The 111,071-nt window shown below is 57.5% G+C and carries 112 protein-coding genes and 1 tRNA gene (2 of these 113 only partly in view); 60 read left to right on the top strand and 53 right to left on the bottom strand.

The window, feature by feature from the left end; all coding sequences use genetic code 11:
* From cpaB to COL8621_RS11970, 3 genes are all read right to left on the bottom strand, one after another.
* On the bottom strand, positions 1-409 hold the start of the coding sequence (cpaB, locus tag COL8621_RS11980; protein WP_093967586.1) for a Flp pilus assembly protein CpaB. Its footprint begins 437 nt before the window's first position; the window shows 409 of its 846 coding nt (coding positions 1-409); it begins with the start codon at positions 407-409; the stop codon falls past the left edge of the window.
* 159 nt (positions 410-568) lie between these two features.
* Positions 569-757, bottom strand: coding sequence for a hypothetical protein (locus COL8621_RS11975; protein WP_093968547.1), 189 nt, complete (start codon positions 755-757; stop codon positions 569-571).
* Positions 758-956: 199 nt separating this feature from the next.
* Positions 957-1,151 carry a Flp family type IVb pilin gene (locus COL8621_RS11970; protein WP_093967585.1) on the bottom strand — a complete coding sequence of 65 codons (195 nt, stop codon included), beginning with the start codon at positions 1,149-1,151 and terminating at the stop codon, positions 957-959.
* Positions 1,152-1,517: 366 nt separating this feature from the next.
* Between COL8621_RS11970 and COL8621_RS11965 the strand changes: the two genes are divergently transcribed.
* Together COL8621_RS11965 and COL8621_RS11960 are read left to right on the top strand one after the other, a co-directional pair.
* Positions 1,518-2,339: a lytic transglycosylase domain-containing protein gene (locus tag COL8621_RS11965; protein WP_370804694.1), complete on the top strand. Its 822-nt coding sequence runs from the start codon at positions 1,518-1,520 to the stop codon at positions 2,337-2,339.
* Between the two features lie 188 nt (positions 2,340-2,527).
* On the top strand, positions 2,528-2,884 hold the full coding sequence (locus tag COL8621_RS11960; RefSeq protein ID WP_093967583.1) for a hypothetical protein: 357 nt from the start codon (positions 2,528-2,530) through the stop codon (positions 2,882-2,884).
* Between the two features lie 69 nt (positions 2,885-2,953).
* Here the strand turns inward: COL8621_RS11960 and COL8621_RS11955 are convergent, their stop codons facing one another.
* The 5 genes from COL8621_RS11955 to topA form a co-directional block, all read right to left on the bottom strand.
* Complete coding sequence (locus COL8621_RS11955; protein WP_093967582.1) at positions 2,954-3,583, bottom strand: 3-oxoacid CoA-transferase subunit B; 630 nt, start codon at positions 3,581-3,583, stop codon at positions 2,954-2,956.
* Between the two features lie 35 nt (positions 3,584-3,618).
* On the bottom strand, positions 3,619-4,410 hold the full coding sequence (locus COL8621_RS11950; protein WP_093967581.1) for a type 2 periplasmic-binding domain-containing protein: 792 nt from the start codon (positions 4,408-4,410) through the stop codon (positions 3,619-3,621).
* Complete coding sequence (locus tag COL8621_RS11945) at positions 4,407-5,486, bottom strand: GSCFA domain-containing protein (protein ID WP_093967580.1); 1,080 nt, start codon at positions 5,484-5,486, stop codon at positions 4,407-4,409. Before COL8621_RS11945 ends, COL8621_RS11950 begins: the two co-directional genes overlap by 4 nt.
* 4 nt (positions 5,487-5,490) lie before the next feature.
* Entirely contained in the window at positions 5,491-6,186 is a 696-nt protein-coding gene (locus COL8621_RS11940) for a CoA transferase subunit A (protein WP_093967579.1), read from the bottom strand.
* 143 nt (positions 6,187-6,329) lie between these two features.
* Positions 6,330-8,840 (bottom strand): type I DNA topoisomerase, encoded by a 2,511-nt coding sequence (topA, locus tag COL8621_RS11935; protein WP_093967578.1) that lies wholly within the window; start codon positions 8,838-8,840, stop codon positions 6,330-6,332.
* Positions 8,841-8,984: 144 nt separating this feature from the next.
* Between topA and COL8621_RS11930 the strand changes: the two genes are divergently transcribed.
* Positions 8,985-9,419: a hypothetical protein gene (locus COL8621_RS11930; protein ID WP_235823848.1), complete on the top strand. Its 435-nt coding sequence runs from the start codon at positions 8,985-8,987 to the stop codon at positions 9,417-9,419.
* An 8-nt stretch (positions 9,420-9,427) separates the two neighbouring features.
* On the opposite strand, the gene dprA is transcribed toward COL8621_RS11930, so the two are convergent.
* From dprA to tldD, 3 genes are all read right to left on the bottom strand, one after another.
* Positions 9,428-10,585, bottom strand: a complete 1,158-nt coding sequence (gene dprA / locus COL8621_RS11925) for a DNA-processing protein DprA (protein WP_093967576.1) — start codon at positions 10,583-10,585, stop codon at positions 9,428-9,430.
* Between the two features lie 85 nt (positions 10,586-10,670).
* The gene (locus tag COL8621_RS11920; RefSeq protein WP_176438489.1) at positions 10,671-11,159 is read right to left on the bottom strand and encodes a GNAT family N-acetyltransferase; all 489 of its coding nucleotides are present in this window, start codon (positions 11,157-11,159) and stop codon (positions 10,671-10,673) included.
* Positions 11,156-12,577, bottom strand: a complete 1,422-nt coding sequence (gene tldD, locus COL8621_RS11915) for a metalloprotease TldD (RefSeq protein WP_093967574.1) — start codon at positions 12,575-12,577, stop codon at positions 11,156-11,158. The genes COL8621_RS11920 and tldD overlap by 4 nt, the downstream gene beginning before the upstream one ends.
* Before the next feature lie 175 nt (positions 12,578-12,752).
* On the opposite strand from tldD, the gene coxB reads away from it, so the two are divergent.
* The 11 genes from coxB to COL8621_RS11860 all read left to right on the top strand — a co-directional run bounded on the left by coxB (position 12,753) and on the right by COL8621_RS11860 (position 22,617).
* Positions 12,753-13,622: a cytochrome c oxidase subunit II gene (coxB, locus tag COL8621_RS11910; RefSeq protein WP_093968546.1), complete on the top strand. Its 870-nt coding sequence runs from the start codon at positions 12,753-12,755 to the stop codon at positions 13,620-13,622.
* A 54-nt stretch (positions 13,623-13,676) separates the two neighbouring features.
* Positions 13,677-14,612, top strand: a complete 936-nt coding sequence (gene cyoE, locus COL8621_RS11905) for a heme o synthase (protein ID WP_093967573.1) — start codon at positions 13,677-13,679, stop codon at positions 14,610-14,612.
* Positions 14,612-14,809 carry a cytochrome c oxidase system small membrane protein gene (locus tag COL8621_RS11900; protein WP_093967572.1) on the top strand — a complete coding sequence of 66 codons (198 nt, stop codon included), beginning with the start codon at positions 14,612-14,614 and terminating at the stop codon, positions 14,807-14,809. The genes cyoE and COL8621_RS11900 overlap by 1 nt, the downstream gene beginning before the upstream one ends.
* The gene (locus tag COL8621_RS11895; protein WP_093967571.1) at positions 14,806-15,399 is read left to right on the top strand and encodes a cytochrome c oxidase assembly protein; all 594 of its coding nucleotides are present in this window, start codon (positions 14,806-14,808) and stop codon (positions 15,397-15,399) included. The genes COL8621_RS11900 and COL8621_RS11895 overlap by 4 nt, the downstream gene beginning before the upstream one ends.
* Positions 15,400-15,430: 31 nt before the next feature.
* Entirely contained in the window at positions 15,431-16,222 is a 792-nt protein-coding gene (locus COL8621_RS11890; protein ID WP_093967570.1) for a cytochrome c oxidase subunit 3, read from the top strand.
* Positions 16,223-16,322: 100 nt separating this feature from the next.
* Entirely contained in the window at positions 16,323-16,997 is a 675-nt protein-coding gene (locus tag COL8621_RS11885; RefSeq protein WP_093968545.1) for an SURF1 family protein, read from the top strand.
* Positions 16,998-17,008: 11 nt separating this feature from the next.
* Positions 17,009-18,400 carry a threonine synthase gene (gene thrC, locus COL8621_RS11880; RefSeq protein ID WP_093967569.1) on the top strand — a complete coding sequence of 464 codons (1,392 nt, stop codon included), beginning with the start codon at positions 17,009-17,011 and terminating at the stop codon, positions 18,398-18,400.
* A complete protein-coding gene (locus COL8621_RS11875; RefSeq protein ID WP_093967568.1) occupies positions 18,397-19,659 on the top strand; it encodes a M16 family metallopeptidase in 1,263 nt (420 codons plus the stop codon). Before thrC ends, COL8621_RS11875 begins: the two co-directional genes overlap by 4 nt.
* Positions 19,659-20,243: a GNAT family N-acetyltransferase gene (locus COL8621_RS11870; RefSeq protein WP_093967567.1), complete on the top strand. Its 585-nt coding sequence runs from the start codon at positions 19,659-19,661 to the stop codon at positions 20,241-20,243. Before COL8621_RS11875 ends, COL8621_RS11870 begins: the two co-directional genes overlap by 1 nt.
* Before the next feature lie 75 nt (positions 20,244-20,318).
* On the top strand, positions 20,319-21,146 hold the full coding sequence (locus COL8621_RS11865; RefSeq protein WP_093968544.1) for an MBL fold metallo-hydrolase: 828 nt from the start codon (positions 20,319-20,321) through the stop codon (positions 21,144-21,146).
* Between the two features lie 55 nt (positions 21,147-21,201).
* Positions 21,202-22,617: an FAD-binding oxidoreductase gene (locus COL8621_RS11860; protein ID WP_093967566.1), complete on the top strand. Its 1,416-nt coding sequence runs from the start codon at positions 21,202-21,204 to the stop codon at positions 22,615-22,617.
* A 10-nt stretch (positions 22,618-22,627) separates the two neighbouring features.
* On the opposite strand, the gene COL8621_RS11855 is transcribed toward COL8621_RS11860, so the two are convergent.
* Complete coding sequence (locus tag COL8621_RS11855) at positions 22,628-23,167, bottom strand: adenine phosphoribosyltransferase (RefSeq protein WP_093967565.1); 540 nt, start codon at positions 23,165-23,167, stop codon at positions 22,628-22,630.
* A 318-nt stretch (positions 23,168-23,485) separates the two neighbouring features.
* Here COL8621_RS11855 and COL8621_RS19170 point away from each other — a divergent pair, with 318 nt between their 5' ends.
* Positions 23,486-23,659: a hypothetical protein gene (locus COL8621_RS19170; protein ID WP_176438488.1), complete on the top strand. Its 174-nt coding sequence runs from the start codon at positions 23,486-23,488 to the stop codon at positions 23,657-23,659.
* 10 nt (positions 23,660-23,669) lie between these two features.
* Here COL8621_RS19170 and COL8621_RS11845 read toward each other — a convergent pair whose 3' ends face one another.
* Positions 23,670-24,536, bottom strand: a complete 867-nt coding sequence (locus COL8621_RS11845; protein ID WP_093967563.1) for an S-methyl-5'-thioadenosine phosphorylase — start codon at positions 24,534-24,536, stop codon at positions 23,670-23,672.
* Positions 24,537-24,782: 246 nt separating this feature from the next.
* Here COL8621_RS11845 and COL8621_RS11840 point away from each other — a divergent pair, with 246 nt between their 5' ends.
* Positions 24,783-26,354: a SulP family inorganic anion transporter gene (locus COL8621_RS11840; protein ID WP_093967562.1), complete on the top strand. Its 1,572-nt coding sequence runs from the start codon at positions 24,783-24,785 to the stop codon at positions 26,352-26,354.
* Between the two features lie 87 nt (positions 26,355-26,441).
* The gene (locus COL8621_RS11835) at positions 26,442-26,939 is read left to right on the top strand and encodes a flavodoxin (protein ID WP_176438486.1); all 498 of its coding nucleotides are present in this window, start codon (positions 26,442-26,444) and stop codon (positions 26,937-26,939) included.
* Here COL8621_RS11835 and COL8621_RS11830 read toward each other — a convergent pair.
* Positions 26,914-27,519 carry a flavin reductase family protein gene (locus COL8621_RS11830; protein WP_093967560.1) on the bottom strand — a complete coding sequence of 202 codons (606 nt, stop codon included), beginning with the start codon at positions 27,517-27,519 and terminating at the stop codon, positions 26,914-26,916. The two genes, COL8621_RS11835 and COL8621_RS11830, sit on opposite strands and share 26 nt — an antisense overlap.
* Before the next feature lie 80 nt (positions 27,520-27,599).
* Here COL8621_RS11830 and COL8621_RS11825 point away from each other — a divergent pair, with 80 nt between their 5' ends.
* Together COL8621_RS11825 and COL8621_RS11820 are read left to right on the top strand one after the other, a co-directional pair.
* Complete coding sequence (locus tag COL8621_RS11825) at positions 27,600-28,088, top strand: GNAT family N-acetyltransferase (protein ID WP_093967559.1); 489 nt, start codon at positions 27,600-27,602, stop codon at positions 28,086-28,088.
* 59 nt (positions 28,089-28,147) lie between these two features.
* On the top strand, positions 28,148-28,912 hold the full coding sequence (locus tag COL8621_RS11820) for an EcsC family protein (protein WP_093967558.1): 765 nt from the start codon (positions 28,148-28,150) through the stop codon (positions 28,910-28,912).
* Here COL8621_RS11820 and ptsP read toward each other — a convergent pair.
* From ptsP to COL8621_RS11795, 5 genes are all read right to left on the bottom strand, one after another.
* Positions 28,909-31,161 carry a phosphoenolpyruvate--protein phosphotransferase gene (ptsP, locus tag COL8621_RS11815; RefSeq protein WP_093967557.1) on the bottom strand — a complete coding sequence of 751 codons (2,253 nt, stop codon included), beginning with the start codon at positions 31,159-31,161 and terminating at the stop codon, positions 28,909-28,911. The two genes, COL8621_RS11820 and ptsP, sit on opposite strands and share 4 nt — an antisense overlap.
* A gap of 13 nt (positions 31,162-31,174) precedes the next feature.
* Positions 31,175-32,413 carry an aspartate kinase gene (locus tag COL8621_RS11810; protein WP_093967556.1) on the bottom strand — a complete coding sequence of 413 codons (1,239 nt, stop codon included), beginning with the start codon at positions 32,411-32,413 and terminating at the stop codon, positions 31,175-31,177.
* An 82-nt stretch (positions 32,414-32,495) separates the two neighbouring features.
* Positions 32,496-33,158, bottom strand: a complete 663-nt coding sequence (locus COL8621_RS11805; protein WP_093967555.1) for an SDR family NAD(P)-dependent oxidoreductase — start codon at positions 33,156-33,158, stop codon at positions 32,496-32,498.
* 12 nt (positions 33,159-33,170) lie between these two features.
* Positions 33,171-33,599, bottom strand: coding sequence for a DUF1178 family protein (locus tag COL8621_RS11800; protein ID WP_093967554.1), 429 nt, complete (start codon positions 33,597-33,599; stop codon positions 33,171-33,173).
* Positions 33,600-33,707: 108 nt separating this feature from the next.
* Positions 33,708-34,172 (bottom strand): NUDIX hydrolase, encoded by a 465-nt coding sequence (locus COL8621_RS11795; RefSeq protein ID WP_093968543.1) that lies wholly within the window; start codon positions 34,170-34,172, stop codon positions 33,708-33,710.
* A gap of 258 nt (positions 34,173-34,430) precedes the next feature.
* Here COL8621_RS11795 and COL8621_RS11790 point away from each other — a divergent pair, with 258 nt between their 5' ends.
* Entirely contained in the window at positions 34,431-35,552 is a 1,122-nt protein-coding gene (locus tag COL8621_RS11790) for an acetoin utilization protein AcuC (protein ID WP_235823847.1), read from the top strand.
* On the top strand, positions 35,549-36,088 hold the full coding sequence (thpR, locus tag COL8621_RS11785; RefSeq protein ID WP_093967552.1) for an RNA 2',3'-cyclic phosphodiesterase: 540 nt from the start codon (positions 35,549-35,551) through the stop codon (positions 36,086-36,088). Before COL8621_RS11790 ends, thpR begins: the two co-directional genes overlap by 4 nt.
* 2 nt (positions 36,089-36,090) lie before the next feature.
* On the opposite strand, the gene COL8621_RS11780 is transcribed toward thpR, so the two are convergent.
* A complete protein-coding gene (locus tag COL8621_RS11780; RefSeq protein WP_093967551.1) occupies positions 36,091-37,071 on the bottom strand; it encodes a threonine dehydratase in 981 nt (326 codons plus the stop codon).
* Between the two features lie 13 nt (positions 37,072-37,084).
* On the bottom strand, positions 37,085-38,377 hold the full coding sequence (locus COL8621_RS11775) for a 3-deoxy-D-manno-octulosonic acid transferase (protein ID WP_093967550.1): 1,293 nt from the start codon (positions 38,375-38,377) through the stop codon (positions 37,085-37,087).
* A gap of 538 nt (positions 38,378-38,915) precedes the next feature.
* Between COL8621_RS11775 and COL8621_RS11770 the strand changes: the two genes are divergently transcribed.
* The 4 genes from COL8621_RS11770 (at position 38,916) to COL8621_RS11755 (ending at position 42,564) form a co-directional block, all read left to right on the top strand.
* Entirely contained in the window at positions 38,916-39,353 is a 438-nt protein-coding gene (locus COL8621_RS11770; RefSeq protein WP_093967549.1) for a universal stress protein, read from the top strand.
* Positions 39,354-39,365: 12 nt separating this feature from the next.
* On the top strand, positions 39,366-40,910 hold the full coding sequence (locus COL8621_RS11765) for an alanine/glycine:cation symporter family protein (protein ID WP_093967548.1): 1,545 nt from the start codon (positions 39,366-39,368) through the stop codon (positions 40,908-40,910).
* 153 nt (positions 40,911-41,063) lie between these two features.
* The gene (locus COL8621_RS11760) at positions 41,064-41,525 is read left to right on the top strand and encodes an Lrp/AsnC family transcriptional regulator (protein WP_176438485.1); all 462 of its coding nucleotides are present in this window, start codon (positions 41,064-41,066) and stop codon (positions 41,523-41,525) included.
* Between the two features lie 109 nt (positions 41,526-41,634).
* Complete coding sequence (locus COL8621_RS11755) at positions 41,635-42,564, top strand: LysR family transcriptional regulator (protein WP_093967546.1); 930 nt, start codon at positions 41,635-41,637, stop codon at positions 42,562-42,564.
* Here COL8621_RS11755 and COL8621_RS11750 read toward each other — a convergent pair.
* The 5 genes from COL8621_RS11750 to COL8621_RS11730 all read right to left on the bottom strand — a co-directional run bounded on the left by COL8621_RS11750 (position 42,561) and on the right by COL8621_RS11730 (position 49,132).
* Positions 42,561-43,865 carry a lyase family protein gene (locus COL8621_RS11750; RefSeq protein WP_093967545.1) on the bottom strand — a complete coding sequence of 435 codons (1,305 nt, stop codon included), beginning with the start codon at positions 43,863-43,865 and terminating at the stop codon, positions 42,561-42,563. The two genes, COL8621_RS11755 and COL8621_RS11750, sit on opposite strands and share 4 nt — an antisense overlap.
* Positions 43,862-45,700 (bottom strand): dipeptide ABC transporter ATP-binding protein, encoded by a 1,839-nt coding sequence (locus COL8621_RS11745; RefSeq protein ID WP_093967544.1) that lies wholly within the window; start codon positions 45,698-45,700, stop codon positions 43,862-43,864. Before COL8621_RS11745 ends, COL8621_RS11750 begins: the two co-directional genes overlap by 4 nt.
* On the bottom strand, positions 45,700-46,608 hold the full coding sequence (locus COL8621_RS11740) for an ABC transporter permease (protein ID WP_093967543.1): 909 nt from the start codon (positions 46,606-46,608) through the stop codon (positions 45,700-45,702). Before COL8621_RS11740 ends, COL8621_RS11745 begins: the two co-directional genes overlap by 1 nt.
* Entirely contained in the window at positions 46,605-47,522 is a 918-nt protein-coding gene (locus COL8621_RS11735) for an ABC transporter permease (RefSeq protein ID WP_093967542.1), read from the bottom strand. Before COL8621_RS11735 ends, COL8621_RS11740 begins: the two co-directional genes overlap by 4 nt.
* 83 nt (positions 47,523-47,605) lie before the next feature.
* Positions 47,606-49,132, bottom strand: coding sequence for an ABC transporter substrate-binding protein (locus COL8621_RS11730; protein WP_093967541.1), 1,527 nt, complete (start codon positions 49,130-49,132; stop codon positions 47,606-47,608).
* 255 nt (positions 49,133-49,387) lie between these two features.
* On the opposite strand from COL8621_RS11730, the gene COL8621_RS11725 reads away from it, so the two are divergent.
* Genes COL8621_RS11725 through COL8621_RS11710 form a run of 4 tightly spaced genes read left to right on the top strand, consistent with a single transcriptional unit; the run spans position 49,388 to position 53,094 of the window.
* Positions 49,388-50,083 carry a class I SAM-dependent methyltransferase gene (locus COL8621_RS11725; RefSeq protein ID WP_093967540.1) on the top strand — a complete coding sequence of 232 codons (696 nt, stop codon included), beginning with the start codon at positions 49,388-49,390 and terminating at the stop codon, positions 50,081-50,083.
* Positions 50,084-50,097: 14 nt separating this feature from the next.
* Positions 50,098-50,481 carry a GtrA family protein gene (locus COL8621_RS11720; protein WP_176438484.1) on the top strand — a complete coding sequence of 128 codons (384 nt, stop codon included), beginning with the start codon at positions 50,098-50,100 and terminating at the stop codon, positions 50,479-50,481.
* Entirely contained in the window at positions 50,456-51,511 is a 1,056-nt protein-coding gene (locus tag COL8621_RS11715) for a glycosyltransferase family 2 protein (protein ID WP_207652087.1), read from the top strand. Before COL8621_RS11720 ends, COL8621_RS11715 begins: the two co-directional genes overlap by 26 nt.
* Positions 51,511-53,094, top strand: a complete 1,584-nt coding sequence (locus tag COL8621_RS11710; protein WP_093967538.1) for a hypothetical protein — start codon at positions 51,511-51,513, stop codon at positions 53,092-53,094. The genes COL8621_RS11715 and COL8621_RS11710 overlap by 1 nt, the downstream gene beginning before the upstream one ends.
* A 21-nt stretch (positions 53,095-53,115) precedes the next feature.
* Here the strand turns inward: COL8621_RS11710 and COL8621_RS11705 are convergent, their stop codons facing one another.
* Positions 53,116-53,988, bottom strand: coding sequence for a MurR/RpiR family transcriptional regulator (locus tag COL8621_RS11705; protein WP_093967537.1), 873 nt, complete (start codon positions 53,986-53,988; stop codon positions 53,116-53,118).
* 66 nt (positions 53,989-54,054) lie between these two features.
* On the opposite strand from COL8621_RS11705, the gene COL8621_RS11700 reads away from it, so the two are divergent.
* From COL8621_RS11700 to COL8621_RS11640, 13 genes are all read left to right on the top strand, one after another.
* Positions 54,055-54,885 carry an N-formylglutamate amidohydrolase gene (locus tag COL8621_RS11700; protein WP_093967536.1) on the top strand — a complete coding sequence of 277 codons (831 nt, stop codon included), beginning with the start codon at positions 54,055-54,057 and terminating at the stop codon, positions 54,883-54,885.
* On the top strand, positions 54,873-55,442 hold the full coding sequence (locus COL8621_RS11695; RefSeq protein ID WP_093967535.1) for a TRAP transporter small permease subunit: 570 nt from the start codon (positions 54,873-54,875) through the stop codon (positions 55,440-55,442). Before COL8621_RS11700 ends, COL8621_RS11695 begins: the two co-directional genes overlap by 13 nt.
* Positions 55,442-56,770, top strand: coding sequence for a TRAP transporter large permease (locus COL8621_RS11690; RefSeq protein WP_093967534.1), 1,329 nt, complete (start codon positions 55,442-55,444; stop codon positions 56,768-56,770). The genes COL8621_RS11695 and COL8621_RS11690 overlap by 1 nt, the downstream gene beginning before the upstream one ends.
* Before the next feature lie 44 nt (positions 56,771-56,814).
* Positions 56,815-57,846, top strand: coding sequence for a TRAP transporter substrate-binding protein (locus COL8621_RS11685; protein ID WP_093967533.1), 1,032 nt, complete (start codon positions 56,815-56,817; stop codon positions 57,844-57,846).
* Between the two features lie 58 nt (positions 57,847-57,904).
* Complete coding sequence (locus tag COL8621_RS11680; protein WP_093967532.1) at positions 57,905-59,269, top strand: glutamine synthetase family protein; 1,365 nt, start codon at positions 57,905-57,907, stop codon at positions 59,267-59,269.
* Positions 59,270-59,272: 3 nt separating this feature from the next.
* Positions 59,273-60,646: an aldehyde dehydrogenase family protein gene (locus tag COL8621_RS11675; RefSeq protein ID WP_093967531.1), complete on the top strand. Its 1,374-nt coding sequence runs from the start codon at positions 59,273-59,275 to the stop codon at positions 60,644-60,646.
* A gap of 4 nt (positions 60,647-60,650) precedes the next feature.
* Positions 60,651-61,796, top strand: a complete 1,146-nt coding sequence (locus tag COL8621_RS11670) for an iron-containing alcohol dehydrogenase (protein ID WP_093967530.1) — start codon at positions 60,651-60,653, stop codon at positions 61,794-61,796.
* Positions 61,797-61,846: 50 nt separating this feature from the next.
* Positions 61,847-62,131: a hypothetical protein gene (locus tag COL8621_RS11665; protein ID WP_141137885.1), complete on the top strand. Its 285-nt coding sequence runs from the start codon at positions 61,847-61,849 to the stop codon at positions 62,129-62,131.
* Positions 62,132-62,472: 341 nt separating this feature from the next.
* On the top strand, positions 62,473-64,962 hold the full coding sequence (locus COL8621_RS11660; protein ID WP_093968541.1) for a TonB-dependent receptor: 2,490 nt from the start codon (positions 62,473-62,475) through the stop codon (positions 64,960-64,962).
* Between the two features lie 69 nt (positions 64,963-65,031).
* Positions 65,032-65,715: a Fe2+-dependent dioxygenase gene (locus COL8621_RS11655; RefSeq protein WP_093967528.1), complete on the top strand. Its 684-nt coding sequence runs from the start codon at positions 65,032-65,034 to the stop codon at positions 65,713-65,715.
* A complete protein-coding gene (exbB, locus tag COL8621_RS11650) occupies positions 65,712-66,575 on the top strand; it encodes a tonB-system energizer ExbB (RefSeq protein WP_093967527.1) in 864 nt (287 codons plus the stop codon). The genes COL8621_RS11655 and exbB overlap by 4 nt, the downstream gene beginning before the upstream one ends.
* Before the next feature lie 4 nt (positions 66,576-66,579).
* Positions 66,580-67,041, top strand: a complete 462-nt coding sequence (gene exbD, locus COL8621_RS11645) for a TonB system transport protein ExbD (RefSeq protein ID WP_093967526.1) — start codon at positions 66,580-66,582, stop codon at positions 67,039-67,041.
* Entirely contained in the window at positions 67,038-67,895 is an 858-nt protein-coding gene (locus COL8621_RS11640; protein ID WP_093967525.1) for an energy transducer TonB, read from the top strand. Before exbD ends, COL8621_RS11640 begins: the two co-directional genes overlap by 4 nt.
* Here COL8621_RS11640 and COL8621_RS11635 read toward each other — a convergent pair.
* The 3 genes from COL8621_RS11635 to COL8621_RS11625 form a co-directional block, all read right to left on the bottom strand.
* The gene (locus tag COL8621_RS11635; protein ID WP_093967524.1) at positions 67,892-68,980 is read right to left on the bottom strand and encodes an alpha-hydroxy acid oxidase; all 1,089 of its coding nucleotides are present in this window, start codon (positions 68,978-68,980) and stop codon (positions 67,892-67,894) included. The genes COL8621_RS11640 and COL8621_RS11635 overlap by 4 nt on opposite strands.
* A gap of 344 nt (positions 68,981-69,324) precedes the next feature.
* On the bottom strand, positions 69,325-69,462 hold the full coding sequence (locus COL8621_RS19165; RefSeq protein WP_176438483.1) for a hypothetical protein: 138 nt from the start codon (positions 69,460-69,462) through the stop codon (positions 69,325-69,327).
* Positions 69,463-69,944: 482 nt separating this feature from the next.
* Positions 69,945-70,616 (bottom strand): hypothetical protein, encoded by a 672-nt coding sequence (locus tag COL8621_RS11625; RefSeq protein ID WP_093967522.1) that lies wholly within the window; start codon positions 70,614-70,616, stop codon positions 69,945-69,947.
* A 790-nt stretch (positions 70,617-71,406) separates the two neighbouring features.
* On the opposite strand from COL8621_RS11625, the gene COL8621_RS11620 reads away from it, so the two are divergent.
* Positions 71,407-72,423 carry an ankyrin repeat domain-containing protein gene (locus COL8621_RS11620; RefSeq protein WP_093967521.1) on the top strand — a complete coding sequence of 339 codons (1,017 nt, stop codon included), beginning with the start codon at positions 71,407-71,409 and terminating at the stop codon, positions 72,421-72,423.
* Between the two features lie 608 nt (positions 72,424-73,031).
* Here COL8621_RS11620 and COL8621_RS11615 read toward each other — a convergent pair.
* A complete protein-coding gene (locus COL8621_RS11615; RefSeq protein ID WP_093967520.1) occupies positions 73,032-73,814 on the bottom strand; it encodes a GntR family transcriptional regulator in 783 nt (260 codons plus the stop codon).
* A 205-nt stretch (positions 73,815-74,019) separates the two neighbouring features.
* Between COL8621_RS11615 and COL8621_RS11610 the strand changes: the two genes are divergently transcribed.
* The 7 genes from COL8621_RS11610 to COL8621_RS19160 all read left to right on the top strand — a co-directional run bounded on the left by COL8621_RS11610 (position 74,020) and on the right by COL8621_RS19160 (position 79,237).
* Entirely contained in the window at positions 74,020-74,994 is a 975-nt protein-coding gene (locus COL8621_RS11610) for a TRAP transporter substrate-binding protein (RefSeq protein WP_093967519.1), read from the top strand.
* Positions 74,995-75,069: 75 nt separating this feature from the next.
* Positions 75,070-75,603, top strand: a complete 534-nt coding sequence (locus COL8621_RS11605) for a TRAP transporter small permease (RefSeq protein ID WP_093967518.1) — start codon at positions 75,070-75,072, stop codon at positions 75,601-75,603.
* A gap of 2 nt (positions 75,604-75,605) precedes the next feature.
* Positions 75,606-76,892, top strand: a complete 1,287-nt coding sequence (locus tag COL8621_RS11600) for a TRAP transporter large permease (protein WP_093967517.1) — start codon at positions 75,606-75,608, stop codon at positions 76,890-76,892.
* A 17-nt stretch (positions 76,893-76,909) separates the two neighbouring features.
* Entirely contained in the window at positions 76,910-77,362 is a 453-nt protein-coding gene (locus COL8621_RS11595) for a GlcG/HbpS family heme-binding protein (RefSeq protein ID WP_093967516.1), read from the top strand.
* Positions 77,359-78,243, top strand: coding sequence for an NAD(P)-dependent oxidoreductase (locus COL8621_RS11590; protein ID WP_093967515.1), 885 nt, complete (start codon positions 77,359-77,361; stop codon positions 78,241-78,243). Before COL8621_RS11595 ends, COL8621_RS11590 begins: the two co-directional genes overlap by 4 nt.
* A gap of 129 nt (positions 78,244-78,372) precedes the next feature.
* Positions 78,373-78,888, top strand: coding sequence for a redoxin domain-containing protein (locus tag COL8621_RS11585; RefSeq protein WP_093967514.1), 516 nt, complete (start codon positions 78,373-78,375; stop codon positions 78,886-78,888).
* A gap of 202 nt (positions 78,889-79,090) precedes the next feature.
* Positions 79,091-79,237 (top strand): hypothetical protein, encoded by a 147-nt coding sequence (locus COL8621_RS19160; RefSeq protein ID WP_176438466.1) that lies wholly within the window; start codon positions 79,091-79,093, stop codon positions 79,235-79,237.
* A 522-nt stretch (positions 79,238-79,759) separates the two neighbouring features.
* Here the strand turns inward: COL8621_RS19160 and COL8621_RS11580 are convergent.
* The 8 genes from COL8621_RS11580 to COL8621_RS11540 form a co-directional block, all read right to left on the bottom strand.
* Complete coding sequence (locus COL8621_RS11580; RefSeq protein ID WP_141137884.1) at positions 79,760-80,002, bottom strand: hypothetical protein; 243 nt, start codon at positions 80,000-80,002, stop codon at positions 79,760-79,762.
* Between the two features lie 1,690 nt (positions 80,003-81,692).
* Positions 81,693-82,049 (bottom strand): DUF5368 domain-containing protein, encoded by a 357-nt coding sequence (locus tag COL8621_RS11570; RefSeq protein ID WP_093967511.1) that lies wholly within the window; start codon positions 82,047-82,049, stop codon positions 81,693-81,695.
* Between the two features lie 12 nt (positions 82,050-82,061).
* Positions 82,062-83,372 (bottom strand): NAD(P)/FAD-dependent oxidoreductase, encoded by a 1,311-nt coding sequence (locus COL8621_RS11565; RefSeq protein ID WP_093967510.1) that lies wholly within the window; start codon positions 83,370-83,372, stop codon positions 82,062-82,064.
* Positions 83,373-83,449: 77 nt separating this feature from the next.
* Positions 83,450-83,587: a cytochrome bd-I oxidase subunit CydX gene (gene cydX, locus COL8621_RS11560; RefSeq protein WP_093967509.1), complete on the bottom strand. Its 138-nt coding sequence runs from the start codon at positions 83,585-83,587 to the stop codon at positions 83,450-83,452.
* 11 nt (positions 83,588-83,598) lie between these two features.
* Positions 83,599-84,762 (bottom strand): cytochrome d ubiquinol oxidase subunit II, encoded by a 1,164-nt coding sequence (gene cydB, locus COL8621_RS11555; RefSeq protein WP_093967508.1) that lies wholly within the window; start codon positions 84,760-84,762, stop codon positions 83,599-83,601.
* A gap of 5 nt (positions 84,763-84,767) precedes the next feature.
* Entirely contained in the window at positions 84,768-86,381 is a 1,614-nt protein-coding gene (locus COL8621_RS11550; protein WP_093967507.1) for a cytochrome ubiquinol oxidase subunit I, read from the bottom strand.
* Positions 86,382-86,505: 124 nt separating this feature from the next.
* Entirely contained in the window at positions 86,506-88,167 is a 1,662-nt protein-coding gene (locus COL8621_RS11545; protein ID WP_176438482.1) for an amino acid ABC transporter ATP-binding/permease protein, read from the bottom strand.
* The gene (locus COL8621_RS11540; protein ID WP_235823846.1) at positions 88,164-89,786 is read right to left on the bottom strand and encodes an ABC transporter ATP-binding protein/permease; all 1,623 of its coding nucleotides are present in this window, start codon (positions 89,784-89,786) and stop codon (positions 88,164-88,166) included. The genes COL8621_RS11545 and COL8621_RS11540 overlap by 4 nt, the downstream gene beginning before the upstream one ends.
* 123 nt (positions 89,787-89,909) lie before the next feature.
* On the opposite strand from COL8621_RS11540, the gene COL8621_RS11535 reads away from it, so the two are divergent.
* A complete protein-coding gene (locus COL8621_RS11535) occupies positions 89,910-90,371 on the top strand; it encodes an RrF2 family transcriptional regulator (protein WP_093967505.1) in 462 nt (153 codons plus the stop codon).
* A 10-nt stretch (positions 90,372-90,381) separates the two neighbouring features.
* Here the strand turns inward: COL8621_RS11535 and COL8621_RS11530 are convergent, their stop codons facing one another.
* Positions 90,382-91,251, bottom strand: coding sequence for an MBL fold metallo-hydrolase (locus COL8621_RS11530; RefSeq protein WP_093967504.1), 870 nt, complete (start codon positions 91,249-91,251; stop codon positions 90,382-90,384).
* Between the two features lie 65 nt (positions 91,252-91,316).
* A complete protein-coding gene (locus COL8621_RS11525; RefSeq protein ID WP_093968539.1) occupies positions 91,317-91,961 on the bottom strand; it encodes a peroxiredoxin in 645 nt (214 codons plus the stop codon).
* A 100-nt stretch (positions 91,962-92,061) separates the two neighbouring features.
* Here COL8621_RS11525 and COL8621_RS11520 point away from each other — a divergent pair, with 100 nt between their 5' ends.
* The gene (locus COL8621_RS11520; RefSeq protein ID WP_306345721.1) at positions 92,062-92,949 is read left to right on the top strand and encodes a hydrogen peroxide-inducible genes activator; all 888 of its coding nucleotides are present in this window, start codon (positions 92,062-92,064) and stop codon (positions 92,947-92,949) included.
* A 125-nt stretch (positions 92,950-93,074) separates the two neighbouring features.
* Here the strand turns inward: COL8621_RS11520 and COL8621_RS11515 are convergent, their stop codons facing one another.
* Positions 93,075-94,472: a site-specific integrase gene (locus COL8621_RS11515; RefSeq protein ID WP_235823845.1), complete on the bottom strand. Its 1,398-nt coding sequence runs from the start codon at positions 94,470-94,472 to the stop codon at positions 93,075-93,077.
* Between the two features lie 255 nt (positions 94,473-94,727).
* Positions 94,728-94,801 (bottom strand) — tRNA-Cys (locus tag COL8621_RS11510).
* A 128-nt stretch (positions 94,802-94,929) separates the two neighbouring features.
* Here COL8621_RS11510 and COL8621_RS11505 point away from each other — a divergent pair.
* The 3 genes from COL8621_RS11505 (at position 94,930) to COL8621_RS11495 (ending at position 97,975) form a co-directional block, all read left to right on the top strand.
* Positions 94,930-95,583 (top strand): protein-L-isoaspartate O-methyltransferase family protein, encoded by a 654-nt coding sequence (locus COL8621_RS11505; protein ID WP_093967502.1) that lies wholly within the window; start codon positions 94,930-94,932, stop codon positions 95,581-95,583.
* Between the two features lie 84 nt (positions 95,584-95,667).
* Entirely contained in the window at positions 95,668-97,044 is a 1,377-nt protein-coding gene (locus COL8621_RS11500) for a TolC family outer membrane protein (protein ID WP_235823844.1), read from the top strand.
* Between the two features lie 67 nt (positions 97,045-97,111).
* Positions 97,112-97,975: a hypothetical protein gene (locus tag COL8621_RS11495; protein WP_141137883.1), complete on the top strand. Its 864-nt coding sequence runs from the start codon at positions 97,112-97,114 to the stop codon at positions 97,973-97,975.
* A 115-nt stretch (positions 97,976-98,090) separates the two neighbouring features.
* Here COL8621_RS11495 and COL8621_RS11490 read toward each other — a convergent pair whose 3' ends face one another.
* A complete protein-coding gene (locus COL8621_RS11490) occupies positions 98,091-98,411 on the bottom strand; it encodes a DUF6280 family protein (protein WP_093968537.1) in 321 nt (106 codons plus the stop codon).
* Between the two features lie 217 nt (positions 98,412-98,628).
* On the opposite strand from COL8621_RS11490, the gene efp reads away from it, so the two are divergent.
* A complete protein-coding gene (gene efp, locus COL8621_RS11485; RefSeq protein ID WP_093967499.1) occupies positions 98,629-99,192 on the top strand; it encodes an elongation factor P in 564 nt (187 codons plus the stop codon).
* A 128-nt stretch (positions 99,193-99,320) separates the two neighbouring features.
* Here the strand turns inward: efp and COL8621_RS11480 are convergent, their stop codons facing one another.
* The 6 genes from COL8621_RS11480 to COL8621_RS11455 all read right to left on the bottom strand — a co-directional run bounded on the left by COL8621_RS11480 (position 99,321) and on the right by COL8621_RS11455 (position 104,491).
* A complete protein-coding gene (locus tag COL8621_RS11480; protein ID WP_093967498.1) occupies positions 99,321-100,025 on the bottom strand; it encodes a helix-turn-helix transcriptional regulator in 705 nt (234 codons plus the stop codon).
* On the bottom strand, positions 100,025-100,408 hold the full coding sequence (locus COL8621_RS11475) for a VOC family protein (protein ID WP_093967497.1): 384 nt from the start codon (positions 100,406-100,408) through the stop codon (positions 100,025-100,027). The genes COL8621_RS11480 and COL8621_RS11475 overlap by 1 nt, the downstream gene beginning before the upstream one ends.
* A gap of 61 nt (positions 100,409-100,469) precedes the next feature.
* The gene (locus COL8621_RS11470; RefSeq protein WP_093967496.1) at positions 100,470-101,267 is read right to left on the bottom strand and encodes a fructosamine kinase family protein; all 798 of its coding nucleotides are present in this window, start codon (positions 101,265-101,267) and stop codon (positions 100,470-100,472) included.
* A complete protein-coding gene (gene ygfZ, locus COL8621_RS11465; RefSeq protein ID WP_093967495.1) occupies positions 101,260-102,012 on the bottom strand; it encodes a CAF17-like 4Fe-4S cluster assembly/insertion protein YgfZ in 753 nt (250 codons plus the stop codon). The genes COL8621_RS11470 and ygfZ overlap by 8 nt, the downstream gene beginning before the upstream one ends.
* Positions 102,013-102,048: 36 nt before the next feature.
* Positions 102,049-103,806 (bottom strand): ABC transporter ATP-binding protein, encoded by a 1,758-nt coding sequence (locus tag COL8621_RS11460; protein WP_093967494.1) that lies wholly within the window; start codon positions 103,804-103,806, stop codon positions 102,049-102,051.
* Positions 103,799-104,491, bottom strand: coding sequence for a phosphatase domain-containing protein (locus COL8621_RS11455; RefSeq protein ID WP_093967493.1), 693 nt, complete (start codon positions 104,489-104,491; stop codon positions 103,799-103,801). The genes COL8621_RS11460 and COL8621_RS11455 overlap by 8 nt, the downstream gene beginning before the upstream one ends.
* A 125-nt stretch (positions 104,492-104,616) precedes the next feature.
* Between COL8621_RS11455 and COL8621_RS11450 the strand changes: the two genes are divergently transcribed.
* Positions 104,617-105,816, top strand: coding sequence for a pyridoxal-phosphate-dependent aminotransferase family protein (locus COL8621_RS11450; protein WP_093967492.1), 1,200 nt, complete (start codon positions 104,617-104,619; stop codon positions 105,814-105,816).
* Here COL8621_RS11450 and COL8621_RS11445 read toward each other — a convergent pair.
* A complete protein-coding gene (locus tag COL8621_RS11445; protein WP_093967491.1) occupies positions 105,813-105,992 on the bottom strand; it encodes a hypothetical protein in 180 nt (59 codons plus the stop codon). The two genes, COL8621_RS11450 and COL8621_RS11445, sit on opposite strands and share 4 nt — an antisense overlap.
* Positions 105,993-106,048: 56 nt before the next feature.
* A complete protein-coding gene (locus COL8621_RS11440; protein WP_093967490.1) occupies positions 106,049-107,164 on the bottom strand; it encodes a pyridoxal phosphate-dependent aminotransferase in 1,116 nt (371 codons plus the stop codon).
* Positions 107,165-107,347: 183 nt separating this feature from the next.
* Here COL8621_RS11440 and COL8621_RS11435 point away from each other — a divergent pair, with 183 nt between their 5' ends.
* The 3 genes from COL8621_RS11435 (at position 107,348) to COL8621_RS11425 (ending at position 109,915) form a co-directional block, all read left to right on the top strand.
* Entirely contained in the window at positions 107,348-108,097 is a 750-nt protein-coding gene (locus COL8621_RS11435) for an alpha/beta fold hydrolase (protein ID WP_093968536.1), read from the top strand.
* A gap of 1 nt (position 108,098) precedes the next feature.
* Positions 108,099-109,058, top strand: a complete 960-nt coding sequence (locus COL8621_RS11430) for an alpha/beta hydrolase (protein WP_093967489.1) — start codon at positions 108,099-108,101, stop codon at positions 109,056-109,058.
* A gap of 146 nt (positions 109,059-109,204) precedes the next feature.
* The gene (locus COL8621_RS11425) at positions 109,205-109,915 is read left to right on the top strand and encodes an alpha/beta fold hydrolase (RefSeq protein ID WP_093967488.1); all 711 of its coding nucleotides are present in this window, start codon (positions 109,205-109,207) and stop codon (positions 109,913-109,915) included.
* A 6-nt stretch (positions 109,916-109,921) separates the two neighbouring features.
* Here COL8621_RS11425 and phaZ read toward each other — a convergent pair whose 3' ends face one another.
* Positions 109,922-111,071 carry the 3' portion of a polyhydroxyalkanoate depolymerase gene (gene phaZ, locus COL8621_RS11420; RefSeq protein WP_093967487.1) on the bottom strand. Its footprint extends 128 nt past the window's final position, so only the last 1,150 of its 1,278 coding nucleotides appear in the window; the start codon falls outside the window, past its right edge; the stop codon is at positions 109,922-109,924.

Raw genomic sequence — 111,071 nt, 5'->3', positions numbered from 1 at the left:
TGGTGAAGGCACGTGCGCCGCCGCCCAAACGTGATGCGATACCTGCGTCCTCACCAGGGGCGGTTACTTTTACCGCCAGAAGAGGTTCGTTCTTTTCCATCGGGCGGAGCACAATACGAGACATGTCGGTGCCGTCCGGGAATAGATCGGATTCAACTTTGAACGCACCCTCTGGAACGTGGTTTGCTGGCCATTGAACCAGCTTCGCGTCTTCAAGCGTGATTGGCTCGCCATAAGCCAAAGCGCGATCCGCGATGTAAATTTCGGTTAGTTGGATCTGCTCAGCCCGAGCAGATTGTTCTTGGGCAAGCGCAGCTTGATATTGCGAAACATAGCCCTGCACCATGTAGACCGCGAAGCCAGCTAGCCCCAGTCCGATCAGCAGGACCAAACCAAACAGCATCCGCATAACGTTTCCTTTCCTATCATAAATACAGGCCGCACCACCCCCACTGAGCGCGCAAGCCATTACCAGTTATTATCAGGATGTCTTTAGAATGGGGCGAAAACGGGGTAAGGCGATGGCCAAACCGGGGTTTATTTCGATTTTCGCAACAAACTGTTTCTTTTAGTTTCCGGCGTCGACTTCGATACCGCCAATTTCGGTGCTCATAGAGTCAGCCAGTGTCGCGTTGCCGCCCATTACTGCACCAATTACAGCAAAGCCAAGCCCAACAACCGCTGCGGACAGGACCACCCAGTCAACGGTAACCGCACCATCTTCGGACGCGATGAAGTCTTTGATCATATTGCGCATTGCAATCTCCATTCCATTCAGGTTCGCCCAGCAAGCAGAGCGATTAACTGGTTACTTTTTCACCGGCCAATTTGTCGAAAACATGACCCATCTAAGGGGAAATGAAGCTCTCTTTAGCCAAGCTTTTGCTAAAAATGAAAATGCCGCGCCCAAAGGGACGCGGCATTTTTTACTTCAGGCGTAAGCCCTACAGTAATTATTAGTTACCAGCGTCAGGTGTGATGCCGCCAACTTCGGTCGAGATGCTGGAACCCAGCTGTGTCAGGCCGCCTTTTACGGAACCCAGAACAGCGAAGCCCAGGCCAACAACGGCGGCGGACAGTACAACCCAGTCAACGGTTACAGCGCCGTCTTCGTCGTTGCGGAAGTTTTCGATGATTGCGAACAGTTTCATTTGGTTTTTCCTCGTGCAAATTTTTGTCAGACGTTTCAGGGCCCTTGCGGATTAGGTCGAACCGGCCTCTCTATGGCTCGATCACCGCCTTGGCATGGGTAGTAATTAGCCCTTGGATTGGGGCGAGAGTTGGGCAGAGGCTGGGCATTTTTGGCCGACTGGCAAAAAACACTTTGCCTTTGGTTAACATGCGGAAAATAAACGAAAATATTTCAGAAATTAATTTACGAAAACTAGACTCTTTAGCTTTTTAAGCCTTTGGAATCGCCGTTTTGTCTGCGAATCCACCGCTTTTGGTGGTTTTTTGCAGCGTTTTTTGCGAGAGTACGGGAAATAAAAACAGGGCAGAGCAGGACCCTTAATATGATGTGTATGCGTATCGCCGTGCTTTTAGCTGGTGTTTTGGCGGCTCCGGTTGCCTTGGCTGGCGATCCGCCGCCCTATCCCGAATTTACATTCAAACGGGTTAAGCCTCCCAAAGCCGGTGCAACCAAACGCATTACGGTTCAGGTGCCGCCGCAAGAGTTTCGTAAAGCGCCTTCGCCGAAGGTGGCTGATAAAGAAGCTGGAAAAGCGCCGGCCAAGACCTCGGCGACTTACGATTGGTATTGGACCACGGTTTCCCCCGCGATCACGGACTCTGGCCCCGGGCGGTTGGAGCCAGCGGTTGCCGCGCTGAAGAAGGGGCCGGGTGGCGCGTCTGTTCCGGCGCCACGGATGCAAGCGATGCAGGCCATCGCGCAAGCACACGGAACCGAAATTCTAAAGGCGACGATCGGGACCCAGGTTTCGCCAGCGCTGGTCTTGGCTGTCATAGGCGTTGAAAGCAGTGGTCGTACCCAAGCGGTAAGTGTGAAGGGCGCCACTGGTCTGATGCAACTTATGCCGGCCACCGCAGAACGGTTCGGAGTCGTCGACCGGACCAACCCAATTCAGAACATCAAGGGTGGTGTTGCCTATCTGGATTGGCTGATGACCGAATTCGACCGCGACCCGGTTCTTGTTCTTGCGTCTTACAATGCCGGCGAAAACGCCGTGAAGAAGAATGGCGGCGTTCCGCCCTATGCCGAAACGCGCGATTACGTCCCCAAGGTTTTGGCCGCATGGACCGTCGCACGCGGCCTTTGCCTAACACCGCCCGAGCTTGTCAGTGACGGCTGCGTCTTTAGGGTCGGCCGGTCGGGCTAACGCCCGTTGTAAAGATCACGAAAAATTAATCGTTTCCGATGCTCACAATCGGTGTGCACATGTGCACACTTATTTGGGTGAATTCACAACTCTGTGCGTTGATGTGAGCAAGTTTACTCCCCAGTTAGAGATCATCGAGGCGACACAACGCCGCCCGAACCAAACAAGTTCTAACTGGAGACACCGAAATGAAAACTCTTGCTCTTACCACCGCTATCATCCTTGGCGTTGCCGCTCCTGTGTTGGCTGGCGGGCCGACTGCAAGCCAAATTCAAGAACAGATTGCGCTGGAAAGCGATGATGGCAACGAACGCTTCTTCGCCGAATACGTTGCCGAGCGTGGCACAACACACGGCACTGTCGTTGTGTCCAGCCGTAACACCGCTGGCAATTCCGCAGACCAAATCTTTGCGCGTATTGCTGCGGAATCTGATGACTCGAACGAACGCTTCTTTGCTGGTTCGCCCGTCACTGTTTTCCACAGCGCAGGTGGTGTGAACGCGAAGGCAGTCGAGATCTTCGCCAAATTGGCAGCTGAAGATTGATCTTAGACAGATCCTAAAAAACAACGGGGGCCGATTGGCCCCCGTCAAGTATTCAACAACTATAAATGCTTAGCCGACGATTGTGGCTTGTGTGGCGGCGCGAAGCTCTTCTTCACTGACGCCATCGGCCATTTCGACAATCTTCAGGCCACCGTCGACGACATCCAGCACCCCAAGATTGGTAATGATGCGATCCACAACCTTTTGGCCGGTCAATGGCAGCGTGCATTCCTTTAGAACCTTGCTGTCGCCGTGCTTGTTGGTGTGATCCATCACAACGACCACCCGACCAACACCCGCGACCAGATCCATCGCGCCACCCATGCCTTTGACAAGCTTGCCTGGGATCATCCAGTTGGCGAGGTCGCCGTTTTCAGCAACCTCCATTGCGCCCAGAATAGCCATCGCAATTTTGCCGCCACGGATCATTGCAAAGGACTGATCTGAACCGAAATAGGCAGAGCGATCCAATTCAGTGATTGTTTGCTTACCTGCGTTGATTAGGTCTGCATCTTCTTCGCCCTCAATCGGGAAGGGGCCCATACCCAGCATCCCGTTTTCGGACTGAAGCGTCACATCAACGCCTTCCGGAATGTAGTTCGACACCAGCGTCGGAATGCCGATGCCAAGGTTCACATACCAGCCGTCTTCAAGTTCCTGTGCCGCGCGGGCGGCCATCTGATTGCGATCCCAAGGCATGTGTCGTCCTCTCCTCTATGCGTTCTATCTATTTCCTAAGCCGCGATGGGCTGAAGGTTAAGTTTCTGGGTTGCGAAGGTTTCAAGCACGCGAAGCCCGAAATCCCCGTTCATGTGTCTGTGATCGGTGCCGCTCATCTCTTCGCCATCGGCCGAAGTCCCACCCAGCGCATATTGCGCTTTGGTGGCAAAGGGGGCGGCGATCGTGTCGGCAGGCTGGCTTAAAAAGCCGTGGCCAAGTTGGGTAACGGCGTCTTCCACGCCCTTTAACCATTTCTGGAACAAGCCCTCGGCATCTGGGTGTCGTATGAAGTTATCGATGACACGGGCTGGTTCATAATCGTCGGCGCGTTCACCGATGGCCGCACTTGGATAGGGGGCCTCTGTCAGGGTGAAGTTGCGATCTGGGCCAAGGCAACGGCGCACCATCTTGGCAATACGTGCGGTCGTCGCTGCCATCGTTGCGTCGACGAATTCCATGGAACAGGCGCGATCTTTGCCCGTGTCTGTGCCCTCTAACAGGTCATAAGTCTGTAAAAGCGCGGCAGTGCTGATTAATTCGAAGCGGAACCCAACCACTAAGATGTGGTCAAACGCTGTCAGATCGATTTGTTCGGCTCCGTTGATCGCATTCGCCAACTCGCGGTCTTTGTCTTTGCGAAACCCCGGAACATAGACGCCTTCTTTGTTCACACGCCCCGTTAAGAACACCGGAGCAGGAACAGCAAAGAATTCCACATCAACATCAGGGAAACGGCCGCGAAAACGCGGTACGCCGCTTTTCAGGGCACCGGTATGCGAACTGCCAAGAACAAGGAGGCGGGTCATTTGTTAAACGCCTCCAGCAACGCTTCTTCGCAGACGACGTCTTCTTCGGTTTCTTTTGCCTTGTTCCGCAGCTTTCGCCGTTTGTTGGCGCGATCACCACGCAAGGCACCATGGGCAGATAAGAATGTCTTCATGACACGTTCAACGCCGTCTGGCGAAACGCTGCGCAGGTTGGGTTCAAAGAAAGGCTCATCCGTCGCGTGCGAGGTGACAATCTCATACGACGGGAAATAGTCGACATCTTCGAAATCTTCGGAAAGTTCGCCCGCGACAGTGCGCAGGACAGACTTTGAATACACCGTCGCAGGCAGTACGTGGTTGCCGCTTGCCGTTGCCGTCAACGGAACTGGCGATACCGTCAGAAGGAATTTCATATCCGGATTGATCCCGCGCAGGATATCGCGCGCGGCGATGAAAGCGTCGCGAATTTCGGCGGCACGGTAGTTTACGAATGAATAGACATCATGATCCATCTGGCCCGCGATGGTTCCGGGGGCCGTTGGATAGACTGTTTTGCTTTCGGTGTGTTGCCAGCTTTCGGTCAGCCCAAGCGTAAAGACAACCAAGCCCGCTTGTTCCAGCGCGTCGCGCACGGCCTTAAGGTGGTAGGCGCGTGATTTCTGGACCAGCTCTGGCGTTGCCAACCCGTCAGGTTCTGTTCCCGGACGCATCGCATCATAATACCGGCCGTCCTTTTCCCAAACAGGATCGGCAGGGGTGAACTCACCACGGCACTCCAGCAAAAGCTGTAGAAACTGTTGGACGGTATAGATGTTGCCATATCGCGCGGAATACAGGGTATAGCCGTATTTCTGAGCAACTTGGGGCAATGTGCGCCGGGGCACCGGCTCCGTATCAATGACGTTAAAGCCATTCGCCGAAAGTGTGCGCCCTACGTGCTGTGCAAAACAGCTTCCGGCCGTGAAGATGGGAAGCTTCTTCGAAATCTTGAAACGGGGGGTGTAAATCTCTGGTGGGGGATAGCTGCCCGCATCTGCCACGCCCGTGCGCCAGAACGCACGGTCGGCCAACCCCTCGTAAGGGGAGGCTTGTTTTTTGGCATTGCGGGCACCCATTTGTTTAAGCCGCGCGGGTTGTGCGCTGCTCAATGCGTTTTTCGTGCTCACCTTGGATAATCCGGTGCACATAAATGCCGGGCAGGTGGATGTGATCAGGGTCAAGGCTGCCGGTTGGCACGATCTCTTCGACCTCTACCACGCAAACCTTGCCGCATGTCGCCGCAGGTGGGTTGAAGTTGCGCGCGGTCTTGCGGAACACAAGGTTTCCGGTCTCATCGGCTTTCCACGCTTTCACGATCGAAACGTCGGCCACGATACCTTCTTCAAGGATATAGGTCTGTCCGTTGAAGTCTTTGTGCTCTTTGCCCTCGGCGATCACGGTGCCAACACCAGTCTTGGTATAGAACCCCGGAATGCCGGCCCCGCCCGCGCGCATACGTTCGGCCAGCGTGCCTTGTGGGTTGAATTCAAGCTCAAGCTCGCCAGACAGATACTGGCGCATAAATTCTGCATTTTCGCCCACATACGACGAGATCATTTTCTTGACCTGCTTGGTCTGAAGCAAGATGCCGATGCCAAAATCATCAACGCCCGCGTTGTTCGAAGCAAAGGTAAGGTCTTTGGTGCCGGCTTCTTTGATTGCTTCAAGCAGAAGTTCAGGAATTCCGCACAGCCCGAACCCACCGGCGGCAATGAACATGCCATCAAACAGTAGCCCATCAAGGGCTTCCGCCGCGCTGCCATAGACTTTCTTCATGAATCTCTCCCCAAAGCTTGATCGTAAGTTGTTGTGACGCGGCAATTTCATCAAGTCAATCAAACGCTGCGATGCAGCACGTCAGATTGCCCCTGTTAGCGTCGGACATTAAAAAAACGCGGCCCACAGGGGGCCGCGTCTGGTTATTTCTTCTTCTTGCGAGTGCCCTTCTTGGCGGCCTTTTCAGCGATAAGCTGAACGGCCATCTCCATTGTCACATCCGCAGGTTCCGTGTCTTTGGGCAGGGTCGCGTTGACCTTTTCCCATTTCACATAAGGGCCATAGCGCCCGTCCATGACGTTAACGGGGCCACCGCTTTCGGGATGTTCGCCCAGTTCTTTCAATGGTTTCGCGGTCGCACCGCGGCCACGGCCCTTGGCGGCTTTTTCGGCCAACACCTCGACCGCGCGGTTCATGCCGACGGTGAACACCTCTTCTACGTCGGGAAGGTTGGCATAGACGCGGCCGTGTTTAACGAACGGGCCATAACGGCCGATCCCGGCTTCAACCAGTTCCCCGTCTTCTGGGTGCTTCCCAACTTCGCGCGGCAGGCTGAGCAACAACAGCGCCTTTTCCAAATCGATACTGGCGGGTTCCCACCCCTTTGGCAGGGATGCGCGCGGGGGTTTCTTAACCTCTTCGGTCGCTTCGCCGCGTTGCACATAGGGGCCGAAGCGCCCATTGCGCAGCGAGATTTCGTCGCCATTGTCCGTACCCAGAACCGTATCTTCCAACTGCCCTTCGCCGTCTTCGCCGTTTGGCGCTGTCAGGGGGCGGGTGAAACGGCATTCGGGGTAGTTGTTGCAACCGATGAACGCACCGCCAGAGCGGGCCGTTTTCAGGTTCAAACGCCCAGTGCCGCATTTTGGGCAAAGGCGCGGGTCGGTGCCATCTTCCTTTGGTGGGAAGAGGTGAGGCTCCAACACCTCATCGATCTTGTCCAACACCTCAGAAATCCGAAGGTCGGCGGTCTCCGCAATCGCGGCGGAAAAGTCGCGCCAGAACCGGCTTAGCACGTCGATATAGTCGCGATCACCTGCGGACACATCGTCCAATTCACCTTCCAGGTTGGCGGTGAATTCATAGCCGACGTATTTGCGGAAATAGTTCGACAGGAACGCCGTAACCAGCCGTCCCTTATCTTCGGGGAACAGGCGGTTTTTGTCTTTACGCACGTAACCACGATCCTGAATCGTCGTCACGATGGAGGCATAGGTGGACGGACGCCCGATGCCCAATTCTTCCATCCGTTTTACCAAAGTCGCTTCGGTATAGCGGGGCGGGGGCTGGGTGAAGTGCTGTTCCGGCGTGACGCTTTCCTTGGCCGCCGGTTCGCCTTGTGCGATCTGAGGCAGGCGCTTGTCGTCATCATCGACGACAACATCATCACGGCCTTCTTCATAGACCTTCATAAAGCCGTCGAACAAAACAACCTGACCCGTGGCGCGCAGTTCAACCTGCGCATCGGCACTGCCGATATCAACGGTTGTGCGTTCCATGCGGGCGGCAGCCATCTGGCTGGCCAGCGTCCGCTTCCAGATCAGATCGTACAGCTTGCGCTGGTCGGGTTCTGAAACCTTCAGGCTGGCCGCATCGCGCGTCATATCCGTTGGGCGAATACATTCGTGGGCTTCCTGCGCGTTCTTGGCTTTGTTCTTATAGATGCGTGGGCTTTCGGGCACATATTCGTCGCCGTAACGATCTTTGATCGCCTCGCGGGCGGCGGTCACGGCTTCGGGGGCCATGTCGATGCCGTCGGTTCGCATATAAGTAATGTAACCTGCTTCATACAGGCGCTGTGCGGTGCTCATGGTTTGGCGTGCGCCAAAGCCGAACTTACGGCTCGCTTCCTGTTGCAGGGTCGAAGTCATGAACGGCGCCGACGGATTGCGAGAGGCGGGCTTAGCCTCAACCGATGTCACAGTCAGGTCGCGCGAATTGATCGCCTGAACGGCCAGCTCGGCTGCGGTTTCGTTCTCTAGGTCGTATTTATCAAGCTTCTTGCCGCCCAGAACTGTCAGGCGTGCTTCGTATGTTTGGCCGCGCGGTGTCGTGAGGATCGCTTTGACCGTCCAGTATTCGCGGGCCTTGAACGCCTCAATCTCCATCTCGCGCTCAACGATCAGGCGCAGGCAAACAGATTGCACACGACCGGCCGATTTCGCACCGGGCAGTTTGCGCCACAGAACAGGCGACAGGTTAAAGCCAACCAGATAATCCAGCGCGCGGCGCGCCAGATAGGCATGGACCAGTTCCAGATCGACGTCGCGCGGGTTTTTCATCGCCTCGGTCACGGCGGATTTGGTGATGGCGTTAAACACAACGCGGCTGACGGCGGTGTCTTTCTTGATGGCTTTGCGTTTGCGCAATGCCTCTTCCAAGTGCCAACTGATTGCTTCCCCTTCGCGATCAGGGTCGGTCGCGAGGATCAGTGTGTTGTCTTCTTTCAGCGCATCAGCAATCGCTTTTACATGCTTGCGGCTGTCCGTGGCGATTTCCCATTTCATCTCGAAATCATGCTCGGTATCGACCGAACCGTCTTTCGGCGGCAGATCGCGGACGTGTCCATACGACGCCAAAACAGTGAAATCACTGCCAAGATATTTGTTGATTGTCTTGGCTTTGGCAGGGGACTCAACAACGACGACTGGCATTAAATTCCTTTCGAGTCGGGCGGGGGCCCTTGGCGGCGCAAGATGTGGTGCGGATTACAACTTTGTCAATGCATCGGCCCTAGCCTTGACCAAAATTGGCGTCAAGACGACAGTTGCGGCGGCTCATGACAGGAGAATATGCGTATGTGGCGCTTTGCGGTCCTTTTTACAATCGTGCTGGCCGTGCCGGTTTCGGCGCAAAGCTGGCAGACGCCAGCGCGCGGCACACAAGCGCGCGATGATCTGCTAAGTGCAATTCGCCCGCATGCGGAATGGAAGCTGGGCGCGCCGGTTCAGTTCGTCGTTAATGATCTGCGGATCTGGCGGGATATCGCCTTTGCCGTCCTTGCCCCGCAGCGCCCCGGCGGGCGCGTGATTGACCCAGCCGAAACACCGATGGCCACAAGGGATGGCGACTATATCGACGACATGGACGGCGTTTCCATGCAGGTGCTTTACGTAAAGTCGGGTCATATGTGGGTCGCGCTGCACTGGGAAATTGGCGCGACAGAGGCGTGGTACGCCGACCCGATCCTTTGCGCGCGGTTTTCACCCGTTATTCCCGAAGTTTGCCGGTGATGCCGCCGTCAGACGTTGCGCGACAGAAGGCCACCAGCCAGTCGGGTAATTTCACCGTCCAGTTCTAGGTTCAGCAATTCGGGGGTAACTGTCCCCGCCGGAAGGTCCAAGTCGCGGATCAGCTGATCTTCGGCAATGGGCGACGGGCCAAGGCGGGCAAGAATTTCTTGGTGCAGTTTCGGTATATCTGCAGCCCTGTGCGGTGGTGTCGTGGGGATTTCGGGGAATAGCTCAGGCTGTTCTTCAACTGGTTCCGCCACAGGGCCAATGGCCTCGATCACGTCATCAGCATTGCGGACCAAAGTCGCGCCGTCACGGATCAACATGTTGCAACCCGATGCACGCGCATCAAAGGGATGGCCGGGAATCGCCAGAACCTCGCGCCCCTGATCCAGCGCGTTCTTGGCGGTGATTAGGCTGCCCGATCGCGCCGCAGCTTCGACAACCACAACGGCGCGGGAAATACCGGATATGATGCGATTGCGCCGCGGGAAGTGACGCGCCTGCGGGTGCAGCCCGATTGGTTGTTCGGACAAGGTAAGGCCTTGATCAACGATTTTGGCCGCAAGATCGGTATTTTCCACGGGATAGACGACATCGACCCCGCCCGCGACCACCGCGACGGTTCCGTCTTCAAGGGCGGCGTGATGTGCGGCGGTGTCAACGCCCCGCGCCAGACCAGAGACGGTTACATGCCCAGCTTCGCCCAAATCGGCGGCCAGCTTGCGGGCCATCCGCGTACCAAGAGAGGATGCGTTTCGCGCCCCGACCAACGCGACCAGCGGTTTGCGCAAAAGATCCAGGCGCCCGCGTGCCCATAACAATGGGGGTGGGTCAGAAATATCCATCAACCCTGTGGGATAATCGTCAGCGCCGAAGGCAATCAGCGTTGCGCCGCATGCACGTCCGGCGGCGATTTCTTTTTGGGCGGCTTCGATGGGGAAGGCGGCATAGCGTTCTACGCCGGCCGAGCGGGCGACATCGGGCAGGGCATCCATTGCGGCTTGTGCGGTGCCATGTTCCGCCATCAGTCGGAAAAAGGTGGTCGCGCCAACGCGGCGCGACCGAATGAGCTGAAGCCACGCCACCAGATCATCTTCCGTGCTGGGTGGTGCGAGGGTGAGGGTGGAAGAAAGGGTATCCACTGGTTTCGAAGCTCCGCTCATTTACAAGCTGAGTCTTCGCGCATGATGGTTAACGGTGAATGAATCGCCGCAAAGTTATTTCAAATGCGCCGGAACGGCAGAAAAATCAGGCAGGGGCGGTCACACGTTTACAGTACTTTGTAACCTCTAACGGGAAATGCCCATTCAAGGTTTCAAGTTGCGCAATCACGTTGCCGCAGTCACGCCAGTCGGCACGGGTATAAAAACGCCGCGCACGGCTGTTTTCGGGTATGCAGTGTAAAAACGCCTCGGCGTGGCCAGCTGCTGCGATGCGTGACTCGCCGTCTGTCAGAAGTTTCTGGGCCAAGCCGGTGCCCATCGCCGCTTGGGAAACAAAAATCTGATACAGTTCGTCTGCAACAGTTACGCAAAGGCCCAATGGCGCACCAAGTGGGCCAGCGGTGCGCACCGCATCGCCAAATGCGACGATCCTTTGGTGAAAGCTGTCCAGTGTGCGCAGCGCGCTTAGTTCTGCGGGAACATGGGCTGAATGGGCAAGGTGCCAGCCCGTGTGCCAAATTTCAGCGGCTTGCGCGACCTCGGTCGGGTCAAGGTCGCGCACCGCATGGTTCATGTGGCAGAGCCGCCAACGGTTAGCCCGCCGATCAGAAGTGTCGGTTGCCCAACGCCAACGGGCACCCATTGCCCTTGTTTGCCACAGTTGCCGATGCCGGGGTCCAAGGCCATGTCGTTGCCGATGGCGCGAATCTTTTGCATCGCGGTTGGCCCGTCGCCGATCAGGGTGGCCCCTTTGACCGGGGCGCCGATCTTTCCGTTCTTAACGCGATACGCCTCGGTGCAGCTGAACACGAATTTGCCGTTGGTGATATCAACCTGACCGCCGCCAAAGCCGACAGCATAGATGCCGTCTTTCAGGTCGGCCACGATATCACCCGGGGCCGCATCACCCGACAACATATAAGTGTTGGTCATCCGCGGCATTGGAATATGCGCAAAGCTTTCGCGCCGGCCATTTCCGGTGGGGTCCATCCCCATCAGGCGGGCGTTCTGGCGGTCTTGCATATAGCCGACCAGAATACCGTCTTCGATCAGTGTGGTTTTGCCCGATGGCGTCCCTTCGTCATCAAAGGAAATTGACCCGCGCCGGTCGGGAATCGTTCCGTCATCCAGAACCGTAACGCCTTTAGAAGCGACTCGCTTTCCCATAAGTCCGGCAAATGCCGAAGAACCCTTACGGTTGAAATCCCCTTCAAGCCCGTGGCCGACAGCCTCGTGCAAAAGAATGCCGGGCCAGCCCGCGCCAAGGGCCACGTCCATGACACCCGCAGGGGCGGCTTCGGCCTCTAGGTTGACCAGTGCGATGCGCAGGGCTTCGCGTGAGGTGGCCTCCCAGTGGGCGCGGTCAATCAGGCCTGTCAGGCCAGTGCGCCCGCCGCCGCCATGGCTGCCGGTTTCGCGTTTGCCGTTTTCTTCGACAATGACGGACACGTTCATGCGCGTCATCGGGCGGGTATCATGCAGAAGCTGGCCGTCGGGGCGCAGAATGTACACTTCTTGCAATGATGCCGACAGGGTGGCCGAAACCTGAACCACGCGCGGATCCAGCGCGCGAGCAAAGGCATCAATTTCGCGCAGTGTTTCGATCTTTACAGGAAATTCAGCATCTTCCATCGGATCGGCATCCGAATACAGCCGCTGGTTCGTGGCCTGCGGAGGAGGGGCCATAACCCCGCCTCCATCGCCAACCGCCAATCGTGCGGTTTCGGCGGCGCGCTTTAGGGATGCTTCGCTGATATCTGTTGAATGGGCATAACCGGCCGTTTCGCCCTTAACAGCGCGAAGGCCGAATCCCTCTGACGCATCATAGCTGGCAGTTTTGATTCGCCCGTCGTCCAAAACAATCGCTTCGGATCGGCGGCGTTCAAAGAAGATTTCGCCGTCATCTGCCCCATCGGTTGTTGAGCGCAAGATCGCCAATGCGCGTTCTTCCTCAAGTGTTTCGGAGAAAGGCTGAAATCTCGGGTGCTTCATTTATATGTCCCAGACGCGTCTTTGCGATCGTTGGCATCGCGGCCCAATGCCGCAACAACAATGGCTTGTTTCATCCGACCTAATATGGTTTTTGGGGCCGGGAACACAACGGCATGCTGTAAATTCAGTTGCCGTTCGGCGGCTCAGGTGGTCGCAATACGTACAGGGAATGAACATGCGGATTTCGAATTTGCTTTCCGGCCTCTGGGCCGCAGGTGCTGCTACTGTCGCGGCTACAACTGCTATGGCGCAAGATGGAATTGAAGGTCTGAAGATCATCGGCGAGCCGGTCGATGGTGGGCTTGGCTTTCAGCCAGCAGCCACTGAATTGGCACGCGACGCGCAGGGGCTGGACGACATGCTCCTCTATATCATCACGGCGATTACGCTGTTTGTGGTTGCCCTTCTGGCGATCGTGATCGTGCGTTACAATAGCCGCTCCAACCCGAAGCCGGCGACGTTTACGCACCACTCGCCGTTGGAAGTGGCTTGGACAGTGATTCCAATCGTGATTCTGGTCTTTATTGGCGCGTTCTCGCTGCCAGTTCTGTTCAAGCAGCAGGAAATTCCAGAAGCTGACATCACCATCAAGGCGACTGGTTACCAGTGGTATTGGGGTTATGAATACACCGACCACGACTTCGCGTTTGACAGCTATATGCTGCAAAAAGACGAACTGGCCGACTATGGCTATGAGCCTGCGCAGTTCTTGCTGGCAACCGACACAGCTGTTGTTGTGCCAACCGGCAAAACCGTTGTTGTTCAGGTTACTGGCGCTGACGTTATCCATTCCTGGACCATCCCAGCCTTCGGTGTGAAGCAGGATGCGGTTCCTGGTCGTCTGGCCGAGCTGTGGTTCGAAGTCGACGAAGGCATGGAAGGTATCTACTTCGGCCAGTGTTCCGAACTTTGTGGTCAAGCGCACGCTTACATGCCGATCACTGTTAAGGCGGTTAGCCAAGCTGACTATGAAAAGTGGCTTGATGGCGCGATCGAAGAATACGCTGGTACGCCACGTAACCTGACCGTCGCAGCCGCTGAATAAGCGCTTCTTAGGCAGGGCTGCCCGCGCGGCAGCCCAACCTGACAGGAGAATATGATGACCGACACCACCGCAGTCTTCGAACAGCCCCGCGAGGCAGGCTTCGGCGACTACGTGGCTCTTTTGAAGCCGCGTGTGATGTCTCTTGTCGTTTTCACGGCACTGGCCGGGCTGGTCGTTGCGCCAGTTTCGGTTCACCCGATGATTGCGTTTACATCCATCCTTTTCATTGCGATTGGCGGCGGTGCCTCTGGTTCGCTGAATATGTGGTGGGACGCGGACATCGATCAGGTGATGCGCCGTACACAGAATCGCCCAGTTCCATCTGGCCGTGTGACCAAAGACGAAGCGCTGGCCGTGGGCCTGGCACTGTCTGGCATCGCGGTTTTGATGCTTGGCCTTGCCGCCAACTGGGTTGCGGCTGGCCTTCTGGCCTTCACAATCTTCTTTTACGCCGTCGTTTATACGATGTGGCTGAAGCGTTCGACGCCGCAGAACATCGTTATCGGTGGCGCGGCTGGTGCTTTCCCTCCGATGATCGGTTGGGCTGTTGCGACAGGGGGCGTAAGCCTTGAAAGCGTCCTGATGTTCGCGCTGATCTTCATGTGGACGCCGCCCCATTTCTGGGCGCTGGCACTGTTCATGAAGGAAGACTATTCGAACGCAGGCGTGCCTATGCTGACCGTGACGCACGGGCGCAAATCGACCCGCGTTCACATTCTGGTTTACACGCTTTTGCTTGCGCCACTGGCGCTTGGCATCGCGGCGACCTCTATCGGGGGGCCGGTCTATCTTGCGGCGTCCCTTGTGCTGAACGCAGCCTTCATTCGCGGTGCACTGCGCATCTGGAAGCGCGACGAAGACGTCGCCGAAGCTGACGCTTATGCCGTTGAAAAGTCGTTCTTCAAGCTGTCGCTTGTTTACCTGTTCCTGCACTTTGTTGCGCTGATGGCGCAAAAAGGGTTGGCCGCATACGGGCTGGGAGGCTGGTAATGGCTACTGAATTCCGCGAAGAGCATGAACTGCACAAGCGCCGCTTTGGGCGCAACATGGGCCTGTTGGCTGTGTTGATCGCCTTTGTTGCGATCGTTTTCGGGCTGACCATCGTAAAAGTGTCGGAAGGTGGCAAGATGGAGGCGTTTGATCACGCCACGCGCCCATCATTGCTGGTGCCGGAGGATGGCCAGTGAAGCTGGAAGGGAACTCCAAAACGGTCGCTCAGTTGCTGGGCGTCGTTGTTCTGATGGGATCGCTCGCTTGGGCGTCCGTACCTTTCTATGATTTTTTCTGCCGGGTGACTGGCTTTGGCGGTGAAGTCGCGGTGGCCGATTCCGGGTCATCCGAAGTGCTGGACGACACCATCAAGATTCGGTTTGACGCGTCCAAAGCACGTGAGTTCCCGTGGGAATTCAAACCCGTCGTGCGCCAGATGGAGCTTAAGATCGGTGAAACGGGCCTTGCCTTTTACGAGGCATATAACCCCACCGACCGCCCAATCGCGGGCACCGCAAGCTATAACGTCGCGCCGTATTCGGCAGGCGGCTTTTTTACCAAGATCGACTGCTTCTGCTTTGAAATGCAGGTTCTGCAGCCCGGTGAGCGGGTGCAAATGCCCGTTACCTTTTATGTGGACCCCGAGATTGTGAATGATCGGGACGGAAAGTTTGTCCACACGATAACTCTAAGCTACACGTTCCACGAAGCCGAACTACCGGACGAAGCGGAACTTCAAACACAGGCAGCGTTGGTTTTGGGAAACTCCAACTCTGCAAAGCAATAACTGGTCGTCAGGACGAGGGAGCGTAAAACGAATGGCGCACGAAAAGAACCACGATTACCATATTATCAACCCGTCTATATGGCCGTTGCTGGGCGCTGTTGGCGCCTTCGTAATGCTGTATGGCGCGGTGATGTTGTTTCAGGACCAGGGCCCTTGGGCGTTCCTGATTGGCTTGGCGCTGGTTGCCTATGTGATGTTCGCATGGTGGTCGGAAGTTGTGTCCGAAAGCCGCGCGGGTGATCACACGCCGGTTGTCCGCATCGGCCTGCGGTATGGCTTCATCCTGTTTATCATGTCCGAAGTCATGTTCTTCGCCGCATGGTTCTGGAGCTTCTTCAAGCACGCGATGTACCCCATGTCGACTTTCTCCGAAGGTCAGTGGCCGCCCCCCTCGATCGAAACGTTTGATCCTTGGCACCTGCCGCTGATCAACACGCTGATCCTGCTGTGTTCCGGCTGTGCCGCAACTTGGGCTCACCACGCGCTGGTTCATGAAAACAACCGCAAAGACATGCGCAACGGCCTGATCATCGCGATCCTGCTGGGCATGGTGTTCACATATTTCCAAGCCTATGAGTACAGCCACGCTGCCTTCGGTTTCTCGGGCAACATCTATGGCGCGAACTTCTTCATGGCGACGGGTTTCCACGGTGCACACGTTATCATCGGGACAATCTTCCTGTTCATCTGCTTGGTGCGCCTGATGAAGGGCGACTTCACGCCGGAACAGCACGTCGGTTTCGAAGCTGCGGCTTGGTACTGGCACTTTGTTGACGTTGTCTGGTTGTTCTTGTTCGCAGCGGTTTACATCTGGGGCGGCTAACGCCAGTTCTTGACCTGCGGCGGATTGCAATCTGTCGAAAAAACGATCACGTAAAGCGCGGGGGTTCCTCCGCGCTTTTCACTTTCTAAGAAGGCCCATGATGACACGGCGTATGATCCTGCCCTTTTTGTTTGGCATCTTCGGCATGGCCATTTTGATTGGTCTGGGTGTGTGGCAATTGCAGCGCCTTGAATGGAAAGAGGCGGTGCTTGCGGATATTGATAGCCGCATCGGCTCTGCCCCGGTTGCGATCCCAGCTATGCCTGACCCTGACGCCGACCGTTATCTGCCGGTAGAGGCCGTTGGAACCTTCATCGGTGAAGAACTGCGCGTCTTGGCCAGCGTCAAGTTGGTTGGGGCCGGGCACCGCCTTGTCAGCGCATTTGAAACCGACGGCCGCCGCGTGTTGGTGGATCGCGGGTTCCTGCCGCTTCAGACCGACGCGGGGACGCGACCGGATGGGGCGGTAACCGTGGTCGGCAACATTCATTGGCCGGATGAAATCGATGGGTTCACGCCTGCGCCGGACCTTGAAAACAATCTGTGGTTTGCACGCGACGTGGCAGCGATGGCCAACGCGCTGGGAACCGAGCCTGTTCTGATAATCGCACGGGATATCACGCCTCGATCTGCGGCGATTACCCCGATGCCGGTAAATTCAGCGGGCATTCCGAACGATCATCTTAGTTACGCAATCACCTGGTTTTCGCTGGCCTTCGTATGGCTAGGGATGACAGCGCTGCTTCTGTGGCGTATCAGGCGGAAAACCGATTGAGGGCAGGGCACATGCGCTATGTTTCTACACGGGGTAAGGCCCCAGTTCTAAGTTTCGAAGAGGCAATGCTTACAGGGCTTGCCCGCGACGGTGGCCTTTACGTGCCCGAAACGATCCCGACACTCAGCGCCGATCAGATCGCCGCGCTGGCTGGGCAAAGCTATGAAGAGGTGGCCTTTACCATCATGCGCCCCTTCATCGGGGATGCGTTCACCGACGAAGAATTCCGCGCCATTATCGCCCGCGCCTACGAAGGGTTCGGCCACGCGGCCCGCGCGCCGCTGGTACAGCTGGGCGCGAACCATTTCCTGTTGGAGCTGTTCCACGGCCCCACGCTGGCGTTCAAAGATTTCGCGATGCAGTTGATCGGTCAGCTGTTTCAGGCCGCGCTTGAACGGTCGGGCGACCGTGTCACCATCGTTGGCGCCACTTCGGGCGATACGGGATCTGCCGCGATCGAGGCGTTCCGGGGCTTGGACAATGTGGATGTGTTCATCCTGTTCCCCCATGGCCGCGTGTCCGAAGTGCAGCGCCGTCAGATGACAACGCCAATCGAATCCAACGTGCATGCCTTGGCCGTGGATGGCGATTTTGACGACTGCCAAGCTGCGGTCAAAGACATGTTCAACGATTTCGACTTCCGCGACAGTGTCGGGCTGGCCGGTGTGAACTCTATCAACTGGGCGCGGGTGTTGGCGCAGGTAGTCTATTACTTCACCTCTGCCGTGTCGCTGGGCGCGCCGCATCGCAAGGTCAGCTTCACCGTGCCGACCGGCAACTTTGGTGACATCTTTGCTGGCTATATCGCGCGTCGCATGGGGCTGCCGATTGATCAGCTTGTTGTTGCGACGAACCAGAACGACATTCTGCACCGTGCGCTTTCTACGGGCGGCTATGTCAAAGATGGGGTCACCCCTTCGATCAGCCCATCGATGGATATTCAGGTCTCGTCCAACTTTGAACGGGCGCTGTTTGATGTTTACGACCGTGACGGCAACGCCGTAGCGCAGTTGATGGAAGAGCTGAAATCGCAGGGCGGGTTCCAGATCAGCCAAGGGGCGATGCAGAAACTGGGTGAAACATTCGCCTCGGGTCGCGCCTCCGAGGAAGAGACAACCGCGACAATCCGTGCCACTTTTGCCACCACTGGCGAAGTTCTGTGCCCCCACTCTGCCGTCGGTGTGAAGGTCGCAGAAGAGCAAATTTCGGGCGCAACCCCAATGATTACTCTGGCAACGGCACACCCGGCAAAGTTCCCGGATGCCGTTGAGGCCGCAACTGGGGAACGGCCACCCCTTCCAAAACGGATGGCGGACCTGTATGAGCGTTCAGAACGATTGTCTCGTGTTGCCAATGATTTGTCGGCGATTGAGGCGCTTATTAAAGAAAGGCGCAGCGTTTGAGCGTAGAATTGCACCGGCTGTCCAACGGATTCCGCATCGTCACCGAAGCCATGCCTGGGCTAAGATCTGCTGCCCTTGGTATTTGGGTTTCTGCGGGTGGGCGACACGAACGGCTGGAGCAAAACGGCATCGCCCATTTCCTTGAACACATGGCGTTCAAGGGCACCAAACGGCGGACTTCGCTGCAAATCGCCGAACAAATCGAAGATGTTGGCGGGTATATCAACGCCTATACCAGCCGCGAGATGACCGCCTATTACGCCCGCGTTCTAGAGGCCGACGTGCCTCTGGCGCTGGATGTGTTGGCAGATATCGTGCTGAACCCAGTCTTTGATCCGACCGAGATTGAGGTCGAACGCGGTGTGATCTTGCAAGAGATCGGTCAGGTCATGGACACGCCCGACGATGTGGTCTTTGATTGGTTGCAAGAGGCCGCGTTCCCTGATCAGGCGTTGGGCCGCACGATCCTTGGCCCGACCGAACGCGTCAGCAGCTTTTCGCAGGAAGACCTTTATGGTTTCGTGCGCGAACACTATTCGCCAAACCAGTTGATCCTTTCGGCGGCGGGCGCCGTTGACCACGACGAGATTGTGCGCCTTGCAGAGGCGTTGTTTGGGCATCTACCTTCTGCGGAAAACCAACCCGCCAGCCCCGCCGCGTTTTCCGGCGGCGAGCGGCGCGAGGTGCGCCCGTTAGAACAAGCGCATTTTGCACTTGCTTTCGAAAGCCCCGGTTATCGCGATCCGGGCATCTATACCGCGCAAATTTATGCCAGCGCGATGGGCGGCGGCATGTCCTCGCGCCTGTTCCAAGAGGTGCGCGAAAAGCGCGGCCTTTGTTACACGATCTTTGCGCAAGCAGGGGCATATGCCGATACCGGCATGATCACCCTTTATGCGGGCACCAGCGAAGGCCAAATCGCCGAACTGACAGACCTGACCATGGCCGAAATGGGCCGGGCGGCCCAAGATATGACCCCGGCCGAGGTGTCGCGGGCACGTGCGCAGATGAAGGCCGGGTTGCTGATGGGCCTTGAAAGCCCGTCGTCGCGCGCTGAACGTTTGGCTCGTCTCGTCGCAATTTGGGATCGTGTTCCTGCTTTGGAAGAAACGATTGCGCGCATTGATGCTGTGACCACTGGCGACGTAAAGGATTTTGCTGCTGGTCTGGTCTCGGGTGCGACGCCTGCGTTGGCTCTTTACGGTCCTGTATCGGGGGCTCCCGATCTTGCGGCCTTGCAAGGCAGGCTTGCCGCCTGATGCTTACGAGGCGGCGGAAGGTCAAGATTGAGACCGAGCGCATGACGCTGCGCCTGCCTCAGCATACCGATTTTGCGCCTTGGACGTCGCTGCGCAAAGCCAGCCACGAATTCCTTAAACCGTGGGAGCCGTCTTGGGCGTCTGACCATCTGTCGCGCAAGGCGTTTACCAACCGCGTTTACTGGGCGCAGCGGGCCCAAACCGGGGGCACTGCCGTGCCGCTGTTTTTGGTGCGGCGTCACGACGACGTTCTGCTTGGCGCGATCACGCTGGACAACATCCGCCGCGGCCCATCTCAGGCGGGGACGTTGGGGTATTGGATCGGGGAGCCGTTCGCCCGCCAAGGGTTCATGCGCGAAGCGATTGAGGCTGTCGTGCATCACGCCTTCACCCAGCTTGACCTCAGCAGGATCGAAGCCGCGTGTCTGCCTGAAAACGCCGCATCGCGCGGGGTGCTGGAAAGCTGTGGTTTCAAATACGAAGGCGTTGCGCAAAGTTACCTGCAGATTAACGGACGATGGCGCAATCATGTGCTGTACGCCAACCTGCGCGGAGATCGGCGCGGTCGCACCGATATTGGCTAACCCGCACAGATGTGACCGGTTCAGCGGACCTTTTTCCAAGGAATCATGATACGCTAGGCGCAGGAGGTGTCGCCGATGATCCGTCTCGTCCTTGCTTTTGCTGTTCTAACAATACCCGCCATGGCCCATGCGCAAGATCGGCGGCCAAGCCATTGCATCGCTTTGGCAGATGCCAATCCGGCCTTGGAATATATTCAGTTGGCCAGCTTTGGCGCGCCGCTTGGGGATAACACTGTCCGAATAAACTACGTCGATCATTCGACCTTCGTGATCGAAACGCAGGGGGGGCTGACGGCGGCGACTGATTTCACCGGCTTTGTTGGTTCTGCGGCGGTGATCCCCGATGTGGTTACGATGAACAACGCGCATGACACCCACTTTACCGCGTTTCCGGACCCGGCCATTCCGCATGTGTTGCAAGGCTGGGCGCAGGGCGGCGTGGCGGCGGATCATCACCTTGATCTGGGGGAAATGCTGGTTCGCAACGTACCGACCGACACGCGCGGGTATTACGGCGATGACATTCGCAAAGACGGCAATTCGATCTTTGTGTTCGAAGTGGCGGGGCTGTGCGTTGGCCACTTGGGGCATCTTCACCACGAACCCGATGCCGCGCAATACGCTGCGTTGGGGCGGCTTGATGTGGTCATGGCCCCCGTTGATGGCGGGCGGACGCTTGATTTGCCCAGCATGATCCGCGTGCTGCAACGCCTGCGGTCTTCCGTTGTTATTCCGATGCATTGGTTCGATGGTTCATCACTTGAACGGTTTTTGGCAGGCATCAGCGGGGACTTTGCGGTCGAACGGTTGGATACCAATTATCTAGAGGTTTCGCTGCGCAGCCTGCCTTCGCGCCCCACGGTGCTGGTGCTGAACCCGGCCTACCTTCGCGCGCCGCAGTAAGCCGGGGATCGCAACGGGGCTTGCGAAGTCTACGTGCTGAGGGCAGGAATGGCCCATGCTAAACTCCGTGACCCCAGAATTTGAGGCTTCCCTGCGCGAAACGCTTCCGCAGGCGGCCTTTCGTCCCCTGACAGCATCCTATCTGGAAGAGCCTCGCGGGCGGTATACGGGCCAGGGCGGGCTGCTGGTGGCCCCCGCCAACACCGAAGAGGTTGCGACGGTCGTGCGCGCCTGTGCTGCGGCGAAAGTGGGCGTTGTGCCTTATGGGGGCGGTACAGGCTTGGTCGGGGGGCAGATTATGGAAACCGGGCCGATGCCGGTCATTCTGTCGCTAGAGCGGATGAAAGATATCCGCGCGGTGTATCCTGACGAAAATGTGCTTGTGGCCGATGCTGGCGCGATTTTGGCGGACGTACAGCAGGCGGCGGAACAGCATGGCAGGCTGTTCCCGCTTTCGCTTGCCTCGGAAGGGTCCGCGCGGATTGGCGGGAACCTTGCCACCAACGCAGGCGGGGTGAACGTGCTGCGATACGGCAACGCGCGCGATCTTTGTTTGGGGCTAGAGGCAGTGTTGCCCGACGGTTCAATCCTGAACGGGCTAACGCGGCTGCGCAAAGACAACACAGGGTATGACCTGCGCAACCTTCTGATCGGGTCCGAAGGGTCGTTGGGTATCATCACCGCTGCGGCGCTTAAGCTGTTCCCGCGCCCGGCGGCCGAAGGGGCGGCCTTGATGGTGGTGGAAGACCCTGCTGCCGCGCTGTCGCTTTTGGCGATGGCCTCGCGCCGGATTGGGGGCGGGGTTTCTGCATTCGAATTGATTGGGCGCATGGGGTTAGAGTTTTTGGCCGAAACCATGCCCGAAGTTCGACAGCCCTTTGCCGACAAGCCAAACTGGATGGTGTTGATTGATTTGGGTTTGGGGGCCGGTCAAGACCCTGCCACGGCGTTGGAGGAGCTGTTCGTCGAAGCGTTTCAAGCAGGTATCGTCAGCGACGGTGTGATTGCCCAATCCGAAGCGCAGCGCGCGGATTTCTGGGCGATCCGCGAAAGCATTCCAGCGGCCAACCGTAAAATCGGGGCTGTTTCGTCGCACGACATCTCTGTCCCACTTGGTGCGATTTCTGATTTCGTGGCGAAGGGGAACGCTGCGTTGGCCGACATCGCCGATTTCCGCGTTAATGCATTTGGCCACCTTGGCGACGGGAACCTGCATTACAACGTGTTCCCGCAGCGCGGAAAATCGCGTCAGGATTACGAACACCTAAGGCCACAGGTGAAACGCTGTGTGCATGATCTGGTGCACGAATTTGGCGGCTCGGTCAGTGCGGAACACGGCGTTGGCCGCCTAAAGGTCGAAGATATGGAGCGTTACGCAGATCCGGCCAAGCTGGCCGCGATCCGCGCAATCAAAGCCGCGCTTGACCCCGATGGCATCATGAACCCCGGTGTGATCGTGCGCGGGGCGTAATCAAGGCGCGCTAGGCGCCCTCAAATTCGCACAGCACGTGGACATCCATGCCCATTGCTTCCAGCTTTTTGCGCCCGCCCAGTTCTGGCAGGTCTACGATAAAGGCGGTCCCAACAATTTCGCCGCCCAGACGTTCGATCAGTTTGATCCCAGCCTCGGCAGTGCCGCCCGTGGCCAGCAGATCGTCCACAACCAGCACACGTTCGCCGGGTTGAATGGCGTCGTCGTGCAGCTCAACAATCGCTTCGCCGTATTCAAGCTTGTATTCTTGGCTGATCGTGGTGCCGGGCAGTTTGCCCTTTTTGCGGATCGGCACAAAGCCAACCGTCAACTGATGCGCAATCGCGCCGCCAAGGATGAAGCCGCGTGCCTCTAGCCCGACAACCTTGTCGATGGGTTGCCCCGCGAACGGGTGGAGCATTTGGTCAATCGCCATGCGGAACCCGCGGGGGTCGGCAAACAGGGTTGTCACATCGCGGAACATGATCCCTTCATGCGGGAAGTCCACGATAGTGCGGATATAATCCTTAACGTCGGGGCGGTTTGGCATGGGATGCACTTTCAAGCAGGTCATGTTTGAAAGCTGTTTGGCTTATGATTGCACGCGGTGCAAGTGTGCCAAGGGCCGCAACTGCGGCCTTAGCATTTATTTCTTCACGAGCCGGAAAAGCCGGTAATTTCGTTCTGGAACCCATCGCAGATGAGGTTTGTTCCAATCCATCTGGTCACGAACCAAAATTGCTTTTGCTGCCTGCAATATCATTTTTCTTTCCTTTCTTGGCGTGGTGCGGATAAAGTGCGCATCGCGATTGCATATTTAATGTATATACGTTTTGCGTGCAAAAATCAAGAACACAGGAAATGCCCGGTGAATAAGAAGGCCGACAAGAAATCCAACAAAAAGAACAGTCAGCTGGTTCTTCGGTTGAACAAAGACGAACGCGATGCGTTCGTCCAGCTGTGCAATGACATGGATACAAGCGCCGCGCGCGAAATCCGCGGCTTCATCCGGACGTTCCTGAAGGAAAACCAGACAGAATGACCGACGGGCGCTAAAGCACCCGCCCGGCAATCGCATCAAGCTTGGCCACCAGTGCGGGGTCACGCTTTTCCGGGGCTGTCATGATGGCGTATTCCAGCGCACGATCGCAGCCGTCGGCGCAAGGTTCGTGTGCACCAAGTTTGGCAGCAAGCAGGGTAATCAGACTGCGCGCCTTGTCGGCGTTACCTGTCAGGGTTGCGATGATATCGGTAATCTCGACCGCGCCGTGGTCGGGGTGCCAGCTGTCGTAATCGGTGATCATCGCGACCGAGGCATAGCAAAGCTCTGCCTCGCGGGCCAATTTCGCTTCGGGCATGTTGGTCATGCCGATCACGTCGCAGCCCCAGACCTCGCGATAGAGTTTGGATTCTGCGAGGGATGAAAACTGTGGCCCTTCCATTGCCAGATAGGTGCCGCCGTCGTGCATGGTCACGCCCGCTTCGCGCCCCGCGGCCAAGCAAGCGGCCGAAAGGCGGGGGCAGGTGGGGTGCGCGACCGAAACATGGGCCACACAGCCCGTGCCGAAGAATGACTTTTCGCGCGCGAAGGTGCGGTCAATGAATTGATCGACGACAACAAAGTCGCCCGGCGCCAATTCCTCGCGGAAGGACCCGCAGGCCGAGACTGAGACGACATCAGTCACCCCAAGTCGTTTCAGCGCGTCGATATTTGCGCGATAGGGCACCGTGGATGGTGAATGCACGTGCCCGCGCCCGTGGCGGGGCAGAAACGCCATGGCGACGCCGTTCAGCGTGCCTGTCAGAACCTCGTCAGACGGCGTGCCCCAAGGTGTCTCTATGGCCTGCCATTTGGCGTCTTCCAAACCGTCGATGTCATAAACACCCGACCCGCCGATTACCCCGATCATCCGTGCCATCCAGAAACTCTCCGTTCGTGTGCGTTCTTTTTCGTTTTACGGTGCGTTTGCCGTTTGGGAAACCGCCTGTGCAAAGCATTTCATATGTGGCATACGGGCATTTCGTAAACGCGGCGGTTTTCACATCGCCCCCAGTCCGATAAGGACCGGTAGCGCGAAAAAAACCGACCTTTGTTACAGGAAATAACCGTGGCCCGATCCCTTCTTGCCGCCTTTGCGGAGCGATATTCCCCCGCTAGTCTTTCGATGTCGCCCAAAGGGCTGACGCCAGCGGGCGTCAAAACAGAGGTGCTGGCAGGCCTGACCGTCGCCTTGGCCTTGGTGCCAGAGGCTGTTGCCTTTGCCTTCGTTGCCGGTGTGCACCCGTTGGTGGGCCTTTATGCGGCGTTCATCGTTGGGCTTATCACTGCGCTGATCGGCGGGCGCCCCGGTATGATTTCGGGTGCAACAGGCGCGTTGGCCGTGGTCATGGTCGCGCTGGTTGCTGAGCATGGTGTTGAATACCTGTTCGCCACGGTTGTCCTGATGGGGATCCTTCAGCTTTTCGCTGGCATCTTTAAGCTGGGCAAGTTCATTCGACTTGTTCCGCATCCGGTGATGTTGGGCTTTGTGAACGGTCTGGCCATCGTTATTTTCCTGGCGCAGCTGACCCAGTTCAAAGTTCCCGGCACGGCCGAAGTTTCTGGCCACGGTACGTCGGGTGGTGAATGGATGAGCGGCTGGCCCCTGATCACAATGTTGGCCCTTGTTGGCGCGACGATGGCGATCATCTGGATCATGCCCAAGCTGACCCGCGCAATTCCGGCCCCATTGGCAGGTATTGGTATCGTTGCTGGGCTTGTCATCGTGTTCGGCATTGATGTGCCCCGCGTAGGTGATCTTGCCTCGATCGAGGGCGGCTTGCCGATGTTCCATATCCCATCGGTTCCGCTGAACTTTGAGACGCTGGAAATCATCTTTCCCTATGCGCTTATCCTTGCCGCGATTGGACTGATCGAAAGCCTTCTGACACTGAACCTTGTGGGTGAAATCACCGGCAAACGTGGTGGCGCGTCGCAGGAATGTATCGCTCAGGGTACTGCGAACGTTGTCACCGGCTTCTTCGGTGGCATGGGCGGTTGTGCGATGATTGGTCAGTCGATGATCAACGTGAAATCGGGCGGGCGGATGCGCCTTTCTGGTATCTCTGCTGCGCTGTTCTTGTTGGCGTTCATCGTGGTTGCATCGCCGTTAATCGAACAAATCCCGCTGGCCGCTTTGGTGGGCGTGATGTTCATGGTCGTTATCGGCACCTTCGCGTGGCAATCGCTGACGATCATGCGCAAGATCCCGTTGGCTGATGCGCTGGTTATCGTGCTGGTGACGATTACCACCGTTTTCTACGACCTTGCGATTGCGGTTGTGGTGGGTGTGATCGTGTCCGCGCTGGAATACGCATGGACAAACGCAAAGCGCATTCACGCGAAAACCTACCTCTCGCCCGAAGGCGAAAAGGTTTACCAAATTCAGGGGCCGCTTTTCTTTGGTTCCACCGATGGGTTTGCAGAGCTTTTCGACCCGATCAACGACCCAGCGCGGGTCGCAATCGACTTTGCCGATAGCCGCGTGGCTGACCAATCCGCTTTGACGGCGATTGAAGCGATCGCCGCTAAGTATGAGGCAGCGGGCAAGCAAATCCGGTTGCGTCACCTTAGCCGTGACTGTCACGAACTGCTGACAAAAGCGGGCCAGTTGATTGTCGATTCAGATGATGATCCGGATTACCAGATTGCGACCAACTATTCGGTGCGCACGGGCGTCTTGGCCGGCGGTCACTAAAACGGGGCCTGCCTTGACCCGTATCAAGGCGGTACCTGACGATTAATGTGAATGTGCCCCTGCATCGTTACTTGCGGGGGCACATTCATGAAAACGCTTATTGTCTATTATTCCCTTGGCGGCACGACACGACGGTTGGCACGGCAGTTGGCCGAAAAGTTGAATGCGGATGTTAGCGAAATAAAATGCCCGCGATACGGGGCTGGTACGCTGAATTATTTGCGCGCCGGGTTCGATGGCGCCCGCAAATTCACCCCACAGATAGAGATGCCAAAGGCCCCCGCCGGTTACGACGCCGTGTTAATCGGTGGCCCCGTGTGGGTCAGCACGATTTGTGCGCCACTGCGCAGTTACCTGTCTTCGCGCCCTAGCTTTCCAGAAAAGATCGGGCTGTTCCTGACCTCAGGAGGAGGAGCGCCGCAAACCAATGCGGTCGCTCATGCAAGCGAACTGGCCCCTGTGCCGTTCGCCGCCACGTTGGTGCTGAAAGACAGCACCGTAAAGGCCAATGGCGCCAAAGCAGAGATTGACCGTTTCGTGCAAGAGATCGGCGCAGCGTTTATTCGCCCGGGCGTTTCAGGCTGAACACCTCTGTGATGCGAGAATAATCGCGATAGCCAAGGCGCGTAAGCGGCTGAAAGCTTAGCACATCGAACATGCCATCCTTGATGCAGTCATCGCGCATATGAATGCCTGTGACCTCTCCGAAAACGGCGAAATTCGCTTCACCTGGCAGCTGCACGATCTGGGTCAGCTTACATTCTAGGTTGGCAGGGGCAGCCGCAACGCGCGGGCAGGGGATGGTGTCGCATTCCGCGCGCTCAATCCCGGCAAGGTCGAATTCATCGACCTCCTTCTCCCACGGGCCAGAGGTTTTGTTCATCACATCGCGCATCGCGTATTCAACGATGTTCACACAGAACACGCCGGTTTCGCGAATGTTGGCCACGCTGTCCTTCGTATCGCCGCGATCCGGTTTGGCCGAGGTCGACGAAAACATCACCTGAGGCGGCACATATGCGACTGCATTGAAGAAAGAATAGGGCGCAAGGTTTTCGGAACCATCCGATCCGCGCGTGGAAATCCAGCCGATGGGCCGTGGGGTCACGATCGCGTTGAACGGGTTATGCGGTAGGCCGTGGCCATCTTCTGGACGATAGAACATCAAAGCTCCCGATGCTGGTGTTTGCCCAAGTCGTAACCGCGTGCTAGCAGCGTTTCCAGCAAGAATATGTGAGGCAAGGCGTGATCCGGCTAGAGCAGGAACAGGCAGAAGACTGGTGGGAAGTCGAAGCGTTGTATGATCTGTGCTTTGCGCCGGGGCGCGAGGCGCTGTCATCCTATCGCTTGCGGGATGGTATCGACCCTGTTGCGCAGCTGTGCGTTGTGGCGCGGGATGAAAACAACATCGTCGCCGGGGCGATCCGTTTCTGGCCTGTAAAGGTGGGCGATGCGATGGCGCTTTTGCTGGGGCCGGTGGCCGTTCACCCGACGCATCAGGGCGAAGGTCTGGGCGCATTGCTGATACAGGATGCATTGGAACGCGCGCGCGGGTTGGGGTGGGAACGTGTGCTGTTGGTGGGGGATGCCCCTTATTACAGCCGGTTTGGGTTCGAACGGTTGCCAGACGTTGCGATGCCGCCACCAACGAACCCGGATCGTGTGCTGGGCGTGGCGCTGGTTGGCGGTGCGTGGGACGGCATTTCGGCCCGCGTTGAACGGGCCCAACCATAACGCGCTTGCCCAACGCCCCCTCAGCCCCCATCTTTATTGATGAATGAAAGGCTGTGACCATGACCACGACGGAGCTGACCCTGACCACTGACACCGACGCTGCGCTGACATCTTTCGCGCGGCGATACCGGGATGCGGGAAACGTGGGGATGCAGGTTCTAAGCGTCGTGGGCGGTCAGGCTGAAAACCTGCTGGAACGGCTACCGGACCGGGTGAAGGACCAGTTGGAAACCGCGACAGAGCGCGCGCTGCACGTATCGTTGGATGCGGCTGGGCGTACGCGGGGCGGGCGATTGCCAGATGGCGGCAAGTGGCTGAATACGGCGGTGACGACTGCCATGGGGGCCGCAGGTGGCTTTGGTGGTCTGCCCACTGCCTTGGCGGAATTGCCTGTCACCACCACCGTTTTACTGCGCGCGATACAAGGGATCGCCGAAAGTCACGGGTTTAACCCGACGCAGCAATCGGTTCGCGCTGATTGCATTCGTGTCTTTGCAGCGGCAGGGCCATTGGCGAAAGATGACGGTGCGGATCTTGGGTTTCTTGCGGCGCGCGTCACGTTGACAGGCTCGGCAGTGCACGGGCTGATCGCGCGGGTCACACCGCGGCTTGCGACGGCGCTGGGGCAAAAGCTGGCGGCGCAGACTGTGCCGATCATCGGGGCCGTGGCCGGCGCGGCGACCAACTTTGCCTTCACCACCTATTATCAGGAAATGGCGCACATACAGTTTGGCCTGCAACGGCTAAGCCATGACACAGGTATCCCCGACGATATGCTGATCGAAGAGTTGCGCCTGCGGATCGAAGCAATGGAGCGCCGTTAGGCGTTCCAGTCGAGGGAGTTCATCCATTCGGTAATCGCCGGACGCACCGATTGCGCACCGCTGACACGCGCCTTGTCGATCACTTCGCGCGCCTCGTTCAGGTTTGTCTTGCGGAACAGGTGCTTTACCGGGCCGATTGACGCTGGCCGCATTGACAGGTTGCGCAGGCCGATGGCTGCGAAACACAGCGCTTCCAGCGGGCGACCGGCGTCTTCCCCACAGAATGACACCGGCGTATCGGTTTCGTTGCAGCGGCCGACAATCTGTTCAAGGAAGGTCAGGAAGCTGACATTCAACGTGTCATACCGGCGCCGGACCAGCTCGTTTTCACGATCCGCTGCGAAGAAGAATTGCTTCAGGTCATTCCCACCGATCGAGATGAAGTCGGCCAATTCAAAGAACTGGCGCGGGGCAAACGCAAGGCTGGGTGTTTCCAGCATCGCGCCAATTTCCACCTTGGAGGGCAGGGGGCGGCCAAGCCGTTCTTCGCGGTCCAGTTCACGCAGCAGATGTTCGCGCGCGGCGGTGAATTCTTCGAACTGGGCAACAAAGGGGAACATTACCGTCAATGGTCGCCCAGCTGCGGCCCTGATCAGCGCTTGCAGCTGCATCCGCATCACACCGGCCTTGTCCAGACCCACGCGGATGGCACGCCAGCCAAGGGCCGGGTTGGGCTCTTCCTGACGCTTCATATAGGGCAGGACCTTGTCCGACCCGATATCAAGCGTACGGAACGCGACGCGACGCCCGCCAGCGGCATCCAGCACCGTGGAATACAGGCTGGCCAGTTCGGCCCGGCGGGGCACCTTGTTGCGGACAAGGAATTGAAGTTCGGTTCGGAACAGGCCAACACCTTCGGCACCGGACCCCTCCAGTGACGGCAGGTCGGCCATCAGGCCCGCGTTCATATGCAGCGACACCCGTGTGCCACACAGTGTTTCAGCGGGCTTGTCGCGGATAGAGGCATAGCGTTCCTGCGCCTTTGCCTGCATCGCCATCTTGTCTTTGAACGCGGCCTTAACCTGATCCTCGGGGCGCAGATGAACCACACCCTGTTCGCCGTCCACCAAGATGGGGTCGCCATTCAGCGCCTCGGTCGTGATGCGTTCGGCGTTGATCACCAGCGGGATGGCCAGCGCACGGGCCACGATGGCGGCGTGACTGCCCACAGAGCCTTCTTCAAGCACGATGCCCTTCAGGTTGCGACCATAGGCCAACAACTCTCCGGGGCCGATGTTGCGCGCGATCAGGATCGGGTCGTCGGGCATCTCGGCGCCGGTTTCCGCCCCTTGCCCAGTCAGAATGCGTAACAGGCGGTTAGACAGGTCATCAAGGTCATGCAGCCGTTCGCGCAGATAGGTATCTGGCACCGTCTGAAGGCGCGCGCGGGCCGTTGATTGTTCTTTTTCAACAGCCGCTTCGGCGGAAAGGCCGCTGGCGATGTCTTCTTCCATGCGGCGCATCCAGCCGCGGGAATTCGCGAACATCCGATAGGCCTCTAGAACATCGCGCTGTTCTGTATCGGCAGTGGTGGCGGTGCTCAGCATGTCGTCAACCGACAGGCGCAACTGATCGACGGCCTCGCGTAAGCGCACGCTTTCCGATGCGGGATCATCCGCGATGGGGTTTGTCACCACTACGCGGGGTTCGTGCAACCACACATGGCCCGCTGCGACGCCTTCTTGCCCAACAAGCCCTCGGAACATTTCCGAACGTTGGTGCAGGGCAGAAAGGGCCGCGCCTTCGCCAACGAAGACCCCCAGTTCGGTCATTTCCGCCAAGACCATGGCGACAACTTCCAGCGCGTAAACCTCATCGCCGGAAAATTCGCGTGCCTCTTTGGATTGAACAACCAGCACGCCCAACCGTTCGCCAAGACGTTGGATTGGAACGCCCAAGAAGGATGAAAACACCTCTTCCCCGGTTTCGGGCATGTAACGGAAGCCGCGTTCGGCTGGGGCATTGCCCGTGTTCACAGCTTGGGCCGATTTGGCGACACGCCCAACCAGACCTTCGCCCACGCGCATCCGGGTTTTATGAACGGCCTCGGCCTTCAGGCCTTCGGTGGCGCAAAGTTCCAGCGTTTCAGCATCGCGGAACAGATAGATAGAGCACACCTCTGTGCGCATAGAGTCAGCGATGATGTGGGTAATACGGTCAAGCCGTTCCTGGCCCTTGCCGGGCTCGGCAAGGGTATCACGCAAACGCCGAAGGAGTTTGCGACTTTCGCTTTCAGTTGTTTCGGGCATTTGCCCCCGCTGCTCAGGCTGCTTTATCCAGTCCGAACGCATCATGGAGGGCTTGCACGGCAAGTTCCATATATTTTCGGTCTATCAGCACTGATATTTTAATCTCTGAGGTTGTGATGACCTTGATGTTGATCCCCTCAGAGGAGAGTGCTTGGAACATTTGGCTTGCGACACCTGCGTGGCTTCGCATGCCGATACCCACAACCGAAACCTTGGCAACGTCGGTATCCGCAATCAACGAGCCAAAGTTGATGTCGCCATCTTCCTTGGCTTTCTGCATCGCCTGTTCGGCGCGGCCGACCTGATTAACCGGGCAAGAGAAGGTCATATCGGTGCGACCTTCTTCGCTGATGTTCTGAACGATCATATCGACGTTCACACCTGCTTCGGCCAAGGGGCCAAAGATGGCGGCGGCGATACCGGGCCGATCGGCGACCGAGATCAGGGTCATTTTCGCTTCGTCGCGCGAATAGGCGACGCCAGAGACAACGTTCTTTTCCATGATATCCTCCTCGTCACAGACGAGCGTGCCGGAGTTTTCGGTGTTTTCTTCGAAACTGGATAGTACGCGCAGTTTTACCTTGAATCGCATCGCCAGTTCAACGGAACGGGTCTGCAAGACCTTGGCACCAAGCGATGCCAGTTCCAGCATCTCTTCGAATGCGATTTTGTCCAGCTTGCGCGCTTTGTCTTCGATACGCGGGTCGGTCGTGTAAACGCCGTCCACGTCGGTATAGATGTCGCAGCGTTCGGCATCGAATGCGGCGGCAAAGGCAACAGCGGTCGTATCAGACCCGCCACGGCCCAGCGTCGTTACGCGGCCTTCGGGGCTGATGCCCTGAAAACCGGCCACAACCGCCACGCGCATACCTTCGGCGAACTTAGCGTCGATATTTTCGCGCGGGATTTCTTCGATACGGGCGGCGGAATGGGCGCTGGTGGTTTTCAGCGGAACCTGCCAGCCCTGCCAGCTGCGTGCGGGAACGTCCATTTCCTGCAAGGTCAGCGACATCAGGCCAGCGGTCACAATCTCGCCCGATGAAACGACGGCATCATATTCACGCGCGTCAAACATCGGCGAGGTTTCTTCGACCCAGCCCACCAATTCATTGGTTTTACCCGACATGGCCGAAACGATGACGATGACGTCATAGCCACGTTCGACCTCACGCTTGACCTTTTCGGCCGCGTTTCGAATTCGATCCAAATCGGCGACAGATGTGCCACCGAATTTCATTACTAGAAGCGGCATCCGCGCCCCTCCACCCGTTCAATTGCGCCGCTTCCTAGGTCAAGGGCGCGGTGAGGGCAAGTGCGACTTTGTTTTGAAAGCCTTAGTAAGCGTGTGTTTTACCGTCATATGTCTCAAAACAGCCGGTCGTATCGACGCAGAGCGCGGCAAAGCGTTGGCGCAACCCATCGGCGGCTTGTTGAACTGAAATGTCGGCATTGCCGCCGCCCATATCGGTCTGAACCCAACCGGGATGGTAAATGCCCACAGCAACTCCCAAATCCTTTAGGTCAGCCGCAAGGTTGCGCCCAAGGTTCAGCGCCGCCGCCTTGGAGCTGCGATAGATATAAGACCCACCCGGCGCGCGGGTGTCGGATGCCATCTGTGAAGAGATGATCGCAATTTTGGGGGCGTGAGACATTTGCAGATGTGGCAAAAGGTTCTGTACCGTCTGGAAAACGCCCGTCACGTTCACCGCAAAGCTTTTGGCCCACATTTCAGCATCATAACCATCGGCTAGGTTTTCGTGCTTATCTAGGTAAACACCCGCATTACAGATCAGCAGGTCAATCGGTTGCCGGTCAAGGCGCAGTGCAAGGGCTGCGTGGGATTTTGGGTCGGTGACCTCTAACTGTTCCCAGCGGATGCCGGTTTCGTCTGGCGCAGTGCGGCGCATTGTGCCGATCACGGTTTCGCCGGCTTTCGCATAGTCGTGTGCCATTTGAAGGCCAATACCGCGATTGGCACCTGTAATTAGAACCGTCATGAAAAATCGCCCTTAGTTGGAATTACGTGCTGGCGTAAATGGAAGTGGAAGAACGGGCACGCCCTCGTCGATCAACTTCTTCGCTTCGGCGGGTTTAGCTTCGCCATAGATTGCACGCTCTGGCGCTTCGCCGGAATGGATGGCGCGCGCTTCTTTTGCGAAGTCTTTGCCGACGTAATCAGAATTCTCTTCGACCTTGCGCTTAAGGTCTGCCACGGCCTGTTCGGCAGGTGTGGCGGGCGTGGACAGAGGGCGCTTTGCAGGTGTGTCTTGTGTTGCGGCACCGATGCGCGGTGCCATCAGGCTTTTCTTTACATCGACCCCGCCACAGACCGCGCATGACACCATTCCCGCGTCCAGAAGCTTTTCAAATGCACTGGCCGACTGAAACCAGCTTTCGAACTGGTGGCCGTCATTACAGGTTAAGGCATAGCGGATCATGGCTGCTCGATGGTTTGGGTTTATCCTTTGAAATAGGCGAAATTACTAAGATATCAAGGGAATACTGCGTGGCTCGATCACGGTTCAGCGCCTTGCCCTTGCCGGACGTTAACGCAAATGCGTTGGGTCGAAATTGGCGATGATCTGGGCCAGTTCGCCTTCGTTCACACGCGCGGCCGCCTTCTTAAGCGAGAACCATTTGCGCTTACGTTCCCCTTTTTCGGGGAAATCATCGCTTAGCCGTTTGACCTTGATCGGGAACACGGCAACCACGCAGGGCAGGGTAACCTTGTTTTGTACGGTTTTATTGTAGGAATAAATTCCCAAAACAAAATCCATAACGCGGCCTTCAACGCCAGCTTCTTCCCATGCCTCGGCGGCTGCGGCTTTGGCTGGGGTTACGCCATCCATTGGCCACCCCTTCGGTACAACCCAACGCCCTGTGTCGCGGCTTGTGATCAACAGCACCTGAGGCCGGTCTTTGACAATACGATAGCATAGCGCGGCGAACTGTGTTCGTACGTCGCGTTTCTGAGATGGTCCGACCGAAATCGGTATTTGTGTCGTCCTCATAAGGCTCAAAATCTGCTCACCGTTTGTGTCGTCCCCGCTATTCATTGCGGTTGTTGCTGACGCTCAATGTAACTGAAATATCATAGAACTAATAGATAATCTGCAGTTTTTCTGATTTTTTGTTCACCCTCTCATTCCAGTACCAAGGCGTTATGGCAAGATAATTCCTCGATACGTTGCGCTTTGCGGGTTAAGGTAAACCCAAGTTTGCTGATTGCCGCTGTGAAATGACCGTGATGATAAAGGTATTGTCAAAAAGTGAGCGAACTTTCCCCACGATTTATCGGGCACGAGATTTACCGCGGCTCTAGCTATGGGGGCTGGCACCCGTTGAAAATCCCTCGGGTCTCTACGGTAATGGACCTGACGCGCGCCTTGGGTTGGGTCGGCGATGGGCAATACATCACCAGCCCACGTGCCAAACCTGCCGCGCTGGCGCTGTGGCACGACCCGGCGTATCTGGCCGCGCTTGAGCGGGCAGAGCGGGAACAGGCCGTCAGCGATCATGTGCGTGAACGCCATGCGCTGGGCACCCACTCCAACCCGGTCTTCGCCGAGATGTTTCGCCGCCCAGCGACAAGCGCGGGCGGTGCATTGTTGGCCGGGGAACTGTTGGCGCAGGGCGGTGTCATCTATCACCCGGCGGGCGGAACGCATCACGGAATGCCTGACCGGGCCAACGGGTTTTGTTACCTGAACGACCCGGTGCTGGCGATCCTGTCGCTGCGCCGATCTGGGGTTCAGCGTATTGCCTATGTCGATATCGATGCACACCATCCCGATGGCGTGGAGGCTGCGTTTGCGACGGATGGCGACGTTCTGTTGATTTCGACGCACGAAGAAAAACGCTGGCCGTTCACAGGTGCGGTTGCCGATGCTGGTTGTGGCAATACCTTTAACCTGCCGGTGCCGCGTGGGTTGAACGACAGCGAGATGAGCGTAATCTTGCAAGAGCTGATCCTGCCAAAGGTTTCGGCGTTTCGTCCCGATGCGATTGTGTTGCAATGCGGCGCTGATGCGGTTGAGGAAGATCCCCTGTCGCGCCTATCGCTGTCCAACAACGCGCATTGGGCTGTGGTTGCCGCGCTGTGTCCACTGACGACGCGGTACTTGGTTCTGGGCGGTGGCGGGTACAACCCGTGGAGCGTTGGGCGCCTTTGGGCCGGCGTCTGGGCGGTGTTGGCAGAGCACGAAATTCCAGAACGCTTGCCGGATGCGGCAGTGGCGGTTTTGCGCGCCCTGACGTGGGAAGGGAACCGGCGCGGCCGCAACGTGCCAGAGCATTTGTTCACCACCCTTCGTGACGCACCGCGCACAGGGCCAGTGCGCACAGAGGTGCGGGACCGTTTGGCCGAACTTCAACAAAGGAGTGCTCCATGATCCGCGCTTTCGTTGCCATCGCATTACCAGACGACGTGCGCGCGGCGGTGACCGTGCTGCAAGAGGAACTGCCGGTGCCGCAGGGGGTCGTGCCAGAAAACCTTCACCTGACGCTTTGCTTTTTGGGCGACGTGACAGGGCCCAGCCTTGAAGAGGCGCATCATGCGTTCAAGGCGATTGATGCGACGTCGTTCACACTGTCCCTAAGCGGTGTGGGTGTGTTCGGCGGGGCAAAGCCGCGTTTGGTTTATGCTGGGGTCGCCGAAAGCCTGCCGTTGCGTAGGTTGCAGGCCAAGGTTGAAACGGCGGCACGCACTGTCGGCATCTCGGTCGAACGGCGGCGGTTTGTGCCACATGTGACGCTGGCCTATCTGAACCCGGAAAAAGTTGACGCGGTGCGGATGCACGATTTCGTGGCCCAAGCTCTTAGCTTTTCATCGCCCAGCTTTTCCGTGGATCACTTCGGACTGTACGAGTCTCGTTTGGGCAATGGCCCCGCGATCTATGAAGAGCTGGCGCAATATCCGTTGGGGTGATCCTAGGGCGTTGGAACGCCGCCCTGCATCACCTGCACAAACCAATCGGTGTCAATATTCCCGCCGCACAGAATTACGCCAACACGCTTGCCGCGCATCCGTTCTTTATCCTGCATCAGCGCGGCCAGTGGTGCGGCACCTGCGCCTTCGGCGACGTTGTGGGTGGCCTTGAAATACAATCTGATTGCATCGGCTACTTCGGCGTCTGACACGCTGACAAACCGTTCGGCCCCTTTGGAATAGATGTCATATGCGTCGGGCACCGGGACGCGCACGGCCATACCATCGGCGAAGGTTGCCGCACTTTCGGTGGGCACCATGCGCCCTGCTTCGACCGACAGTTTCGCCGTTTGCGCGGCCTCTGACACAACGGCCACGACCTTTGTTTTTAGCCCCAGCGCATCGCGCGCGGTGATCACCCCGCAGACGCCGGAACCACAGCCGATCGGCACATAGACCGTATCCAGATCAGGTTGGGCCATGAACAATTCATATGCATATGTCGCAACACCACGCACAAGTTCGGGATGGAAGGGCGGAACGACGAACAGACCCTCTTCTTTGGCGACGCGCACGGCCTCTTCGCGGGCGGTGTCAAAGTCGTCGCCGAATTCCACCAACTGTGCCCCAAACGCGCGCATCGCTGCGTTCTTTTCAACCGAGTTCCCGCGCGGGACATAAACCTTGGCGCTCAGCCCAGCGAAGGCTGCGGCGCGGGCCTGACTTTGCCCATGGTTGCCGCGCGTTGCGGTGACAATGCCGGGCATATCCGGGTGGGTGCGTTTCAGCCAGTCAATGAAGGTAATCCCGCCGCGCACTTTGAAGGCACCGGTCGGTGTGTGGTTTTCATGCTTTACCCAAACCTCTGTCCCGATCGCCTCGGCCAGCAATGGCCAGGCGTATTGCGGGGTAGGGGGCATTTGCGAGTGGACCAGCCGCGTCGCGGCCTCAAGTGCGGTGCGGTCAAAAAGCGGGCCGGTCATTTAAACCTCATTGTTAACGGCGCAGGTTCGCGTCGGATGTCAGCTTTGCCATGCGATCCAAAAGAGGGGCGAGTGTGGTGTCGTCCTTCAGCTTGTCCAGAACTGCATCGGCGGCTTTAACGGTTTTGTCACGGTCTTCCTTGGACAGCGTCAGCAATATATCCCGAAGGTCGTTGGCCCCGGAAATGCGCCGCGATGCGCCCGCTTTTTCGAACGAGGCATAGATTTCCGCGAAATTCTCTAGATTTGTGCCATGAAGCACCATGCTGTGATGGGCGGCGGGTTCCAGCGGGGTATGCCCGCCAACAGGTGCAAGGGATCCGCCGACAAATGTCATGCTGCACAGTTCATACCACAGCGGCATCTCGCCCAACGTATCGGCCAGATAAACCTGTGTCTCTGCGCTGGGCGCGTCACCTTTTGAGCGTGTCGCGAAGGTCAGGCGGAACTTGAACAGAATATCCTGCAATTCTTCGCTGCGGCGGGGGTGCCGCGGGGCGATGATTAGGCGAAGGTCGGGGCGTTCGGCCAGCGCATCTTTAAAACCACGTAAGATCAGCTTTTCTTCGCCGTCGTGGGTCGATGCGGCAAGCAGGGTGCGATCATGGGGGAAGACTTGGGAAAGGTGGAACTTTTCTTCGGCGTCGAACGCTCCGCGTAAGCCTTGTGTTTTCAAATTCAGCACCGGTCCGATTTTCGCTGTGGGTACGCCAAGTTCGATGAACCGGTCGCGTGATGCGCGGTCTTGTGCGGACAAGTATGTTATTGTCCCGACGACTTCGCGGGCCAAGGACGGCAGCTTTTTCCAAACGCGGGCGGATTTTTCAGACATTCTGCCCGACAAAACGATCACTGGGCGCGAAAGCTCTTGCATGGCGACCATTCGATTTGGCCACAGTTCATTCTCGATCAGGATCAGCGCGTCGGGTTGCCAGTTTGCGATAAAGCGGCGCACGGCAAACCCATAATCCAGCGGGGCAAGCCGCACTGACACGCGTGCGAGTTTCCAATCCTGTGCAAGCGCTTTGCCGGTGTCGCTGTTGCAGGTGATGATGATCCGCAGGCCGCGGTCGCGGTCCAACAACGCCTTGATCAGCGGGCGCGCGGCGGTCAGTTCGCCGTTGGATGCCGCATGCACCCAAAACACCGCGCCACGATGGGCTGACCCTTGTTCGCTGGCCAATCGTTCGCTCAAATTGGCAATCCCACCACGCAGCAGCAGGCGAATGGCAAAAAACGGAGCAGCGAGGGTTAGGAGGAAACGGTAAAGAAACACGCGGGCGTCAGCCTTTTTGGTAAAGTTCATTTAGGGTTATTCGGCGCAATACAGGCTGGCAAGGGGCGCAGTCCATTCTTTCAGCGCCAGCAGCGCATCAAAGTCAGTTTCGTTCTTTTGAGAGAGCGGGCTGGCGACGCGTTGCATTCATGCCCAGCTGTGTCAGCGACCTCGGCGTCCGAGCTGTCAGCCATTGTGCCACAAGAGGAGGTGAGGTTCTTAATCGGGGGCGCCAGAAGGTCGCCCCAGCCGCTTCTTAGGGCCTCCAAAACGCGATAGACTCAGTTTTAGATCAAGTGGTCGAATATTTCCAATGTCAGGCATAAACGCCTAAAATTCGGGCTATTGTGCGCGAGACTTGGCCAATTGGACTGAATTTTGGCCTCATTTTGGGCAAACGACCCGTCAGAATCCCAAACTAGGGCCTCATAACCAGCCAAAACGGCTATCCTGTCCTTAAGAAGCCAAATGGCTCAGCCCCTTTGGGACAGAGGGTGGGGTAGGTCACATCCGGCTTCTCAGCGCGGCCCGCTTTAACGGGGCGTACAACAGGGAAAAAGGAAAAAAAATGTCGACAAAATTGATAATCGGCCTCGATGGGCAAGGCTCAGGGGACAGGGCGCTTGACTATGCAAAGAACCTTGCGTCGCTGATTGGCGATTGCGAGCTTCTGGTTGCCTATGTCATCGAATGGTCCCCCTATTCATTCCAAACCGCAGAAGAAAACGCCGTGCGTCACAAGCGTCGAGAGCAAGAGATTTCGACAGCGCACGAACGGATCATTGATCCCGCCGTGAAGGCGCTTACCGATGCTGGGCTGAAAGCATCCGGCATCGTGCGTCATGGTGATGTCGCAGACGCGCTTAACGGCATTTGCGAAGAATATGGCGGCCAACAGATCATCGTTTGCCGATCTTCCGAGGGCGGATTTGCAAAGCGCTTCTTCGGAAGTTCGACCGCGAACCTTGTCATGAGCGCAACTGTGCCTGTCACAGTCATCGCGTAAGGGGGCAATGATATGAAACTGATCACAAAAACACTCCTCGCGGTGCCGGGGCTTGCGGCGGCGATGCCCGCTTATGCACAAGAGGCGATGTCACTGGACGACAAGGTGAACGAGGTTTTCGCCAAGTTCACCGGCCCGTTCGTAAACCTGATCTTTGCCCCGTTGCCCGGGACAAGTTTTCCATGGATCGTGCTGTGGCTGGTTGTGGCAGCGTCGGTCTTTACGATTTACTTTGCGTTGGTTCAGGTGCGTTTCTTTGGCCATGCGATTTCGCTGGTCAAAGGTGACTATTCCGATCCGCATGACGCGGGCGAAGTCAGCCACTTTCAGGCGCTTGCAACCGCGCTTTCTGGGACTGTTGGTCTTGGGAATATTGCCGGTGTGGCTGTGGCCGTCGGCATTGGCGGGCCGGGCGCGACCTTTTGGATGATCTTGGCGGGCCTTCTGGGCATGGCGTCAAAGTTCACCGAATGTACGCTGGGGGTTAAATACCGAAACGAATATCCCGACGGGACGGTTTCGGGTGGCCCGATGTACTATATTTCCAAGGGGTTTGCCGAACGTGGGCTGCCCGGCGGGAAACCTTTGGCGATCTTGTTCTCGATCTTCTGTATCCTTGGTGCGCTGGGCGGTGGGAATATGTTCCAAGCCAACCAAGCGCATGCGCAGATTTCGGGCATCGTTGGCGATTATCCCGGCTGGATCACAGGCGTGATTTTCGCGCTCGTTGTGTTTGCGGTGATTGTGGGCGGTATTAAATCCATCGCCAACGTGACGGAAAAGGTCGTGCCGTTCATGGGCATCCTTTATGTCGGTGCCGCGCTGATCATCCTGATCGTGAACTATGACAAAATCGGCTGGGCCTTCGGCCAAATCTTTACCGGTGCATTTACCGGCTTGGGGATCGCGGGCGGCTTTGTTGGTGCGTTGATCCAAGGCTTCAAGCGTGCAGCGTTTTCGAACGAGGCTGGCGTGGGGTCTGCGGCCATCGCACACTCTGCGGTTCGGACCAAAGAGCCGATCACAGAGGGGCTGGTTTCCCTGTTGGAACCGCTGATCGACACGGTTGTCATCTGTACGATGACGGCTTTGGTGATCACGATTTCGGGCCAGTTGATTTCGGACCCGGCGACGGGGCTGTATGTTCTTGATGGCAATTCGATCGCTACGGTGGACGGCAACAGCGGCGTGTCGCTGACTTCGGCGGCGTTCGCATCCGGGATCAGCTGGTTCCCTTATGTGTTGGCGGTTGCTGTTGTGCTCTTCGCATTCTCGACCATGATTTCTTGGTCCTACTATGGGCTGAAAGCGTGGACTTACCTTTTCGGCGAAGGGAAGACATCTGAACTGATCTTCAAGGTGATCTTCTGCATCTTCGTGGTAATCGGTGCGGCGGCCAGCCTTGGTCCTGTCATCGACTTCTCGGATGCGGCGATCTTTGCGATGGCGGTGGTCAACATCACGGCGCTTTACTTCCTGATGTCGATTGTTCGCAAGGAACTGCAATCTTACAGTTCGCGCCTTGCATCGGGCGAGATCAAGAAGTTCAAACACTAAAACACACCGGCGTAAGGCAGCACAGTTTGCCTTACGCCACTTTTCGCAGATCATTAAAGCGATACCGCGATAGTCCGAGCGGCCAAGAAAAGCGGATAATCCCAGCAATATCCCTATTGATCGCCAAGCATTTTGCGACTTATGCTCTGCGATATGGATAAAACAAGTCAACTTGACCGATATGACCGCGCCATTCTTGAGGTGCTAAGCAAAGACGGGCGCATGCCTGTGACAGAGTTGTCGCGCGTGGTCGGGTTGTCGAAAACGCCCTGTCAGGTGCGGCTGAAACGGTTGCAGTCAGATGGCTATATCACCGGGTTTCGCGCCGTCCTGAATCCAGCAAAGTTAAGCCGGGACCACGTGGCCTTTGTTGAGGTGAAATTGACCGACACCACAGAACGGGCGCTTCGCACGTTTAACGTTGCGGTGCGTGAAGTCCCCGAGATCGAACAATGCCATATGATTGCGGGGTCGTTCGATTACCTTTTGAAGGTCCGTACGGCGGATATTAACCGCTATCGTCAGGTGCTGGGCGAAAAGATTTCAACCTTGCCACATGTCGGGAACACCTCGACGCATGTGTCGATGCAGGCGGTTAAAGACGACGCGCTGTAAGGCGGTCTATGGTACCCGTATTTCAATCACTTAAAGGGACGTTGGATATGACAGGTCGTGTGACCAGCTTGAACGCCGCAAGCCCTTGGTTCACGGCTGCGCATCTTTCATGAACCTGCGGGCGCTACAACTTTTCCGGCACATCGTGTTGACCGGCGCATTGTCCGAGGCATCGGACAGGTTGAACATATCCGTGTCTGCGGCCAGCCGATTGTTATCGCAATTGGAAAGCGATGTTGGCCTGTCGCTGTTTTCGCGCAAACGCCGCCGACTTGAACTGACCGAAGAGGGGCAGCTGTTCTTTCGGCAGGTGGCCAACACGCTGATCGGTATTGACGAAATTCCAAGGGTCGCGTCTGACATTCGCGGGCGTGCGCAGGATTGGCTTTCGGTTGTGACGGCGGCCCCCTTGGCAAGCGGCCTTGTGGTGCCCGCATTGGCGCGCCTGTCGGCAGAGCTGCCGCAGTTGCAGTGCACCGTGAATGTCGAAAGCCGCTTTGACATCGAAAGTAAGGTTTCCGTGCGTGGCTATAACCTTGGCCTGATTTCTTTGCCGGTCGAAAACGCGATTATCGATCTGCAGATTGTTCAGTTCCTGCGGTCTCGTTTGTGCGTGCTGATGCCTGAAAGCCATCCATTGGCGGGGCGGGCCGTCATTCGCGCAGAAGAGCTGGCCGACCAGAGCTTTGTCACGTTGGCGCCGGGGCAGCGTTGGCGTGATCGGTTAGAGGAACTGATGGGCCGCGCGGGCCATCCCTATACGATATCGTTTGAAACGGGGTCGACCGTTGTGACCGTCGAAATGGTGCGCGCGGGTCTTGGTATTACCTTGATTGATCGCGTCTGCGCCCCGCCGGTTGCCGGGAATGGTCTGGTCCTTCGCCCCATCGAAGGGGAACATTGGATCACCTATGCCAGCCTGCACCCGCCCGGCCCACGCGCGCCATTCGCGGAACGGTTTCTTGATGCGGTGTCAGAACATGTCGAAGACCTGCGCCGGACAGAGCCACAGGCGCAGGATCTTCTGGAACTTATCTAAGCGCCCAGTTTTGCGCTTAGCCCGCGTGCAACCTGTGCGGCCTCAATTGCAATCGCCTCGCTATCGCCTGTGTAAAGCGCGGGGTTCAGTGCGGCCGTGATTTCATCAGGCGTCAGGTGTGCGGTGATGTCAGGCGCGGTGGCAAGGTCGGCAACACAGCCGGCTTCCAGCACGTGATGCACCACGTCATGGGCTGCCGCGCGACCGACTTTAGGCGCAAGGGCCATCATCAGGTTTTCCGCATTGATCGCCCCGTTGCTGCGCGCCAAATTTTCAGCCATCCGTGCCGGGTTCGGGTTAAGCCGTGTCAGCGTTTCCGCAAAGCTTTCGCTCATCCGCCACGCAAGCGGGACGGCGCGGTCAAGCACGGATGACAGCAGATGGTTCGCGGCTGAATCCCCCTCATGGCTGCTGCGCCCGGTTTCCAGTGCGGGGGCGGCAAAACTGCGCAGCTCGGCCGCCAAAGAGATAGAGCGGACAACGTATTTAGGATTGATCTTTTGCGGCATTGTTGACGATCCAACGGTGCCTTTGTCCAATTGCTCTGTCACTTCGCCAATTTCGTCGGTCATCAAGGTGTAAACCTCGGTCGTGATGCGTTCGACGGTCATTGCAAGCAGGGCCAGTTGCACGACGTATTCCGCGAAAAGGTCGTTGGCGGTTCGGCCCGGAACCAGCAGTTCGCGCAAGCCAAGATCGGCGGCAAGGCGGCGATTCAGGTCACGACCCTGTGGGCCAAAGGCATGCATCGCGCCGACCGCGCCACCGAAGGGCAGGGCAAGCATTCGGGTGGTGGCATCGGTCAGCCGTGCTTCGGCGCGTTCCATTTCCTCAATCCAGCCAGCGATCTTAAAGCCAAAGGTGATCGGAAGGGCGTGTTGTCGGTTGGTGCGTCCGGCCATCGGGGTATTCGCGTGTTCCTGCGCCAAGTCCCCCATGCGCGCGACGGCCCTGCCCAGGTTGGCGCGGATTTCACCGTCAGCTTTGCGCAGCAACAACAGTCTCCCGGTTTGCATGACGTTCTGTGTGGTCGCGCCCCAATGAACGTAATCACCGGCCTTGCCTGCGGCTTTTCCCAACAGTCGGGTCAGCGACAGGATCGGGGCCATGGTGCGTTTGACATCGGCGTCCAACGCATCACGCCCCAGCTTGTCCAGATCGGCGGCTGCGTTGATTTCGCTGGCGGCCCACGCCGGGATCATACCCAGATCAGCCTGCGCACGGGCCAGCGCGGCTTCGACATCCAGCCATGACTGCCAAAGCGTGTCGCGGGCGAACAATGTGTCGGGGGTCATCTTCATGCGGTGGCCTCTTGTGCCGGAGGGGCGGTCATTTCGTCTGGGCGGAACTGCGGCGCGGCGGCCAAAAGGCGGGCGGTGTAGTCGCTGGAAGGGTTGCGGAGTACGCTGTCACATCCACCTTCTTCGACCAGCTTGCCGTTCAGCATCACAGCCACCCGGTCAGCAACCTGATGCACCACGGCCATGTCATGGGTGATGACAAGGCAACTTAGCCCCAGTTCGGTCTGAAGTTCGTCCAGAAGGTTCAGGATTTGCGCCTGAACCGAAACATCAAGCGCGGACGTCGGTTCATCGCATACCAACGCTTGTGGCCGCGTCACCAAGGCGCGGGCAATCGCGACACGCTGTCGTTGACCGCCCGAAATTTGCGAGGGGTAGGAATGAAGCATTCGGGCGGGCAGGCGCACCATCTCCATCGCGTCGCGGGTTTTGGCTGCGCAGGCTTCGGGGTCATCCTCGCCGCGCAGGGTCAGCGGGCGGGCAATGATTTCAGCCAAGGTCCGGCGCGGGTTGAGAGAGGAGTAGGGATCTTGAAAGATCGGCTGCACCAACGCCGCGCGTTCCAGCGGGGCAAGGTCGGCCACGGGGCGGCCCAGCATTTCAACGGTGCCGGATGTGGGCAGCGAAAGGCCCAGCATGATCCGCGCCAAGGTGGATTTCCCCGACCCACTTTCACCGACCAGCGCAAGCGTTTCACCACGCTTCAGCGTCAGGCTAACGCCATCGACCGCGCGGATTTCGTGCTTCGGCCCGAACATCCCTTTACGAGAGGTGAAGACCTGCGTGATGTCGCGGGCCGCAATCACGGCCTCGCCGCCAGAAACCTCGGCATGATCCGTGCGGATCGGGGCGGCGGGCGCGGATGTTGGGCGATCAGCGTCGGACAGAACACAACGGCGCTGATGATCTGCATCGCCCAGTTGCGGCGGCCGGGCTTCAAGGCAATCGGGCCGAACGAAACCGCAGCGGGGGGCAAAGACGCAGCCCTTGGGCGGGGTCATTAGCGACGGCACAGTTCCCGGAATTGCGCCCAGCCGGCGCGGTGGGCCATCCATGCGCGGGATCGCCGTTAGCAGGGCCTGCGTATAAGGATGCGCAGGGGCAGCCATGACGGATTTCGCGGTGCCTTCTTCGATCATCTCGCCGCCGTACATTACGGCGACGCGGTCGGTCTGTTCGGCAACCACGGCAAGGTCATGGGTGATCAGGATCATCGCCATGCCCATTTCGCGCCGCAGGTCGGCCAGCAGGTCAAGGATCTGCGCCTGAACGGTAACATCAAGCGCGGTAGTGGGTTCATCCGCGATCAGCAGTTCCGGTTCTAACATCAGGGCCATCGCGATCATCACGCGCTGACGCTGCCCACCTGACAACTGATGCGGATACTGCGCCATTCGCGCCTTTGGGTCCGGAATGCCGACACGATCCAACAGCGCCAATGCACGTGCGCGTGCCGCCGTTGGGGTGTAGCTGCCGAACTGCACCGCAGCCTCGGTCAATTGCCGCCCGATAGTGTAGACCGGGTTGAGCGAGGTCATCGGTTCCTGAAAGATCATCGCGATCCGGTGGCCAAGAAACTGTTGCGCGTATTGCGCATCGGAAAGGCCGGTCAGGTCGGTGCCGTCAAACAGCATCTTGCCGGTTTGCAGTGCCCGCTGCGGCAACAGCCGCATCAGCGCCAGCGCCGACATGCTTTTGCCCGACCCGCTTTCCCCGACGATGCCCAGAGCCTCGCCCCGGTTCAGGGTGATCGACACGTCGCGCACCGCGTGCAGTTGCCCACCCGGAAGCGGAAGCGTGACTGAAAGGTTGTTGATTTCCAGAAGTTTTGACATCAGTTGCGCCCCTCCGGAGCAGTAATATCGCGCAGTCCATCGCCCATAAGGTTGGCGCCGATCACAAGCGTGAAAAGGCAAAGACCCGGCAGAACCACAAGCCACGGACGATAGAACATCGCCTCTTTGCCTTCGGCGATCATCAGGCCCCAGCTTGGTGTTGGGGGCTGGATGCCGACACCCAAGAACGAAAGGGATGCTTCGGCCAGAATTGCGATGCCCAGTTCGAAGGTGAAGATCACGATGATCTGCGAAATCAGGTTGGGGACAATCTCGTGCCAGATGATCTGACGCGGCGTTGCGCCCGAGGCCGCGGCGGCCGCGACGAAATCAAGGTTCCTGATCCGCTGCGTGGCAGACCGCGTGACGACAAGGTAGTACGTCCAGTGCAGCACGCCGATGATGCAGATCACCACCCAGATTGACGGGCCGATGATAAACACCAGCGCCATCGCCAGCAGAAGGCCGGGCAGGGCCAGTTGCGCGGTCAGCAAGAAGCTGACGCCGTGGTCAACCCAGCCCCCGAAATAGCCTGCGATCACCCCAAGGGTCACGCCGATCAGCATGCCAATGGTCGCCGCGCCAAGCCCGATCGAGATGGAGACCCGCGCACCATAGATCAGGCGGCTTAGATAATCGCGACCGTTCTGGTCGGTGCCTAGAATATGTTCCCACGTGCCGCCATCATCCCAGACGGGGGGCAGCATGCGGCTGCTCAGCGACTGAACGAACGGGTCGTGCGGTGCGATCAGCGGTGCGAACAGCGCGATCAACGCCAGCGCGATAATCAGGCCAGCGCCGATCAGAAAGCCGGTGTGCCCAAGGGCGCGGCGGCGCATAAGTTGGCGGGGGGTAAGCGGCGCGGCTTCTTCGGGCACGGCGACTGTAAAGCTTTCTACCTGTGTCATCCGATACGGATCCTTGGGTCCAGAGCTGCGTTAAGAATGTCGGCCACCAAGTTCATCGCGACGAAGACGATGGCAAAGACGAAGATCAGCATCTGCACGGTTGGAATGTCCGCGCCGAGGATCGATTCAAGTGCCAGACGGCCAAGGCCGTTGATGGCAAAGATGCTTTCAGTAATGACAGAGCCGCCGAATTTCTGGCCCAGTTGCACGGCCAGAACCGAAATCACCGGCAACAGCGCATTGCGAAGGGCGTGGCGGCGCAAAAGGGCACCCGAGCGAAAGCCCTTGGATCGGGCCGTGCGGATATAGTCTGCACCCATCACCTCGATCAGGCCGGTGCGTGTTAGGCGCATCACGGCGGGCACGGACGATGCACCAAGGACAAAGGCGGGCAAGACAAAGTGGCGCCATGTGTCGTCGCCAGACACCGGAAAGATCGGCATCATGACGCCAAACAGGATGATCATGATCAGGCCAAGCCAGAAATTCGGAACCGCCTGCGCCGACACGGCCACGCCAAGCGCCACACGGTCGATCCAAGAATTAGGGTTAAGGGCCGCAAAGGCACCCAGCGGGATGGCGATCAGGATTGTGACGAAAAGCGCCGACAGGGCCAGCGTGATTGTTGTGCCCGCGCGTTCGGCGACCAGTTCGGCCACCGGTTTATGCCAGTAATAGCTTTCGCCAAAATCACCCCGAAGCACACCGCCCAGCCACTGTGCGTATCGCACTGGCAGGGGCTGATCCAACCCGTACCGGGCGCGGATCGTTTCGACGACTTCTTGGGTGGCATCTTCGCCCGCGATTGCCTGCGCCGGGTCGGTTGCGGCGTTCAGCAGGAAAAAGGCGGCGAGTGACACGGTGAACGCTACGGCGATGGCCAGAAGGCCACGCAGCAGGATGTATTTCAACATGGGTCAGACTTTCGGTTCAATCGAACAGCAAGGGCCGTTCCCCAAGCACCTCTGCCCCGGGAACGGCGTTTGTCAGCAGCCTATCACTTCCAGCTGGAGTTCTGCAGACGGGGCAGCCCGTCAGGGTCCAGCGGGAAATCCAGATCAGGCGAAACAAGGTAGTTCGCCGAATAGGTGAACAGCGGGGCCCAATAGGCCTGATCGGCGATTTTCCCAAGCGCGCTGGAATAGATCGCGGCGCGATCTTCCTGAACGCTGGTCTGTTCGGCGGACAAGACTTCCTCTGCCAAGGCTTCATCGCCAGACAGGTTGCGGTCTGTATCCATAGAGAAGTGAATACGCGCGATGGCGGCTGTGTCTGCCGTTCCGCCCGATCCCCAAGTGCCGAAATACGCAGGAATGTCTTGCGACGCGCGCGCTTGGTTCAGCGACTCTAGCTTGACGTAGCGCAGATCAACATCAAGGCCGATCGCCGTCAGATCAGCGGCAATCGCTTCGGCAACCGCTTTGTTGCGATAGGCCCAAAGTTCCAGCGGGAAGCCATCGCCATACCCAGCATCCGCAAGCAGCGCGCGCGCGGTATCAGGATCATAGCTGTAATCTTTCACGCTGACGTCACAGCCAAATTGGGCCGGGTGACAGGCAGTGTGGATCGGTTCGGCGCTGCCGCCGATCAGGTACTTGGCCATATCCGCTTTGTTCAGGGCATGGTTGATCGCCTGACGGACTTTGGTGTTGGTCAGTGGCCCATTTTCATCGGTGTAACCAGCGGCGTCCAGCACGATAAAGGCAATACGCAGGTCTGGGCCGCTAAGGTGCGTGGCCAACGGGGTCGCGCCAAGGCTTTCGGCCAGATCAAGCGGTACTTTGAACATCCAGTCGATGCCGCCTGACATCATCTCGGCCTGTTGGGTGCCGATGTCGGGAAGGTTGCGTACGACGACCTTTTGGATCGCGGGCTTTTCGCCAAAGAAATCGTCAAAGCGTTCCAAAACCAGTTCCTGACCCGGCTCAAAGCTGACAACCTTATAAGGGCCGGTGCCGATCAGTTGCTGCGCCATCGCATCGCGATTGATTGTGCCGCCCGCATCATAGGTGCCCGCTTTGCGCAGCATGATCCGCTGCGCCATGTCGCGCAGTACCAGCGGATAGACAGATTTCAGGTGAAAACGTACAGATGTCGGCCCGGTGACCTCTACATTATCCAACCAGCGCCCGACGGTGCCCGAAGCGTTGGATTCACTGTCTTCGCGGACGATCCAGTTATAGGTATAGGCGACGTCTTCGGCTGTTAGGGTGCTGCCGTCGTGAAATTTCACATCGTCGCGCAGCGAAACGTCCAGCGTCTTTTCGTCGATATATTCGTACCCGGTTGCGACGGCTGGGTTGAACTCTTGCGTGTTCGGATCAAGGCTGAACAGCGTTGTGTCCGTCATCTGAGCAAGGATGATATATTCACGCTTGGTCGTGTAGTTATAGTCGAGGTTCAGGATTTCCTCGGCCAATGCCACGCGCAGTGTGTCGTTTGCCTGCTGCGCGGATGCCGGTACAGCGGCAAGCGCGGCGGATAGGATCGCTGGGGCCAAGGCCCGCTTCAAAAAGTAATTCATGTCCACTCCTCCCTAAGTGTGACCGGAACGATAGGTAACGCGGACTGATGCGTAAATTGTTACGTTTGCAGTGTTAGTTGCAATTTATGCAACTGACAGGGTTTCGCATATCGGTAAGTGACAGGAAGGCGATAGCGGCCCAAAGAGCAACACAAAGCAACAGTTGCTTGACGGTAAGTAACTTTTGCCCCACTTGCGTCGCAAATCTCTGTTATGGATTGCGAAACGTTAATAGTTATCCGAGGCCGTTCGCCGATGCCGCAAGCCGAATTTGATTCATATGTTGCAGACTATGAACAGCAGCACCGTGAAAGCATTAAGCTGACGGGCGAAGACCCTGATTACTTTGCGCTTTACAAAATCAAAGAGCTTAAGAGATTGGTCGATCAATGGTCACTGGACGCCCCGCAGATATTGGATTTCGGCAGCGGCATGGGGAATTCCCTTCCGGGGTTTCGCAGCTGTTTCCCTGACACATCCGTTGTGTCGGCGGATGTGTCGGCAGAAAGCCTGGGGGCTGCGCGTAAATTGCATGGTGGGGATGAACCTCAGCTTTTGATCGAAGACGGGCGCATTCCGGCGCAGGATAACAGCTTTGACCTGACCTTTACCGCATGTGTGTTCCACCATATCCCCGAAGAAGAACATGTTGAGTGGTTGCAGGAAATGCGCCGCGTAACACGCACGGGCGGGCGCATGGTGATATTCGAACATAACCCGCTGAACCCACTGACGCTTGATGCGGTCCGCCGGTGCCCGTTTGACGTGAACGCGGTTCTGATACGAGCCGGTGAAATGCGCAAACGAATGGCCAAGGCAGGGTGGGTGGCACCGAAGACCAATTACCACCTGTTCTTCCCGCGCGCCTTGGCGAAACTGCGCCCGCTAGAGGCCAAGCTGCGCTGGTGCGCGATGGGCGGGCAGTATTCCTGTTACGCGACGGCCCCGTGATGGGCGCAACTGTCATGCCAAACCTGCGCGGGCAAATCGGCCGCTATATCCTGATTGGGCTGCTTAACACCGGAGTGGGCTTGGCGGTGATCTTTGCCCTGCATGTAGGGGCGGAGCTTAGCCTCGCGGTTTCAAATGCGGTGGGCTACTTCATCGGTTGGCTGCTGTCTTATGTGCTTAACCGGTCTTGGACATTCGCACACAGTGGGTCGATGGCCCGCAGTTTGCCGCTTTATCTTTTGGTCGTACTGGTGGCCTTCGGGGTGAACCTTTTGGTGATTGTTGGTCTTCAGGCACAGGGTATTCCGTACGTCGTTGCTCAGATTTCGGGCGCGGCAATTTACAGCATTTTGACGTTTATTGGAGCAAAAATTGTCGTCTTTTCAGAACACAGTTGATGTCGATTTTCCGACCGCGGCGGCGAAACGCGCCATCCCGCGCCTTTCTATTGTCGTGCCCTGCCACAACGAAGAACTGGCCCTGCCAGCGCTTTTTGAACGGCTGGAGCGTTTGAACGAAGACCTTCAGGCTGCAAAGCTGATCTCCCAGAATACCGAAGTCGTCTTGGTGGACGATGGGTCCTATGACGCGACATGGAAGATGATCGAAACCGCGCGGACGCCTCTTACTGTGCGGGGGATCAAACTGTCACGCAACCAAGGCCATCAACAGGCGTTGTTTGCCGGGCTGATCCATGCAGGCGGCGATGTGGTCGTTAGCATGGATGCCGATCTTCAGGATGATCCGGATGCCGTGATTGGGATGATCAGGGCATACCTGAAAGGCGCTGACATCGTCTTTGGTGTGCGGGCTTCGCGGGAAAGCGATACGTGGTTTAAAAGGGCTTCGGCGCGGACATATTACCGTATTCTGGAAAGGCTAGGGGTCGATCTGATCCCGGATCACGCAGATTTCCGGTTGATGAGCCGCAAGTCGATAAGAGCGCTGCGCAGCTTTGAGGAAAGCAACCTTTTCCTACGCGGCCTTGTGCGCCAGCTGGGTTTCACGACCGATGTCGTGACCTATGACCGATCCCCGCGTGTTGCGGGGGAAAGCAAGTATACGTTGCGCAAGATGATCTCGCTTGGGCTTGAAGGGGTGACCTCATTCTCGGTCAAACCGCTGCGGATGATTGTGTTGTTTGGCTTTGCGGTGGCGGCCATCACGTTCTTGTACAGCCTCTATTCAATTTACGCCTGGGCGCGCGGGGATACCATTCCGGGGTGGACGTCGGTTGTTCTGCCCTTAAGCCTGCTGGGGGGCGTGCACCTGATCGCCTTGGGCGTGATCGGCGAATATGTCGGGAAAATCTATAAAGAGACGAAGCGGCGCCCCAGGTTCATTGTCGATGAAATCGTGTCGGCCGGGGATGCTGAACAAGACATCGAAGCACCAGTCATCAACGTGACCGCAAATTCGAGCCGCTAATGCTGACAGATACCGTTTCCCACCGCGTCGAAAGCCGGGGCGAGTTGAATGTGGTATGGTGCGCGCTGTTTGTGGTCGCCTTTACCGCGCTGCCCATTCTTGCGCATATCAACCTGCCGCTGGTCGATCTGCCCAATCATATTGCGCGCCTGTATATTGCGGCGATGGCGCCAGAAAACGCGTTGTCAGAATATTACAGTTACGAAATTGGATTGGTGCCGAATTCGGCCGTTGATCTGATCTGGCTTGGCCTTGGCGCGCCGGGGGACGTGACGCGATTTTCCAATTGGGTGATGGCCAGTTACGCAGTCAACCTTGTTGGCTCAACCATGGCTCTGGCCCGTGTCATTCATGGCAGATGGACGCGTTGGTCTGCGGCGGCTGGATTGCTGGTGTTCAGCGCGCCCTTCTTTTGGGGGTTCCAAAACTACGTCTGGTCAATGCCATTCACGATCTATGGCATCGCGCTGTGGCTTGGGATGGAGCGGCCAGACTGGCGGCGGTATCGCTTTGCCGTGTTCTTGATCTATGCGGCGGCGGTTTACCTTATGCATTTCTTTGCGTTTGGTTTTCTGGCTGTCGCCGTTTTCGGACGAGAGGTTCAGTTGGCGCTGGCCAGCAAAGGCAGCGTCGCGCGGCGGCTTATACGGCTTGGGGTGCAAATGGTGCCTTTTGTCATCCCGCTTGTTTGGCTGCTCGTCATGCTGAAGTCAGGCCCCGAGTCGCCTGCAGAGCTTCTTAACGGGTTTGGTTACATCGCGGATCGGATCGCAGTCTTCACGTCCCCCGCGATTGCCCCGAACACTCAGAGTTTCCCTGCGCTTAACCTTCTTGGGGCTGCGGTGCTGGCGTTGCTTGCTGTCTTTGTCTGGTGCCTGCGTAAAACTGATGGGCCACGGTTGGTTTTGGAAGACAAGGCGCGGGGGGTCCTTATCGCGCTGGTCCTGCTAAGCCTTGTTGCGCCGACGTGGCTGAACGGCGTGGCATTTGTGCAAATCCGCGCGCCCGTTTTAACCTGTGCCGTATTCATCGCGTGCACGTCTTGGCGCGGGCTAAGCCGGGGTCAGCTGCGCGGGCTTGTCGCGATCATCGCAATCTTGATCTGCGCGCGCGGAATTGCCTTTGAACGCTTTGCGTATCGTTATGACGCGGAGGTGCGCGATATGCGCGCCGCGACTGGAACGCTTTCGCCCGGTGATCGTGTCCTGCCAATTCGTGCCGAGGTGGGGGCATCTGATTTACGCCTGTCTCATCTGCAGGGGCTGCTTGTTCCGCAGGCGGATGTCTTCGTGCCAACCTTGTTCCAAGGTGTGCATGCGATCACGCTTCTTCCCCAATGGGCTGACCACGCGCATCCGGCGCTTTTCGCGGTCGATTTTCGACTGCTGGCGGATGATCGGCATCCAACTGCACCCTATGAATTTGTGCAGAACTGGGACAAGAAATTCACTCATGTTCTGCTGCTGGACAAGCGCCAGAAGGCATTGCCAGCTTCGCTTGGGCTGAACCAAGTCCGCGAAGTTGGGCGGTTTTCGCTTTATCGTGTGGAGCCTTCGTTCCGGCAGAGCATGAGCGGGCAATAGCGGGGGCAGGGGTGTTCGGCGCTAGGTGAACTTTCTAAAAAGCTTTGTCTGGTCGAACATTTCTTCCAGTTCTTCCATACGGGATTTGGTGTCGCTCCAGTTCAGGTTCTGGACCGAGGAAATCATCGTTTCGACCAGCAGAAGTGTCGTTGCGACGGAATCCCATGCTGATGGTACAACGATCCGGCTGCTGAAGCTGATCTGAGCCAGTTGATGAACCGGTGAACGCCATTGATCAGTAAACAGGATAATTCTTGCTCCTTTGGCGTGGGCCATTTCGGCCAGCTTCAGCGTGTTGTTTTCATATCGCCGTACGTCAAAGATGACGAAAACATCGCCCTCTTTCACGTCTAGCAAATAGTGGGGCCAGGCATTTGACGTGGATTGAATATGTGTGATCTGTGACCTGATCACCTGCATATGCAGGAACAGGTATTCCGCCAGTGTGTGGGTCAAGCGCCCGCCCACGATGTAAAGGTGGCGGTCGGTTTCGGCGATCATCGCACAGGCGTCGTCAAAAGTTGCGGGTTCGATCTGGCCAAGCGTGTGGCGGATATTGTCGATCACGGCATCGGTGAAACGGTTCAGTATGTGCCCCGATGGGGCGCCGCCCGTCCATGTGTCGTGCTTGGCGATGGGGTTTTTGACCTTCGCCTTAAGCTCTTCGCGCAGTTCGGCCTGAAACTCTGGATATCCTTTAAAACCAAGCTTTTGCACCATGCGCGCCACCGTGGGGACCGATACATTGGCGTCTTTCGCAAGTGCCGTCAGTGGTCCCAACCCCGAAGCCGGATAATTTTCAAGGATGGAATGCGCCAGCTGACGCTCGGCCCGGGTCAGATCGTCAAGCCGCTGCTGAATCAGATCTGAAATCGTGAGTGCCGCGTCGGGCATGAACTGCTCCCTTTTTGATCGAAAAAATAACAAAGCACATCTTGCTGATATTAATTTTTCAAAATTATGTTGACAGAAACCGTTTTTGGCAAGCAGCTTGTAAGCGAAGTCGAGGCAACGGCACAACGCGGTGGGGAAGCATTGGTACAGCCTGTTCAGACGGTGAACCCTAATGGGACATCTTCAGTTGTGTTGGTGTGTGAACATGCGACGCATGAAATTCCTGCGTCCTTTCAGAATCTGGGCCTGTCCGAAGAAACCCGCCTAAGCCACGCCGCGTGGGATCCGGGGGCCATGGCAGTGGCGCGCGGTTTGTCCAGCATGCTGGACGCGGCATTGGTGGCCAGTACGGTTTCGCGGCTTGTCTATGACTGCAACCGCCCACCTTCGGCCGCAGACGCGATGCCCGCGCGCAGCGAGGTGATCGATATTCCCGGAAATGTTGGATTGTCTTTGCAAGAGCGTACGGCCCGCGCGCAGACGTTTTACGAACCCTTTCGCGGGGCGGTGGCCAACCGGATGAACCTGACGCAAAGCCCGGTTCTTGTGACGATCCACAGCTTTACGCCGGTGTATCACGGCCAACTTCGGGATGTCGAAATTGGCGTGCTTCACGATGCCGACAGCCGTCTGGCCGACGCGATGCTGCAGACGACGCCAAGCCACGCCGGGTACAACGTCCGGCGCAATCTGCCTTATGGCCCTGAACATGGCGTGACACACACATTGAAAGAGCATGCGCTTGGCGCCGGGCATCTGAACGTGATGTTGGAAATCCGGAATGACCTGATCCAAACCGAAACCGAACAGAGCGCGATGGCGGGATTGATTGCCGGGTGGCTTGCGCAAGCCTTTGCTTTGACGACGGAAAAGGGGGCCGTGCAATGTCGGGATTGATCCGCGGCTATATCCGCATTGTGGATGCGGTGAACCATCGTGTTGGGCGTATCGTTATGTACGGCATCTTCGTCCTGATGGGGATTTTGCTGTGGTCATCGATAAGCAAAACGTTCTTTCTGCCCTCGCTCTGGACGCTGGAAATGGCTCAGTTCGTGATGGTGGCCTATTACATTCTGGGCGGGCCTTATTCCATTCAGCTTGGCAGTAACGTGCGGATGGATCTGCTGTATGGTGGCTGGTCGGTGCGCAAAAAGGCGTGGTTTGACCTGCTGACGGTTTTGTTCCTGATCTTCTATCTCTGCGTGCTGCTTTACGGGGCTGTCAGTTCAACCGCCTATTCGCTGGGATATTGGGGAAGCGAACCGTTTTCCTATTTTGGCGGGCTTCTAACCGGATCAGAGGAAATCGGCCGGATGGAGCGTTCCTCGACCGCGTGGCGCCCGTATTTGTGGCCAATCAAAGGCGTGATGGTGTTGGGGATGTTCCTGATGCTGCTGCAATGCATTTCCGAGCTGTTGAAAGACGTGCTTCGACTGAAGGGTGAGACGATCTGATGTCCTATGAATTGATCGCCACTTTGATGTTTTCAACGATGATGCTGATGCTGCTGACAGGGCAGCGCGTATTCGGGGCCATCGGATTTATCGCGGTTGTCGCGGCCTTGTTATTGTGGGGCGACAAGGGGGGCTTTGATATCGGCTTCTCGGCCGCCATGAAGCTGATGAAATGGTATCCGTTGCTGACGCTGCCGATGTTCATTTTCATGGGCTACGTATTGTCGGAATCAAAGATCGCCGATGATCTTTATAAGATGTTCCATGTCTGGATGGGTGGCCTGCGCGGCGGCCTTGCGGTTGGCACGATCGGTTTGATGGTGCTGATATCGGCGATGAACGGGTTGTCGGTGGCGGGGATGGCGATTGGGTCAACCATCGCACTGCCCGAGCTGTTAAAGCGCGGATACGACAAGCGGATGGTGACGGGGGTGATCCAAGCAGGGTCATCGTTGGGCATTCTTGTGCCGCCGTCCGTAGTGTTGGTTCTTTACGCGATGATTGCGCGCCAACCCGTTGGGCAGCTGTGGCTGGCGGGTGTTCTGCCGGGCCTGATGATGGCAGGCCTGTTCGTCGCCTATATCGTCATTCGCTGCCGGATTAACCCCAAGCTGGGCCCAGTGTTGCCAGCCGCGGAACGCGATATCCCACGCGCCGAAAAGATGCGCCTATTGCGGGCGGGTCTGCTGCCTGTCGTTATTTTTGCAGTGATGATGGTGCCCTTCGTGAACGGGTGGACGTCACTTGTTGAAAGTTCGGCGATTGGCGCCATTGCGGCGTTCGTGGCTGCGGTTCTGAAAGGGCGCATGACACGAGAGGTCTTTGAAAACTCGGTACGCAACACGCTTGGCATTACCTGCATGTTCATGTGGATCATCCTTGCCGCGCTTGCGTTTGGGGCTGTGTTTGACGGTCTGGGCGCGGTTAAGGCGATTGAAAATGTGTTCACCGAAAAACTGAACCTGTCACCGCTGATGATCCTGATCTTGATGCAGCTAAGTTTCATCCTGATGGGAACGTTTCTGGATGACACCGCGATGCTGGTCATCGTTGCCCCGCTTTATGTTCCGCTGGTCGGAGAGCTGGGCTTTGATTTGATCTGGTATGGCATCCTTTACACCATCACGACGCAAATTGCGTATATGACGCCTCCGTTCGGGTATAATCTGTTCTTGATGCGGGCCATGGCCCCGCCAGAGATTAGCCTGCGCGACATATATTCGTCGATCACTCCATTTGTGTTGATCATGGTTCTGGCGCTTGTGCTGGTCATGGTTTTCCCCGGCATCGCGACTTGGTTGCCGGACTACATTTACAACAAACCGTAAAAGAACCGCCCCGAAGCGGTCGAAACCCAACAAGGAGAAACGATATGACTTCAAGACGTAAGTTTATTCAGGGTGCGGCGATTGCGCCGGCGGCGGCGCTGGCAACGCCTGCGCTTGCCCAAAGTACCATTAAATGGCGGATGCAAACCTATGCTGGCGCGGCTTTGGCCGCCGAGGTGATCGTGCCCGCGATCGAGATGTTTAACAAAATCGCTGGCGACCGGATGCAGATTGAACTGTTCTTCGCAGATCAGCTGGTTCCAACCGGAGAGCTGTTTCAGGCAATGCAGCGCGGCACGATTGATGCGGTACAGTCCGATGACGACTCTATGGCGTCCCCGACCGAAGTGACCGTGTTTGGCGGCTATTTCCCGTTCGCGTCGCGCTATTCGCTTGATGTGCCGGTGCTGTTCAACAAATACGGCCTGAACGAAATCTGGGACGAAGAATATTCCAAGGTTGGCGTGAAACACATCAGCGCCGGCGCATGGGATCCGTGCCATTTCGCAACCAAAGATCCGATCCGCAGCCTGAAAGACCTTGAAGGCAAGCGCGTCTTCACCTTCCCGACGGCTGGCCGTTTCCTAAGCCAGTTTGGCGTGGTGCCGGTGAACCTGCCTTGGGAGGATATCGAAGTTGCCATGCAAACCGGCGAACTGGACGGCATCGCATGGTCCGGCATCACCGAGGATTATACCGTTGGTTGGGCTGACGTGACCAACTACTTCCTGACCAACAACATTTCGGGCGCATGGGCCGGGTCGTTCTTTGCGAACATGGAACGCTGGAACGAACTGCCCGAAGATCTGCAAACGCTGTTCCGCGTGTGCTGTGACCAGTCGCATTACTATCGTCAGTGGTGGTATTGGGGCGGCGAGGCCGACCTGCGCGTTAACGGCCCCAAGATGGAGCTGACCTCCATCCCGGACGAAGAATGGGCAACGGTGGAAACCAAAGCCTATGAGTTCTGGGAAGAGATCGCAGCCGAGTCCGAGACGAAGCGCCGCGTTGTCGATATCATCAAGAAGTACAACGCCGATATGCTGAAGGCGGGCCGCCCGTACCGTTACAGCTGACGCTTAGATGGGGGCAGCACTGCGTTGCCCCCACCACCCAACCGAACTTGGATTAGACATGCCCGGAACCTTAACTTTCGATCAGCTGAAAACCGACGTCGCAAGCGGCACCTACGATACTGTTCTGGTCTGCTTTGTGGATATGCAGGGGCGCTTGATGGGCAAGCGGTTCCATGCGGTGAATTTTGTTGAGACGTCCTTCAACGAAACGCACTGCTGCAATTACCTGCTTGCCACCGACCTAGAGATGGCGACGCCGGATGGCTATGCCTCGACCAGTTGGGAAAAGGGGTATGGCGATTACGTCATGAAGCCCGATCTGGGAACGATCCGCCCGGTGCCGTGGCTGGAAGGGACCGCGATGGTGCTTTGCGATATCCTTGATCATCACACCCATGAACCGGTTCCCCATTCGCCGCGCGCGATTTTGAAAAAGCAGATCGCGCGGCTAGAAGCCTTGGGTTTCGACGCCATGATGGCGACCGAGCTGGAGTTTTTCCTGTTCGAACAGAGCTTTGACGATATCCGCAAGTCGGGTTTTCGCGATATGCAGCCGATCAGCGGCTATAACGAAGATTACCACATCCTTCAGACGACAAAGGAAGAGGGCGTCATGCGCCCGATCCGCAACCACCTGTTTGCGGCGGGTCTGCCCATCGAAAATTCGAAGGGCGAGGCCGAGACCGGGCAGGAAGAGCTGAACATCCGCTATGCGCCCGCGTTGGACTGCGCCGATCACCACTCCATCGCCAAACATGCGGTCAAAGAGATCGCCTGGCAGCACGGCCGCGCGGCGACCTTCTTGTCCAAGTGGCACCATGACCGCGTTGGGTCCTCCAGCCATGTGCATCAGTCGCTGTGGAAAGATGGAGAGCCAGCGTTCTTTGACAAATCCGCGCCGTTGGGGATGTCGGATTTGATGCGCCATTACATGGCTGGCCTGATCGCCTATGCCCCTGATTACACCTATTTCCTTGCGCCTTATGTGAACAGTTATAAGCGGTTCGCAAAGGGTACATTCGCCCCGACAAAGACCGTTTGGTCCGTTGATAACCGAACCGCCGGTTTCCGCCTGTGTGGGGATGGAACCAAGGGCGTGCGCGTGGAATGCCGGATTGGCGGGTCGGACCTGAACCCTTATCTGGCGCAGGCAGCGATGCTTGCCGCAGGGATCAAAGGGATCGAAGACAAGATGACGCTGGCACCCGCCACGACGGGCGATGTCTATGAAGATGCAAAAGCAGGCGACATTCCACAGACTTTGCGCAAAGCGACGGAAACGCTGCGCAATTCGGCGTTCCTGCGGGGCGCGATGGGGGATGACGTGGTTGATCACTACACCCGCGCTGCTGAATGGGAACAAGAAGAATACGACCGCGTGGTGACCGATTGGGAAATCGCGCGTGGCTTTGAAAGGGCCTAATCCATGACTGTCAAATGCATCTCGCCCATCGATGGGTCTGTTTATGCGGAACGTCCGACCCTGTCGCGCGCAAAGGCCAACGCCGCCGTTGCGCGGGCCAAGGCGGCGCAATCGGAATGGGCCGCGCGGCCGCTGGACGAACGTATCGCACTTGTGCAGGCGGGCGTTGCCGCAGTGGGGGCGATGAACGACGAAATCGTCCCGGAACTGGCATGGCAAATGGGGCGCCCCATTCGGTACGGCGGCGAATTCGGCGGCTTTAACGAACGCGCAAGCTATATGGCCGAAATTGCCCATGATGCGCTGGCCCCGATTGAGGTCGAAGATAGCGATGCCTTTCGCCGGGTGATCAAACGCGTGCCCCACGGTTTGGTGCTGGTGGTGGCCCCGTGGAACTATCCCTACATGACGGCGATCAACACGGTTGCCCCGGCGTTGATTGCGGGTAATGCGGTGATGCTGAAACATGCCTCTCAGACGCCGCTAGTTGGGGAACGGATGGCGGCGGCATTCCACGCGGCTGGCGTGCCAGAGGATGTGTTTCAGAATGTCTTCCTTGATCACAAAACGACATCTGATCTGATCGCGGATCGGGCCTTTGGTTTTGTGAATTTCACCGGCTCTGTTGGCGGCGGCAAGGCGATGGAGGTCGCGGCGGCAGGCACCTTTACCGGTATCGGGCTGGAGCTGGGGGGCAAAGACCCCGGCTATGTCATGGACGACGCAAACTTGGACGCGGCGGTGGATACGCTGATCGATGGGGCGATGTTCAATTCGGGCCAGTGCTGCTGCGGGATCGAACGGATTTATGTCGCCGAAAGTTTGTTTGACGCGTTTGTCGAAAAGGCGGTGGCCATCGTCAACGGTTATAAGCTGGGCAATCCGCTGGACCCCGAAACCACGCTTGGCCCGATGGCCCATGCGCGTTTCGCCGACGAGGTGCGCGCCCAAACAGCCGAGGCTATCGCCGCAGGCGCGACCGCGCATATCGATCCTGCGCTGTTCCCGAATGACAACGGGGCCTATCTGATGCCGCAAATCCTGACCAACGTGACACATGACATGCGCGTCATGCGCGACGAAAGCTTTGGCCCCGTTGTCGGCATCATGCCGGTAAAAGACGACGCCGAAGCGATTAAGTTGATGAATGACAGTGAATTCGGCCTGACCGCGTCGCTTTGGACTCAAGACGCCGCACGGGCCGAGGCGATTGCGGACCAGATCGAAACCGGCACCGTGTTTATGAACCGCGCCGACTATCTGGATCCGGGTCTGTGCTGGACGGGCTGCAAAAATACCGGGCGTGGCGGGGGGCTTTCCGTGATCGGATACCACAACCTGACGCGTCCCAAATCTTACCACCTTAAGAAAGCTTAAGCTGATGTCTTTAACTGCAAACTGGTCATATCCTACCGCCATCCGTTTTGGGGCCGGGCGCATTTCTGAAATCGCAGAGGCCTGTGCGGTTGCGGGTATCAAGAAGCCGCTGCTGATCACCGATCGCGGGCTGGCTGGCATGGATATAACCACCCGCACGCTTGACCTGTTAGAGGCTGCGGGCCTTGGTCGCGCGATCTTTGCCGATGTTGACCCAAACCCCAACGAAAAGAACGCGGCAGCCGGCGTTAAGGCCTTCAAAGAGGGCGGGCACGATGGTGTCGTTGCCTTTGGCGGCGGATCGGGGCTTGACCTGGGCAAGTTGGTCGCCTTCCTTGCCGGGCAAACCCGCCCGTTGTGGGATTTTGAAGATATCGGTGACTGGTGGACACGCGCCGATGCCGACGCCATCGCGCCGATTGTGGCCGTGCCGACGACAGCAGGGACGGGGTCAGAGGTTGGCCGGGCGTCTGTCATCACCAACTCTGAAACTGCAGAAAAGAAGATCATCTTCCACCCCAAGTTTTTGCCAACGGTGGTTATCTGCGATCCCGAACTGACGGTGGGCATGCCGAAATTCATAACGGCGGGCACCGGTCTTGATGCTTTTGCCCATTGCGTCGAAGCGTTCTGTTCACCGCATTACCACCCCATGTCACAGGGCATGGCGCTGGAAGGGATGCGGTTGGTGAAGGAATACCTGCCACGGGCCTATGCCGACGGCACTGACCTAGAGGCGCGCGCGCATATGATGTCGGCTGCGGCTATGGGCGCGACGGCGTTTCAAAAGGGGCTGGGGGCGATCCACGCGCTGTCGCATCCTATCGGGGCGATCTATCACACGCATCACGGCACAACGAACGCGGTCTGTATGCCTGCGGTGCTTCAGTTCAACAAACCCGCGATTGAAACCGTCATCGGGCAGGCGGCGAACTACCTTGGCATTGTGGGCGGTTTCGATGGGTTCTGCGCCTATGTGGATGATCTGAACGCGTCCCTTTGTGTTCCAAGGACGCTTGCGGGCCTTGGGATCGAAAACCCCGATATCGATCGCATCGTGGCCGGGGCATTGATCGACCCAAGTACGGGCGGAAACCCGGTTGAGATGACAGCCGAAAATACGCGTGAGCTGTTGCTTCAGATCGTCTAGCGGGGCCAGCATCGCGCTGGCTCGGGGTCTAGACGGCAAGGAGGCGCGCGATGAATTTTCCAACGATAATAGCGTTGGCCGCAGTGGCGGCTGCGCTTGTCGTTCCGCTGGTTTTTCATCTGCGAAAACGCGCGCTGGGGCGGGTGAAGGTGCGCTTTGCCGTCGATTTGCCGCAGGATCCTTTGACGAAGGCACGTACCGCCCACGCAACCCATGGCGCGATGCCTGCGATGCTACAGTTGGACTATGACTGGTGGTGTGCGGTTATGGTGGAGGCACCGGACGGCGTTACGCTAAGTACGATCGCGCGGTTGCCGCTGGCCCAAGGGGACTGAGTCGCGCGGGTCATCAACCGACATGCGGCCGTGGCTTTGCATGCGACCAAGAGTTAATTCTTTCGCAATCATCTTGGGCGAAGAGGCGGTGCGTTTTGCCGCGTTTCGGACGCTAATTTTGAATTAAAGCTGGCAATATTCGGCCCGCGCAACAGGTCCGCCGGTGCGGTTTTTCTGGTGCGCAAATTCCTTCGGTCCGCTTTACTTTACTAAAATAGTCAATTACGAGACGCCCGAAGCGCGACACGCCATCAAGACACATGTTCCAGACAGTCAATTGCGCATTCGAAACACGCCTTGGCGTGAAGTGGATGCTGATTAACAGATCAAGGGACATGGAAATGCGTACATTGCGACAGGCGCCGTCTTCGGCGCTTTTGGGCCGTGCGAGTAAGAAAGCAACTTTATTCGGGGCATCGCTATCGGCGGCTTGTTTTGCTGGGCAGGCTTACGGTCAAGCCGTGGATGAGGCTGTGATCGTTTTGCCGACGGTCGAAGTTGAAACGACCGAAGCTCCGGCGCCCGCGCCAGCGCCCGCCGTAACGCCGCGCCGCGCCGCGCCGACGGTTGTTAGAACGGCCGTGGCCCCAACCGTTTGCACGCCCGCACTTGCCGGAACCGAAGTTTGTGCCGACCAAGAAGCCGCAGAACGCGCAGCCGCCGAAGCAGCGGCAGCAGCCGAAGCGCGCGCTTGGGCGCAGGCAGGTGGCAACCCCAACGCGGACCCGGACGCACCCTTCAAAGCCGACCGGCTGAACAACGCAAAACTGCCGGGCGAGATCATCGATACGCCTCGTACAGTCACCGCGATCACCCAAGAAACGATTGAAACCAAAGGCACGACATCGATCCGCCAATTGGCGCGGACAACGCCGGGTATCTCGCTTGGGTTTGGCGAAGGCGGCAGCTCGTTCGGGGATAACATCTATATCCGCGGGTTCCGCGCGAACAACGACATCTATGTCGATGGTGTCCGCGATCCCGGCATTTCCGTCCACGAAACGTTCAGCACCGAACAGGTCGAAGTTATCAAAGGCCCAGCAGGTTCTGTTGGCGGCCGTGGTACGACCGGCGGAACACTGAACATCGCGTCGAAAAAGCCGCAGGACGTGGATTTCTACAAGACCTCGACCAAGGTCACCAGCGCAGGCACCAAGCGTCAGACATTCGATTTCAACTGGGGTGAAAACGAAAAGCTGCAATTCCGTCTGAACGGGATGCTGCAAGAAGGCGAAATTGCCGGTCGTGAAGACGTAAACGACGACCGTTCCGGTTTGGCGGGCGCGCTGCGTTACCGTTTCTCGCCGTCTGTCACGCTTGAGGCGGATTACACCTATACCAAGATCGAACAAACGCCTGACTGGGGTGTGCCTTACATCAACGATGGCGACACCACCGATGGCATCGCGATTCCATCTGGCCCTGTGACCGAACTTGGTATTGACCGCGACACGTTCTATGGCGTTGCCGAGCGAGACTTCCAAACTGTTGAGCAGAACGTCGCGACGGGTCGTCTGATCTGGGACATCTCGCCCAGCATGAAACTGACGAACACGCTTCGTGCTTCGACGTCGATCAACGACTTTGTGCTGACGGCACCAAGCAGCGTTACCGACAACGGATCGGCGAACCCCGAAGATTGGGATGTCGGGCTTAGCTTCAAAAGCCGTTACCAAAAGACAGACGTGATTTCGAACGATCTGGAACTTGCGGGTGAATCCGATTGGCTTGGCAAGAACCACACTTGGATCGCGGGTGTCAGCCTGTCGAGCGAGGCCATCAAATACACCAACTATAACAACCTTCAGTCGGAAGATTATGAGCCCCCCGCAGGCCAGCGTGGTTGTACGGTTTCAGCGGTTAACCCAGATCCGACCGAATGCTGGCTTGGTACTTCGCCAGTACGTGGCGACAGCTTCACCAAGACCAAGGTGAAAACCGCGTCGATCTATGCGCTTGATACTGTTGAACTTTCCGATGCGTGGTCGGTCAACGCGGGGCTTCGCCTTGATCACTACGAAATCGATCGCACCGGTACAGCGCGTGACGGTTCGCCATACGACTATTCCCGCAGCGATACGATGCTGAACGGTAATCTTGGTGTGACGTGGAAACCGCGTCAGGACCTTCGCTTCTATGCGGCGGCTGCGACTTCGACCAACCCAATGGGCCAAGAAGTTGCCGCGGGCGGTGGCTATTACGGCGGTCTGGATGAAGGCGGTCAGGATCTGGATCCTGAACAGAACACCTCGTTCGAATTCGGCGCAAAGTATGAACTGCAAGAGCACCTGCTGCTGACTGCGGCGCTTTTCCAGACCACCAAAGCAAACGCGCGCGAAGATATCGGGCCACGTGGTTCGTCGGTGACCCAAGACACGCTGAAATACCGCATGCGCGGTCTGGAGCTGGGCGTTTCGGGTAAAGTGTCTGATCGTATCGGCCTGTTTGGCGGCGCGGTCTTCATGGAAAGCGAAACGTTGGAAAGTGACGTTGATGGTGCAAAGGGTCAAGAAGTGCCGACCATTGCGCATGAACAGTTCAACCTGTTGGCAACCTATGACCTGACCGACGCGTTTATGCTTGGTCTTCAGGCCAACTATACCGGCACACGGGAACTGGGCGGCAGCGTTCCGAACGGCAACACTCTGCCGTCTTACTGGACCGTTGATCTGGTCGGTTCCTATGCGCTGAACGACACAACAGCGATCCGGTTCGGCGTCGATAACCTGGCGGACGAAACCTACTACGACACCGCCTATCGTTCGGGCGAGCCGTTCACCTATGTCGCGCCTGGCCGCGAAATCTGGGCATCGCTGGAAATGAAGTTCTAAGACAGCCTTTTCCCTCGGTTGGGGCGGGTTTCGGCCCGCCCCAACCAGTGTTTTAACAAGGAGCGTGAGATGCTGATCACCATTCCCGAAGTATTCGACAAAGACGAAGTCAGGGCCATCCGCGCGCGGCTTGATGCGGCGGAATGGGAAGACGGTAAAAAGACGGCAGGCGCACAATCAAGCCAAGTAAAAAGCAACCGACAGCTTTCGCAGACAAGCGAAACAGCGCGCGAATTGGGTCAGCTGATCTTACAACGGCTGGGCCAGAACCCGCTGTTTTTGTCAGCCGCGTTGCCGTTGCGAATTCTGCCCCCAATGTTCAATCGGTACGAGGCAGGCGAAACATTCGGCGTTCACGTGGATAACGCCATCCGCAGCAACCCCTTTAACGGTGACCAACTGCGCACCGACCTTTCGATGACGGTCTTCTTTTCGGAACCCGATGAATACGACGGGGGCGAGCTGATCGTCGAAGATCATTATGGCACCCAAGAGGTGAAATTGCCTGCGGGGGACATGGTTCTGTACCCGTCGACATCGTTGCATCAGGTGGTGCCGGTGACACGGGGCGCGCGGGTCTCTTCGTTCTTTTGGCTGCAAAGCATGGTGCGGTCGAACGAACAGCGGACGATCCTGTTCGATTTCGATCAGACCATTCAGTCGCTGGCAATGAAAATGGGCACCGACGATGACGAGGTCGTCAGGCTTACCGGCATCTATCACAACATGATCCGCCAATGGACAGACTTATGATGAAACGTACTTTTTCAACAGTTCTTATGATTTTGCTGGCGGCCCCGGTCTTCGCGCAGGAAAGCGGCCTGTCGGGGCAGGCGACCGGGCTGATCGACACGGGCCGGGCCACGGTTGGCGAATGGCTGGCCGAGGCGGGGCACGATCACATGTCGCCCATCGGGATGTATCTGGCCGCTGACGTTGTGGTTAAGGCGGTGATGATCTCGCTTGCGGTTGCGTCGGTTCTGGTTTGGGCGATCTTCATCTCTAAACTTCTGACGCTAAACGCGGCCAAACAGCGGCTGAAGGGCAACTTCAACAGGCTTGATCGCGCCGGTTCACTGCCTGCGGCCGAGGCAACCTTCGCCAAACGTCGCGGGGTCGTTGGCGCGATGGTACGTGCGGCTGTGGCTGAACGCGACCGTTCGGGTGATGCAGGGGCTGCGGGTATCAAGGAACGCACCGAAAGCGCGCTGTCCCGTATCGAAGCAGGCGCCGCGCGCGGAATGGGCGTTGGCACGCCGGTTCTGGCGATCACCGGGTCCACCGCGCCGTTCATCGGCCTGTTCGGTACCGTTTGGGGCATCATGAACAGCTTCATCTCGATAGCGGAAACCAACACGACCAACCTTGCCGTTGTTGCGCCGGGCATTGCCGAGGCGTTGCTGGCCACAGCCATCGGCCTTGTTGCGGCCATTCCGGCGGTGATCTTCTACAACCTGCTTGTGCGTGGGATCGGCGGCTATCGCGTAATGCTGGCCGACGCTGCGGCACTGGTACAACGCACCTTGTCCCGCGATCTGGACCTAGCGGCGGTTGCAAAGGGCGCTGACTTGCCCGTTCGCGTGGATATCCCACTGCAACAGGCGGCGGAGTAAACCGATGGGCGCACGGTTAGGAACGGACGACGGCGATGATCTGGTTGAAAACGCCGAGATCAATATCACCCCGTTCATCGATGTTATGTTGGTGCTGCTGATCATCTTTATGGTCGCCGCTCCATTGTCGACGGTTGATATTCCGGTGGAACTTCCTGTCGCGGTGGCGGATGCCCCACAGCGCCCATCGGAACCTGTCTTCATCACGCTGGCCGAAGATCTAAGCCTGTCTGTGGGCGAGGCTGAAACCACGATGGACGCACTGTTGATGGAGGTGGGCGTCGCGACCCGGCTGAACCGCGAAGAACGGCTTTATATCCGCGCCGACAAATCTGTGCCTTATGGCGATCTGATTGCTGTAATGAACATCCTGCGGTCTGACGGTTATCTGAAGGTCGGTCTTGTCGGCCTTGACGAGGCTGCCGCCCCGGCCGATCCGGCCATCGCGCCTGAGGCCACAGAATGAGCCTGACTTATCGCGCCGGGGGCGGGCTGTGGCCCGTTGCCGTGCTGGCCGTTGGGGTAAGTGCCGGCGCACACGTGATGCTGCCGGTCACCCTTCTGCAACGTGCAGCAGCCCCCGAACCAGAGGTAACGCGCAAAGACACGGGCATCGAAGGTGCGATCATGTTTGATCTGTCCGATATCATCGCGGCCCCATCGCAGGCCGGCGAAGACAGTCAAGAAGTCGCCGAGGCTGAAGAGGCCCCAACCGTCACCGAAAGCCCCGAGGTCGTGGACCCCTCAAAGGCGGCGGAAGAGCCGATCCTGAACCAGACCCCCTATGATGTGCAGGATGACGAGCTGAAATTCGGCATCGCCAGCCCCGAACCGGCAGAAGAGGTTGACGATAAGGCCCACGAAACGGCTGCGGAGTATCAGGAAGAACAGGTCAACGAAGCGTCATCCTTAGGGGCCGTTGCCGCGGATGCCTCGCAGGCGTCTGTGTCTGGCGTCGATTCCGAAGACGAGGCCGAAAAGGCACAAGCCAGCAGCGAAGGCCTGACCGCCGATCAGCTGGAAGAAATCACCGAATGGCAAAAGAGCGTCGTGCTGCGCATCGCCAAAGCCAAGACCTATCCCAAATCCGCCCGCAAAAAGGGTGTGCAGGGCGAAGTTCGCGTGAAGTTCACCATCGACCGCTATGGCAATGTCATCGCGCGCGAGGTTGAAACCTCGTCCGGGTCGTCGGTGCTGGACCAAGCCGCGCTTGACGTTTTTGACGCGTTGGAAAAGCTGCCGACGCCGCCCAACCACCTTTCGGGCGAAAGCTTTACGTTGATGATTCCGCTGAACTACAGCATCCGAAAGAAGGGCTAGGCCGCGCCGAACGGGTGGGTCACGCGGTCGGCTGTGATGTCGGCCAAGGTCGCACACCCGGCCAGAGCCATCGTGATTTCCAGCTCGTCCCGCAACAGGCGCAGAACATGACTGACCCCATGCGCGCCGCCCACCGCCAGGCCGTGGGCGATTGGCCGACCGACAAGAACCGCCTGCGCGCCCAACGCCAGCGCGCGAAACACATCGACGCCGCGACGAATGCCGCCATCCATCAGCACAGGCACGGCACCATCAACTGCCGCTACGACACCCGGCAACGCCGCAATGGACGACACCGCGCCGTCCAGAACCCGTCCGCCATGGTTTGACACGATGATCCCGGCCGCGCCCGCCTCAACCCCGCGCAAGGCATCCGATGGGGTCAGAATACCCTTCAATATGATCGGCAAAGGCGACTGGTCGCATAACCAAGCCACATCGTCCCAACGTGGCAATACATGGGCGATCCGGTCAAAGATCGCAGACTCGCCCTCGTGCAATGGGGCGAATTGGGGGTGGGGTAACCCATTTAAGTTCACAGCGCCCAAACCTTCGGGCGGAGAGAACCCCGCCGCGATTTCGCCGTCGCGCACGCCGTTTACCGGGGCATCGACAGTTAAGATGAGCGCCTTGAACCCCGCGGCCGCCGCCCGGTGTGCCAGCGCCAAGGTCGTTTCGCGGTTGCCATGCCAATACATCTGAAACCAGACGCATCCGGGGCCCGACGCGATGACATCCGCCATGGGCTGCGACGCTTGCGCGCTTAGGGCCATGTGCCCTTGCTGTGCGGTCACGGCGGCGGCGGTCGCACATTCACCATCGGGATGCAGAAGCGTTTGAAACGCCATCGGCGCCGCGATGATCGGATGCGCCATTCGTTGCCCTATAAGGTCAAGACTGGTCGTGCCGCCGCGCAAATCGCGAAGGTGTTGGGGGAGAATGCTGACCCTGTCCAGATCGCAGCGGTTCTGCGCCAACGTCACTTCCGCTCCCGCGCCACCTAAGAAGTATGCCGCAGTGTCCGGCGACAAAACTTCCGATGCACGTTGTGCATATTCTGCAAGGGTTCCGGGAAGTTCGCTCATGTTGACCAGACAATGTTGGCTATTGGTTGCCAAGGTTTTGACGGGTCGCGTCGTAAATTAAAAGAGTATTTTTGTCGGGTTTGTCTTTTGGCCAGTTTAACAACGGATCCCTGCGACACCGATATTTCGCGCGGCTCTCCGAAATGGTCGTACGCGATGTCTCGGTCCCCTATGATCTCTGGCGGATAGCTTTGCCATTCACCCTTCAACCATTGTGTTCTGGCTGATACTGGCCGCCCAAATAGCATGGCAAAGCCACTTTATCGGCGGCACCAATCAGACAGCAGATCGTGCTTTTGGGGAATAATCGCCTAGCCGACTGGAACGAATTCCGCCTTTGTCACTTAGGATGCCTGCCTCGCAAGCTGCACGTGGGTGGATGCCTGAACCGATCGGACATGCCCATCAAAGTATGCGTCCATGGCCTGATCTTCGAAGTAATCGGCAAAAGCAATGAGGTATTCATTGTCTGCCGCGCTCATACAAGTCCACCCTGCGGCCTGCCGCTTGAACTCCGCGTAACAACTGATTGCCTCGGGCAGCCGTTTTGCACGGTGCAGGATATTCGCGGGGAGGAGCACGAACTTAAGCTCGTACTCCTCATCCGCTGCTTTCACATTCAGGCAATCAAGCGCTTCGTCCCATTCGCCTTTGTTGTAGTGCCTACTGGCCTTCGGGAATGCCCGCGCCGTTTTCAGCTTGTCTGGTAAACCTCGGATGATTTCCTCCCTAGGCCATTCCTGGCAAACTGGCTGGCCGCAAACGGTCGTTTTTTGTCAATCGTAGAAAAGTATGAGTTCGATCTCTGCGGCGTAATCCGGGGTGCTCTTGCTACAAAAGCTGCAACGGTCACGTCCTATCTTTGTCGAATGTCTCAAGATCAGTAGAAATGGCCAGATGTTTGAGGTCTTGAGAGTAACGTTGGGGCGAGATCGATCCGCGAAAACGCGAGTCTCTGGACGCATTAATCTCTAAGAGTCTTTGTCTTTCTGGTTACGTTCAACATTGGCTCTTCAACATCAATATCCGCGCCAATCGTAGAAAAGAGTTGGCGTAAAGACGCCCCATCATATTGCACGGTCTTTACCTCACCAAAGGTGCGTCGGACCAGATCAACCAGTGTCTCGTGCTGCAAGAGCCAGGTGTCCGATCCAAAATACGTGCAAGACTTCGGATCAGTGCTTTCCTTCAGGCCCATTTTGAACATCTGCTGCTTGAATGAGGCCAACCATTCTTCTTTTGAACGCAAGAAAATAATTGGGACAATTGCAGCGTTTGGCGGAAATATAGATCGCAGGCGCTTCATTTCTGTCTTGTCGCGAATGAATGATATCGTTTCATTCGAAATAATCAGGCGAGACGCACGTGTTTTTGAGAGAAACAATTCCAGCTGGGCTTTGGTTTCTTCGAATAGCCGCTCGCGATCCAAATCGACCCGCCGCTTTATTGGGGCATCCAATTCATCACGAAGCGATGACAACGCAAATTCGATGTGGTTCGACGGGATGTATCGACCTTGGTAAAACGCCAAGTCGGTCTTTAGGAGGGCATCGGAGTTGGAGAGAAGCCAATTTTGGATACTCGTGGTTCCGGTCTTGTGCAGCCCCATGTGAAGATAGATCGTTTTCCTACTCATCTGCCTGAGCCTCTCTGGTGTGGTCTTGCACTGCCAAAGCCCTTCACGTTTATCTCATAAGATCGATCATGCAATGGCTGGCTCAAATCGCACAGGGCCACCTGATTGGTTAGTCTGAAAGGTCCATTACCAAAGCTGTGATATTTTATTATCGTGTGTGATTGAAGGCTTTTGAAGGTTAAGGAGTCATAAGCCTAGTGTTTGTAAGTTATTACTTTGTGCTTGAATGTGTACAGGAGATGCTGCGGTGCCGGAAGGTTCACTAACCAATTTGGTGCTACACATCCGAGTTGACCTAACCTGTCCAAAGTAAGCTCATCAAAAAGGTTGTTCCTGTCACTTACAGAACGATCACAAAGTCTTTGAAAGGGCTTGTGTTACAAGCCCTTGGCACAACTGCGTTTGAATTTTTCATTTTTTTGGCCGCACCTAAAGAGCGGACATTGGTGCGCTGCACTATTCAGCATTTGAAACTTGGGCTCGAACCCGTCATTCGCTGCAAAAAAAAAGCGTCGACGTGAACTACTCCAGAAGCCGAGATTGACTGCAGTGCGCGCCGATAACCGGAATGCGGGACTTTGCCGGCCTTGGTATCGGACTATCCAATGTCTCCTTTCGGAAGGAGGGGATGGACATAGGCACAGCATTGCGGCCGACACTTCGCCTTCCTCACGGCAGCCAAATCGCCGGGGGTGAAAAGACTTACAGTCCCGCAAATTTCCTCAAAAGTGTCACATTCAATGGATATTGGCTCCATTGCCTCAAGTAACGGCAAGAACGAGCAGCACAAATGTCCAACGAACTTTCAGCCGCCCAGAATTTGAGCGTCGCTTTGGCGAAACAGGTTCTCGACGGCATTGAAAGCAAGAAGGAAGATGCCCGCCTCGCTGACGATCTCGTTTCGACGCTGGGTAAACACGCAGCCAATCTCATGCCGGAAGACCAACGACGTTTCGCCGAACAGATCAGCGTCTTCCCGGAGTTCATGGCCGCATGCCGAGCATTCGATCGGGCATGTGCGGACGGTGACCGAGCCGAAGCCGAACGGCAAAAGGCGGAGATGAAACGGCTCTCTGAAAAAAGCAAACGCGCGATGAAATATAGCGGTTTGACGGATGCGGCAGAGGCTCTCGCAACGGCAACGGACTTCGCAGAGTTCTGCGCGCTTCTTCCGTCTGTTCCACTTGATAAAACATACGGCTCAGGATTTGGGGAAGTTTCGCCGTTCCCACTTGTCTGGGCCATAAGTGCACGCTCAAGGCCGATAGAGCGTGTACAGTTGATGCTTGATGCCGGCGCGAGGACAGATCTGAGCACGCGACTGGGAGAGACGGTTCTGCACGCGATGGCACGCATGAATCGCAAGGGCCGCGCGCGGCTTTCGATCCTGAAAATGCTGATTTCGGCTGGTGCCGATATCCATGCCCGAACCTTGCACGAAGTGACGCCGCTTGCGGCGGCGTTGGATGAAGGAAGCAAAGAGGATGTCACAAACTTCATTGCAGCGGGTGCCAAGGTTGGGGCGATTGAGCTCCGGTTCGCCGCCGAAGACCCTGCGAGGCTTCAGCTCGTCCTCGATCACATTGCCGACGACCAACAATTTCCCGCGCTCTTGGCGGAATATCGAGACTGGCTTGCCGAAGAAATCAAGCGCGCCCAGCAGCACTACAGTGAGGCGGTTGACCAGCGCATAGGCGCACGTCGTCTCGCGGCCCGCGTAGAGCAGTTGGGCAAATCTTTCGAATTGATCAATCGACTGCGCTCGTCGGTTCTGAAAGGAAGCGATAGCGAACCCGATCACTTCTGACACTTGCCCCTTGTAGGTCTATCCCTCGTCGAACACCTGATGCCATCGACGACTTTCAATTCCACCACTTGCATTAAAGAGGGCACAATGCCGATTTGGCTGTCACGGCAGAAGAGGCCATTCAATCGTAGCGCAGCATCTGTCAATTTGGGCTCAAACCCGCCGTTCTCCGCTTTGCAGCATCGCGAGTGATTAGCCTAAATCACGCCGGCACGAACGGCCCAAACCGTCTTTCGCCAAAGTTTGGGCGAATGGCAGCTTTCGTTTTGCAGCCGTGATAAAAGGCTTCCAGTTGTGGTAAGCTAGCCCTTTTGAATAAACTTGATTGGTTGGGGTATTGTCGGCGGGCTTGGCTTTGCAATGGTAGTCACCTTGTTCCTGACGCCTGTGTTCTGCCGCTGGATCATCATCTGGGGGCAGAGCAGGGCACATAATCACGCCGCCTGAAGCGAGAAAAAATGTTGGCAGATGGGGCGGAAGACCATGGCAAACCCTTTGAAGAGCCATGGGCGTTACGTGCTGTTTAATTCTTTGCGGTCAGGCGAAAAGCCTTCAGGTGCCCAATGGCCCACAGTGCCGACGGAACGGGAAAGAACGTCATGCGATTATTATTCGAAGTAATGTGGATGCGTTTTGTGAATGAAGGCAATTGTCTCGTCCAGGCGGGATAAATGCTTGCGAACCGCGCCTTGCGCCTTCTCTAGATTACCAGATGCTAGGCCCTCTGCAATTCTGCGATGATCTTGGTAAATTGAAGGCCCTTCACTGTTTTTTTCCAAGCTTAGCAAGCAAAGTCGGTCGACTTTCTGTTTGCATTCAAGCGTCACTTCGAAAGCCAATGGACAGCCGCTAAGCTCATAAATCAACTTATGAAAATCGTAATCCAAAGCGTGAAATGCCGATAGGTCAAGCGCGTTGATAGCTTCTTCCTGCAAAGATAGGTTTTGCTGAAGTTTCTCTGCGCGGGATGGGTCCCAGACATCGATTGCTCGATGGACAATCTCCAATTCAACGGACAGCCTAACAAGGCGGGCCAACGATACGCGTTCCATAGAAAATCCACGCACAACCGTTGCTTTTTGTGGACGGATCACGAGCAAGTCTTCATTGCCTAGACGGGTAAATGCGTTTCGAACAGGCTGACGTGAAACCCCAAACCTGCGAGCAACTTCTGTTTCGGATAACTTCGTTCCGGGAAGGATTTCAAGTGACACGATCTCTTCGTGCAACTTGTCATAAACCGCATCGGTTGTGGTTCGTCTAACTATGTCTTCCACGGCGTCGCGCATTAACAGCCTTTCCCTTGCGAATTTCAACTTGCCATTCAGAAGCTGGAAATTGAGATCACTGCGAATTTCATTCCAAATATCCTTGCTTTCAAGTGATCGCAATCGTGCGACTTATGAAAAGCAAAGCCAGTCGGGCTGTCAACAAGGATGTTTTCTAGTATCCCAGTATTGACGTAACTTGGATTCTAGTGTCCCTTTTGAGGGGCAGCGATTCCCGCTCTTCAATATTCCGATGGCTTGCCCATGCGGCGTTCGGAAGTTTTTGCAGGTGAATTTCTGTCGCGAATACAACGGGGGAGGAGAACCCATGACATTCAATAAATCGATTTTCGCTGCGGCAACCGCTGTCGCACTTATGGCAACTTCAGCCAGTGCCGAGAACTGGCGCGCTTGGAATATCCATAACGACGGTCATCCGAACACGGCCGCTATGGACAAGTTTGCTGAACTGGTTGACGCCGCAACGAATGGCGAGGTGACAGTTGACGTGTTCCACGGTGGCGTATTGGGGTCTCAGCCTGACGCTCTGGAACAGGTTCGCATTGGTGCGATTGAAATTGGTAACTTTAACCTTGGCCCAATCGGTCCGATGGTAAAGGAAGCGAACCTTGTCTCGCTACCATTCGTCTTCAAAAGCGTCCCACATATGTTCCGCGTCATGGAGGGTGAAGCGGGCGAGGTTGTTGCAGCAGCGATGGGCGAAGCAGGTGTTCTGCCATTGGCATGGTTTGATGCTGGCGCGCGGTCGTTTTACAGCCAAAAGCCGATCGAAACTCCCGCAGATGTCGAAGGCCTGAAGATCCGCGTGATGAACAACGATCTCTACACGTCAATGATCTCTGCAATGGGTGGCAACCCGTCACCGATGGCATTCTCCGAAGTTCAGCAGGCGCTTAAGACGGGTGTTGTGGATGGTGCAGAGAATAACTTCCCATCCTTCAAAAACGTTGGCCACTTCGAAGTGACAACTCACTATTCGTTGTCAGAGCACCTGATCATCCCTGAATGCATCTGTGTGAATACTGCAAAATTCAACGCACTTTCACCCGAGATGCAGGAAGCTGTTCGTGGGGCGGCAGTAGAGGCAGCACTGTTCCAGCGTGAGCTTTGGGCTGTTGGTTCCGAGCAAGCGCGTGCGGATGTTGAAGCTGCTGGTATCGTCGTAAACGAAATCGCCGATAAAGCGCCATTCCAGGCGGCGATGGATTCGGTTTACGCGGACTACCTTGCGGCCAACCCAGACATGCAAGCTTTGGTGGAACTAGCAAAAGCGACTGAATAAGCCGCCTATACGCTTTAGCTAGGGGCGTCCGGTACACCCTTGGGTGACCGGGCGTTTCTCTACCAAGAGGAACAAATGCAACAACCTAAAACAACGCCTGCTTTTCTAAGGTCAATGGACATGACGCTTGGATTTTTAGCACGCCTTTGCGTGCTGCTTGCAGGCATCTCAATTGTTGTGATGACAGCGATTTTCGCGTGGCTTGTATTTGGCCGCTATGTCTTGAATGACACGCCAACTTGGGTCGAACAGGTCTCACTGCTTCTGGTTATGGTCATCGCATTTCTGGGCGCCGCAGCTGGCGTGCACAATCACACGCATCTGTCAGTCGTTGTATTTAGAAATGTCGTGCCTTCTTCTGTTCGCACCGTATTTGTGTTCGTCACTGATATTCTTATGGCGGGCTTTGGGGCCATGATGTTTTGGTATGGGATAGAGCTGACCAAGTTCAAATGGGACACTCTCATACCGTTGATCCAATGGTCCGAGGGCTTGCGATCATTGCCACTGACGATCAGTGGGGCTTTAGTGTTCCTTTTTTCAACGGGCCATTTGATCCGCTTATTGATGGGCCACGATCAACGTCAAGATAATATAGATCAGGGCTAATTATGGGACTTGCAGTTCTTTTGGGGGTCTTTGCCCTTTGTGTGGTCATCGGTGCGCCTGTGGCTTATGCCCTTGGCATCGCAGCGCTTTCTGCTTTTTGGTTTGAAGGCTTACCACTTCTTGTTGGCTTTCAACGCATCGTTTCTGGAATCAACGTCTTTTCCCTTATGGCGATTCCGTTCTTCATCTTTGCCGGCGAACTTATGTTTCATGGCGGTATCGCAATGCGATTGGTCCGATTTGCGCAGGCCGCTGTCGGGGCGGTTCGCGGCGGTCTCGGGATCGTAAACGTGTTTTCCTCGATGTTGTTTGGTGGCATCTCTGGTTCTGCCATTGCCGACATTTCTGCGCTGGGATCGATCTTGGTTCCAGTGATGAAGGACAAAGGTTATGACGCAGACTATGCGGTCAATGTCACGGTGACATCTTCCATCGCGGGGATCATCATTCCGCCTAGTCACAACATGATTATCTTTGCCCTTGCCACGGGCGGCGCGGTTTCAATCTCTAAGCTCTTTCTCGCTGGTGTCGTGCCCGGCATTCTGATGTGTTGTTGCCTTGCGATTGCGGCATATGTGGTTGCGGTGAAACGCGGCTATCAGGCTGAGCAGTTTCCCGGATGGACGGCCCTGGCCATTGCCTTTGTTGGATCAATCCCCGGGTTGTTGACGGCTGTGATCATCGTTGGCGGTGTTTTGTCTGGAGTGTTCACGGTCACTGAATCCGGTGCCTTCGGCGCGATGTACGCCTTGATTGTTACTGTGTTCGTGTATCGCAGCCTTTCTTGGGAAGATTTCAAAACAGCAGTCATTTCATCGGTACGAACCACATCAATGGTGATGATCCTGATCGCCTGCGCCGGGGCATTTGCCTATATGCTGACGTTCAACCGGGTTCCAACCAAGACGGTTGAGTTTCTGCTTGGTATTACTGAAAACCCTATCTTGATCCTGTTGATGATCAACGCCGTTCTGCTGCTGCTTGGCATGATCATGGACATGGCGGCCTTGATCCTGATCTGTACGCCTATCTTCTTGCCGGTGATGAACATGCTTGGCATCGACCCGGTTCAGTTCGGCATGATCTTGTTGGTGAATTTGGGTCTTGGATTGTGTACCCCACCCGTAGGGACCTGTCTGTTTGTCGGATGCGCGGTTGGAAAGCTACCGATGGAAAAAGCCGTCAAGACGATTTGGCCGTTTTACCTCGCCATATTTGCCGCGCTTATGCTCATTACGTTCGTTCCAGCGATTTCTTTAACACTGCCAAACCTCGTTATCGGTCAATAGCAAGGAAGGATGTTGCAGTGCTGACACTTAGACGGCTCGACATTGAAGATGCTAAAGCGTTGATCGCGGCCGCGAAGGCTAAGGCTGAACGTATCGGCGTATCGATGTGCATCGCGGTGACGGATGAAAGCGGCAATCTTATCGCGTTCGAACGCATGGATGGCGCCAAGATCACCGGCATTAACCTTGCAATCGACAAGAGCTACACCGCGTGTGGGATCAAGAAGGGAACCCATATTCTTGGTGAAGCCAATCAACCCGGCAAACCGGCCCACGGGATTGCATCTGCTTTGGGTGGGCGCATGGTCGTTGTCGGCGGAGGCCTGCCTGTCTTTGACGCAGGCGACGTTGTCGGCGGCATCGGCGTAAGCTCGGGCACGCCGGCACAAGACTTGGAAGTTGCGCAAGCTGGCGTCGACGCCTTCTCCAATGAACCAAGTTCGTCGTCATTTTTAAGGGGAACCACATGACCAAACCAGTTATCGGCTTTATCGGCCTCGGCCTTATGGGCGGCAATATGGCCGAATGCTTGCAAAACAACGGATACGATCTGGTTGTGATGGGGCGAAATAAGGAAGCCGTCGCGAAAGCTACCGAACGTGGGGCGGTTGAAGTCGACACACCGGCCGCGCTTGCACAAGCCAGTGACATTGTCATGCTATGCGTGACCACGTCAGACGTCGTAGAAAGCCTCGTTTACGGCGACGACGGCATTTTATCAGGCATCAAGCCCGGATCTGTTGTGTTGGATTTCGGCACTTCGATCCCCAGTTCAACGCGCAAAATCGGGGCGGATTTGGCGGAAAGAGGAGCGGGGATGATTGATGCGCCGCTGGGCCGAACACCTGCACATGCTAAAGATGGCCTGCTGAATATCATGGCCGCTGGGGACCAAGAGACTTTTAAGAAGATCAAGCCTGTCCTCGACGTGCTGGGAGAGAATGTCTTTCACCTTGGCGACCTCGGCGCCGGTCACGTCACAAAACTGATCAACAACTTCATGGGCATGACAACTGTCTGTACCATGAGCCAAGCCTTCGCCGTTGCTGAACGCTCAGGCGTTGATCGGCAACAACTGTTCGACATCATGTCAGCCGGGCCATCCAATTCGCCATTCATGCAGTTTTGCAAAAACTACGCGGTGGACGGCGTCAGCGATCTTGGCTTTTCTATCGCCAATGCATCCAAAGACATCGGATACTTTTTGACAATGGTTGAACACTTAGGGGCCCGTTCCGAGATAGCAGAAGGTACTTCCACCAATCTTCAGGGTGCTTTGGATGCGGGGATGGGCGATTTGAATGTCCCCGAGATTTTTGATTTTTTCACCAACAAAAGACATGAGTTTTGAGCGTGCGAGCGCGCAGCTTGGCGGTTTCGTTTCCCGTCTGCTGAACGCCCGGTGCATCGCTGAAACGTAGCTGCAAACATGACTAGTCAGAGCGCGCCGTGAGGTCGCCACGACGAGATAGGATACACTATGGCTTCTTCGAAACCGAATGTTGACACTCAAATACCGCTCCTTACTTTTCCAAAAGTTGGCGGCGGCACCGTACAGGTCGGTGCCCCATCCGATCGCTGGACTATGCTTTTTGTCTATCGCGGCAAGCATTGCCCGCGCTGCAAAAAGTTCCTGAACAAGTTGGAGGCAATGCTGGCCGATTGGACCGCCGTGATGGATTTGGTGGTTGTGTCTGCGGACACGGAAGAAAAGGCGCTGGCAGATCAGGCTGAATTCGGTTGGACCTTCGAACTTTGTTATGGATTGGCGGAAGACCAGATGCGCGCGCTTGGGTTGTACGTGTCTGACCCGCTTTCCGAAGCTGAGACAACGGGCCGTTTCGCCGAACCCGGCGCGTTCGGGATTCGCCCCGATGGCGCTCTGATGCTGGTTGATATTTCAAATGGTCCGGCTGCTCGACCAGATCTTGATGAATTGCTCGACGGGATGAAATTCAATATTGCAAACAATCGCCCCACACGAGGCACGGCATAATCGCTCCACCTCATCGGACGAGTCCCGATCCACCCCGAATGTGACATCAATTGTGAAAGTGGCGGGGTGGCGGGGCATGGTAAGCCTTTGCAATTGATTGACTTTGGTAGGCTAGTCTTGTCCTGCCTGACGTCAGCACCGATGGGACAGTCTAGGGCGATTTGATAAGGGAGGGTTTCTGACAGATCGCAACCACTAAGGAGTGGAGCTGAGACAGAAACCCGGAACGCGTAAGAGCCACGACGAGAAGGTCGTCAAGGACATCCGCCGCGCCACGCGAAAGCAGTATTCGGCAGAAGAGAAGATCAGGATCGTGCTGGACGGTCTGGAACCCTTGGCCCAGCTTTAATACCGGCTCTGGGCAATCCCCGTCGTCACCACGCAGCACTGGGCTGGAGAAGCCCTGTCGCTTTCGAGAGGAGAGTGGCCTAAACGAGCACGTGGGGCGGCAATAAAGCGTGACAGGTCCAATCCGGTTACGCGACGCAAATGCCGAAAAGCCTTATTTTGCAAACTATTCTCTCCGAGTTTTGCGCGTGCTCATGGAGCACTGCGTTGATTTGGGTTGGCGGGAAACGAACCCTGCGCGGGGCTTTCCTTAAGTTAAGACCACAAAAAAGGAACGTGAACCGTGGCTACAAGAAATGCTGAGAAGCTATCGAGCGACTTGGAAGCGCAATGGCGCGACGACCTCACAGTTGGCGATATAACGCCGCTGACGAGCTGCTGGGGGCGGCCTGTGGTGACAAGTTGATTGCGGTTGATGCTGGCAGAGTCTCGCGACGATGCCGGACTATACAAGAAGGTTAGGCAGCAGCTTAGAGTTCTTCAGCCGCCTTAGATGAGGGCTGACCTGAGGCAATAGGATTTTTTAGCTGCTTCGCTGGGTTGCGATGCGCGCCAGCAGGCCGAACGCAATTCCGATAGCAATGTACATTAAGCCTTTATCGATAGCTTCCCCAGAAGTGGATGATCCCAAATAGCGGGCTGTGGCCGCGTTGTATGCAGCAGGTTCCACAAAGTTCCTTGCTACATAAAAACCGATTATTACACGCGCGGTGCCGAAAACAATCAGCGCCCAAGCAAGCAATCTGCCGAGCCATACAAAAATCATCTCTGTTCCCCGTACCGTTGCGGCGACTCTAGGGGAAGGGATTCCGGGGGGGCAACACTTGGTTGGAAGGCGCTTTTGCGCACGCTTTGATCGCGACCTCTTGGTGGGTCTGAAGCGATTGAATGTGACCAGAACAAAAGGAGAATATTTAGACAAATGTTTAGACGCGCAAACTTGCGCGAAAGAGTTTTCTGCTAAGTGGTTGATTTTAAATGGAGGCGAGTACCGGACCCGACACCATGTTTCTAAGTCTTTGTATAACTTATGGTATCAAGTGAGAGATTGGGTTTTGTGTCTCACTTGTGTGCCATTTTCTAGCCCGGATGTTTGTAAATAGTCAAAGCCAATCAGTGCTTATCCCGGTGAAAATGCTTCTAAGGATGTGTTCTGAAGGTGCAATTTATTTAAGTTCCTGTAATTTAATAGTTTATTTGAATGTGTTGTGTGGGGTCTTACATGGTTGGATCGGGCTTGAATTGATTAATCTGAATTAAGACATTGATATATATGATATATACATCCGGTATTATCTGGCCAAGACAGATACCGAAGGGCTTTCTTACAGATCAGGGTAATTCTCTACAGGGCCAAGGGGCGATAGGTTTCTGTCTATATGTGAGGAATAGAAACCTGATCAAACGCACTTACTTCTCTGTCTATATGTGAGGAATAGGATTTATGATTGGAAAACAGATAGATACCGGGATTGAATACCTGCGTTTTTCTGCGACCGCCCACTTAGTTCGAGTAGACCCAACAAACAACGCGTTACATGGTTCCGATGGCAATTCCTGCCATGGCCCCTAGGTAGGCCGATAGGACCGGTACGGCCCAGACCTCCAGAGAAATGAAAGCACCAGCCCTTGGGATTAAAAGGCCGATAACGAACCCCGCCACAGCGCCACGTAGCGCCCAGCGTATCCCAGGGCAGGCAATTGCTTTGATCGTAGGAACTAGCTTGCCTTTGCTCGCTGCTATGCGCTCAAGACCAACGTGGTATGCCTCTGACAATTCGGGTAGGGCAAGGGGGAACTGCACAGCGGCTGTTGATGTGTATCCCCCTTCGGAAAAATGTTCTAAAAATTTCTGATCCGTGTTGGCCTGTGATCGCAATTGCGCATGGTGCGCCGATTCAAATCGGCTATCTCCGCTGCTGTAAGTCTTGGTAACTGTCACGGAAGGGAGGGCCGAGGCTTGAGGGCGATTCTCTGGCCCGTGTGGCTCCTTCTCGCCTTCGATCTGCACCCAGTCGCCTGCCAAACCATGACTAGGCCGCTCAGCGGGTATTCCTGAGCCTCCAAAGACGTGTCTGCGGCCCGTAACACCGAGCACTAGACCGCCGAAAGTTTTTCAAAGATCGAAGATCCAGGTTTGTCATGTCACCTGCTTGCCTTGGGCGGGAAGCGGAAGTTCGCCGCGGGGCTCCCGAAAGTCCGCAATGCGCAGGTTGTGCTGGGCATTCTTTTCACGATCAGAATAGAACCGCGGGTGTGAAATTCCTTGCTGAGCGTCGCGCAGCCTCTTCAGTTCGACGCGAAAAAGGACACTGCCCTACCCGAATACAGCACTTTCTTTGCCAACTGGCATGAACTGCTTCGCGCTCTTTTGAGGTCTGGTGATTTGATGAGCAGCCACGCAGTCGGAGTGGCGCCGCTTGCTCCTGTCTCGGCACGATGCTTATTGGGTGGCGCTACTCCTCTGACGAAGGAGCTCTGATCAGGGATTGAATGGTATAGACCAGGATGGCCGAGCCGATGGCCCCACCAGCTGCCACGCCCAGAAGCACGATCAAGTCAACCGGGCCACCGATATTGGCAAGCCTGGAGTGCGTCATCGCGAGAACGAACCACACGGCGATCACGGCGCCGATGGGCATGGCGATCTGGGCCAGCAGAAACTTGCGCCAACTGATCGAGCGATCCCGGATCAGCACGTATAGATATGCGATCGTGACGACGACAGCCGCCACGAACATGAACCAGAACAGGCCGCGCCCGAAGATTTCCTCGAACACGGCGATAAGCGTTTCAAACGTGAGGTCTTTCATGGCCGTTTCTCCTTAGGCGCGTCCGCGCAGCATGGCGTTGTATGTGGCTTTCAGGGCGACTTCCTTCATCAGCCAGCTGATCCAGAGCTCTTCCAGGGGCGCGATGATCCCCGGGAATGAGGGCACGAGGTCGTTGTTGTAGTCAAATTCCACCAGCATGGCGCGACCGACCTGGGTGATCATCGGGCATGACGTATAGCCGTTATAGGTCTCGGTCGGTTCCTTGCCCTCGATGGCGGAAACGAGACCATCTTCAACGACAGGCACCTGCCATTTGACGCTGGCCGCCGTCTTTCCTTTTGGCACGCCGGCAACATCGCCAAGAGCCCAGATCTCTGGAAAGCGCAGGTGTCGCAGGGTTGCCATGTCGCATTCGACCCAGCCTTGGTCTGTCCATTTGTCGGCCCAGCTCAGGCCCGACTGGCGGATTACATCGGGTGCGCGCTGCGGGGGGATAACGTGAATATAATCGTAGTCAATCTCGACAGCGCCCTCGGGCGTCTGGAAGGTGGCGCGCTTGGCGCCCGCTTCGATGGCTTTCAGCGTATGCTGATAGTGGCTGGTGATGCCGCGATCCTTGAACAGCATCCGGACTTTCTCGGCCACGATGGGCACGCCGAACAGCGCAGATTGTGGCGCGGCGTAGTTCACGTCGATCTTGCTGCCATTGCCCGCTTTCTTGGCGATGTCGTCGATCAGGAAGGTATGCTTCAGCGGGGCGCCTGCGCATTTCATTTCCGTTTCGGGGCGGGTGAACAGGCCAAAGCCGCCTTCCTCGGTGAATTTCGAAGCGGCCTGCCAAGTCCGGGCAGCATAATCCGGTCCGGCATAAAGTGCTCCGATGCCATTCTCGCCGACCATGTCGAGCGAGAAGCCTTCGATGGCGTCGTGATCGAGGATCAGGCCGGGCGCGACCACGAGGAAGTCATAGTCGAGCATTTGTCCGCTGTCCGTGGACACTTTCTTGGCAACCGGATCGATGGCAGCGGCTTTCTCCGGGATCAGCGTGACGCCGTCGGGCAGCCAGTCGGTTGTCTTGCTTGTGACGTATTTGGCGGGTTTGAGGCCGGTCGCCACCAAGGTCAGGCCCGGCTGATAGAGATGCTCGACGCGCGGGTCCAGCAGCGTGATCTGTGCGCCGGCCAGCCGTCGCACCAGGCGATTGGCCAAAGCTGTACCGCCAGCGCCTGCGCCAATGATCACGATGCGCGCCGAGGTAGGCGTTTGGGCCTGCGCCCGTCGCGTATCTGCCAAGGTCGCAGCCGCAGCGCCACCTGCCGCCAGCCCGAGAAACTGTCGCCGCGTGGCAATTGGGTTGGTCATTTTCTTCTCCTATCGTTTCGGTTTCCTGCGGTGCGGCCGATAGCGATCAGCAGCGCGAGGAAGATCGGAAGGAACGGTCAGTGCTTGTGTTCGCCCACCGGGCAGTCGCCCTCTTCGGAAAAGCAGGCGTCGGTGCGCAGTTCCAACCACATCGCGTTCAAGACGGCGAAAAGGGCGGCCAGCGGGAGGCCAAGAAGCCAGGCAAAATACCACATCGCGTATGTCCTCAATAAAGTGTGTCGGCGTTTTTGGTGACGTCTGCCTCGGTGACCTTGCCCCAGAGCACCTTGTAGACCCACGCGGTGTAGGCGAGGATCAGCGGCATGAAGATCGCCGCACAGACGAGCATGATAAACAGAGTCTGGTGCGAACTGGATGCGTCCCAGACGGTTAGTGAGCTGTTGGGGTCGACGGTCGACGGCAGGATGAAGGGGAACATGGTCAGACCGACCGACGATATGATGCCGGTGATAGCGAGCTTGGACCACAGCAGCGTCGAGACTTCGCGCCCCGCCTGAAGGCCTCGCATCGCGAGTGCGATGCCGACGAAACCCATAAGCGGGGCCACGGTGATCCAGGGCCGCGCAGCGTATGCAGCAAGCCATGAACCCTCGCGGCCGACCTCGGAGTAGAGCGGGTTGGACGGACCGTTGGGCACGACGTCATTCGTCAGGGCAAAGCCGTCGATACCAACAGCCAACCAAAACCCTGCCAGCGCATAGCCCCCGGCGGCCACCAACCCAGCGATCATGCCGATACGACGGGCGCGCCCGGCCACTTCGCCTTCGGTTTTCAACGACAGCCATGCCGCACCGTGCATCAGCAACATTGAAAAGGATACCACGCCCGCCAGCAGTGCGAAGGGGCGCAGCAGGCCAAGGAATTTCACCGCAAAGTTGCCGTCGTACATGGGCATCAGGTCTTCGGTCAGATGAAACGGCACACCCAGCAGCACGTTGCCCACGGCAACACCAAACAGCAGGGCCGGCACCGCGCCACCGGCAAACAGCGCCCAATCCCAGCGGGTCCGCCATGTGACGCTGTCGCGCTTGGAACGGTACTTGAACGCCACCGGCCGCACGATGAAGGCAGCGAGGATAACGAACATCGCGAGGTAGAAGCCGCTGAAGGACACGGCATAAAGGGGTGGCCAAGCGGCAAAGATCGCACCGCCGCCAAGGATGAACCAGACCTGGTTGCCTTCCCAGACGGGGCCGACGGTGTTGATGACCACACGGCGTTCCACGTCGGTCTTGGCAACGAAGGGCAAAAGCGCGCCTACCCCCATGTCGAACCCGTCGGTCAGGGCAAATCCGATCAGCAGCACGCCCAGCAGCGCCCACCAGATGACACGCAACGTATCGTAGTCGATCAGCTCAAACAGGATCATGTCACTTACTCCGCCGGGGTTGTGGATGCGGTCGGTTCATCCGGCATCTGGCGCAGCCGCGCCTCGTGCCGAGCTTGCCACGCGTGGGTTTCTTCGACGTCTTGGAAAGGTCCTTTGCGGATGTACTTCACCATCAGGCTCATCTCGATGACGAAGAGCACCGTGTAGAAGATCACGAAGCCCGCCAGAGTGATCAGCAGATCCGCTATGGAAAGGTGAGAGGCCGAGAGCGCAGTCGGCAATACGCCGTCTACCGTCCATGGCTGGCGGCCGAATTCCGCGACGAACCAGCCAAGCTCGGCGGCCAGCCACGGCGTCGGGATGATCGCCACGGCGGCATAGAGCGACCAGCGCGGGAACTGCATGTTCCGGAAAGACGCGCGATAGAAGAAATAGGCCATCACCGCGATGAAGCTGAAGCCAAGCGCCACCATGATGCGGAAGGCCCAGAACAGTGGGAAAACGCCTGGAATGGTGTCTTCGGCGGCAAGAGCGATCTGCTCTTCGGTGGCATCACGCGGATCTTCGACATAGCGCTTCAACAGGAAGGCAAAACCCAGGTCTTCGGCGTTTTGTTCAAAGATGAATCGAGCGTCGGCAGGAACATCACCACGGTTCTCGCGGATCGTCATCAGCGCGTCATAGGCGATGATCCCACGGCGAATCTTTTCTTCGGCCTCGCTCACCAGATCGTTGATGCCGGGGATTTCCTCGGTTAGGGAGCGGGTGCCGATCAGGCCCATCGCCCACGGAATATGGATGGCATAATGCGTTTCGCGCGCTTCCTTGTCGGGGATACCGACAAGGGTGAAGGACGCGGGCGCAGGTTCGGTTTCCCACATCGCCTCGATCGCGGCGAGCTTCATCTTCTGAGTGTGGCTGGCGGAATAGCCGGATTCGTCGCCCAGCACGACCACCGACAGCGCCGAAGCCAGACCAAAGGACGCCGCCACCGCGATGGACCGTCGAGCCAGATCCTTGTGCCGGTCCTGAAGCAGGTAGAGCGCCGATACGCCCAGAACGAAGACCGATGCCGTGACATAGCCTGCGCTGGCGGTATGAACGAATTTTGCCTGAGCCACCTCGTTGAAAACCACCTCGAAGAAAGAGGTCATCTCCATCCGCATTGTGTCGGGATTGAACTCGGCGCCCACGGGGTTCTGCATCCAGCCATTGGCGATCAAGATCCACAGCGCCGAGAAGTTCGAGCCCAGTGCCACCAGCCAGGCGACGACAAGGTGCTGCACTTTCGAAAGCTTGTCCCAGCCAAAGAAGAACAGCCCGACAAAGGTCGCCTCAAGGAAGAAGGCCATCAAACCTTCGATCGCCAGCGGCGCACCGAAGATGTCGCCCACATAGTGCGAGTAATACGACCAGTTCATGCCAAACTGGAATTCCATGGTGATGCCCGTCGCGACACCCAGGACAAAGTTGATGCCGAACAACGTGCCCCAGAACTTGGTCATCTGCCGCCAGATGGGGCGGTTGGTCATGACGTAAACGGTTTCCATAACCGCGACCAGGATCGACAGGCCAAGCGTCAGTGGCACGAAAAGAAAGTGATACATGGCCGTCATCGCAAACTGCAGGCGCGACAGCTCGACCAGTCCGAACTCCATGAGCGTGATCCTTTCGAGTTAAATTCCGCATCTAAATTGCAAATTTCCAGTATTTATATTCCGCATCCGGAATGTGAGTATGATCTGGATCAAACTCGCATCTCTGCTGCGTATTTTTTTGGGATCAGCGCTTTGTTGCTCTGGAAGTGGAGATGCGGACGATGTGGTCCGCGTGCTCTTTTTCCGCGCTTCGGTGCGCTGCGATGAGGAATGCTGCTTGCGGACAGGCCTTGCGCAGCCCGGTCATCACTTGTCGCGCCGCGGTATCGTCCAGCCCCTCGGTCGGTTCATCCAGAAGCATCAGCGCGGGATCGCGCAGAATCGCCCGTGCAAGAACAAGCCGACGCGCCTCGCCCCCTGAAAGACCCGCGCCGCGCGGACCAAGGCGAAGCTGAAGTCCACCGCGGTCGCGCAGAGTCTCGGAAAGGCAAACGGCATCCAGCGCCCGCCAGAGCGTTTCGTCACTTGCACCGGGTGCGGCGAGCCGCAAGTTCGCGGCGACAGTGTCCGCGATCAGGGCGTGGCGTTGCGGCACAAGAACGGCCTCTTCCGTCACCGTTGACACCGGCAGCTTTGCCGGGTCGCGTCCAGCGTAGCGCACTTGGCCTTTCGTCGGTGAAAATGCCCCGATGGCAAGAAGCAGCACGGTGCTTTTGCCGCTGCCGCTGGCACCTTCGAGCACGACCGTCTCGCCAGGTCCCAGGTCCAGAGTCACCGGCGCAAACAAAGGTCTGCCCGCGATTTCAAGGGTCACGGCCTCCATCTGCAATCGATTGCCGTTGGCCGGCACTATGGGCAAGTCAGGATTTCCTTGAGCCTCGTCCAGGGTCGGTCGCACGCGCCGGGCCGCCTGCGTCATGCGCCCGATCTCAGACAATGCGCGCCTCACGGGCGCCACGGCCTCTGCCAGCGCAAGAGACGCGAAGACCCCGATGGCGGCCGTTGCAGGGTTGATTTCACCGGCCTGCACGAGGTCGACCCCCACAACGAGACAGCCCGTCGTCACAATCGCCGTGACCATGTCCAGCGCCAGCCCCGTGCGACGCTCGATACTCTCCAAGCGCTCCCTCGCCATGGATCCGCGGTTAAAGGCATCAATCGTCTGATCTGCCACGGGCAGTAACTGGCCAAAGACGCTCAGGTCGTCCCGGCCAGAAACAAGGTCGATCATGCGGCTTCGGCCCGCCTGAAGGGCGGCCTCGGACAGGCGCGCGGGTGACTTCGCGATACGCTGACCGATGAAGAAAATGGCTGTCGGCAAGACGAGGTAACCCCCGCCGATGATCAGGGCGACCGATGGGTGGACGAGGATCCATAGTGTCACTGCAACAGCCATGATCGTGACGCCACCGGCAGCCGCTGGAATGACCAACCGCAGCAGCACGCCATCCAGTGCCTCCGTGTCCGCCGTGATTCTGTTCAACTCCGAGTTCGCCCGCAGGCGTTCCAGTGCGCGGTGCGGCTTGGTCAACAGGCCTCTGAGCAGGGACACGCGCAAATCGGACACCGCTCGCAGCGTGGCGTCATGGGTCAGAACGCGTTCACCGTAACGCGCTGCCGTGCGCCCGAGTGCCAGGAAGCGCACCATGGCGGACGGCGCGAAGACGTTGAACAGAATGCCCATTCCAGCCATCCCCGCCGCCGCCGAAGCGACGATGAACCACCCTGACAGTCCCAGCAATGCCACCCCCATGGCCAGGACCGTGACCGCGAGCGCAAAGCCACGGGCGAAGGCGCGCCGGTCCGCGTTCAGGATTGTGAGGATGATCGAAGCCAAGTCCTTCATGACGCCATCCTCACCTTGACGAGCGAGAGGCGTTGCGACATTCGCGCCGCAAGACGCGTGTCATGCGTCGCGACGATCAACGTGCCGCCATCCTGCGCAAATCGCACGAGGCAATCGCCCACGATACGGGCTGTTGCTGGGTCGAGATCCGCTGTCGGTTCGTCCGCGATGAGGATACCCGATGCACCATGTAAGGCCCGGGCCAGTGTTATCCGTCGCCCCTCTCCGCCGGACAGGCCTGCGCCACGTTCCCCCAACAGTGTGAGATCACCGCGGGGCAAGGTGTCGATCACATCGCGCAAACCCGCAGCGATTAGCGTGTCCGCCATGACCGGGTCGCCGAAGCCGATGTTGTATCTAAGTGATCCGTTCAGAAAATGTGGCGCCTGCGGCATCCAGCCGATTGCCGCCCGCCATTGGTCAGCATTCGCTTCGCCCAACGGGACGCCATCGAGGAGGATCGCACCATTGTCAGGGCGTTCCAGTCCCGCGATCAATCGCAAGAGCGTCGTCTTTCCCGCCCCGCTTGGGCCTTCGATGGCGATGGTGTCGCCCAGGTCCAAGCGGAAGTCCGGATAGTTGACGCCGCGATGGCACAGGCCCCGAATCTCGAGCGTTGGGGTTATGGTTGCGGGCAATGCGTTTGCGCCGCTTCCGATGCGCTGAGTACGTGTTTCGCTGCGCCACGCTGTGACTTCGTCTCTCACCGCGTCGGCCGCGGCCCGATCGTGCCACGCCGCGGCCAGATCGCGCAAAGGCTGAAAATACTCGGGCGCGAGCAGCAGCAGGTACATCCCGATTCCCGGGGATAGCGGCGTGCCCCAACCGCCCCAGCCAAGTTCCCCCAACAAAGAGAACCCGACCCAGATCGCTACCATGGCCACGCCGAGGGCGGAAAACAGTTCCAGGACGGTCGATGACAGAAAAGCGATGCGCAATACGGCCATGGTGCGGTGACGCAGATCCTCGCTGGCGGAGGCGAAAGTCTCGACGGTCGTCGGCCCGGCGCCGATCAGCTTGAGATCGGACAGAGCCGCAAGCCGGTCTACAAGCATGTCACTCAACTGACCGACTTCCTGCATCTGCCGCGCACTTGCATCCTTGGCCGCCCAGCCCACCAGTGCCATGAATAGCGGGATCAGCGGGCCTGCAAGAAGCAGTACGAGCGCGACTGCCCAGCTGTGCCATGCCGCAATGCACAGGATCACCAACGGCAGGACCATCACCCGCAGCCGCGCTGGCTGATAGCGAAGGAGAGCAGGGCGGAGCGCTTCGAGCTTTTCCGTGACAAGCGCGGCAAGGGCACCGGCCCCTCCGTGGCCGGATTCCGTCCCCGAACGGGCCTCTGTCGTCACGATCTCGTGGCGCAATGCTGCAATCTGCGCATCAGCGGCCTTTGACAGCAGATGTTGCGCCCCGACGTCCACAATGCCGCGAAGAGCCCACAGGCCAAGCAACAGGATGCCCGCCTGATATGCCGACACGTGTTCGGTCGCGAGGAGTCGGTCGAACACCCAGGCGATGACAGCAGCGGCACCAAGCCAGATGAGGGAGGCGAGAACGGACAGCCAGGCTCCGATGGTTTCAGTCGTGAGGTGTCTGAAATAGAAAGCTCGCACGGGCGCTCCGCTTTTTCGCATCCTGAATGCATGTTTACGTGCGGACAGCACATGACGACTTGATTTGGCTCAAAGTAAATTCCGGATCAGAAATGCAGGATTATTGAGACTTACGGAGATTTTATGCGACTGACCACGAGAACCAACCTTGCTGCGCGCATTTTGATGGCGTGTGCCGACAATCCGGGTCGTCTGCTCAAGACAGCCGAAGTGGCAAACCTGTGCAACTGTTCCATCAATCACACCGCGCACGTGGTCCAGCGTCTTCAGGCCGAAGGATATGTCTCTACCATACGCGGGCGAGCCGGTGGTTTCGCATTGGCCCGTCACCCTGAAGAGGTGTCTATCGGTGGTGTCTTTCGCGTGTTCGAAGGCGACATCCCCTTTGCCGAGTGTTTCGACGAAAAGACGAATACATGCCCGCTGCACACGGCATGTCGTTTGCGGCGCTATATAGAGCGGGCACTTGACGCCTTTTACCATGAACTCGATCTGGTGACGCTGCACGACCTTGTGCAGGGCAATTGCGGGCTGAGCGCGCTTTTGTCGCTCAAACCCGAGATGCCAGACGATTGCCGCCCATGACCGGGCGCGCTTAGCGGCTTTCGAAATAGTCCAATGGCACCTTGAGATAGGATCTACCGTTGTCTTCTGCCTTGGGCACCTGCCCGCCGCGGATGTTCACCTGCAATGCGGCCAGCATCAGCTTTGGCAGCGGCAGGGTCGCGTCGCGCGCATCGCGGACTTCACGATACTCGGCACGCGAAGGGGCGTCCTTCCAGTGGATATTGGCGGCGCGATGTTCGGCAACGGTTGCCTCGCAAAGCGGTTCACGGCCGGGCGCGTAGTCGTGGCCGACAAAGACCCGCGTGTCCTCCGGTAGGGCAAGGATCGCGCTTATGCTGTCATACAGGGCATCAGAACTGCCGCCGGGGAAATCCGCCCGCGAGGTTCCGCTGTCTGGCATCATAAGCGTGTCGTGCACAAAGGCCGCATCGCCCGCCACGTAGGTGATCGAAGCCATGGTATGACCGGGCGAGAACATCACCGTCACGGGGACGTTGCCCACCATGAAGGTGTCTCCATCAGCAAACCTTTTATCCCACTGACTGCCATCGGTCGGGAAATCTGCCGGCAGGTTGTAGATGCCCTGCCACAGCTTTTGCACACCGGTCACCTTTGCGCCGATCGCGGTGGGGGCACCGGTCTGGGCCTTGAGCCACTGCGCTGCCGAGAAGTGATCCGCGTGGGGATGGGTGTCGAGGATCCAGACAAGCTCGATCCCAGTCTCGCGCACATAGTTAAGAAGACGCTCTGCATTGGCGGCCGAGATCGCCCCTGCCAGCGGATCGAAATCCAGTACGGGATCGACGATGGCACCTTTCATGGTGTCGGGATCATGGAAGACGTACTGCCAGCTTCCGGTTGGTTCGTCCCAGAATGATTTCACGATTGGATTTGTCATGGCGATCTCGTCCTTTTTTCTAAACTGCAGGGGCAGCGGGCCGGGTTACGGCCCGCCACAGGGCGTCACAACGCACGGGTCGAGAAGTACCAATCGACCGTATTGTAACCTTCGCTGGCACGGGCCAGTGCGGCGTCGGGAGTAGCCGGGGTGGGTACGATCACTTCATCGCCCAGGGTCCAGTTCTCGGGCATGGCACACTTGTTCTCATCGGCGGTTTGGAGGGCGACCAGCAGGCGATGAATTTCCGCAACCGAACGGCCGGCATTCATCGGGTAGTAGACCATGGCCCGCAATACCCCCTCGGGGTCAATTATGAACGTGGCCCGCACGGCGGCCGTGTCGGATGCCCCAGGCTGGATCATTCCATAGGCTTGGGCGACGGCCATGTTCAGATCCGCAATGATTGGGAAACGCACGTCGACGCCGAACTTCTCCTTGATGTTCAGCACCCATGCGATGTGGCTGTAGTGGCTGTCGATCGAGAGGCCAAGAAGCTCGGTGTTCAGCGCGGCGAACTCGTCCTGGCGCTTGGCAAAGGCGATGAACTCGGTGGTACAAACCGGGGTGAAATCGGCCGGGTGCGAGAACAGGATCAGCCACTTGCCGCGGTAATCCTCGAGGGACCTGCGACCATGGGTTGTCGGCGCGTCAAAGGCAGGTGCAACTTCGTTCAGACGGGGCCCGGCTGGGCGGGTTTCTGTGGTCATGGCTGTCATCCTTATGTGCAGCGTTTCGATGGCACATAGATAACCGCTCGACACTTATAGGAGAAACTGGAATAATCACTAATATTTATAGGAGATTTCTATGATGGTCACGCTCCGTCAGCTACATTTCCTGACTGCAGTCGCCGATACGCTCAATTTCTCACGCGCTGCCGAGACATGTTTTGTCACGCAGCCGACGCTGAGTGCTGGGATCAAGGACATGGAAGAGCGGCTCGGCGTGCAGTTGGTCGAACGCACACGGCGTCACGTGATGCTGACACCGCTGGGCCACGAAATTGCCGAACGGGGGCAGCGCATGCTGGTCGAGGCCGAAGAGATTGAGGCCTTGGCGCGTGCGCATCGCAATCCGTTCGAAGGTGACCTGAAGCTCGGCGCAATCCCGACCGTTGGGCCCTACCTGTTGCCGCGGGCGCTACCGCACATCCGAGAGCAATTGCCCAACCTGCGGCTCTTTCTGCGGGAGGAGTTGACGGAGAGTTTGATTGCCGGGCTTCATGACGGACGCCTTGATGTCATTTTGATCGCATTACCTTTCGACACCGGATCGTTGGAGCTGATCGAGCTGTTCGAGGATGGCTATCAGCTTGCAACGCCGTCGGACCGGGTTCCCGAGGGCGGTGCTACCACCCTGATCGATAGCAGCGAGATCATGCTTTTGGAAAAGGGTCATTGCCTTCAACGCCATGCGCTTGCGGCCTATCCCGGTCGGCTCGAGACCTCGGAGAACCGCTTTGCGGCAACCAGTTTGACCACATTGATTGCCATGGTCTCGGAAGGCCTCGGCATCACCCTGCTTCCGGAACTCGCCATCCGCGCAGGGGTGACACGTCACGTGGATATCCAACTGACACCTTTGCCGGACGCTTGCCCGCGTCGGGTTACCTTGGCCTTCCGACCTTCGTCCGCGCGGGCCGATCTTTTCCAGAAACTGGCTAAAATTTTCTCAGCGCAGGTAATCGATGAATAGACGAGCTATGAAGAGCGCGGCGATTCTGTCAAATGGATCGCAGGTTCACAGCCAGCAGACCTCTGACATTTATTGAGCTCGCTCTGAATGTCCGCAACGGGCCGTTCTAAACGCATATATACCCCTCAGAACACTCTAAACCGATCAATCGCCGACTTGAGTTGGCGGAGCTTGTAGCCTTCGCGCATATACACGTCTTGGGTCACGCCTGATCGGGCGTGGCCGACAATACACTGCACAATCGGTTCCGGCACATCGACTTGGCTCAGCCTTGTAACAATGGTGTGCCGGAAGCAGTGAAACACGATACCCGGTTCTTTGATGCCGAGTTCAGGCAAGAACCGTTCATTGCACCAGCGGCCCAGACTGCGCCCGTACCCACCGTTTACGTTGAGGTTGTAGTCAGGAAAAAGCCGCTTGCCTTTGCTGCGGCTTTGAACAAGCTCAAGGAAACCGAGGCGTATCAATTCCGAGTGGAGGGGGACTTTTCGCCGCCCAGCTTCTGTTTTCAGTTTCTTGCCGTCGTCGCCTTCATCTGTGATGTCCAGAAACCATATGTCGTCTTCTTGACGCACATCTGCAATGTGCAGTTGGCAAATCTCGTTCAGGCGTGCCCCGGTGAACAGGGCCAACAGCATACCCCACTTGTGGCTTTCACTGCGGACAAGGCCAGAAGTATTTTCGGTCAATTCAGTCAAGATGCGCTGTGCCTGTTCGGGCGTGAATGGCTTGCGCTTTATCTCGTTCTTCTTGGCGCGTTTGCCCAGTTTCATGCCTTCAAAGAGCCTGTGCGGTGCGTGGCCGTGTGTTTCGGCCCACTGAAAGAAAGCCGCGAACATCTGGATATGGCTGTCAATGGTCTTGTCCGAAATCTTGGCCTGACCCGGAACCTTGATTGCTTCCATCAAGGGCAAGCCTTTCAGGGTTGTCTTGACCTTCCGGTTGGATGGAAGGTCATGCAGCACTTGTTTGACCTTGTTCGCGTCTTGCTTGGTAATCGACCCCAAAAGCCGCTCTGGGCCGAAGTATTCCAGAAGAATGCCGAGATAGGCCCGGTTCTGTTTGGCGGTTTTGTCAGGTAGGCGGCGGGCTTGGTCTGCGTTAAATTCTTCGACAGCCACACCAAGCGGCGATGAGGCGTCCTGAGTGGGCGCAGGAGGCGCGACTATGGCTGCCGGGGTTTCGCCATAGGAATAGCTTTCTTGGCCCTCAGCGGCGTCCAGAACGCGCCTGAGCATGTCCCGTCGCCCCTTGCGCAGTTCTATGGTGATCCGGGGCTGGCTGGCCTCCCATTGTTCGTCTGAAACGTCCATGACCCGCTTAAAGCGAGCAATGGGCAAGTATGCGGGGCTAAGGCTTTCGAGATCAACGCCGCAATCATGGTCCAGCATTTCTTCGCGTGCGTCGGCTAAGGCATTCTTTGACAGCCCGCGACGGTCCAGCCAGTCAAGGTACTGGTCAAGTTGGGCCTTGAAGTAGACCGTCACCTTTTCGCGTATCTCGCTTTGCCGAAGTCCTGCCAACGTGTTGCTATCCCTTACGATTCTACCATGTGCAGCTAAGTATCTCGCTAAGTCTGCCGCTTGATGTGGACATCTTGTTCTTAATGAAATCTTAACAGTGCTGCGTTTCTCAAGCCCGGAATGGGGCAGAGGCCAACGGAAATAGAATATACCGTGTCTTGAAGGGCTTAGGTAGGCTGACAGCTTCATGGTTTGTGTTCCACTGTTGTGTCCCACTTGATAGCCACGAAGCTAAGTCGCTGATTTAGAAGCACTTGGAGGCGAGTACCGGAATCGAACCGGTGTACACGGATTTGCAATCCGCTGCGTAACCACTCCGCCAACTCGCCGAAGTCCGGGTGACATAGCGCATGGTTTGAGGGGGTGCAAGCGCCGTTCGACACGTTGGCGTGTTGCCGTGCCCGGGTTTCTGTGGCATCACTGAATTGACCTCAACTAGACCAAAGAGTTTAGTCACATGACAGACTACGCAACGCGCCGCCGTATGATGGTAGATACGCAAGTTCGTCCTTCGGACGTGACCAAGTTTCCCATAATTGATTCAATGCTTTCTGTTCCGCGGGAGGCCTATGTGCCTGCGAACCGTCGGGAAGCTGCCTATATGGGCGAAAACGTCGTGCTGGGCCAGGCGCGCGTCGTGCTGGAGCCGCGCACCATGGCCAAGATGCTGGACGCGTTGGATATCCAGCCTGACGAAATCGTTTTGGATATCGCTTGCGGCCTTGGTTATTCCACAGCTGTCATCGCCCGTATGGCCGAAGCGGTTGTTGCTGTTGAAGAAGACGGTTCAATGGCGGCCGATGCACAGTCGACTCTGTCCGAGCGTGGCGTTGACAATGCGGCCGTGATTGAGGGCCCGCTTGTTGATGGTGCGGCTAAGCACGGACCTTATGACGTTATTACCATTCAGGGCGCTGTAGAGCACATCCCAGAAGGCATTTTGGGCCAACTGAGGGAAGGAGGCCGCATCGCCGCAATCTTTATGGAAGAGGCCTTGGGCGTCTGCCGTATTGGGTATAAGATCGACGGAGCGATCTCTTGGCGCTTTGCATTTAACGCGGGCGCGCCAGTTTTGCCTGGGTTTGAAAAAGGTCGGGCGTTCGCACTTTAAATGCGTGGATGCGGTAAAATGGAGCCAGTGAATTAGGCCAGCCGCAATTGGTACGAGAAAATTGAGCGGAACGAGGGCAGTATAATGGGCTATGGGTTTCGAAATACGGTTGCCGGACTAATTTCAATGGCTTGCGTCGGTGCGGTCGTCGCGCCAAGCGCCTCTGCGGAAACGCTGACGGACGCGATGATCGCAGCCTACAAGAACAGTAACTTGCTGGAACAGAACCGCGCTTTGCTGCGGGCCGCAGATGAAGACGTGGCGCAGGCCATCGCATCTTTGCGCCCGATCATTAGCTTTATCGCCAGTTCCACCTATTCAGACACAGTGCTGAACTCGGGTGATTTGTCATCGTCGCTTGCGCTTCAGGCAAGCCTTAACCTGTATGACGGCGGTGCAAACCGCTTGGCCATCGATGCTGCCAAAGAAACCGTTCTGGGCGCACGTGCCGGGTTGGTTTCGGTCGAGCAGGGCGTTCTGTTTTCGGCGGTACAGGCCTATCTGGATGTGCGCAGTGCACTGGAAAGTGTGTCGCTGGGGCAGAACAACGTTCGCTTGATCACGGAACAGCTTCGTGCGGCGCGCGATCGGTTTGAGGTTGGTGAAGTCACCCGTACTGATGTTTCCTTGGCCGAGTCACGGCTTGCCGCTTCGCAAAGCAGCCTTGTGGCCGCGCAGGGAGAGCTTGCCGCATCGCGGGAGGCTTACAAAGCCGCTGTCGGGCGCTACCCCAAGGCGCTTTCCGGTTTGCCGCGGGTGCCCAGCCTTCCGAAATCCGCGGACGAGGCGCGTTCGATCGCGGTTCGTACACACCCAAGCATCGAAGCTGCGCAGCGCGAGGTTACAGTTTCGGAACTGAACATTGGTCGTGCGCGCGCTGCGCGTCGTCCGTCTGTTGATGCCACCGCACGGTTTTCGCGCAATGATGCAGGGCAGGACAATTCCAGCGTCGGTCTGGAGCTAAGCCAGACGCTTTATACAGGTGGGGCGCTGAAATCTGCGGAACGTCAGGCTTTGGCCGGGCGCGATGCTGATCGTGCGAACTTGCACCGCAGCGTTCAGCTGGTTGAGCAGGATGTCGGAAATTCGTGGGCCGGTGTGGCCGTGTCCCGTGCGCAGGTCGAAGCCAGCGATAAGCGAATTCGCGCGGCTCAGCTTGCGTTTGACGGCACCCGCGAAGAAGCGCGTTTAGGCGCGCGTACCACGCTTGATGTCCTTGATGCCGAGCAGGAGCTTCTGGACGCCCGTACGGCGCGTGTCGAAGCTGAAACAAGCCTGTTCAAAGCTTACTATGCGCTTTTGTCATCCATGGGTCTGTTGACCGTGGATCATCTGAAGCTTGGTATCCCGACCTATGATCCAGCGGCTTACTATAACGCGGTCAAAAACGCGCCTGTTCGCAGCGTGCAGGGTGATCAGCTTGATCGGGTGCTGAAGGGCATTGGTCGTGAGAGCAACTAGATACCAGTGATTGTGTCTTCGCACTGCTCAGGCTACCATACCTGCGGAATATTTGAGGAAACGGGCAATGTCGGACCTGGTACGCAATATGGAAATTGAAGATGTACTGTCGTCTATACGGCGGCTTGTTTCGGACGAAGCGTCTCAGCGACAGGGGCGCCCAACAGGCAGTCGGCCTCAGGAAAACTTGGAGTCTGAGGAAGATGAGCGGACAGAACGCTTGGTGCTGACACCTGCGCTGCGCGTCGCCAAGGAAGAGGCCGAGACCGAGGACGATAGCGACGAATCGGAGGTCCTGTTTTCTGATGAACCTCCGGTGTTTTCGCGCAGCCACAGCTTCTATAGCGATTCGAGCGAGCCATCGGTTTCTTTTTCTACGACCAATGCGCACGAAAGCGCGGCTGACCCGACTGCGACCCGTGGGCCCAGAACCGTCACGCTTGAAGATCGTATCGCAGAGCTAGAGGCGGCCGTCGCGCTTGCCGACGAAGAGTGGGAGCCTGACGGGGACGAAGAGGCCCTCGGCACGATGGTTCTTGAGAACCCGTTGCCACAGGCTGACATGGCGCCGGCCAATGATGCAGGTGCCACCACCGACGAGACTTCTTTTGACGCGGTAGAAGAGGCGGCAGAAGAGCCTGAGGATGAAATCCTTAACGCAGTCGCTCCAGAGGTCATGGACGACGTCGCAGTGGTTGCAAGTGCGGCAGTCAGCGCTGTTTCCGAGGAAACGGAAAACGCGTTCAGCAAAGGTTTCGATCTAAGCGACGACCTACCAGCGAACATCGACGAAGAAATACTGCGAGACTTGATCTCGGAGATTGTGCGCGAAGAGCTTCAGGGCGCGTTGGGTGAGCGTATCACTCGCAACGTGCGCAAACTTGTCCGCCGCGAGATTAACCGCGCAATGGCCAGCCGCGACTTCGACTAGGGCGGGGCGGGCGTTCATGCCTCGCTTCTTGGCGGGGCATTTTTTTATCGAACATCCGAAAACGAAAAACGCGCCCAGATGTGGGCGCGCCTTTCAAGCATAGCAGTGCTTTGGATCAAGCTGCTTCAGCTTGCTCCTGCATCTGGCGACGTTCGCTTTCCTCACGGGATAGCGCGACCGAGGTGCGAACACCTTTGCCAACGAATTCCATCAGACCGGAAACAACCCGTTCATTGGGGTCAATGCCGGCACAGGAAAGCACTTCGCGACCATCACGAGAACGCGCCCAGCGGGCAATCTGCTCTGGTCCGTTGCCGTACTTTTTGTCGTCTGCAATCGCATCATCCAGTGCAGCAAGTACCACCGCGGCAAATAGTTTTTTCGCGCGGTTTCCCTGTTCGTGGTTGAATGCGGTGCCATCAACGAAATCGACCATCTCGTCGTCCTTTTTATTCTTGCTCTTGCATTTCAGGCGTGCCGCCGAATATGGCTGTTTTGCAGCGATTCGGTATTTCAATTATGGAATACCTCCTATGCGCGCCGCGCATGGCTTATTCCCGCCTTTTACTGTATCTAGTCGCCTTGTCAGGCGTCTGTGTCCAAGATATAGGTGCCAGCCAACTCTGATCAACCTTACGGTAAGGTTTTGTAACATGCCCAAGATCAACGGTAACGAAATTCGCCCCGGAAATGTTCTGGAACATAATGGTGGCCTATGGGCCGCGGTTAAGGTGGACCATGTGAAGCCCGGCAAGGGCGGCGCGTTCGCTCAGGTCGAAATGCGCAATCTGCGTAACGGCTCTAAATTGAACGAACGTTTCCGCAGCGCCGACAAGGTAGAGCGGGTCCGGCTGGAGCAGAAAGACCAGCAGTTTCTTTATGAAACCGACGGGATGCTGGTGTTCATGGATACCGAAACCTACGAGCAGATCGAACTGCCAGCGGAAATTCTGGGCGATCGTCGCCCGTTCCTGCAGGACGGTATGACGGTCGTGATCGAATACCACGAAGCTGAAGCGCTGAACGCGACGCTGCCTCAGAAAGTGACCTGCAAGGTTGTTGAGACAGAGCCGGTTGTCAAAGGACAGACCGCTGCCAACAGCTTTAAGCCCGCAATTCTGGACAACGGCGTCAAAGTGATGGTGCCGCCGTTTGTTGGGCAGGATGAAGATATCATCGTGAACACCGAAACGATGGATTACTCCGAACGCGCCTAAGGGCCGACGAAAAAACCTGCCCCGCTGTGTTTGACCGCCGGGGCAGGGTGCTGCCTTCGGGATGAATGGCAGAGACTGGATTAAAAACCTCCCTTACATGATGCGTAACGCACAAAGGCACAGTTGGCTTATTGGTGTGGGGCGGCGTCTGGGTGTTCGCGCTGAACGGTGGCGTAGAACGATTTCAGATCTTTGCCGGGTTCAGATTTGAAGGGCTCTGCTGCGTCACAGCGTTCAATTCGATCAATACGGAACATCCGAAAATCGTCGCGCAGTTCGCACCACGCGACCAACGTCCAAACCTTGCCCCAGAACCACAGTCCAAGCGGCCGGATCAGGCGCTGTGACGGTTTGCCGTCTGCAGCCTGATAGTGAATTGAAAGCCCGGTGCGCGTTTCGATTGCCTCGTCCAGCCGGTCAAGCATCGCGCGATCACTTGCGCTAAGCGTTGGCATGGCGATTGCGTGAATTTGCACCTCTGCGGCGCGAGCGCGGGGGGCGTCTGGCAATACCGCGTCGATCTTTTCAAGGGCCTCGCGGGCAGAGCGGGCCATGCCCAGCCCGCCCCAGGCTTGGATCAATCGCGCCCCAGCGACAAGCGCGGCGATTTCATCATTGGTGAACATCAACGGCGGCAGGTCATAGCCCGCGCGCATCAAGTACCCGACGCCTGCCTCGCCCTCTATCGGAACGCCCGAACCGATCAGGTCGGCGATGTCGCGATAGATTGTACGCTCTGACACTCCCACCCACTCGGCCAGTTGGCGTGCCGTGATCAGCCGACCGCCGCGCAGATACTGCACGATCTGAAATAGGCGGTCGGCGCGACGCATCAGGCGGCCCTGTTCGGTTCAAACAAACCGATGGAGTTGCCTTCCGGGTCTTGGGCATAGGCAAAGCGGCCCGGTGGGATGGTGATGACAGGGCTGACCTCTGTGCCGCCTGCATTGACCAGCCGGTCCATCGCCTCTTCTACGGTGTCGTGGACGGCAAGGTGCACGGTTGGCCCATCACCATCCGCTGAAGGCTTGCCGGGGTACAGGTGCCCCGCTACGCCGTCTGGGCCGGCTGCACAGATCATCGCCACGGGATTGGGGCCGGTTTCATCGACCTTAAACTCGAAGTTGAAAACGGTTTTGTAGAATTCAATACCCTTGGTCATGTCTGTGACAGGAATTTCGATCCAGACGGTTGGGTTCGTTGGTTTAAAGCTCATCGCTCTGATCCTTCGGTTAACAATGATCAGTACATGGCACAGCCCTCCTGACAACATACTGTCAGGAGCCTGCATCGCAGAGCAGATTTTCCACCATCGACCGATAGGCAGCGCCGAAAAGCCTTAGATGCACCAGCGCGGGCCAAAGCTGATAAATGGGGCGGCGTTCACGTTCTTCGGGGGTGGTGGGCCCGTATGTTTCGTAAAAGCCGGGGCCGGGCGTGGCAAAGAGGTGCAGCATGGCAAGATCCACCTCTGTGTGGCCGTGGTAAGATGCTGGGTCGATCAGCGCCGGGCCGGTTGGGGTGAAGTGGATGTTGCCAGCCCACAGATCGCCGTGCAGCAGGGCGGCAGGCGGGTGGTGTGGTAACAGATCGGGCAGGCGCTGGGAAAGGTGCTCCACCCGTTGTGCGATGTCATGGGGCAGAGCGTGTGGCGCGGCTAGCAAACGACGTTCCGCCCAGAACGTCGGCCAATCCGGTGCCGCCGTGTTCGGAATCGCCACGGACCCGAACGCATAATCGCTGGACCAGCTATATCCCGCACCCGTGGCAGAGTGGAGGCGTTTCAAGGCGCGCCCAAGGCCAGCCCAGTCAGGTGGTCCTTCGGGCAGGTATTCCATGATGATCAAGGTGGCGGTGGTCGCCAGCACGCGGGGCGCAGGGCAACCGGTGGCTGCGATGGCGGCAAGCATCTGCGCCTCAACCCCGACCAAGGGGCCGGACTTGGCGACGACGTCCTGCCCGGATGCCAGCGTCACGCGATAGATTTTGGAAAGGTCGCCGCCGTGCAGCGGGCTTAGGGCGCTGACAGGGGCCCCCAGTAGGTCAGAGATTTGCTGTGAAAGCGGATTAGCCATCCCACTGCAGGGTGGCATCACCCGCTTGCAAAGCGCCCTTGGCGCGATCAAATCGAAGGTACGCAATGGCCCGCCCGCCGGATTGGGTGAACAGCGTTCCGGCGGTTTTTCCGTCTGTGGTGAGTTCGGTGCCAACGGGGGCTTCGCCGTTGATGCGCACGGTTGTCAGGCCCTTGCGCAGCTCTGTCTTGTGTTTCATCCGCGCGGTGACTTCTTGGCCGACATAGCAGCCCTTTTTGAAATCAACCCCATGCAGCGCCTCGAAGCCCGCTTCCAGAATGTAGGTTTCATCCGGGATCAGCTCGATCCCGGTTTCGGGGATGCAATGGGCCACGCGGATCGCATCCCAGTCAATTTCTGGGGCGGTCCCGGCCTCTGGGCTGTAAATCCGCCAGCCAAGATCAGGATGACGCGGATCGGCAAGCGCACCGTCAGGCGCATCGCCAAGGCCGCGCTGAACATGGAGCGTGGAGGGCGCAATCGCCACATCCGCCCGCAGCTTATACATGCTTAAACGGCGCAACAGCCCGTCGGCCAGCGCGCTTTCTACATCCAACAGAATGGTGTCGTCCCGCGCCGTCAGGAAAAAGTCGGCTAGGTATTTGCCCTGCGGTGTCAGCAACGCGGCATAGGCCAGACGCCCCGCCAGCCCGCTCACATCGTTTGACACGAGGCCCTGCAGGAAATGCTCCCGCTCGGTGCCGGTGATTTCAAGGACGGTTCGGTTTTGCGCGGCTTCGGCCATAGTGTTCCCTTTGTCCGCTAATCCCGCAAGGGGGCGTCAATTCTCGGTCGCGAATTGCAATTTATAGAGGCCAGAGTAAAGGCCGCCTTTTTCAAGAAGTGCGTCATGGGTGCCTTCTTCGATGACACGGCCCTTATCCATCACAATGATATTGTCTGCATCGCGCACAGTGGCAAGCCGGTGGGCGATCACAATCGTTGTGCGGTTCGCGCTAAGACGTTCCAGCGCATCCTGCACCACACGTTCGGATTTGGCATCCAGCGCGGATGTCGCTTCGTCCAACAACAGGATTGGGGCGTCACGCAACAAGGCGCGGGCAATCGCCACACGCTGACGCTGACCACCCGACAGGTTCGATCCGCGGGCCCCGGCGGGGCTGTCCAGACCATTCGGCAGGCTAGGCAGGAAGTCGGCGATATGCGCGGCCTCTAGCACCTCTTGCAGGCGTTCTTCGGTGACATCGGCACGACCCAGCAGAATGTTATCGCGCAGGGTTTCGTCAAACAGCATGGCGTCTTGCGTCACCACAGAGAAATTACCGCGCAGCGACTGAAGCTCCAGCTGATCAATCGGCACGCTGCCCAGTTCGACCGATCCGCTTTGCGGTTCGATCAGGCGCGTCAGTAGGTTGAACACGGTACTTTTCCCGGCGCCAGATGCACCAACCAGCGCGGTCATTTTGCCCGCCTTCGCCGTCAGCGTCAGACCGTTCAGCACGGGCGTATCCTGATAGGCAAGGTGGACATCGCGCATGGTAACATCGGCTTCGCCGGCTGGTACGCTTAGCTTTGCCGGGCGTGCAGGCGATGTAATCGTGGGCTGATCGTCGAATATTTCGTACACGCGCTCAAGGCTGGCCATGGCGGCTTGCCAGGATCCGGAAATGCCACCGATGCGGCGCAGCGGGTCAAAGATCAACGCCATGGCGGTGAAGAAGCTCATAAACTCCCCCACGGTTTTTTCCGCTTCGATGATCTGAAGTCCGCCGTAGAAAATGACCCCGAAAAAACCAAGGCCCGCAACAACGTCGATAAGCGCGGGGATGCCTGCCTGACCAATGCGCGAGCGCAGCTGGGCGTGTATCACTGCTTCTACCGCTTCGGTGAACCGGCTTTTTTCGCGGCTTTCCATACGGTTCAGTTTGATCGTGGTGACGCCGTGGAAAACCTCGTCCAAGCGGGTTGAAACGGCGGCGGCGGCGCGGCGCCCCTTACGGGTCGAAACGCGTACCCAGCGTTGCAACGATGCGACCGGAACAAACAAAAGCGGGACACCGGCAACGGCGATCAAGGTCCAGACCCAATCAACGGACAGAGCAACCGCCAGCAATGAAATCAGCGCCACGATATCGCGCCCAGCCGTGGCCAAAACCGTGAACCAGATATTAGAGGCCGCCTGCGTGTCGCCACGCACCCGTTCAATCAGCCCGCCGGGCGGGGTCTTTTGGAACCACTGACTGTCAAGCGTCAGCATGTGCGCCACCATATCGGCCTGAAGCGCGGCCGACACGCGCTGCCCAACAAGCGTGGTCATGATACGTTGCCCGAAACCAGACAGAGCGCGGATAAGGAAAACGACGAAAATACCGCCCGCAACCAGCATCAGCGCGCTACGGTCGCCAGCCGTGAATACCTGATCGAACATCGGCTTAACGGCGTAGCTTAGAAAGCCCAGCATGGACCCTTCGAGGGTCATCAATACCAGCGCGGCCAGCAGCATTGGCATCTGCCGCTTCAGATACCCGCGCCACATCCATTTCACGATGGTGCGCGAAGATGCGGGGGCGTCAGCCATCCGAAATGCCCCGAAGCTTTTGGAAGCCAGCGGTCAGCGCCTTTGGGTCGTAACGTGTTTCAAACCATTCGCGGATCGGCATTGGGGTTTCCGTGATGTCCTGTTCGTACTGGTCCAACATGTAATCCAGAATTCCCGTGCTGTCGTTCTTCAGATGAAGATAGCGCAAGGAAAGCTGTTTTTTAGCCTCGGCCACGGGTTTGCCTTCGACATGCATCAAATACAGCGCAGAGGCGAGGCCAGCGCGGTCAGCGCCTGACTTACAGTGCATGACAAATGGCCGCTCTACCGTGTCGAATAGATCCAGCAGGGCAAGCATCCGCTTCTTGTTGACCAGTTTTCGCGCACTAATCGCCACCGTATGAAGCGATAAGCCCAGCCTTTCACAGGCTTCCTGTTCAAACAGGAAATGGCTGTGCGGCGCGTCCCCACGAAGCGAGATGACGTTTGTGATCCCCATCTTGTGATAGCGCGCAAGCCGCTTGGGCGAAGGCTGGTTCGAACGCCAGACGCCCGGCGCGATCTCATCAAGGTTGGTCCAGAGGACGCGCAGGAACGCGTGATCCATCAGCTGAAAATGCCAAAACGCAGCCCGGCGCCCGTTTGGCGTCGAAATATCGTTGCCGAAAGATTGGCGCAGGGACTGTTCGAAATTGTCCAAGCGGGTCTTGATCTGTCTGAACATGGGCACTCGCTGCCTGTACGGAACAAGCGCGCGGTCTAGCGTGAATGTCGGCCACTGACAAGCGATTGACGGTTCCGGCACGCGAGCATAAGGGGGATATGACCCTATCGTGAAAGGAATAATCGATGCCGCTGCGTCACGGTCGCCCCTATCTTGCCATTCCAGGCCCGTCGGTGATGCCTGATCGTGTTTTGCAGGCGATGCAGCAGCCAGCGCCCAATATCTATCACGGCTCGCTGGTGGATATGGTCGATGGAATGATCCCCGACCTAAAGGCAGTCGCGCGCACGTCGGGCAATGTTGCGATCTATATCGCGAACGGTCACGGCGCATGGGAGGCCGCCTTGGCCAACACCTGCGGGCAAGGTGATCGAATTCTGGTGCTGGCCACTGGCAGCTTTGGCCATGGCTGGGCTGACATGGCCCGCCGGATGGGTGTTGAGGTTGAGGTGTTGGAGTTCGGCAAACGCGCGCCAGTTGACGTTGCGCAGGTCGAAGAGCGCCTGCGCGCGGACACTGCCCATACCTTCAAGGCTGTGCTGACGGTGCAGGTTGATACCTCAACCAGTGTGCGCAACGATGTGGCAGGCATCCGCCAAGCCATCGATGCCGCGAAGCACCCGGCGCTTTATATGGTTGATTGCATCGCGTCGCTTGGGTGTGACGAATTCCTGATGGATGCGTGGGGCGTCGATGTGATGGTTGCCGGTTGCCAAAAGGGGCTGATGACCCCGCCGGGGCTTGGCTTTGTCTACTTCAACGAAAAAGCGGCGGAGGTACGCGGGGCGATGACCCAAGTCTCAAACTATTGGGATTGGGTGCCGCGGGCAGCCCCGAAAGAGTTCTATCAGTATTTCGGCGGTACCGCGCCCACGCACCATCTGTTTGGCCTTCGAGAGGCGTTGAACATGCTGGTCCACGAAGAAGGTGTCACGGCCGTATGGGCCCGCCACGCCACACTTGCCCAAACGATCTGGGCCGCGCTGGAGGTGTGGGGGCAGGACGGGCCGATGGAAATGAACATCGCGGATCCGGCCAATCGGGCACATGCTGTCACTGCCGTGCGCATTGGCGCACCACATGGCACCGCGCTGCGCGATTGGTTGACGCAAACAGCGGGCGTAACGCTGGGCATTGGCCTTGGCATGGCGGAATCCGATGATACCGCTTGGCATGGCTTTTTCCGCATCGGCCATATGGGGCACGTCAATGCGCATATGGTCATGGGCGTTCTAGGAACGATGGAGGCCGGGCTGATCGCGCTTGGCATTCCCCACGGCAAAGGCGCGTTGGAGGCAGCGGCACATGTGATTGCACAGGGTTAACCCCTGCGTTTTGCCCAGATGTTCAGTGTCAGGTGCAACGCAAGCCCCACGCCCAAAGCCGCGCCATAGCCGTAAAATCCCCAGATGACGATCAGCGCAGGAAAAAGGTTCACGAACGCCATCACCAAAGCGGCGTTGGTGTAATTCGGGGCCTTCTTCAAACCGTGATCCTGCATGGCACATCTTTCGCGACAGATGTGCCAAGGTTACCGCAGGCCCAGCGATTTTCCAGTCACATTGCCGTTTCGCGCGCAGCGGCCAGTGCTTTGGGTAGCTCTTCTGCAAAGATATCCAGCGCGGCGTCGGGGCCGGTTGAAACGCGGATGCACCGGTTGCCGGGTGCGACAAAGGGCATGCGGACGAACACATCGCGGTTGCCCAGCTCTGTCAGGACCGCGCGTGCGAAATCGCCGGACCCACCGCAGTCGATCGTCACGAAGTTGGTGGCAGAGGGCAGGGCGGTTAGCCCGTTGTCGGCCGCGATTTTGGTCAGGCGGTCACGCGCGGCGGCGACTTTTGACTGAACATCCGCCAGCCAGCTTTCATCCTGCAACGCGGCCAGCGCCCCGGCCTGACTTGTGCGGGACATGCCGAAATGGTCGCGCACTTTGTTAAAGGCGGTGATCAGCGGTTCGGCCCCCATGGCATACCCGACGCGCGCACCAGCCATACCGTGTGCTTTGGAAAACGTCCGCATCCGAATAACGCGCGGATCGTCCACGTTCAGCGCGGGCGCTGTGCCTTCTGGCGCGAATTCTATATAAGCCTCATCAAGGATCAGCAGCGCACCGTCAGGAACGGCGTCAATCATCGCCTGCATACGCGCGGCGTCATGCCATGTGCCCATCGGATTGTCGGGGTTGGCGATATAGATCAGCTTTGCGTCCACCTCTGCCGCTTTGGCGATCAGGGCGTCTGGGTCTTCGTGATCGTCGCGAAACGGCACCGTGTGCAGCACGCCGCCATAGCCCGAAACATGATAATTGAACGTGGGATAGGCCCCTTCGGATGTGACCACGGCATCGCCCGGCCCGATAATCAGGCGCACAAGCGACCCAAGCAGCCCATCAATGCCACCGCCCACAACGATGTTGTCCATGCCGATATGAAACTTCTGCTCCAGCGCCTTGCGCAAATCATAGCTTTGGGCGTCGCCATACATCCACGTATCAGCCACGGCATCCTGCATGGCGGCAATTGCCTTAGGCGATGGGCCAAACAGGCTTTCGTTGGCGCCAAGACGGGCGCGGAAGGGGCGGCCACGCTCTCGTTCCTGGGTTTCGGGGCCGACGAACGGCACGGATGCGGGAAGGCTGTTGGCGAGCTTTGTAAAACGGGGTCCAGTCATGATGCGGACCAAACCGCAATTCGCGCCGCCGGGCAAGGGGTGGCAGGAGGCGACGTGCGGGTTTGCATGCTGGCTGCGGCTATCCGCTCTGATATGATCAGCGGCAGGCGGTATCGTTACGTTTGGATTTGGCATCGCGCAACGCTGCGATTAGGCTGCGTGCAACACCAACCGGGGGACTATATGCCAAGCTATCTGGAAACCGCGCAAGGCCGACGCATCGCTTATCATCAAACGGCGGGGAAAGGACCCGGCGTGGTGTTTCTGGGCGGGTTTAAGTCCGACATGGAAGGCACCAAGGCCATCCACCTAGAGGCATGGGCCAAGGCGCAGGGGCGTGCCTTTCTGCGGTTTGATTACTCCGGCCACGGCCAATCGTCCGAGGAATTCACCGACGGCTGTATCGGGGAATGGGCCGCAGATGCGATGGCGGCGATCACGCAGTTGACGGACGGGCCGCAGGTTTTGGTTGGTTCGTCGATGGGGGGCTGGATTTCGTTACTGGTGGCCCGCACGATCCCTGAAAAGATAGCGGGGCTTGTCGGCATCGCTGCTGCGCCCGACTTTACCGAAGACAGCATGTGGGCCGGGTTTTCGGATGCGCAAAAGGCAGAGCTGGCCGCCAATGGCCGGGTTGAGCTGCCATCGGATTATGCCGACAGCCCTTATATTATCACCGAAAAGCTGATCACCGACGGGCGCAACCAATTGGTGTTGCGCGACCCGCTGGCGTTGCCGTTCCCGGTGCGTTTTCTGCAAGGGACGGCGGACGAAGACGTGGATATGTCTGTCGCATTGCGCCTGTTGGATCATGTCGCGGGGGAAGATGTCCGCCTTGCGTTGGTTAAGGGGGCTGATCATCGGTTTTCATCGCCCGATTGTCTGGCCCTAATCGAAGAAAGTGTGAATGCTGTTCTAAAAAGGATCGCGTAAGATGCTGAAGTTTCTGGCAGTTCTCATTCTGCTTTTGATTGCGGTCTGGCTTTTTGCCCCGCGCGAACCGGTGGATACTGCAATCGCGTTTGATGCGGCATCGATCGGCACCGATGTGGACGCCTATCTGGCGAAAGCCGAGGCAGAGGTTAAAGATCTGCGCGATGGCGTTGCCAAGCGCGTTGTTTGGGCGGGGGAGCCGGGGCAAAAAACGCCGCTGTCGATTGTCTATCTTCACGGCTTTTCGGCCACGTCCGAAGAAATCCGCCCGGTGCCGGATAACGTTGCCCGCGCGCTGGGCGCGAACCTGTATTTTGCGCGGCTAGCCGGTCATGGGCGCACTGGCGATGCCATGGCCGAACCGACGGCTGGCGACTGGATCGAAGACACCGCCGAGGCGTTGGCGATTGGCCGCCAGATCGGAGAGGAGGTCGTTGTTCTTTCCACCTCGACCGGGGGGACGCTGTCGGCCATCGCGGCCAACGATCCTGCCTTGGCCGAAAACGTGAAAGCAATGGTTATGCTGTCCCCTAATTTTGGGGTGAACCACCCGGCCTCTGCGCTTTTGACATTTCCGTTTGTGCGTCACTGGCTGCCGCTGATCCTTGGGAAAGAGCGCAGCTTTACCCCACAAAACATTGAGCAGGCGAAATTTTGGACCACGGCGTACCCGTCTGTTGCGGTGTTCCCGATGGCGGCTTTGGTCGATTACGCGGTGGGGCTGGACTATTCCGAGGTCACGACGCCTGCGCTGTTCCTTTTGTCGGATGATGACAGCGTCGTTCGGCCCGACATCGCGCGCTTGGTCGCGGCGCGGTGGGGGCCAGGCGCTGAGGTGCGGGAGGTGACGCTGGCCCAAGGCGACGATCCTTACAGCCACGTCATCGCGGGCGACATCCTTAGCCCGGCGCAAACTGGGCCGGTTAGTCAGGCAATCGTAAAGTGGATTCAGGGGCTGTAAGCGGTCAGTCGCTAGCCTGACGTCATTCGGTGGCGGGCCTTTGGGCAAGCTGCTAGGGTTTCGGCGAGGCAGATAAAAAGACAAGGCAGAAAGGACATGCGCGATGGTGTGTAAGCCAGAACGTGTGCGGAGCGGGCAGGTGGGCAATGGCTGAAACCTTGCTGTTGCTACCGGGCATGATGAGCGATGCGCGGGTGTTTTCCGATCAAATTCTGACATTCACGCGTGAGCGTGCCGTTCAACTTGCACCGGTTTGGCAAGGCGGCTCTGTCGCGTCGATGGCGCGTGAGCTTCTGGAAGGCGCGCCCAAGCAGTTTGCGCTGGTTGGGCACGGTCTGGGCGGTGTAATTGCGATGGATGTCTTGCGCCAAGCTCCGGAACGGGTTTCGCGCGTGGCTTTCATGTCTTGCACGCCGCTTGCCGAAACCCCGCAAGAGGCCGCCGCGCGCGAGCCACGTATCGTCAGCGCACAGGCCGGGCAGCTGGAAAAAGCGGTGCGCGAGGAGTTTCCATCGGCGTCTTTTGCGCCGGGGCCGATGCGTGCACAGGCAATGAATATGGCTGTGAACATGGCGTCGGAAATTGGGCCCGAACTGTTTGTGCGCCAGTCGCGTGCGCTGCAACGTCGGCCAGATCAGCAGAAGATTTTGCGTCAGCTTCGCGCGCCCGCGCTGGTTCTATGCGGCGCGCACGATACGCTGACGCCGCTGCGCCGACATGAATTCATGTCAGAGCTGATCCCCAACGCCACGTTAGAGGTGATTGAAGATGCCGGGCATCTGCCGCTGTTGGAAGCGCCAGAAGCAGTAACCGAAGCGTTGCGCAAGTGGTTGGCCGCGCCGTTCAGGTTGACGTGAAACGGGTTAAACCGATTTCAGTTTGGCAACCTTGCTTTTGCCCTTACCGCCATCATCAGCATTGGCATCAATAAAATCCAGCACCAGTGGGCGGATATTGTTGCGCCAGCTTTTCCCAGCAAAGATGCCATAATGGCCCGCGCCGGGTTCAAGGTGGTTGGCCTTCTTTTCGTCCGGCAGGCCGGTCAGCATATCCAGCGCGGCAACGCATTGGCCGGGGGCGGAGATGTCGTCGTTCGACCCTTCGACGGTTTTCACCGCAACCGAAGTAATCTTACCGATATCAACCTGTTTACCGTTTACGGTGAACTTGTTCTGCGCGATTTCAAGGTTCTTGAAGACACGCTCGACGGTCGAAAGATAGAATTCTGCCGTCATGTCCATCACGGCTAGATATTCGTCATAGAAACGGTTGTGTTTGTCGTGATCGCCCGCTTCGCCCTTGGCAACGCGCATGATCTGTTCGTTGAAGGCCTTTGCGTGTTTTTCGGCATTCATCGACATGAACGAGCTTAGCTGTTGCAAGCCGGGATAAACCAACCGGCCCACGCCTGCGTATTTGAAGCCCACACGCTGAATCACAAACTGTTCCAGCTGGCCCATCGTTACGCGGCGGCCAAAGTCGGTTACGTCTGTTGCGGCCGCATCAGGATTGATCGGGCCGCCAATCAGGGTCAGGGTGCGCGGCTGTGCCTTTGGCTCTTCCTCGGCCAGATAGGCCGTGGCGGCAAGGGCAAGGGGGGCGGGCTGGCACACGGCGATGACGTTTGCATCGGGGCCAAGGTGTTTCAGAAAATCGACCAGATAGAGGGTGTAATCCTCAATATCGAACTTGCCTTCGGAAACCGGAATCTCGCGCGCGTTGTGCCAGTCGGTGATGTAAACTTCGCAATCAGGCAGCAGGCTGGCAACGGTTGAACGCAGCAACGTGGCATAGTGGCCAGACATCGGCGCAACCAACAGAACCTTGCGTTTTTTGATTTCCCGGCCGTGAACGCGGAAATGGATCAGGTCGCCAAAGGGGCGCGAAACCTCTGTCTCGACCGTCACGATATGATCGCGGCCATCTTCGCAAACGACGGAATGGATGTTCCAGTCTGGTTTGGCGACCATGCGGGCGAAAGATCGCTCGGTTACTTCACCCCAGGCAGAGACG

Origin of the sequence: Actibacterium lipolyticum, from assembly GCF_900184935.1 — a bacterium.
Taxonomy (GTDB): domain Bacteria; phylum Pseudomonadota; class Alphaproteobacteria; order Rhodobacterales; family Rhodobacteraceae; genus Actibacterium_A; species Actibacterium_A lipolyticum.
The sequence above is the reverse complement of the archived record's forward strand: the minus strand, read 5'-3'. Positions and strand labels throughout refer to the sequence as shown.

What these genes read in the sequence shown, in the direction of transcription:
- COL8621_RS11530 (WP_093967504.1), bottom strand. Translation starts at nt 91,251, where the DNA reads ATGACAAATCCAATCGTGAAATCATTCTGGGACGAACCAACCGGAAGC.
- COL8621_RS11780 (WP_093967551.1), bottom strand. Translation starts at nt 37,071, where the DNA reads ATGACCGGCCCGCTTTTTGACCGCACCGCACTTGAGGCCGCGACGCGG.
- COL8621_RS11550 (WP_093967507.1), bottom strand. Translation starts at nt 86,381, where the DNA reads ATGGAGTTCGGACTGGTCGAGCTGTCGCGCCTGCAGTTTGCGATGACG.
- COL8621_RS11975 (WP_093968547.1), bottom strand. Translation starts at nt 757, where the DNA reads ATGCGCAATATGATCAAAGACTTCATCGCGTCCGAAGATGGTGCGGTT.
- COL8621_RS11945 (WP_093967580.1), bottom strand. Translation starts at nt 5,486, where the DNA reads ATGGGTGCCCGCAATGCCAAAAAACAAGCCTCCCCTTACGAGGGGTTG.
- COL8621_RS11450 (WP_093967492.1), top strand. Translation starts at nt 104,617, where the DNA reads ATGCCGCTGCGTCACGGTCGCCCCTATCTTGCCATTCCAGGCCCGTCG.
- COL8621_RS11460 (WP_093967494.1), bottom strand. Translation starts at nt 103,806, where the DNA reads ATGGCTGACGCCCCCGCATCTTCGCGCACCATCGTGAAATGGATGTGG.
- COL8621_RS11655 (WP_093967528.1), top strand. Translation starts at nt 65,032, where the DNA reads ATGCTGATCACCATTCCCGAAGTATTCGACAAAGACGAAGTCAGGGCC.
- COL8621_RS11725 (WP_093967540.1), top strand. Translation starts at nt 49,388, where the DNA reads ATGCCGCAAGCCGAATTTGATTCATATGTTGCAGACTATGAACAGCAG.
- COL8621_RS11835 (WP_176438486.1), top strand. Translation starts at nt 26,442, where the DNA reads ATGAAAACGCTTATTGTCTATTATTCCCTTGGCGGCACGACACGACGG.
- COL8621_RS11865 (WP_093968544.1), top strand. Translation starts at nt 20,319, where the DNA reads ATGATCCGTCTCGTCCTTGCTTTTGCTGTTCTAACAATACCCGCCATG.
- COL8621_RS11700 (WP_093967536.1), top strand. Translation starts at nt 54,055, where the DNA reads ATGTTGACAGAAACCGTTTTTGGCAAGCAGCTTGTAAGCGAAGTCGAG.
- COL8621_RS11500 (WP_235823844.1), top strand. Translation starts at nt 95,668, where the DNA reads ATGGGCTATGGGTTTCGAAATACGGTTGCCGGACTAATTTCAATGGCT.
- COL8621_RS11750 (WP_093967545.1), bottom strand. Translation starts at nt 43,865, where the DNA reads ATGAAGATGACCCCCGACACATTGTTCGCCCGCGACACGCTTTGGCAG.
- COL8621_RS11705 (WP_093967537.1), bottom strand. Translation starts at nt 53,988, where the DNA reads ATGCCCGACGCGGCACTCACGATTTCAGATCTGATTCAGCAGCGGCTT.
- COL8621_RS11670 (WP_093967530.1), top strand. Translation starts at nt 60,651, where the DNA reads ATGTCTTTAACTGCAAACTGGTCATATCCTACCGCCATCCGTTTTGGG.
- COL8621_RS11425 (WP_093967488.1), top strand. Translation starts at nt 109,205, where the DNA reads ATGGCTGAAACCTTGCTGTTGCTACCGGGCATGATGAGCGATGCGCGG.
- COL8621_RS11845 (WP_093967563.1), bottom strand. Translation starts at nt 24,536, where the DNA reads ATGGCACGGATGATCGGGGTAATCGGCGGGTCGGGTGTTTATGACATC.
- ptsP (WP_093967557.1), bottom strand. Translation starts at nt 31,161, where the DNA reads ATGCCCGAAACAACTGAAAGCGAAAGTCGCAAACTCCTTCGGCGTTTG.
- tldD (WP_093967574.1), bottom strand. Translation starts at nt 12,577, where the DNA reads ATGAAGCACCCGAGATTTCAGCCTTTCTCCGAAACACTTGAGGAAGAA.
- COL8621_RS11755 (WP_093967546.1), top strand. Translation starts at nt 41,635, where the DNA reads ATGAACCTGCGGGCGCTACAACTTTTCCGGCACATCGTGTTGACCGGC.
- COL8621_RS11885 (WP_093968545.1), top strand. Translation starts at nt 16,323, where the DNA reads ATGACACGGCGTATGATCCTGCCCTTTTTGTTTGGCATCTTCGGCATG.
- COL8621_RS19165 (WP_176438483.1), bottom strand. Translation starts at nt 69,462, where the DNA reads ATGAGCGCGGCAGACAATGAATACCTCATTGCTTTTGCCGATTACTTC.
- COL8621_RS11695 (WP_093967535.1), top strand. Translation starts at nt 54,873, where the DNA reads ATGTCGGGATTGATCCGCGGCTATATCCGCATTGTGGATGCGGTGAAC.
- COL8621_RS11950 (WP_093967581.1), bottom strand. Translation starts at nt 4,410, where the DNA reads ATGACCCGCCTCCTTGTTCTTGGCAGTTCGCATACCGGTGCCCTGAAA.
- COL8621_RS11735 (WP_093967542.1), bottom strand. Translation starts at nt 47,522, where the DNA reads ATGTTGAAATACATCCTGCTGCGTGGCCTTCTGGCCATCGCCGTAGCG.
- COL8621_RS11855 (WP_093967565.1), bottom strand. Translation starts at nt 23,167, where the DNA reads ATGCCAAACCGCCCCGACGTTAAGGATTATATCCGCACTATCGTGGAC.
- COL8621_RS11800 (WP_093967554.1), bottom strand. Translation starts at nt 33,599, where the DNA reads ATGATCCGCTATGCCTTAACCTGTAATGACGGCCACCAGTTCGAAAGC.
- COL8621_RS11505 (WP_093967502.1), top strand. Translation starts at nt 94,930, where the DNA reads ATGACAGACTACGCAACGCGCCGCCGTATGATGGTAGATACGCAAGTT.
- COL8621_RS11665 (WP_141137885.1), top strand. Translation starts at nt 61,847, where the DNA reads ATGAATTTTCCAACGATAATAGCGTTGGCCGCAGTGGCGGCTGCGCTT.
- COL8621_RS11740 (WP_093967543.1), bottom strand. Translation starts at nt 46,608, where the DNA reads ATGACACAGGTAGAAAGCTTTACAGTCGCCGTGCCCGAAGAAGCCGCG.
- COL8621_RS11565 (WP_093967510.1), bottom strand. Translation starts at nt 83,372, where the DNA reads ATGACCAACCCAATTGCCACGCGGCGACAGTTTCTCGGGCTGGCGGCA.
- cydX (WP_093967509.1), bottom strand. Translation starts at nt 83,587, where the DNA reads ATGTGGTATTTTGCCTGGCTTCTTGGCCTCCCGCTGGCCGCCCTTTTC.
- exbB (WP_093967527.1), top strand. Translation starts at nt 65,712, where the DNA reads ATGATGAAACGTACTTTTTCAACAGTTCTTATGATTTTGCTGGCGGCC.
- COL8621_RS11435 (WP_093968536.1), top strand. Translation starts at nt 107,348, where the DNA reads ATGCCAAGCTATCTGGAAACCGCGCAAGGCCGACGCATCGCTTATCAT.
- COL8621_RS11475 (WP_093967497.1), bottom strand. Translation starts at nt 100,408, where the DNA reads ATGAGCTTTAAACCAACGAACCCAACCGTCTGGATCGAAATTCCTGTC.
- cydB (WP_093967508.1), bottom strand. Translation starts at nt 84,762, where the DNA reads ATGATCCTGTTTGAGCTGATCGACTACGATACGTTGCGTGTCATCTGG.
- COL8621_RS11940 (WP_093967579.1), bottom strand. Translation starts at nt 6,186, where the DNA reads ATGAAGAAAGTCTATGGCAGCGCGGCGGAAGCCCTTGATGGGCTACTG.
- COL8621_RS11610 (WP_093967519.1), top strand. Translation starts at nt 74,020, where the DNA reads ATGACATTCAATAAATCGATTTTCGCTGCGGCAACCGCTGTCGCACTT.
- COL8621_RS11920 (WP_176438489.1), bottom strand. Translation starts at nt 11,159, where the DNA reads ATGAACCATGCGGTGCGCGACCTTGACCCGACCGAGGTCGCGCAAGCC.
- thrC (WP_093967569.1), top strand. Translation starts at nt 17,009, where the DNA reads ATGCGCTATGTTTCTACACGGGGTAAGGCCCCAGTTCTAAGTTTCGAA.
- COL8621_RS11765 (WP_093967548.1), top strand. Translation starts at nt 39,366, where the DNA reads ATGAAACTGATCACAAAAACACTCCTCGCGGTGCCGGGGCTTGCGGCG.
- COL8621_RS11970 (WP_093967585.1), bottom strand. Translation starts at nt 1,151, where the DNA reads ATGAAACTGTTCGCAATCATCGAAAACTTCCGCAACGACGAAGACGGC.
- COL8621_RS11455 (WP_093967493.1), bottom strand. Translation starts at nt 104,491, where the DNA reads ATGTTCAGACAGATCAAGACCCGCTTGGACAATTTCGAACAGTCCCTG.
- COL8621_RS11730 (WP_093967541.1), bottom strand. Translation starts at nt 49,132, where the DNA reads ATGAATTACTTTTTGAAGCGGGCCTTGGCCCCAGCGATCCTATCCGCC.
- COL8621_RS11830 (WP_093967560.1), bottom strand. Translation starts at nt 27,519, where the DNA reads ATGTTCTATCGTCCAGAAGATGGCCACGGCCTACCGCATAACCCGTTC.
- COL8621_RS11775 (WP_093967550.1), bottom strand. Translation starts at nt 38,377, where the DNA reads ATGAACTTTACCAAAAAGGCTGACGCCCGCGTGTTTCTTTACCGTTTC.
- COL8621_RS11640 (WP_093967525.1), top strand. Translation starts at nt 67,038, where the DNA reads ATGAGCCTGACTTATCGCGCCGGGGGCGGGCTGTGGCCCGTTGCCGTG.
- COL8621_RS11635 (WP_093967524.1), bottom strand. Translation starts at nt 68,980, where the DNA reads ATGAGCGAACTTCCCGGAACCCTTGCAGAATATGCACAACGTGCATCG.
- COL8621_RS11805 (WP_093967555.1), bottom strand. Translation starts at nt 33,158, where the DNA reads ATGACGGTTCTAATTACAGGTGCCAATCGCGGTATTGGCCTTCAAATG.
- COL8621_RS11445 (WP_093967491.1), bottom strand. Translation starts at nt 105,992, where the DNA reads ATGCAGGATCACGGTTTGAAGAAGGCCCCGAATTACACCAACGCCGCT.
- COL8621_RS11840 (WP_093967562.1), top strand. Translation starts at nt 24,783, where the DNA reads ATGTCGCCCAAAGGGCTGACGCCAGCGGGCGTCAAAACAGAGGTGCTG.
- COL8621_RS11525 (WP_093968539.1), bottom strand. Translation starts at nt 91,961, where the DNA reads ATGACCACAGAAACCCGCCCAGCCGGGCCCCGTCTGAACGAAGTTGCA.
- COL8621_RS11820 (WP_093967558.1), top strand. Translation starts at nt 28,148, where the DNA reads ATGACCACGACGGAGCTGACCCTGACCACTGACACCGACGCTGCGCTG.
- COL8621_RS11470 (WP_093967496.1), bottom strand. Translation starts at nt 101,267, where the DNA reads ATGGCTAATCCGCTTTCACAGCAAATCTCTGACCTACTGGGGGCCCCT.
- COL8621_RS11960 (WP_093967583.1), top strand. Translation starts at nt 2,528, where the DNA reads ATGAAAACTCTTGCTCTTACCACCGCTATCATCCTTGGCGTTGCCGCT.
- COL8621_RS11545 (WP_176438482.1), bottom strand. Translation starts at nt 88,167, where the DNA reads ATGAAGGACTTGGCTTCGATCATCCTCACAATCCTGAACGCGGACCGG.
- COL8621_RS11955 (WP_093967582.1), bottom strand. Translation starts at nt 3,583, where the DNA reads ATGCCTTGGGATCGCAATCAGATGGCCGCCCGCGCGGCACAGGAACTT.
- COL8621_RS11770 (WP_093967549.1), top strand. Translation starts at nt 38,916, where the DNA reads ATGTCGACAAAATTGATAATCGGCCTCGATGGGCAAGGCTCAGGGGAC.
- COL8621_RS11860 (WP_093967566.1), top strand. Translation starts at nt 21,202, where the DNA reads ATGCTAAACTCCGTGACCCCAGAATTTGAGGCTTCCCTGCGCGAAACG.
- cyoE (WP_093967573.1), top strand. Translation starts at nt 13,677, where the DNA reads ATGACCGACACCACCGCAGTCTTCGAACAGCCCCGCGAGGCAGGCTTC.
- COL8621_RS11795 (WP_093968543.1), bottom strand. Translation starts at nt 34,172, where the DNA reads ATGAGGACGACACAAATACCGATTTCGGTCGGACCATCTCAGAAACGC.
- COL8621_RS11965 (WP_370804694.1), top strand. Translation starts at nt 1,518, where the DNA reads ATGTGTATGCGTATCGCCGTGCTTTTAGCTGGTGTTTTGGCGGCTCCG.
- COL8621_RS11760 (WP_176438485.1), top strand. Translation starts at nt 41,064, where the DNA reads ATGGATAAAACAAGTCAACTTGACCGATATGACCGCGCCATTCTTGAG.
- COL8621_RS11810 (WP_093967556.1), bottom strand. Translation starts at nt 32,413, where the DNA reads ATGCCGCTTCTAGTAATGAAATTCGGTGGCACATCTGTCGCCGATTTG.
- thpR (WP_093967552.1), top strand. Translation starts at nt 35,549, where the DNA reads ATGATCCGCGCTTTCGTTGCCATCGCATTACCAGACGACGTGCGCGCG.
- COL8621_RS11480 (WP_093967498.1), bottom strand. Translation starts at nt 100,025, where the DNA reads ATGCGTCGCGCCGACCGCCTATTTCAGATCGTGCAGTATCTGCGCGGC.
- COL8621_RS11495 (WP_141137883.1), top strand. Translation starts at nt 97,112, where the DNA reads ATGTCGGACCTGGTACGCAATATGGAAATTGAAGATGTACTGTCGTCT.
- COL8621_RS11600 (WP_093967517.1), top strand. Translation starts at nt 75,606, where the DNA reads ATGGGACTTGCAGTTCTTTTGGGGGTCTTTGCCCTTTGTGTGGTCATC.
- COL8621_RS11605 (WP_093967518.1), top strand. Translation starts at nt 75,070, where the DNA reads ATGCAACAACCTAAAACAACGCCTGCTTTTCTAAGGTCAATGGACATG.
- COL8621_RS11585 (WP_093967514.1), top strand. Translation starts at nt 78,373, where the DNA reads ATGGCTTCTTCGAAACCGAATGTTGACACTCAAATACCGCTCCTTACT.
- COL8621_RS11680 (WP_093967532.1), top strand. Translation starts at nt 57,905, where the DNA reads ATGCCCGGAACCTTAACTTTCGATCAGCTGAAAACCGACGTCGCAAGC.
- COL8621_RS11690 (WP_093967534.1), top strand. Translation starts at nt 55,442, where the DNA reads ATGTCCTATGAATTGATCGCCACTTTGATGTTTTCAACGATGATGCTG.
- COL8621_RS11675 (WP_093967531.1), top strand. Translation starts at nt 59,273, where the DNA reads ATGACTGTCAAATGCATCTCGCCCATCGATGGGTCTGTTTATGCGGAA.
- ygfZ (WP_093967495.1), bottom strand. Translation starts at nt 102,012, where the DNA reads ATGGCCGAAGCCGCGCAAAACCGAACCGTCCTTGAAATCACCGGCACC.
- COL8621_RS11710 (WP_093967538.1), top strand. Translation starts at nt 51,511, where the DNA reads ATGCTGACAGATACCGTTTCCCACCGCGTCGAAAGCCGGGGCGAGTTG.
- exbD (WP_093967526.1), top strand. Translation starts at nt 66,580, where the DNA reads ATGGGCGCACGGTTAGGAACGGACGACGGCGATGATCTGGTTGAAAAC.
- COL8621_RS11535 (WP_093967505.1), top strand. Translation starts at nt 89,910, where the DNA reads ATGCGACTGACCACGAGAACCAACCTTGCTGCGCGCATTTTGATGGCG.
- COL8621_RS11625 (WP_093967522.1), bottom strand. Translation starts at nt 70,616, where the DNA reads ATGAGTAGGAAAACGATCTATCTTCACATGGGGCTGCACAAGACCGGA.
- COL8621_RS11620 (WP_093967521.1), top strand. Translation starts at nt 71,407, where the DNA reads ATGTCCAACGAACTTTCAGCCGCCCAGAATTTGAGCGTCGCTTTGGCG.
- COL8621_RS11570 (WP_093967511.1), bottom strand. Translation starts at nt 82,049, where the DNA reads ATGAAAGACCTCACGTTTGAAACGCTTATCGCCGTGTTCGAGGAAATC.
- COL8621_RS11490 (WP_093968537.1), bottom strand. Translation starts at nt 98,411, where the DNA reads ATGGTCGATTTCGTTGATGGCACCGCATTCAACCACGAACAGGGAAAC.
- COL8621_RS11720 (WP_176438484.1), top strand. Translation starts at nt 50,098, where the DNA reads ATGCCAAACCTGCGCGGGCAAATCGGCCGCTATATCCTGATTGGGCTG.
- COL8621_RS11685 (WP_093967533.1), top strand. Translation starts at nt 56,815, where the DNA reads ATGACTTCAAGACGTAAGTTTATTCAGGGTGCGGCGATTGCGCCGGCG.
- coxB (WP_093968546.1), top strand. Translation starts at nt 12,753, where the DNA reads ATGCGGATTTCGAATTTGCTTTCCGGCCTCTGGGCCGCAGGTGCTGCT.
- COL8621_RS11590 (WP_093967515.1), top strand. Translation starts at nt 77,359, where the DNA reads ATGACCAAACCAGTTATCGGCTTTATCGGCCTCGGCCTTATGGGCGGC.
- COL8621_RS11660 (WP_093968541.1), top strand. Translation starts at nt 62,473, where the DNA reads ATGCGTACATTGCGACAGGCGCCGTCTTCGGCGCTTTTGGGCCGTGCG.
- COL8621_RS11580 (WP_141137884.1), bottom strand. Translation starts at nt 80,002, where the DNA reads ATGATTTTTGTATGGCTCGGCAGATTGCTTGCTTGGGCGCTGATTGTT.
- COL8621_RS11890 (WP_093967570.1), top strand. Translation starts at nt 15,431, where the DNA reads ATGGCGCACGAAAAGAACCACGATTACCATATTATCAACCCGTCTATA.
- topA (WP_093967578.1), bottom strand. Translation starts at nt 8,840, where the DNA reads ATGCCAGTCGTCGTTGTTGAGTCCCCTGCCAAAGCCAAGACAATCAAC.
- COL8621_RS11440 (WP_093967490.1), bottom strand. Translation starts at nt 107,164, where the DNA reads ATGACTGGACCCCGTTTTACAAAGCTCGCCAACAGCCTTCCCGCATCC.
- COL8621_RS11870 (WP_093967567.1), top strand. Translation starts at nt 19,659, where the DNA reads ATGCTTACGAGGCGGCGGAAGGTCAAGATTGAGACCGAGCGCATGACG.
- efp (WP_093967499.1), top strand. Translation starts at nt 98,629, where the DNA reads ATGCCCAAGATCAACGGTAACGAAATTCGCCCCGGAAATGTTCTGGAA.
- COL8621_RS11930 (WP_235823848.1), top strand. Translation starts at nt 8,985, where the DNA reads ATGTGGCGCTTTGCGGTCCTTTTTACAATCGTGCTGGCCGTGCCGGTT.
- dprA (WP_093967576.1), bottom strand. Translation starts at nt 10,585, where the DNA reads ATGAGCGGAGCTTCGAAACCAGTGGATACCCTTTCTTCCACCCTCACC.
- COL8621_RS11745 (WP_093967544.1), bottom strand. Translation starts at nt 45,700, where the DNA reads ATGTCAAAACTTCTGGAAATCAACAACCTTTCAGTCACGCTTCCGCTT.
- COL8621_RS11900 (WP_093967572.1), top strand. Translation starts at nt 14,612, where the DNA reads ATGGCTACTGAATTCCGCGAAGAGCATGAACTGCACAAGCGCCGCTTT.
- COL8621_RS11520 (WP_306345721.1), top strand. Translation starts at nt 92,062, where the DNA reads ATGATGGTCACGCTCCGTCAGCTACATTTCCTGACTGCAGTCGCCGAT.
- COL8621_RS11430 (WP_093967489.1), top strand. Translation starts at nt 108,099, where the DNA reads ATGCTGAAGTTTCTGGCAGTTCTCATTCTGCTTTTGATTGCGGTCTGG.